The sequence below is a fragment of the Archaeoglobus sulfaticallidus PM70-1 genome (assembly GCF_000385565.1).
Taxonomy (GTDB): domain Archaea; phylum Halobacteriota; class Archaeoglobi; order Archaeoglobales; family Archaeoglobaceae; genus Archaeoglobus_A; species Archaeoglobus_A sulfaticallidus.
The window spans coordinates 1,922,472-2,033,141 of the sequence record NC_021169.1 but is presented as its reverse complement, the minus strand read 5'-3'; the positions used below and the strand labels follow the sequence as shown (position 1 = coordinate 2,033,141).

The window sequence follows — 110,670 nt, the reverse complement described above, 5'->3', positions numbered from 1 at the left end:
ATCATACTCAAAGGCAGGGACCCAAGGGATGCATTCTTCATAACTCAGAGAATCTGCGGTGTCTGTCCAGCACCTCATGGTGAGACGGCAATTCAGGCTCTTGATCATGCGTATGGTGTAACTCCTCCACCAGCAGCAGTTCTGATGAGAAACATCCTGCATGGAGCTTACTATGTTTATGACCACATGATACACACATATCTACTCATAGGACCAGAGCTTGGTGTTCTTGCGAAATACCCACCAATGGTTCCACCTGCTCTTGGAAAGAAGGGGATAAAAGCACTCGGTCTTGGTTCAAGCTATGCAGCTTGCATAGAGATGCAGAGGAAGGTTAACAGGGTCGTGGCCCTTTGGGGCGGTAAGTTCCCGCACCACACATCGGAGTATCCGGGTGGTATGACCGTAAAGCCAACCCTCGACAGAATCGCCAACACTCTGAGCGCTATGACGGAACTCTGGGACTTCGTGGTCAATGTCATGGTTCCAGATCTAATGGCAATTGTCAGCAAGAACGATCATATTGCTGAGACTGTAAGCTCTCTGCTTGATATAGACTTCAACGGATTGCAGGATCTGGGTCAGACATATGGGAACTTCCTCTCTTTCGGTCTGTTCCCGGACTACAACGACTACGACAAGTGGGTAAGGGTTCAGGATGGAGAAGAGGGATATAGAGAGAACGCTCTGATCAGGGCGGGAGCCTGGGATGGCAGTCCCAAGAAGTTTACACACAAGAAGATAAGGGAGTATGTGAAGTACTCAAGATACGATGACAGCGCAACCGGGCTGCACCCATCTGAGGGTGTAACAAAGCCGGTAAAGGACAAGCCTGGAGCCTATGCGTGGATGAAAGCTCCGAGATACGACGGCAAGGTTTATGAGGTCGGACCACTGGCGAGAATGATCAACACATTCGGACTCAAGTGGAAGATCGATGTCACGAATCCTGTTAACGGGAAGTCGTTCACATTCGAGTGGAATGTGCTGAATCCAAAGGGCTCGGTTATCGACAGGGTTGCTGCCAGAGTTGCACAGACCTTGCTGTTTGCAACGAAGACAATGGAATGGGCGATCGAACTCAAGCAGTTCATGCACGATGACATAGTGAATGCCAAGATACCGGACTACAGTTATGTCCCGGACAACGCAGAGGGAATGGGTCTGTGGGATGCTCCGAGAGGGGCATTGCTGCATTACACCAAGATAAGGAATAAGAAGATCGATAACTACCAGTGCATCGTGCCCAGTACATGGAACCTCGGTCCGAGGGATGACATGGACCAGCCCGGGCCGGTTGAGAAAGCTCTCGAGGGAACATGGCTACCGAAGCTCGATGTTCCAACCATTGCAAACGCCCTGTATCCGGAGAAGGATATAGATGCATCAGCATTTGGGCTGGGAACAGTTTCATGGGGAGATGCCCTCGCTGTAGCATTAACTCCGCTTGGACTGGTACAGCTCAACATGGAGGGTGAGTACAACACAACACTTGCAATAACCATCGTCAGAAGCTTCGATCCGTGCATCGCCTGCGGTGTCCACTTCATGATTAAGTAAAGGTGTTTGCGATGAAGACAATGGAAGTTAACAGACATTCACTTTTTACCAGAGTCGTTCACTGGAGCATAGTAATTACGGGTATAATCCTTGGATTCACAGGGCTTGAGATAGGAGGACATTACGGCATCAGATTCCTTGGAGACAATGTTACCTCCACGCATGTCTATGTCGGGCTGGTGTTTGGAGTACTGTGGGTCATGTTCACTTACTATATGCTAACCAAGGAGTGGAAGTGGATATCCCTCAGCAGGATCATCTACAGCCTGAAGTTCCTTCTGGCTGAGACGAGAGCCTGGTTTGGAGGACCACATATAGAAGACCCGAGAGCCTACGATCCAAAGAAAGGTGAATATGTGGAGAAGATCGTCCCCACACAGGTAATGGTCTGGTGGGGGTACTTCGTCCTCGCTGTAATCATTGGCTTTACAGGACTTGCTATGGCATTCAAGGACTTCTTCTCATGGGTTTTCGCAATCGGCGATGCTATTGGACCAATATTTGGAGCGGAGAGCGGCTACGCATTCGTAAGGGCCGTGCATCTGCTGTTCATGTACCTCTTTGCAACGGTCATGATCGTTCACATATATGCAGTAATTATCTTCGGTGTGCTGAAGTCAATGTTCACTGGTAAGAGAGAAGAGAAGATTGTTGAGTAATTTTTATACTTTTTTATTTTAAATTTAGAGCTAGGAGAATCAGCTTGAGGGTAGTTGTTCTGGGTATTGGCAACATCCTGCTCAGGGATGAGGGTGTTGGAGTCAGGGTTGTTGAAGAATTGAGAAAACTCGAGTTGCCGGATTATGTGGAAGTGTATGATGGAGCAACTCTGGGCATTGCTTTACTGAACCTTCTGTCTGATAGCGACAAAGCAGTAATCGTGGATGCTGTTTTCGGAGGAGGAAAGCCTGGAGATATTTACAGATTTTCGCTGTATGAGATTCTTGACACACCGCTGAAAAACCTAATCTCGGCTCATGACATAGATTTCGTTACAGCATTCAAGATGGGAAAGGACTTACTGAATCTTCCGCAGAACATTGTTGTTGTTGGGATAGAGCCAAAAACGATTGAGGAGGGAATGGAGCTCAGCGATGAAGTAAAAAAGGCGATACCAAAAGCTATAGAAATAATACTTGAAGAAATCAGGGGACTATAAGGTGCTTTATTCTGTTCCAGATCTCCAAAGCTCTTCTCTCAACATCCTCATCCATGCTCACGACTTCTGGCCACTCTCTCTCGAAACCTTCCTCCTTCCACTTCTTGGTTGCATCTATTCCCAGCTTGCCTCCAAGGTTCTGCCTGTAGGTTGAGTGGTCGAGCGAATCTATTGGAGCATTTTCTATTACCACAATATCTCTTGCAGGATCGAACCTGCTCGTTACAGCCCATAAAACTTCTGAGAGGTTCTGAACATTCACATCGCTGTCAACAACTATGACTATCTTCGTCAGAGACAGCATCCCGATTCCCCATAGGGCGAACATTACCTTTTTCGCATGTCCCGGATACTTCTTGTCTATTGAGACTATGGCGAGATTGTGGAAAGTTCCCTCTATGGGGAGGTTTATGTCCACGATTTCCGGAAATAGCATCCTCAAAACCGGAAGAAATATTCTCTCGGTTGCTTTTCCGAGCCAGGCATCCTCCATTGGAGGCTTTCCAACCACGGTTGCGTGATATATCGGATTCTCTCTGTGTGTTATTGCGGTTACATGGAAAACGGGATACTTTTCAGGTGGGGTGTAGTATCCGGTATGGTCTCCGAAAGGCCCCTCTATCCTTTCTCCCTCAACATATCCCTCGAGCACAATTTCCGCATCTGCCGGAACCATCAGGTCTACGGTCTCGCAATCAACGAGCTTAACCCTCTCCCTCCTGATGAACCCCGCAAACATGAACTCATCCATTCCAGTTGGGAGTGGGGCAGTTGAGGCATACAGCACAGCTGGATCAACTCCAATAGCCACGGCAGCCTCTATTTTACCTTCAGATTTTCTGAAATGCTCTGCACCATGCTTGTGGATCTGCCAGTGCATCCCTGTAGTTTTCTCATCGAAAACCTGCATCCTGTACATCCCGGCGTTTAGCTCCCCTGTTTCGGGGTCTTTTGTTATCACCACAGGGAAAGTTATGAATCTGCCAGCATCTCCGGGCCAGCATTTGAGGATCGGGAATTTGCTTAAATCCGGTTCGGTTATAACCTCCTTACACGCACCTTTCCTGACTTTTTTCGGTATGAAGCTCATTGCATCCTTCAAAACGGATATGTTCTTCAGCCCATCAATAAGACCGGAAGGCTTTATCTTGGTCAATCCTATTAGCCTTTCTCCAATTTCTTCAAGCCTTTCAACCTCCAGAGCCATCTTCATTCTCTTTTCGGTTCCGAAGGCATTCATCAGAACTGGAATGTCGTAACCTTTCGGTTTCTCGAACAGAAGAGCTTTTCCACCATTCTTGACAGCTTTTTCTGCGATAACAGTCATCTCAAGCTCTGGACTGATCTCTTCCCTGATTCTTGCGAGCTCGTTCTCCTCCTCAAGCTTATGAATGAAGTCTCTCAAATCCTGATAAGGCATGAAGAGAGTAGATTCATGTGTTAAAAATATTGTCCATCTGGCTGTATATTCTGGTGGACAGTTATCCAGACGAAGCCAGATGAACTGGACAAGGCTGGATAAACTTAGACAAACATAGATTCAAAAACATCAACATCACTTCTTCGCTATCAGAACACTGAAGTAATCTGCCCTGTTCGGGATGCTTTCATATACTTTCTCACCATCCATGAACATCCTTTCGATCAGTATAAACTCGTTAAAGCCTCTCTCTTTCAGCTTCTCTACAACCTCTTTCGATCTTTTTGCCTTCAGAACAACAGCGACATCCACATCGAAGAAATCCTGGGTTGTCAGCAGCATCGAATTGTTGATGAATGTTCTGGTTTTCGCAAGGGCTGAATTGATGCTCGAAACCCCCGGTATGACCTCAACTTCTGCTTCTGGATTTATAGCAAGCAATTCCTCGACTATGTGGTGGAAGGTAGAATAAAAGATTGGATCACCAATACAGCAGAAGGCTGTGTCATCATCTCTCTCAGAGATCTCCCTGGCAAGGCTTCTCGCGACCTCTTCACTCTTACCCATCGGAAACTCAACTATTCTTGGCTCTCTGATATCCTTTATCAGCTCATAAGCCATCTTTCCTGGGACGATAACTTCATCTACCTCTTTAATTATCTCTACAGCCCTTAAGGTCAGAAGCTTTTTATCACCCGGTCCGAGTCCAACTCCATACAGCAAATGATCACCTCATCTTTTTCCGAGTATCATGAACACTGGATTGAGGGTTCTGAAAGCAGTCCCTCCAGCAAGCTCGTAGCTTCTCGAGATGTTCAGAATTAAAACCTCATCGAAAATACCCATGGATTTCATCTTCTTTGTAACTTCAACTGCAACCTCGATGCGAGCAGCATTGACAGCAATCCTTTCAGCATCGCAGACCTCAAGCATTCTCTCTATGCCTTTTGTCCCGCCAAAGAAAGCGATATCGCAATCATGCTCTTTGAGAAAGTCATAGCCGTCAGACAGTATGAGTTCAATGTTGTTACCTTTAAGCCTCTCCTTTGCGATTTGGAGCATCGATTCATCCCTTTCGACAGCATACACCTTGCTAACATATCTCGAAAAAAACTCCGATACTGCTCCACTCCCGCACCCGATATCCGCGAAAACATCTTTTTTGTTTGGCTTCAGCTTTGCGAAGAGAACTCCTATAATCTCAGGCTTTGTCTCCTTCATTGCGTCACCCTTTTGGGCTTGATCTCTATTATGTGGGTTATCGCTCCAACGGCTGCGATGATCAATCCGGCAATGACATCTTCCCGTCCATGAAAGATCTCTGGCGGCCTGAACGCTTTATATGAAATATATGTCAGGATCACTACTGTTACTATGGTTGCTGAAGCGAAGCTGATTGTTATTGACATCAGCTCGATTGAACTATTTGCGGCGAGCATTAATGGAATAAGTGGTATGCCTGGTGAGAGGCTTATTACAACTGACATCCTCTCACGCTAAAGCGTGTGAGGTTCGTGCTTCTGAGAGCTTCACGGACATCGGGGCTACATCGGCTTTTACCTCAGCCCCTTCCTCTACTCTCAGAAACACAGGGCATGCCACTGCCCCGTTAATGAGTTCCCCAGGGTTATTACCCTGAGCAACCCCTATATTCACACAGCCAACAGCATCTCTATGTGCTTCCAATCCACAGTTAAGACATTTAAACAGTCTTTTGTGTTTATATACCTTTACAGAACCACATCTTGGGCATCTGGATGAAGTATAGCTTTCATCCACCTGTGTCACTTTCATCCCGTATTCTTCTGCTTTTTCTTTAATTCTCTGAATCAGATAGTCATGACTCCAGAAGTTGTGAATCATTGAGTTGAATTTTTTAATTCCATTATTGTTGTTTCGAATCCCTTTCAAATCACCTATGACAATTTCTGAGACTCCTCTCTCATAACATAATCTTATAAATCTATTGACAATAGTGTTGACAAAGTGTCTGAACCTTCTCTTACGCTTTCTGTACAGCTGTCTTAACCTCTTTGATGTGTGTTTGTTGTTAACTCGTTTTAGCTTGCTTTGATATTTTGCTATCTTCTTACTCCAATACCACCAATCTGAAAGCAGTCGATTAGAACTGTATCCAAACACTTCGTTATCGATTGCTGCCATTATCAGCACTCTCACACCCAAGTCACAGTACGCCTTCTTATATCCAATTGGTTGATGTAGAGGTTCAACCTCTACAGGCTGGAAGGCGTACCATGACTTGCTCGGTTCATCATAGACGATCTCTAACCTTCCTTGTTTCCCTTTCCATCTATTCTTTCCTTTCCATTTAATTCTCATTTTCCCGAACTTTAATACATCACCTCCTAACTTATAACAATCATTTCTAACGAGAATCCTCAACTTTCTCTTACCAGCTTTTCGATCTTTCCAGTATCTAGGTGGAGAAACCTTACGAATATTAGGAGGGAGCTTGCCTTTAGATTTCTTCTTCAACAAAGCAAAGAAAGATTTCCATGCTTCGTTATTCTTTCTTATAATTTGTTGAACCATTGCAGAACCTATGATTTTCTTATATTTATGATATTCTTCATCAGTGTTCCAGTCTATTTCACCTGAGAAGAATGATTGACGACGTTTGTAGTTAATTTCATTCCACAATCGAGAGCAGTTATTAGCTAGCTCGAACAACCTCTTTTCTTGTTCCTTCGTAGGTTTTAACTTAAAGACGTTAGTCCTTCTCATTTTCCTTTCTGCTCTTCGATATATCTCTTAACAACTTCAAGCGTTACAGTTCCAACGGATGATATAAACTTCGGCTGTATAAAGTTATTGGTAGGCATTCTTACGCAATTCATCTCAACCCTAAAGGGTGTGAGCTTTCTTGCTTATTTTCTTGTAACATCATTGCCGTTGAGGTTGAGTGGGTGTGGCTGTGACCCCTTATAACTGAAATAATTGCATACAGCAATCCAATGAACACAAGCATTAATGGTGAGAGTTCTTCAATGGATTCTGCTACACCAATTAGGTTGATCCCGTTTATCAAAATGAGTCCAAGAGCGATCGAGGATGAGACATGGAATACTCCAGCAACTCCTGAGAAGGCAAGCACTCTCTTCACACTCCAGTTTTTCAGCTTTCCTAAGGCGACAAATGGAAAGTAGTGGTCGGGAGCTAAGGAATGGATTATGGCAATGCTAACTGATGCGAACATCAAAAGCTCCATTTTTCACCTCCTCTTTGTTTTAATTGTGCTGTCGAAAATACTATCGGTGTTGACAGCAGCGAGATGGTCAAAACCATCCAGAATTTCCAGAAACACCGGAAACTTTTCGGCTTCCCTCTCAACAACATTCAGCATCTCAGTGCTACATATCAGCATGACTGTATGCCCCTCAATGGCCCTTAAAATTGATCTCTCGAGAACGGCATTTGTGATGTCGACTTCCAGCTTTTCCACAGAGGCCCTCTTCTTTGCCTTTGTACCCATCGCTGCGATGAAATCTGCATCCACATCCGGGATCTCTGCATTGTGTGGTATGACGATAAGCCTGCCTCTGGCGTTACCTATCCTCAGCCCGCATCTGTTGGCGAATCTCAGATCGACCCTGTCGCTTTCGTGTACTATCTCTCCATTGTCCATGTAAACAAATCTCTCACCAACCTCTCTTGCGAAATCTAGATCATGAGTGGAGATAACGAATGTTTTTCCGCTATCTCTCAAATTCTCGATTATCTCGATCATGTTTTTCAGCCCGAAGCCATCAAGGCCTGCGGTTGGTTCATCCATAATTATGTAGTCAGGATTCATCGCAAGAACTCCTGCTATCGCAACTCTCCTTTTTTCTCCACCGCTCAGGGAGTTGCAGAGCCTCTCTTCATAACCTTTCAGCCCAAGACTTTTTATAGCTTCCTCAGCAAACTCGTAACCCATCCCGATATTCTTGGGCCCGAAAACGACATCCTGCCACACCGTTGGGGCAATAATCTGATCATCGGGATTCTGGAAAACGAAGCCAACCTTTTTTCGAACCTCTATCAGGCTCTTTCTGTCGTATTTAACCCTTACACCATCAATCCAAACCTCTCCTCTGGATGGTTTCAGCAAACCGTTCAGGTGCATGAGCAAAGTTGTCTTCCCAGCACCATTCCTGCCAAGCAGTATCGTCACCTCGCCCTTATTCGCCCTGAAGTTCACACCCTTCAAAACCTCTCTGCTACCATAACTAAACCACAGATCCCTTGTTTCGATCACAGGAACCACCACATCGAGATAAGCATAACTGTGATCGTAATGGCATGCTTATACCCACGGCTCCTCTTATCCAGAACCGGCATCTCTCCACTGTAGCATCTCGCATCCATCGCTCTGTCCAGCTTTTCAGACCTCTTAAGCGACCTCAGGAACAGGGAGTATGACAGCAGGGCAGTCGTGTTTACGAAGACCTTCTTGCTAGCATATCCAAGCCGTGAAGAGGCAGACATATCGAGCTTTGCAGCCTCGTCGAGCAGAATCTGTATTACTCGGTAGACGAGAAGACACATTTCAACAATAAACCCCGGCAGTCTCAGCCTTTTAAATGTGGAGAACAGTTCTGGAATTGTGGTTGTCAGAATCATGAACGACATGATTGAGAGAGAGGCTAAAGCCCTCAGAGTTGTGTTTATGGCAGTATCTATTCCCTCTTCGGATATTTTCAGGAAGTATAGCTGATATGCTGTTTTTCCGGGAATGAAGAGCAGAATTATGATGATTCCGGAAATGAGGAAATAGACCGGGACTTTGAGTATCCTTATGTAATACCATCCAGCAGCATAGAGCGAGAGGCATGAAAATATGGCAAATGCTGCAAGATATACGCTGACTTTTCCACTCGTAACAACAAATAAAAGTAAAAGAAGGCAGAAATGTATCTTCAGACTCCCATCCAAAACTTTTCTGGAGCTTAGCTGTATGTGCTCAAGCGTTTCGCGCATATCTTGTCCCTCTGTAGTATCCGATGATGTAGCCGATTATCAGTGATCCTATTGCAGCCTGCAGACTGAAAAGCAGGCTTTCTATCTCACCGCTTGGAGGTTCAAAGATTGGAGAGAACCAGGGCTCATAATCGGGTGCTATATCTCCAATAACCTCTTCTGCCTTCTCATCCGCTCCAGCCCATTCTTCAGCAGCGGCTATGGTAACGAAAAAGAAGATCGCTGTCAGAAGTACAATCACCTTTAACTTCATGCTGCAACCTCCACGGACAGGTCATCTCTTATCTGAACAAGATAGCCCATCAGAAGGGCGGCAACTATACCCTCTATTATCGCGAGGGGAATCTGCGTAACAGAAAATACGGCCAAGAACTTTGTGGCAGAGGCTATCACTCCAGCCACTCCGGCACCAGCAGGAAAAGCAAGGGCAAGCTGGATTGAAGTGACAACATAGGTTACCCAGTCTGCCACAGCAGCGGCTACGAATGTAGAGACCTTAATGCTCGTCTTACCCTTTATTGCTCTGTATATCAACCACCCCACAAACGGCCCGACTATTCCCATTGATGCTGTGTTTGCACCGAGCGTTGTTAAACCACCATGAGCGAGCAGTAATGCCTGATACAGCAGCACGATTATTGAAAGGAAGGCTGTTATTGCAGGACCAAATAACACAACGGCTATTCCCGTTCCTGTTGGGTGAGAACAGCTTCCAGTTACAGACGGTATTTTCAAAGCAGATAGCACGAAAATAAATCCAGCCGCTACAGCAAGCAGGGATTTATTTTTTGGGTTCTTCTCAATCTCCTTTTTGGCTCTGTATGTACCGTATCCAACTATCGGAAGTGAAAAGGCATACCACACTGCAGCCCAGAATGGTGGCAGAAAACCTTCCATTATGTGCACGTATCCACCTCCTTTGATATTTAATCCTGAAAATTTGATATTTAAAGTTTTCCGGATTTAGTGTAAAGTTAATTTGATAAAGTTGATAACGCAATATTTTTGAACTTTAAGTAAAAGAATTTTGATATGATTGTGGCGATGTGGAGTGGTGGAAAGGATTCATGCTTGGCAGTTCACAGAATGCTCAGGAATGGGAACGAAGTATCCAAGCTGATTTGCATGCTTGACGAGGATAACCAGTCAAGGGCGCACGGCTTCTACAAAATTGCCTTAGAGAGGCAGTTGAAAGCTCTACAGATAGATGGAGTTTTTGGAAATTCAAGCTGGGAGGGCTACAAATCTGAGTTCAAAAGGTTAATGAATGGGTTGAAAGCTGAGAAGGTTGTCTTCGGGGACATATTTCTTGAAGAACACAGGGTGTGGCTTGAACAGGTTTGCGATGAGGTGAATGTTGAACCAGTATTTCCGCTCTGGAAGGAGGATACCGAAAAGCTCGCGAGAGAGTTTCTGTCTGAGGGATATACAGCCTACATCGTCTCTGTAAGGAAGGATCTCGGGCTGGATGAATACCTCGGCAGGAAATTCTCCGATGAGATAATCGATGAACTAATGTCCTTGGGAGTGGATCCCTGCGGGGAGCTTGGAGAGTTCCATACCTTTGTGACTGATGGGCCCATGTTCGTGAAACCAGTTGAATTCGAGTTTGGAAATGTTGTTGAGAGGGAGAAGTACAAACAGATTCAGATACTCTGAATTAGCTACGAAATTCAAAAATGTTTTATTCTGCAGCAAGATTTTTTGATCAATGCCATCGATTTTTATTGGAGCAACCTCAAGCCATGCGGGCAAAAGCCTGATAACGGCATCTCTCTGCAAGATTATCAGCAAGATGGGATACCGTGTTGCTCCTTTTAAAGCCCAGAATATGAGCCTGAATTCATTTATCACCAGAAATGGAAAGGAAATAGCTATTGCTCAGGCATTTCAGGCTCAATCTGCCGGGATAGAGCCGGATGAAAGGATGAATCCGATACTGCTGAAACCAAAGGGCAACTTCATCTCCCAGCTTGTGGTTATGGGTGAAGCTGTGGGAGATATCTCCTCGAAGGAATACTACAGAAAAGTCCCGGAGTTGTTTGAGGTGGTTAAATCCTGCTATGAGAGCTTGGCGGAGGAGTACGAGATAATCGTCATCGAGGGTGCAGGCGGGATGGCGGAGATAAACCTCTATGACAGGGATATTGCCAACATCGGAACGATCAGGATGGCAAACCCGGATGTTTATATAGTTGGAGATATCGAGCGGGGAGGTGTTTTCTCATCTGTTTATGGAACATACAGCCTCCTGCCATCAGATGTCAGGGACAGGGTTAAAGGGTTCATCATAAACAAGCTGAGGGGGTATGAAGACGTACTTGAGAGTGGCATAAAGCAGATAGAGAGCATGACAGGGTTGAAGTGCATCGGAATCCTTCCGTTTATGGATTTTCCTCTTTTCTCGGAGGACTCTTTGAGCATACCTGAATGGGGATCTGATGGTGAGATATGTGTTCTCAGATTGCCGAGGATATCCAACTTCACGGACTTTGAACCGCTAAGGTTTGCAGGAGTTAGGTTTGCTGACCTGAATGAGAAAGATTTTGATTGCGACATTCTGATAATTCCCGGTACAAAGGATACGATTGCTGATCTGAAGGCTTTGAAAGATACGGGAATGGATGAGAGAATAAAAAAGCTGGCAGGAAAGATTCCGATAATCGGGATATGTGGTGGGTATCAGATTCTCGGTAAGGAGTTGATCGATAAGGGGGTTGAGCATGGTGTAATCAGGACCAAAGGCCTGGGATTGCTCGATGCTGTAACTGTATTCGATGTTTACAGAAAGACAACGAGACAGGTCAGAAAGAGAGTAACCGGGGATGCAGTAATTCTGGACAGGATAAAGGGGAATTATGTGTGGGGGTATGAGATACACAAGGGCAGGAGCATCTCCAGAAAGCCAATTTTCGAGGATGATGGGACAGTCAGCGATGATGGAATGGTCTGGGGGACATACCTTCATGGACTCTTCTGGAATGATATTGTGGTGAGGGCCGTGTGCGACTACCTGGGCATCAAATACAGGAAAGGAGAGGATGGTATGGACAGACTAACAAAAATTGTTGAGGAGAAGATGGATATTGATTTCATTCTGAGGAATCTTAACTGATTGTTGTTCAGACAGCTTCAAACTCCAGTTTGCCGTATCCTATACCCAGTACCTTTGAGGCGTTACCGTTTCTGATGCTGAACTCCAGCGTGTCAAACGATCCGATCAGGGATAGCGGCTCGTTCAGATCAACATCCGCATACTTCTCAACAAGCGGGAAATAGGTATCCTTCAGGTAGAATCCTTTGGGATTCAGTTTCCGGACAGCTTCTCTTCTCAGATCGGTTACGATGTTTCCGAATCGATCTATGTATGCCACATTGCATTTTATTCTGTTTTCGATAATTTCCGGGTTGAAGAGGTCGAGCCTCACAACTCTGCCCTCGAACGGTTCGGCGATCTCCTCGATCATGTTTAAGGCTGCGAGTGCTGCAGCAGGCGCAAACACATCCCTGCCGTGAAAGGTTGAGGATAGAGTTCCGACAAATCTGGATGCTTTGCTTTCGTCTATCTTCCAGATTTTACATTTGCTGTCCAGGACAGGTGTGAGAATCCCGTTGTTGGGTGCGATGAATATGTTTCCTCTCTCAACGATCAAAGCCTCCCTCTCACTTCCAACTCCCGGATCGACAACAGCCACATGTATGGCATTTTCGAAAAACCTGTGATAGCTGTTCAGCAAAAATGCAGCTTGCAGGGTGTTTTGTGGATCTACTGAGTGAGTGATGTCCACAATCGTTACATCTGGGCATAATCTGAGGATTACACCCTTCATAACACCCGGATAGAACTCTCCAAAGTCTGTCAGCAGTGTTATGATCCTCACTTTATCACCTGTTGATTGTTATCGGCTTGGGATTTAAATCTACCATCAATGAAGCGGTGCAGGAAAGGTTTATTGTTTGCTATATATGAAATATCATGAAAGTTGAAGATAGAATTCTGTCACATTTTAAATGTCAGAAATGTGGTGTGCAAACTGCCAGAATCAAAAAACTCGCTATAACTGGGGCGAGCTTCTTTGACAGGTGGACTGACTGGCAGAGAAATACATATTACTTCGTTAGCTGCACGAACTGTGGATATATGGAGGTTTATGACGCTGAAGTTCTTGAGGGTAAGAAGGATAAGCTTACGGAAGTATTGGATTTGATTTTTGAAAGGTAACGGATAAAAATCAAAACATGATTTTTCATTAATTCTGATTTGTTTACCTCTCCGCATGCAATGATTCTACAGCATTTCCGATATTTTGAAATACTATCTGGTTTAATTATGATTGAGAACTAATTACTAGGAGGTTTGAGTGGATGGCGAAATATCAGTGTATGGTTTGTGGGTATGTGTATGATGAGGATGAGGGAGATCCTGAGAGTAATGTTCTAGCAGGAACGAAGTGGGAGGATCTCCCGGATGACTGGGTTTGCCCGGTTTGCGGTGCAAGCAAAGATGAGTTCGAAAAACTGGAAGATTGAAAGGATTGAAAATTTTATTTTTTAATTAAAAATGGCTATATTGCTTTAACCCTTTTCTTGAGCGCTGGAGGTCTGGGCTTGAGCAGTATTCTGTTTCCGCATTTGGTGCACTGGATCAGGTTTCTATCAAGATCCACATCTATCTCGGACTGACAAACGAGGCAGATATAGCTCATCTGCCCTCACCCAGTTTGGCTAACTTATCTATCAGCTTAACTGAAGGCGTGACGGGAATGTAAGTACCTCCAGCGAACTTGTAACCACAGCTCTTGCACTCCCATATCCCCGTTCCAACTCTCTTGACTCTCTTCTTTCCACATCTGTTGCAGACATACTTCCTTCTCTGCTCCTGTTCGATCTTTATGATGTTCTTTCTTACTCTAACGCCATATCTTGATCCAAATCTTCCTGCGATCTTAACCTTCTTCGTTCTTGGCATCTATATCACCCTTAAACTTCCTTAAGCAACTCCCTTATCTCTCTGGCTTTCCTCACACTTACATCGATCAGTTCATAAAACTTTTCCTCATCGAGCAGGTAACTTCCGCTCTTCTGTATTGCCACTATGTTATCGTCCTTATCAGTTGTGATCGTAAGCAACTTGTTACCAACGCTCATTTCATCCCTGTTCGGATCAACCAGATATTTATCACCAACAACCAGTGATGTTACAGCAACAGGTAAATCCCTTACCGGCAGGGGAAAATCATCCCCAACTTCAAACCTTTCAGCCGGAACTGTTGTGTTCAGCAGGGCTGAGATTGCCGCTAATGCGGAGGCATCAACCAGATTACCATCATCATCGAGTGCGTGAATGTCTATGAAGACTATCCATACCTTCTCGCCCTCCTCGATGCAGAGCTTGTGTAAATCAACAGCTTCGCTCTCTCTGATTCCTCTATCCACTATTCTCGCAAGTTCGATTGAAGTTTCATCCGGAGGTCCAGCTTCGAATGTTGGAGATGCGAGCGGAACAAGCTCAGCATTGGTGATTATGATACCCTTATCTGGAGTATCCGGGAATGGCTCTCCAACCTGCATTTTTATTCCTACCATGACCTGAGTATCTCCAAGTTTTACAAGGGCGGAACCTTCTGCTTTAGAGATTATGTTTGTCTCAATCTGGATTTTTCTAACCTCATCAAGCTTTCTGCCATCTATTCTCTCGCCTTCTCTGAGCCTTGAGAGAACATAATCCTTCCTGATATCCATTAAAATTTCATCGCTCATAAAATCACCTATTAAATTACCTGTTCCTCAATCTCCTCTGAACTGTACTTTTTCATAATGGCTTCTCTCTGGAGTTCGTAAATCTTCATTGCTCCTTCCTTGGCCATTTGAGTGGCCTTCTTGAGCTCCTCTGCTGAAAGCCTACCATCCATCTGGAGAAGCGCAATGGATTCTATCTTTCCATTTCTTATCAGAAAAGCAAAGGGTACATCAGCCTCTCCGTAGTTATCCTCCTCTTTCATTGGGTCCAGAACCAATACCCCATCGGCTTTGGCAACAGCCACGGATGTAATCAGACCCTTCATCGGGATTCCGGCATCTACAAGTGCAACTGTTGCAGCATTAATGCAAGCTGTCCTCGTTCCTGCGTCAGCCTGTAGAACTTCAACGAATATATCTATGCCTGATCTTGGAAAGAGTTCTTTCATTATAACTGGTTCAAAAGCCTCTCTGCTTACTTTTGAGATCTCAACACTCCTTCTATCTGGCCCCGGTCTCTTTCTTTCTTCAACGCTGAACGGTGCCATGTTATATCTGTATCTGACAACAGCCTTGCTCGGGTCCTGCAGATGTCTTGGATGGACTTCCCTCGGCCCGTAAACCGCAGCCACGACTTTGTTCTTTCCCATCTCGATATAGCACGATCCATCAGCTCTCTTTAAGATGCCAGCTTCTATCTTTATAGGCCTCAATTCGTTAAAATCCCTACCATCAAGCCTCTTTCCATCTACAATAAGCTGTATATCCTCACTCATTTTCTAAACCTTCCTCTTTCCTCTTTTTAATAAATTCCGTAATTCTATCCGTCAAACCCTCAGTATGGGCTTCTCTTTCAATTATATAAATAGCTTCCTCTGCAATATCTACTTTCCTTCTGTCTCCACTTAGCCATATAAGCCCGTTCTGACCAACTATCGTCTGAATTCCAAGCTCGCTTTTCAGAAGTTTTATCATGCTACCCTTCTTTCCTATAACTCTAGGAACTCTGGTTGGGTTTATCGCCACTATTCTACCGAATCTTATGATCCTGCAGATCTTATCCTTCATCGTTAGCAGAACCTTCATCTTTGGATCTATTGCAACAACTTTTGCTATAATCGCGTCATCAAGCTCAATATCGCTGTTCCTTCTTCCCTTGATCTCTGGCTTTTCAGTTGATGGCAGAAAAGCGCTGTATGGTGAGTTTATATCTACATTGTAACCGTTTGACACTATCTCTCTGACAACCCCTATAACAACATCTCCATTTGAGGGTATGTATCTGCCTTTTAACGGAATTATCCTTAAGGAGGTCTCACTCCTATCGACCAAACCCATTATCTTTGCATAAACCTTCCCATTCTCAACAAAAGTCCCATAACCGGCAAGTTTTGGGTTCGTGCTGACAAGATCACCGGGCAGGACTATCTTTCTATTCATCTTTGGATCCCCCTAACCTCGAATCCTCTTAAGCTCTTTCGTCAGAGCCTCCCCCTGGGTCAATCTGGCAAGCAGGTCGAGTAGATCACCTTTCAGCCCAGCGGGAATTCTTATTACGCAGATCCAGCTACCGTCCTTCTGCCATTCTTCCTGAATGATGTTACCAAAGGAGTACAAAGCTGAAATGGATTTCCCGGCATATTCTGGCGGTATCTTTATCGCTATCTCTACCTCTTCAACTCTTATCGGAAGTATCGGTTTCAGAGCTTTTATTATGTCCTTTATCTGAGCCTCTATCTTCTTAAATATGTCTATGTGGACTCTTGCCTCCTCTAAAGCCCTCTCAATCCTCGAAGGTGGATGGGGTGTGCCAGTTCTTGGATCAACGGTGTTTTTGGAGATATAGTCTATTATCTGCTTCCTCTTTTGCTCCAGCATCTCTTTTCTCTGCTCGGCGGTAATCTGAACTTCCCCTTCTCTGATTATCTCTTTTATAATTTCCTGGATATTCGATGTGCCGAATACTTTCTTCAGTTCTTCGATAGAAGCTCTTTCACCCTTCTTTGAGTCCTTGTAAACCTCCTCCACGGCAACCAGATCATCGAAGTTTACTTCCTTGCCCTCTTTCAGGTCTCTGGCAAGATATGGATCAACAAGAGCCTCAAAGTTCTCTCCATGCTTTCTTAACCTCGCAATTACCGCCTTGTCAAGCGAAACCATATTGATTCACTATTTTCACTGTTTTTCGAGCATGGTTCTTATTACCTCGTTCGCTTTATCAACATACGGTTTTAGCTCCTCCTCACTGAACTGCTTGAATTTCTTGTCAGCTACGCTGATGATTCCCGTATCGATTCCATCAGTCGTAACCTCTGATTCTATTGCCTTGCCCATTGCGACTATTCCCATGATTATTGCTTCTTCGAGCGTCAGATCATCTCTGTACTCTTTTTCAAAGTACTCAACAACAGCATTTCTTCCAGCACCTATTGCCGTGGCTTTGTATTCCAACAAAGCCCCGCTCGGATCGGTTTCGTATAGTCTGGGCTTTTCATCAACTCCAGCAATTAGTAGAGAAACGCCGAATGGTCTTACTCCCCCATACTGCGTGTACTGCTGCTTGAAATCGCATATCTTTCTTGTGAGATCCTTAATGCTTATCGGCTCATCATATGTGAGCCTGCTTATCTGTGCCTCAATTCTTGCTCTATCAATAAGAACTCTCGCATCTGCAACAAGTCCGGAGGTTGCGATGCAGATATGTTCATCAATTTTGTAAACTTTCTCTATCGTATCTGCTTCGAGAAGCTTGCTTGCAACCCTCCTGTCTGCCAGAATGATAACTCCTTCTTTGGTTTTTATACCAATTGCTGTAGCACCTCTTTTAACAGCCTCTCTCGCATATTCAACCTGAAACAGCCTCCCATCCGGGCTGAATATGGTGATTGCTCTATCATAACCCATCTGTGGCATTTGCACTCTCAACACCTCCTTTCAGGTATTTCATCTTACACCTCTTTATCGTACCGCTAACTCCCAGCGTGATCGGAAGAACCTTCACACCATCTATTTCGGATATTAAACTGAAGGCGATCATGACCTTATCCAGCGACTCATTGCTGCATCTGATTATACCATATTCGTTTTCCATGTATTCGATCCATACACTCGAATTTGTCAATCCGACCTCTCCGAACAGGGAGATCAGGTTCTCCATCAGTTTGTGGGCAACTTTCTTTATGTTCTCACTTTGATCTGATGTTCTATCCGATGTTCTAAGTCCAATAATCCTGAAGGCAATATATCTTTTTCTGTGTCTCAAAGATGGCGGGAGCCTTTTCAATTTACCACATCCTGTTTGTCGTCAACCTATCGATTGATATTTGTTAGTAACAATTTTAAACGCACACTCCTTATTAAAGCCTGATGCACATAAAGATGTTGACATTCGATGTCGATGGAACGATAGTGGACGCGGGTTTCATGGACAAGTTCTGGAATGAGGTTGTGCCTAGGCTCTATGCTGAGAGGCATGGGCTTAGCTATGATGAAGCCTTAGGTATTGTCAAAAGGGAGTACGATGCTGTTGGAGATAAAGATTTGAGATGGTATCTCCCAGATTACTGGTTTAAAAAGTTCGATCTTGGCGTGGACTGGAAGGATGTTTTGAAAAGCTTCTCCAATGAATTGAGGTTTTATCCGGATGCGATGGAGGTTTTGAATCTCCTGAGCAAAAAATACAGGATTGTTGCAATTACGAATGCTGTTAGAGAGATACTTGAATTCGAAATTGATCGAATATCTCACCTTTTCTGGAAAAAGTTTTCATGTCCAAGCGATTTTGGGGATATCAGAAGAAAACCCGAGATATTTGAGAGAGTCTGCGAGGTGTGTGGGGTAAAGCCAGAAGAGGTAGTTCATGTTGGGGATCATCCTTTCTTTGACTACGAGGTTCCCAAAAGGGCAGGAATCATGGCATTTCTGATAGACAGGTATGGTAACAATGGTGGGATAGGAGATATGCGGCATCTGCTGAATCTCATAAAGCTGTAGTTAATTATACTCCTTCAGATAGATATTTTCCGGCAATTATCAGTTGATCTTCGCTGCCCATAAGATACAGGTTATCCCCGAATTTGAGGGATAAATCTGCATCGGGGATTAATATATCCCCTTTCCGCTCAACGGCAACTATTGTAGCCCCTGTTTTTCGCCTCAAATCGAGATCTTTTATTTTTTTTCCATCAAGGTTTTTATTGGATAGCTGAACCTTCTCTAACAGGAATCTCTTTCCAACTTTGCTTATTATCTCGAGAAAATCTGCTGCCGATTGCCGGCTCAGAATGACCATTGCCTTCTTGGCAGTGTCAGAGTAGGGGGACAGCACGTAATCCGCTCCAGCCCTCTTCGTGTTCTTAACTCCAGAGGGTGTTCTCGCTACAGCCATCGTGTAGATGTTAGGATTCATCTCCTTTGCACTCATGATTGCGAAGGCGTTTGATGAATCGTTCATGCAGGCTATTAACGCTTTAGCATGCTTGATCCTTGCTCTCTCGAGAACGTCCTCTTCAACGCTGTCACCCTGAATGGCTATGTATCCATTCTCTCTTGCAAGTGAAACTTTCTCCATGTTTTCGTCGATGATAACGATTTTATCTTTGTTCGTAACTTTAACAAGTTCTTGAGCTATTTCCCTTCCCATTACACCATATCCACAAATGATATAGTGATCGGAAATTTTTTCAAGCAACTTCCTCCACCTCTCCAACCTTCTTTGGACTATTGTTGGGATTATCAGGTTGATAGAATAAAAAAATACTCCTATTCCAAAAAACATGAGAAATATGGCGAGAAACCTTCCATTGTAGGATAAATCGTAAACCTCCTTGTAGCCAGTAGTGGTTATAGTTATGACTGTCATATAAAATGAGTCAAATAGACTCCAGCCCTCTATCACGGTAAACCCGATGGTCCCAATGGCTATTGTTATAAGAAGCAGGATTATCGTTATCGCTATTGCCCTCTCGAGTTCTCGCATTCAGAATTAATTTGCCACATCAGTTTTTAAATTTTCGTTTTGGAATGATTGATGAATCTGGAAGTTTATTGGGAAGATATGAGGTTTGGTGTGGGTATTAAGAACAAGTACATGAGTCGATTAAGACGGATAAATCTTTTTAACCACCATATAATCCAGCTTTATTGAACTGCCTGCAAACAGACACTCAAACCGAAATACAGAGACCTGTAAGTAAAAAGTTATGATCTAAAAATTAAAATTAAAAACTAAAAGGCAATCAAAAGCTGAAGCCCGTAAACGAAAGCTCCGATTATGACGATTGCCATTGCAATGTTCACTGCCTTCCTATTCTCTCTTCCGAACTCAGTATCCAGAATTATTGCCCTGATTCCATTGTATGCGTGGAAGGATACTGTTAGCAAAAGCAATGCATAGAATGCCTTGTATCCTCCACTACTCAGCCTCTCCACAACCTTCTCAAAATCCAAGGCATCATGAGAGATCATGTGTGTCTCTATGAAATGGAATGTGACCAGGATGACAAGCAGTATTCCTGTTATTAGCTGCAGAAGCCATCCGAGCGGTTCGAGAACGCTTTTCGTGTGCATGTTATCCATCTGTTTGCTCACAAATCACACCCCCACAACAAGCCTGTACATAACATATGATGCGTAGAGCCACACTATTAAAACGAGAATGTATGTCAGATAGAGCAAAGACTTTCTGAGCTCATAGCCCAGAGCGAACTCGTGGATTATCAATCTGACTCCGTTAATTCCGTGGTATACTCCAGCGAGAACAAGCAGTAAATCAAAAGCAAGGAATGTTGGTGTGACGGTGGTTGAGATGAATATATCATAAACTTCCTTTCCCAGCCTTATCGATGTCAGGTAGCCGAGATGCATCAGGAGATATATCGCAAGCACAACTCCGGTCAACCTATGGAATGAGTAGGAAATACTGAACAGGCTTTTTCCTCTTATTTCAAACCATTTTAGCCAGCTCATCAAAATCACCTAAATTACCACTTAAACAACTTCTTGATGGAGTATATTGCGGTCTGAAACCTCAGCTTCTGAACAGCCTTGGCCGGGTTGATGTTCTTCGGGCATACCTCGCTGCACTCTGCGTTGAAGTGACACCTCCACACCCCACAATCAGAGCAGACGATATCCATTCTGATATCCTTTCCCTCATCCCTGCTGTCTGTGTTGAACCTATAAGCAGCAGCCATGGCTGCTGGGCCAAGATAGTCTTCTCGTGTAGCTGATGCTGGACATACTGAGTAGCACGCACCGCATTTTATGCAGAGCGAGTAATCGTAGTACTCGTATAACTCCTCTGGTTTCTGGATCAGTTCAACCGGATTCTCGTAATCTTCTTTCTTTCTTATAAGATATGGTTTAACTGCCTCATGCTTCCTGAAGAAGCTGTCGAAGTCTGCCACGAGGTCCTTAATTACCTTGAAGTTGTCAAGCGGCTCGATCGTGATCTTGGATTTTCCGAGGCTGAGAATCTGTGTCTCGCATGCCAGCTTTGGAGTGCCATCTATTTTCATGGCACAGCTTCCGCAGATACCCATTCTGCATGAAGCCCTGAATGCCAAGCTGCCATCATAATTCTCCTTGATGTAATAGAGCCCCTCGAGGACGGTCATACCTTTCTCAGCGGGAACAACATACTCGGCCCACGATGATTTTTCACCATCAAACCTCTTTATCCTGAAGATCACATCCACAACAACCACCTCAGTATTTCCTCTCAACGGGCTCCCACTTGGTTATCGTTACCGGTATGTACTCGAACTTCGGTCCTTCAGGAGTGTAGTATGCGAGGGTATGCTTCAGCCAGTTCTCGTCATCCCTCTTCGGATAGTCAGTTCTGAAGTGTGCCCCCCTCGACTCCTTTCTGTTCAGAGCCCCTATGGCAACGACTTCTGCGAGATCAAGCATGTAACCAACCTCTATCGCGTATGTCAGATCTGTGTTGAAGCTCTTACCTCTATCGCTGACGCCAACGTTCTTGTATCTTTCCTTGAGTTCCTTAATCTTCTTTATTGCATTCATGATTCCCTGCTCATCCCTGAAAATCCAGAGGTTCTCATCCATAGTTTTGTTGAGTTCGGTCTTTATCTGATAGACAGACTCATCTCCTTCTCTGAACAGCGAATAGATTCTCTTCTCCTCTTCCTCCAGAGAATCCACTGATGGATAGTAGCTCTTGCTCAGTGCGTACTCCGCAGCTCTTTCTCCAGCAACTCTACCGAAAACTAGGCATTCGGCAGTAGAGTTTGATCCCAGCCTGTTTGCTCCGTGTATGCTCACACAGCCAGCCTCTCCGGCAGCGTACAGACCCCTCACAGGGGTTTCACAGTACATATTCGTGTGTATTCCGCCCATCGTGTAGTGGGCTACGGGCTTAACAGGTATCGGCTCCTCAACGGGATCTACTCCGGCAAATTTGATGGCAGCATCCCTTATCAGCGGAAGCCTTTCGTTTATTTTTTCCTCTCCAAGATGTGTCAGATCGAGAGCGATATAATCACCATACGGGCTTTTAAGCCCCCTTCCCTCAAGAATCTCGGTCCACATCGATCTGGCAACAACATCTCTTGGTGCGAGTTCCATTCTCTCTGGAGCATACCTCTCCATGAACCTCTCGCCCTTGCTGTTGAGGAGATAACCTCCCTCACCTCTACAGGCTTCGGTCATCAAAATTCCGGATGGTATAAGGCCAGTGGGATGGAACTGGAAGAATTCCATGTCCTTCAGCGGAACTCCTGCCCTGTAGGCAACAGCTAATCCATCCCCTGTTACAGTATGGCTGTATGTTGTGAATCCGAAGAGCCTTCCAGCCCCTCCTGTTGCGATAATCACAGCTTTAGCCTCGAAAAGAACGAGTTCACTGCTCTTTAACTCTATGGCCGTTATGCCTTTGACCTCATTATTTTCAATCACGAGGTTGGTCATGAAGTACTCATCGAACCTCGTTATGTTCGGATAGCTGAGCATTCTCTCGTAGAGAGTGTGAACCTCATGAAAACCTGTCCTGTCAGCAGCGAACACTGTTCTGTTGAATGAGTGCCCACCAAACGGTCTCTGGGCTATCTTTCCATCTTCAGTCCTGCTCCATGGGCACCCCCAGTTGTCGAGCAGGAGGATTTCTCTCGGCATCTCCTTTACAAAAAACTCAACAGCATCCTGGTCGGCTAAAAAGTCAGCACCCTTTACTGTGTCCCATGCGTGAAGGTCGAAGCTATCCCCTTCACGCATAACAGCAGCGGTTCCACCCTCAGCACATACGCTGTGGCATCTTATCGGATATGTTTTGGAGACTATGGCTATTGACAGCTGTTTCGAAACCTCGGCTGCTGCAATTGCAGCCCTCATCCCGGCGAGACCGGCACCAACTATAACGATATCGTTTCTGATCCTCATTTCCACCCCTTCTATGCTTTCTTTACTTTATCTAATCTTTATCACATCTACTTTTTCTACTTTTTATACAAATCTCTAACGATTTCAGCAACCTCGAACGGAGTCCTACCAACCCTAACTCCAGCCTTCTCGAGGGCTTTTATCTTTGATTCTGCAGTACCCTTTCCACCCTCGATTATGGCTCCAGCGTGACCCATTCTTTTTCCCGGCGGGGCTGTAATCCCGGCGATGTATCCAACTACCGGCTTGCTCATCTCACTCGCTATGAACTCGGCGGCATTCTCCTCATCAGCCCCTCCAATCTCACCAACGAGAACGACAATCTCTGTCTGATCATCCTTCTCGAACTTTTTCAGTATGTCTATGAAGTCAGAACCTATGATCCTGTCTCCGCCTATCCCTACAACGGTTGACTGCCCTATCCCGAAGTTCGTCAGGTTGTAGGCGATCTGGTATGTCAGAGTACCGCTCCTTGAAACGATTCCAACGCTACCTTCCTTGAATATCTCGTAGGGCATTATGCCCAGATGTGATTTTCCGGGACTTATGATTCCCGGGCAGTTCGGGCCTATGAGAACAGCGTTCTTCTCTCTAACCTTCCAGTAAAGCTTCAGCTCATCGTGAACGGGAATCCCCTCGGTTATGCATACGACAACTTCTATTCCCGAATCCACCGCCTCGAAAACAGCATCACTCGCGAATGCAGGTGGCACGAAGATAACTGATGCGTTTGCTGAGGTCTCCTCAACAGCCTCCTTCACCGTGTTGAACACTGGTATACCATGAACCTCCATACCTCCCTTGCCGGGAGTAACACCACCCACGATGTTTGTACCATAATCAAGCATCCTTTTCGCATGGAATGAACCCTGATAGCCCGTAATCCCCTGAACAATAGCCTTCGTATTTTCATCAATTATTATCGCCATATCAAACACCTCCTGAAAGTTCTACAGCCTTTTTAGCACCCTCTTCCATTGTGTCTACCATGTAGAGCTTCACATCACTGCTTTTCATGAATTCTGCTATCATTTCCTTGCCTTCCTCCTCGTTGGTTCCTGCAAGCCTCAAAACAACTGGAATATCGATTTTTATCTTGTTGAATGCCTTTATGAGTCCCTCAGCAACGACATCACACCTCGTTATCCCACCGAAAATGTTGATGAATACGACCCTGACACTCGGATCGCTGGTGATGAGGTTTATTGAAGTCTCAACAAGCTCTGCGGAAGCCCCCCCTCCTATATCCAGAAAGTTTGCTGGCTTACCGCCTTCAAGGTATATCAGATCCATTGTTGACATCGACATTCCTGCGCCATTTGCTATAACACCTATATTCCCATCCAGCTTTACATAGTTGATTCCCTTCTCTTCAGCCTCGATTTCAAGCTTTGAGCCCGCAAGCTCTCTCCTCTCAGCCATCTCCTTCTGTCTGTAGAGTGCGTTATCGTCTATGTTCAGCCTCCCATCCGCAGCGAGAATCTCTCCCGATCTGGTCACGACAAGCGGATTGATTTCCGTGAGTTCAGCCTCGTACTTTACAAATATCTCGTATAGCTTTTTGATTATCGATGAGACTTCTTTGAAGTACTCTTTTGGCATTCCGGACTCGTAAAGCAGTTCTCTTATCTGGTAGTCCCTCAGCCCCCATACTGGGCTTACCACCTTCTTGCTGATCTTGTCTGGATGTTTTATCGCTATCTCCTCGATGTCCATTCCACCTACGGAACTCAGGATGATAACGATGCCTTTATTGGCTCTGTCTAGGGTTATCCCGACATACATTTCCCTCTCGATATCGAGCATCTCTTCAACTAGTATCTTTTCAACCCTGAAACCCTTGATGTCCTTTCCAAAAAGCTCTTTTGCCTTCTCAACAGCCTCACTCACATCCTGTGCTTTAAGGATTCCTCCGGCCTTCCCCCTCCCGCCAACAAGAACCTGCGATTTCAAAACAACCTTTCCAAGCTCCTTGGCGATTTCCTCAACCTCATTGACATCTGTGGCAAGCTTTGATTTTGGTATTTTTATACCATGCTTCGAAAAAAACTCCTTAGCCTGATATTCATAAAGTTTCATCAAATCACCTTTTTTTATTATCTATTCGGATAAAAAGCTGAACTTATTTAAAGCTTTTCAAAATTGTCGTGTTTTTTAACAAAATTTAATTATTAATAGTTAAATTAACTTGAATCGATCTCTGGATGCGTGCTAATCAGTAGTTCACAAAGTACCCACAATCTCATCAAAATAATGTTAATACCTCAACATTAGATTTCTTACTTTTAACTTTGTAGCTTGAATAGCTCCAACAGTTCTGACAATGAAGGCAGCAACTTAGAGTACAAGTTACTGAAGAGCAAATCTACTGAGATGTTTAAGCATTATTCACCAGCTATAATGTGCTCGCTTTCCACAACACAAATCCATGACACTAGAAGGCATACGCGCGTATGTAAATGGCTGCTAAATTCATTACTGCGAGTATTCTTTTTTGATAATCTTTCCAACTTGCTTCCCTCTGTGCGTTAGTTCAAAATACTGCCCGTGCCTTCTAATTTCTTTTGACTTTGCTCGTATTTTAATATGGGGCTTTATACTAGATGTGGGAACTCGTTTTGGTACTTTCTTTCCAGCAATCTTTTTAATAAGCCCTTTCTCACAGAGTTTTAAGCAATCCTTTTCTAGGATTTGCAAATCCACATGTGTTTTCACTCCTAAAAGTCTTCTGCTCATCAGTTTAGGAGTATCTGGTCCAAATGTTAGAAAATGTAAAATGACCTTCTTTTGTAGCTCACTTAGATTTATTATTTCTTCCTCAACAGTCATAATTATCTGTTTTATAGCTATTTTATTCTAAATACCTTGCGGGTGTTGAGAGATGCAAGTTTTTCAATAATTGATTTTTCTATTCCTTTTATTTCGAGGTACTTAACAGTTTTTGGCACTGCCAGCGGATCTGTATCTGTTAGAGTTGCGCAATCACTGTTCAAAACACCACCACAATACTTGTCAATGTTCTCGACGATTTTTGCCGGATCTAGCAATGGCGGCTTAACCGACAGGCCAGGCACAGCATTACTGTCATTTACATAGTCTATTGTATCGCTACTGGTGTGGTCAATTACAAGCTTTCCAAAGTCCATTTCAATGCTTTTTGCAATTGAAATTACTTTTTCAACAGCTTTTATTCTCTCCACCATGGGAATATGAACTATTACTGGAACATCGTATTCTCTGGCTATCTTAAGTTGCTCTGATAAAACCTCCTCTTCTGTTTTACTCATACTGTCCAAACCTACCTCTCCTATACCCACGGCTTTACTTGATTCTATGTAATTCTCTATTACTGGAAGTAGTTTTTTCCATTCGGGAGGGGTGCATCTCGGGTGTATTCCCACGAAAATGTGTGCATTTATTCCAAACTCTTCAAGCCTCTTACAGTGAATTGAATAGAGCTCCTCAAAGTGGTCTATTAGCGTTTCAATGTGTTTTGCCAACGGGACAAAGCTGCATAGAACCACATCTACTATCTTTGCTAAACCCATGAGCTCCAGGTCTTTCTTTGGAAGCATGTATGCATGGGTGTGGGAATCCACAAGATTGTCCATAACACTCATTATGCGTCGGAAATAAGTCTCTTTTGGTTAAATGGCTATAATTGTAAAACTATTGATCTGTTTTCTCCAAAAACTCCAAACGACAAAAATCAAATAAAAGCTCAACAGTTGGTTTCTATGAGCGGCTAGAACATCTAAAACAGCTTCTCTAACATTAACTTCTTCAGGTATTCTGGTGCAGTGCATGTTCTGGCAGAACGATTTCTTCAGCAAGCCCAATGTCAGTAGTAATTCCTAAAACTTCGAGCTTTTCACGCAATCTCTCTGAAAGGCAGTATTCACATTTACCCACATAGAAGCATAAGCTCGGCTACAACAACCTCATAGATATCATATCTGTTCCCGCTCAGCATACAGTACCTTTAACAGTAACTTCATTAGAGATTGGTTTCCTTATATTTCTCTCTTCGAATTCTGTCTTTTCTGGATCCTTTAGAACCACAAACTTTCATAAAAAATTAACTAAAACCTAAACTGCATAAATTATTCGCAGTCACTTATAAGAATATTTAAATACGGCAGAAAAGATATGATTAACATGAGCAAGCTAAAGGTAGTATTTCATTTGGATTTTGATGACACACCGACATTTGAGCTTTCCTTGGCAAACATAACAAACTTCCTCAATGATGTTGGGGCTGAGACTGTAGATATTGCACTCCTTGCTAACGGGTTTGCTGTAAAGCTTTTTGTTAAAGCATCGGCAATGAAGTTCAGGGAGAAGCTTGAAGAATTACATAAACAGGGTGTGAAATTTTATGTATGCAACAATGCTTTAAATGTTCACAACATCAGCAAGGAAGATATTTTCGAGTTATGTGAGGTTGTGCCAGCCGGAATAACAAAGCTCGTAGAGCTTCAGAGAGAAGGTTATGCTTATATCAAACCTTGATGTGTTTTTTTAAAGTTTTAAAAATTTAACATGCTTTAGTGGGCTGTCTGACAATTCAAATTTGCGTGAAAAAGGAAGGAACTCAGGCCTGCAATTTAAAAATAAACGGGATGAATTATTATTCTTAGTAATTGTCGGACAGCCACGTAAGCGTGGGGTAGTTCACCCGTGTTTACCCAAAAATTATAAAGGACAAAATTGTTATTATCATGATGCCACCTATGGAACTCGGTGGAAAATTCAAAGAGATTTTTGAGGTAATTCCTGATCCTGTGTATATCTTGGATTTAAACGGGAATATTCTTGAGGTAAACAGTGCTGCAGAGAAAACAACGGGATACAGTGAGGAGGAGTTGTTAGAAATGAATGTTAGGCAATTGCTTTCAGATTACGATCCCAAAAAAGTTGATGAGAGACTCAAACAGGTTATGGAGGATGGATATGCTGTAGTCGAATTAAAAAGAGAGAGGAAAGATGGTACCTGTTACTATGCTGAAGTTCATGCAAGATTGATCGATTATGAGAGTAAAAAGGCAATATTCTGTGTTGAGAGAGACATAACGAAGAGGAAGGAGCTTGAGGATAGGCTAAAGCTTTACAGGGAGATCTTTACCAATTCAAATGATGGTATTGCAATCATCGATGCTGATGGTAACTATGTAGAGCAGAATCAGGCACATAGAGAACTGTTGGGGTATTCTGATGATGAGCTGAAAGGGAAAACTCCGGCAATCCACATGGGTGAGGAACAGTTCTCAAAAATCTATGAGGAGATTTCTAAAAAAGGGTGGTATCGTGGTGAAATAAAATGCTACAGAAAGGATGGATCCCCCATCTATGTTGAACTCTCAGCTTTCGCGTTGAAAGATGATAAGGGCGATGTTATTTGTTATGTCGGGATTAAAAGGGATATAACGCAAAGAAAGAAGCTGGAAGAGGAGCTGAGAAAAAATGAGGAGAAATATCGCCTGATTGTTGAAAACTCGAGGGATATCATAGTGACTGTTGATGAGAATGGAATAAGAACATATGTAAGTCCGTCTGTTGAAAGTGTGCTGGGTTACAAGCCGGAGGATCTGGTAGGGAAGCCGGTTTTTGAGCAAGTTCATCCCGATGATCTCGATGCTGTTAGAGCCGAATTTTTCAGGGCTGTGGAAACAAAAAGACCGGGTAAGATAGTTCACAGGTACAGGAGGAAGGATGGAAAATGGATATGGCTTGAGTCAAAAGGTTCACCAATGTTTATCAATGACAGCTTTGTTGGGGGCGTGATAATTGCAAGAGATGTAACGGAAAGAATTGAACTTGAAATGAAACTCAGGGAGAGTGAGGCTAAATACAGAGAAACTGCTGAGCTGTTGCAGAGGATGATAGATGTTGCACCGGCAGCAATTATTGGCTGGGATTTGAATTTTAGGGTTAATCTGTGGAATAAAACAGCAGAAAAAATGTTTGAATGGAAGGCTGAGGAAGTGATGGGAAGGGACTTGATTGAGTTGATGATATCTGAAAGTGAGAGGGAAAGGGTCAGAGAAGTCATCGAAGAAGTCATGAAAACAGGAGAATCGAAGATAAATGTGAACGAAAATATCGCAAAAAATGGCAGGAAATTGATGGTTGAGTGGTACAATTTTGCTATAAAGGATGCTGAAGGCAAGACAGTCGGAGCAGCATCTATTGGTGTTGATCTGACAGAGAGAATTGAAATGGAGAGAAAGATTAGGGAATCTGAGGAGAAATTCAGGAAGATTTTTGAAAACTCGCCGTATAGTATTGCAATATTGGACAAAGATGGTGTGTTCGTTGAAGCAAACCCAGCAACAATTAAAAGTATTGGTAAAGACCCGGTGGGTAAAAGTCTTTTTGAACTCTTTCCTAAGGAAGTTGCAGAAAGGAGGATGGAGCTGTTAACCAAGGTGTTAGATGAGGATAGGCTAGTAACAACAGAAGATGTGAGGGATGGTAGATATTTCTCGGTTAGTTTAGTTCCAGTTGATCTTCCAGATGGAAAATATTGCCTGATTTTGGCGAAAGAAATTACTGATCTGGTGAGGCTGAATAGATTGCTCAATGCAATATACAACATCAATAAACTCATTGTCCACGAGAAAGACAAACAGAAACTGCTTGAGAGGGCAAGTGAAGAGCTGGCTTCACTGGAGGATTACTCCATTGCAACGCTCTGTCTGGTAAAGGATGGAGCGATCATACCGGTGGCAGTTTCTGTGGGTGGTGATGAGATACTGGATAACCTGTTGAGAAAACACAGAGAGTGCGAAATAATAAAGAAAGCTATTGAAAGTAAATCAATTACCATCAGGGATGGAGGGATATGTGTTGGATGTGGACTAACTGGGATCAAAAGCGTAATATCGATACCGATGGTTGTTGATGGTGAGGTTAAGGGCGTAATCACACTTTATTTAACAACCAGTAGGGAGATAAGTGATGATGAACTGGAGTTGCTCGGAACAATGGCTGAAGACTTGGCTTTTGCGATAAAGGCAATTGAATTGGATGAAATGAAAAGAAAGGCATATCGGCAAATAGAACAGAACATAGAACAATTTGCAATACTGGTTGATCACATAAGGAACCCGTTAGCAGCTATAATCTTGTTAGCAGAACTTGAAATAAAGGACAGAAAACTATCTGAGTTGATAATCCAGCAGGCTGAGAGGATAGAAGACATCATCAAAAGACTTGACAAGGGCTGGCTGGAGTCGGAAAAGGTCAGGGAATTTTTGAGGAAATATGGCTGAATTGTGGTGGCTGAATTGGAAAGGATGCTACATATTAGTGGCTTTGTGCAGAGGTTCTGGTGCAGGGCATGGATAACCATCCATAAAAAACTATTTAAATTAGTTCATACACTAACCTAAACATGGTTTACGACCCTACTGGATCTTTTTTCAACCTGATATGGTTTCTGTTTCTGTTCTATCTGATCCTAGGACCACAGATAAAACATAGACAATTGGTGAACACGAGAAAAGCTCTGATGGAAAAAATGAGTGCAAAAAGGAAATCCAATGTCATTACGATGATACACAGGCAGGAGAGCATAGGACTCTTTGGAATACCGTTCTACAGGTTCATAAATGTTGAAGACTCCGAGCAGGTTCTGAGGGCGATAAGGACAACACCAAAGGATCAACCGATCGACCTCGTCATCCATACCCCTGGTGGGCTTGTGCTTGCAGCATCTCAGATCGCTAAGGCCCTCAAGAGTCATCCCGCCAAGACGAGTGTTATAGTCCCGCACTATGCTATGAGTGGTGGGACGCTCATAGCTCTGGCAGCGGATGAGATAATAATGGATCCTCACGCAGTTTTGGGCCCGGTAGATCCGCAATTGATGAACTATCCCGCTCCATCCATAGTCAAAGCAGTTTCAAAAAAGGATCCAAAGGATGTTGAGGATAAAACGCTTATTCTTGCAGATCTGGCTGAGAAAGCAATCAATCAGGTTCGGAGTTTCGTTTATGAGTTGCTGAGAGACAAGATGGGTGATGAGAAAGCAAAGGAAGTTGCAAAGATACTCACGGAAGGGAAATGGACACACGATTATCCAATAACTGTTGAGGTTGCGAAGGAACTTGGTCTTAATGTCAGAACGGATGTGCCGGAAGAGGTTTACATGCTGATGGAGCTGTATCCACAACCGATGATGCAGAGATATCCGAATGTTGAGTTCTATCCGATGCCAAGGAAAAGAGGAGAGAGTGAAACAAGTCTACGATTTTAAATTTTTTTTCAAGCGGTCTGAACACTCCTTTACCATATACTTTTATACTTTTATTCTTTTTAAACCACCTCAAAATCTTCAAATATCCTTCATTTTCAGCATCGCTTGAGCAATCTTCAGTGTTACATTCGCTTCAGTCCACGCTGCTATTACGATTAAGATTATCTAAATTACTGCGAGGGTTAGGTATTCTTTTGTGTCTTCTTTTGTTAGAATTGTTTCTTTTTTACCTACTAAATATCTTACAATTTCGTAGGGAATCTTAAAACCTGCTGCCCCAGCTATGATGATAGCTGGGATTTCGAATATACCGTGAGGTATGACTAGGAGCAAAAAATTTTGCAAACTAATACTATTTGTAATTGATTTTTTTAACAAAGCACCTAATAGAATTCCGTTAAATGATAAGTTGATCATGGTTGATGATCCCATAGTTACTGACCCCAAAATTAGAATAAAAATAACTTTATAACTTTAATGTTATTTATCAGAATATAATGAAAGTCTGATCTAACTAGTTGGTCAGTCATTATGTTTTTGCCAAGGTTGATATGGACGGGGTAATCTATAATATTTAGCATTATAATTATAAATCTTAGAATATATTATAAAAGATAAATTAATGAGTTTTATTCTCCTTTTTAGAGATGGCATATGCGTACCCCGATAATGCAGCAGATAGACACCAAAAAGAATCTCTCCATAATATTGCCTCGTACATATCTTCTTCCATCGTAATTAACCATATAAGAAGACCAAAAGCAAATAATAAAATTGCCAATACGGCAAGATTGACTGGTTTTTTCATTCATATCACCAGTATAGTAAAAAAGATATAATTTTTTAAAAGTTAAGCTGCACCCCACATTCCACCTAAAGTAAGACCAATACCTGCACCTGCCACTCCACCTGCCAATCCTCCAATCACAGCACCAATCGTAGCTCCAACAGCCGTTCCCCAAAGCATTGATTCCTGAGTGTCCCACCCGTATCTTTTTCCAATACTATACCCAATTTCAACCGCATTAATTCCAATCATCGGCGTTACAACCATCCCCACCATCGCCAATACCATTCCCACTGCCAACCACTTTATTACTGTTTCTTCATCCACCTCACGCTTACACACTTTCATCTGTTTAATTAACTACCACCTCCCTAACATCGATTTGGCCATCTTTAATGTTATATTAGCCTCAATCCATGCTGCTATCACGATCAGGATGATCGAGATTAAGGCTAAGGTTAGATATTCTTTGACGTCTTCTTTTGTTAGAATTGTTTCTTTTTTACCTACTAAATATCTTATGATCTCGTAGGGGATTTTGAATCCTGCAGCTCCCGCTATGATTATGGCGGGAATTTCGAAGATGCCGTGAGGGAGCGTTAGAATCAGAAAATTCCAAAGATCCATCCCCCTTCTGAGACTCTCAATGTACAGAAAGGCCAAATTTGCTCCATTGAAGACGAGGTTTATGGAAGTCACGACACCAAATCCTAACAGCAAAATTAATATCAAATTTAAATTTGTCGCTATGATACTCTGATAAGAAAATTGTAAAAGTGAATTATTGTTGTATTTAACTTTAATAGCCAAAGAGTGGTCTGTGAGATCATTAAGCAAGCCGTAACCTAAAATTATCCCAAAAATGTAAAGCAATGCAGACAACAAAATTAGTATAATGACACTAGTATTCATCTTCAACATATTTGTTAATTAAAATAAATATTATCAACAAAGCACTAAGAAAGGGCAGTACCTGAGCTGATTGTATCGGAATCAAGGATTCTCCAGAAATCTCAAATAAAAAATTTATAATAGAAAATATAGTTAGAATCACAAGACATATTCCTAGGATGTTTCTTAAAGTTCTTAGCTTATTTGTGTACATATCAAGTCAAAAAGCTTATAATGTTCCTGCCGTTATCCAGTACGCTATACCTGCCGGGGGAGCGAGTGCAAAAGCAACCACACCTCCTGCCAGTAGCGCCATATTGACGTAAGTCTGCCATGAATATTGCCCATCATCCAGCAAGTCATTTCCAGCGTTCCAAGCTAGCAAAAGCCCTCCGCCTATTTTAGAAGGTTCTACTGTTACAGCTGGTATCACTGCCATCCCTATCATTGCTAACACCATCCCCACTGCCAGCCATTTTATTACTGTTTCTTCATCCCACCTTGAGGTATACCCGTACACTTCCCACACCTCCTATGCCATTCATCATCTTTTAATTTTATGGTATATAAAATTTTCTTTCTCATATTTTTGTACATTTCCCATATCGTAAAAATTTACTCAAAACTTAGAAAATTTAAAATTTAAATCTGTAACTCTGGATTATTTGATATATCTTCCGAGTTATGGCAATTTTCCCAAAGATAAAAAATTTATAAACTTTTATTTTTCATTTAATTAACCTAAATGTTTAAATATCAATTAATGTTTTCATCTAATATGAAGCTAATAACCAACCCCAACGAGTTTTTTCAAGAACTCAGCAGAGAGGATGTCAGAATACAAAAACCGATGACAATCGTTGTAGCCATAGCAGCGATAATTTCAGCGTATCAGTACCTGCTGGCAGCAAAACTCAGTCAAGTCATCCCGTCTGACTTGGCTGGATTTTTCGTAGTGGGTGCTTACATCGGCATAATAGGCTCATTCATAGGCATATTCGCCGTCTGGCTAATATTGACAGTGATGATGCATGGATTATCATCGTTGTTGTTTAACGGCAAAGGCTCATTTAGGAGAACCTTTGAGTTTACAGGCTACGGGTTTCTACCTTCGCTTGTTGGATCTCTTGTAACTATCCCAATGTCAGCCTACTATGTGCTGAATGCAAAAGTTCCAAAGATTAGCATAGAACAGTTGCAGCAGAATCCCGAGATCGTGAAGTCTGTTTTGCTGTCCATTCTCCCGCGGGATTTAGTTTACTCCAACCTAATAATAAATCTGGCAATAACTGTATGGTCTCTAACGTTGTGGACTTTTGCCATAAAACATGCACGCAACCTGACGACTAAAAGGGCTTTTGTGTCGGCTTTGATTCCCACTATGCTGTTTGGGCTTTACCAGGCTTACTCGTTCATTAGACTTCTATTGCCTTAATATTAACCATACCTCTTATCGTTTTTTGGCCATAGTTCTGTTGTTTATTGTTGGTAGTCCAGTTCCTTAGCTTTGCTGTGCCGGTGAAAATAACCTCCCTAACATCAAAGCAATTTCATAGGAAGTCGAACATCTTTCTTCTTTATGCTCATGATTGTAGCTACTTCTTTTATTGTGGTATTGGACGTGGGTTTTTGGAAGCAGAGTCAAATAACTGGCGAGTCAACAAGAGTCAACAAAAAATGAGGTAAGCCTAAAAAATGTAGAAAAGCTTATATATTTTTTCCCTATCGTGCATTTGTGGGTAGGAGAAAGTCGGCGAGAAGGATATGCTACAAGACGAAAGTTAAAGGCTTCATCCCGAAATTTGAGGATAGTCGTCCTGAGCTTGGAGATAAAATTTTGCTGACCCATGAGGAGATTGAAGCACTGAGATTAGTTGACCTGCTCGGGATGACGCATGAGGAGGCATCAATTGTTATGGGTGTTTCGAGAAAAGCTTTCTGGAGGGACCTCAAGAGAGCGAGAAGAAAGCTTGTAACCGCCCTGGTTGAAGGAAAGGCTATAGAGATTGAGGAAGGAGAGTATGTGTTTGAGAAAATAAGGCTGCCCAAATGCAGAGGATGTGAGCACGATATTTCTGAACTGATAGTTCTGTGTCCAACATGTGGGAGGGGATATGATGGCTGAAAAACTCGAGCTTAAGGGAATCAAGCATAAGATTGTGGTGATGAGTGGAAAAGGTGGTGTTGGAAAGAGCACGGTTGCAGTCAATCTGGCAGCCAAGCTATCTCAGAAGGGCTATAAAGTTGGACTGCTGGACTGTGACATCCATGGCCCAAGCGTTCCAAAAATGCTCGGTGTGGAGGGGGCAAGATTCCCGGTTTTTGATGAGACCATAGAACCTGTGATAATCCCACCAAGCCTGAAGGTGGTATCCATTGCCTTCCTGCTTCCGGAAAGTGACACGCCGGTGATATGGAGAGGGCCAATGAAGTTTTCCATCACAAAGCAGTTCCTCGAGAAGGTGGACTGGGGAGATCTGGATTACCTGATAATAGATCTTCCTCCTGGGACGGGAGATGAGGCATTGAACATAGCGCATCTCATCGCCAGCATTGATGGAGCGGTGATAGTGTCCACACCTCAGGATGTAGCTTTACTCAGCGTTAGAAAATCAATAAACTTTGCTAAAAAGCTGAACATTCCTGTGATTGGGTTAATAGAGAATATGAGCGGGTTTGCTTGTCCAAATTGTGGTAAGGAGTTCAATGTTTTCGGCAAGGGCAATGTTGAAAGAGTTTGCAAGGAAATGGATCTGAGATTTCTCGGATATATCCCGATAGACCCTGCCGTGGCTGAGAGCGGTGATTATGGAGAGCCATTTGTTGTCAAGTATCCAGAATCAGCAAGTTCTAAGGCCTTTGATGGTATAGTTGATAAGGTTCTTGAATTCGTTGAAGCTGTCAACGAATCCAACGAATCCAACGAATCAGGCAAATGATGATCAGCAGGTTCATCGATCCAAATGAAATGGATGTAGATGAGATAGAGAATTGTGAGCACAGCTTAGCCTATCAAGGAGAAAGGGTTAAGGGAGTGGAGATAAGGGGATTCGAACTCGTTACGACAAATCCAAAGAGGGATGGCATAGAACTTTTGCTCTCTGGGAGTATAGAGAACATCGGCATAGTTGTGAAGGCTGACTGCAGTGAGGAATCAGCTTCAGCACTTGAGGCGCTGATAGGGGAGGTAGTGAACAGGCTGAAGGGTGTAGAATACCTGAACCGCAAGGAAAATGTTGTGCTTAGGGTTGAGAAATTAAATACTGGAACATTTGAGTGCATAGCACAAATTATATATTTTTCTTTTAAGAAAATAGTTGATCGTGTTGAAGTTATACTGATTCTCGATAGGGATGAGTTCGTAAGGATGCTAAATGTTGCAAGAGAGATTCACAGAAAGAGAGAGGTTTTCAGTAGGGAAGAGGATGTTGAGGAGTTCTACATATGCAAATCATGCCAGCATTACCTGCCATATAATGCCTGTGTGATTTCTCCAGAACGACCCTCTCCGTGTGGCACGACATGGATCGAGGCTAAAACAGCAAACGAGCTTGGAATCGTTGGATACTACCAGCCTGTAAAAAAGGGAAAGAAGATAAACTCAGAATATGCTGGAATAAATAAGATCATGGAAGAAATTACGGAAGGAAGAGTTAAGAGAGTATCTTTGCATGCTGTTCTGAAGAATCCACCGCTGTCAGGACTGTATCCTCAAATCATAATATTTTACGATCCCTCTAGAGATGCTTTTGGCATCGTGGATAGAGATTACAGAGAAAAAACTCCCATTGGTTTGAAATTCAGTGAGATGGAGAAACTGATATCCGGGCAGCAGGTTGAGGGGTTTGTGGGTGCGAGCTTCTCTTATTTAAAAAGTCCGAAATTCTTGGCTGATGAAGGTGGGTGGAAACGGATTTACTGGATGTCTCCGAATGTTAAGGCTTATGTTGAGAGGGGATTAAAAACGGCTGAAAAATAAGAAATAAATTTATCTTTGGAAAAATTAAGATACCAGTATGGTAAAGGTTAAGCTCTTCGCCAATTTCAGAGAGGCTGCAAACACAAAAGAGGTTGAAGTTGAGGCTAAAACTATCAAAGAGCTGCTCCAAACCCTGACAACAAAATTCGAGAAGCTCAAACCACTCATCTATGAAGGTGACAGGTTAAGGGATTATGTACACATAATGGTCAATGGAAGACATATCAGATCTCTGAATGGGATTGATACGGAACTTAAAGAGGAAGATGTTGTGGCTATTTTCCCACCAGTTAGCGGTGGTTGAGTGCTGTCCTATAACGAAGCTCTGAGTTCAATAAAAAGATTTGTGCCTGATATTGGGAAGGAGAAGGTGCCGGTAGAGGATAGCGTTGGCAGGGTGGTTTATGAAGACATCAGGGCGATAGCAGATTATCCACCACACGATATATCACTATTTGACGGGTATGCTCTTAAAAACTATGAGCTTGGAAAAATTGAGTCCGGGATCAAAAACTATAGATGGGTTAATACTGGAGATATTGTTGAGGATGAGGTTGTTGTTAAAGTAGAGGATGCTGAGATAACATCAGACGGGCTGATTGCCCACAGCGTTTTTCAACCTGCTAAGAAAGGTGAGGAATATCGGAAGGAAGAGGTTATTTTGAAAAAAGGGACTAAAATTACGCTGAACCATGTCATAGCAATGAAAAACTGCGGTGTTGAAGAGGTGGTGGTTTACAGAAAGCCAAGAGTGGCAGTAATCCCAACAGGAGATGAGCTTAACAAGATCATAATTGAAACGAACGGTCTGATGATCTCAGAGCTTCTATCTGGCTGGGGATGCGAGGTGGAAAGGTTTGAACCTCTGAAAGATGATTTTAATCTAATTTCTGAGGAAATTGAGTCTCTAGATCATGATCTGATTGTTACATCTGGAGGCACATCCATCGGAAGGAGGGATATTGTTAGGAAAGTAGTTGAAAGGAAAGGGGAGATCATCTTCTCAAAATCGAAAATAAAGCCGGGAAGAACAACCATATTTGGGATGATTCAAACCCCTATCTTCTGCCTTGCAGGGATGCAGTCGGCATGCCTTTCTGGCTTATTGTTTTATGTGAGAAAATTTGTATGCTGGATATTCGGTCTGGAGGATAAGCCCTTCAGAGGGTTTACCACCACAGATATACGAAAAAATAAGGAATACACTCAATTGTTTCTCTCTCATTATAATGGTTCTGAAGTTAATATTGTTAAGGGTAAATCTTTTTTAAAGGATTTTGTAGCCTCAAACAGCTATTTTGTATTGAGTGAAGGGGTTGAGAGCGCTCCTACTGGTTCTTTGGTTAACATTCATTTTTTGGAGTTTTTAATTTAATTATTTTAAATTAAGAAAAACTTTGGAAAAATATTTGGACAAAAAAAAGAATAAAGTTTAAATACTTCCTTTAAAACCACTTAACAGACCTCGATAGTTACTTCAGTTTGGGGGGTCTCATTAATCTAATTGTGGGGTGTGTGGGCATGGAAAAAACAGAGATACTCTCAAAAATTAAAGAGGTAGAGCAGAAAGTGGAAGAGGATATCAAATCCGCCGAGGAGGAGAAGAGAAAGGTCATTCTTGAGGCTAAAGAGAAGGCGAGGGAGATCATTTCTAATGCTGAGAAAGAAGCTGAAAAAATCAAAAATGAGATCATCGAGAAAGCCAAGGTGGAAATAGAGAAAGAGAAAGAGAGCATCAGGGAGAAGAGACTGAAGGAGATAAATGATGTAGTTTCTAAGGGTAAATCTAGAATTGATGAAGCTGTAGATTTCTTGTATCAGGAATTTGTGGGGTCGATCTAAATGTTCAAGCCTGTGGAGATGGTTAAAATCTCCATAGTAGGCTCAAAGGATCACTTTGAAAAAACGGCTGAAGTTCTGCACAAGCTGAATCTTCTGCACATTGAGGACTTTGCTGAAGAGGGGGAGTATTTCAGGATCGGTGAGCCTCTCTCGAGGGCATCCAAAGCATCGAAGTTCCTGGTCACCCTGAGGTCAATGCTCTCATATATTAAAGTGGATCCAGCCTACGAGCCGAAGAGGGTTTACAGCATATCTGAACTCGACTCAGTTCTTGAGAAAAAAGTTTCCGAACTTGAATCTGAGATAACAGCAAGGCTTGAGGAGATCAGGAAGGCTGAGGAGCAGATAAGGAAGCTTGAGGATGAGAAGAAAGTTCTCGCTCCACTCAAAGCCTTAAACATTCCTGTGAATTTACTTAAAGGCTATAAGAACCTCAAGGTCTTCGTTGGCTACTTCACAGCAAACCCGATGGAAAAGATAATGGAAGTAACAAAAGAGTTCGAGATTATATTCAGCGAATACGAGAAGGAATTCGTTGGGGCAATATTCGTAAAGAATGAGCATGCTCAGGATGTCTTTAAGGTAATTCAGGAGTTCGGATACAGGGAGATCCCTGTCCCGGACTTCGAGGGGAGCTACGATGAGAGGCTTTCAGAGATCGAGAGAGAGACCTCAGAGTTGAAGAGCAAGATAAAGTCTCTGAGGACTGAGATGGAGAGCTTGGAGAAAGAAAACCTCGATCTGATGCTTGCAATGGAGGAACATCTTACAATAGAGCTTGAGAAGAGCGAGTTACCTCTCAGAGCGGCTGTATCCAAGTACGCTTTCGTACTTGCGGGTTATGTGCCGAAAGAGAAGTTTGATCTCGTCAAAAACGAGGTAACCTCTGCAACTAATGGCAAGGTTGTGGTTGAGAAGCTTGACGATGAGCTGAAACCACCAACGGCCCTGAAGAATCCGAGATTTGCAAAGCCCTTCGAGTTGCTGACCATGACATATACAACGCCGAAGTATCATGAAGTGGATCCAACGACATTGATGGCAATCGTGTTCCCGTTGATGTTTGGTTTTATGCTTGGTGACATCGGTTATGGTATTTGTATTCTTGCACTCTGTCTCTGGCTGAAAAAGAAGTTCAGGACACCTGGATGGCAGGACCTGTTTAATATTCTGATCTATTCATCCGTTTCAACGATCGTATTCGGGTTCATATACGGTGAGCTCTTCGGCTTTGAGCTCTTCGGACATGAGAGCTTCCTTGCAGAAATAACGCACAACGAAGCCTTCGTGCACTTCCCGCATGTAAACAGGCTCGAGTTGGCTCCAGCTATACTCGTGCTGACGATCGCCATCGGTGTTATCCACATGGCTATCGGTTACATTTTCGGTATCCTGAATGTTGCAAAGGAGCACGGATGGAAGCATGCAGTGTATGAAAAGCTCAACTGGCTTCTCGCACTGATATCGATTGCATTCATAATCATGGGATTCATAATAAACCAGATGAGCGGTGCCTTTGCATTTGCACCGAATTTCGCGTACTACATCGCAGCGCCGCTTATAATAATCTGGGCAGCGCTTACAATAATGGGCGAGGGTGCGATGTTCCTGATCGAGTACCTGACACTGCTCAGCAACACGATAAGCTACGCTCGATTGCTTGCGGTAGGTCTGGCGAGTGTTGGTTTTGCTATAGCTTTCAACTACATGGTCCTCGAGATGTTGTTCCCAGCAGGAATAGTCGGCATTATTGCGGGTATTATAGTCTTCTTGCTGGGACACTTCATCAATCTGCTGCTCGGAGTCCTTGATCCCGGGCTGCAGAGTTTGCGACTCCACTATGTGGAGCATTTTGTTAAATTCTTCGAGGGTGGTGGAATAAAATACAATCCGTTTGGAAAAATTAGGAAATTTACGAAGGAGGAGTGAGAAAAATGCCGGTAGAGGGTTTTGTGGCAATAGGAGCTGGTTTGGCTGTAGGATTGGCTGGAATTGGTGCTGGTCTTGGTGAACAGGGAATTGGTGCAGCGGCTGTGGGGGCAATGGCAGAAGACCCCGACTTCTTCGGTAGGGGTCTGTTGATGACAGTTATCCCAGAGACAATCGTTATCTTCGGACTAGTCATCTCGTTCCTGCTGATGTTCATGTGAACATCTTTTCATTTTTCAGGTGAACACAATGCCGCTGGAACCAGTAATTGAAGAGATAGTCAAAAAGGGGCAGCAGAGAGTTTCAGAGATAAAGAGTGAGGCTGAGAAAGAGGTTGAGAAGATAGTGGTTGAAGCCGAAGAGAAAGCAAAAGAAATATTGAAGAAAGCAAGGGATACAGCAGAAAATGAGGTTGAGAGACTGAGGAAGCAGGAGATTTCAAGCATAAATCTTGAGATGAAAAGGGAAGAACTGAACAGAAGGAAGGAAGTGCTGGAAGCAGTTTACGAGAAACTCGTGGAGAAAGTGAAGTCCATGGATAAGGAAGAGAAAAAGAAGCTCATGGAAAAGCTTCTGAAGGCAAATGAGAAAGAGGGGTACAGGGTTTACTCTAACAAGGAGGATGAAGAGATCGTCAAGAGCATTTCAAAAATGGAGTATGCAGGGAACATTGAGTGCATAGGTGGAGTTGTGCTGGAGAGTGCTGACGGACAGTTCAGGATAAACCTGACTTTCGACGAGATGCTGAGCACACTCTTTGAGAGCAAGATGAAGGAAGTGTCGGAAATATTGTTCAAGTAAAGAAGGGATCACCATGCCGGGAATTTTCAAGATGCTCATAGGAACAAAGCCATCTGAGTGGGCCTACATAGTCTCCAGAGTAAGGGTGATGAGCAGGAAGCTCATACCGGGAGATGAGTACAACAAGCTGGTGAACATGGATCTCGATGAGATAATCAGGTACCTTGAGGAGTCTGAGTACAAGAAGGAAATTGATGAGCTTGGCTTTAAGTACCATGGCCTAACGCTAATAGACTACGCTTTTTCTTTAAACCTTTCCAGGACATATAACAAGCTTATAAGGGTCTCTAAAGGAGTGCCGAGAGATCTGATCTCAGCGTATCTCCGGAGATACGATATCTACAATATAATAAATATCATCAGAGGCAAGATGTTCAACTTTCCGGTAGAGGAGGTTGAGGCAACGATTATTCCAGCTGGAGAATACGACATGGAGTTCTTCAAATCTTTGATGATGAAAGAGAGCATTGAAGAAATTGCAAAGGTTTTCGAGGGGACACAGTTCTATCCAGCTTTAGAAAAGCTCGTGAGAGTTTGCCCAATGAGCGAATTTGAGGATGACCTGTACAAGATCTACTACAATACACTAGCTGGAATTAAGGCAGAGTCTCTGGATATGAAGTACTTCATAGACTTCATAAAGATGGAAGTGGACATAAAGAACATAAAAACGATCCTCAGAATGAAGAAAGAGGGCGGTACTGCGGATGAAATAATGACGAAAATAATCCCGAGGGGGTTGCAGATACACGAAGCTGAGGCAAGAAAGCTTGCAGCTCTTGAGCTGGACGAACTCATGAAGTCCTTGGAAGGATATTGGTTCTGGGAAGGAATGAAAGATCAGGTTGAAAGTGAACTTTCAAAGATTGAAGCAGCACTCGACAGGATATGGGTCAAGAAGGTGCTCTCGAAATCTCACAGCTACCCGCTCTCGATCCTACCAGTGATGGCGTTCATACTCCTGAAGAAAATAGAGATAGACAACCTGAGAATAATCGCAAGGGGAAAGGCTGTGGGGCTTGATAATGAGTCGATAAAAGAGCAGTTGATTATAGCAAGGTGATTTTTATGAGTGAACTGATGGTTATTGGTGATCCCGATTTCAATATCGGCTTCAGGCTTTCGGGGATCAGGAATATTGTCGATGTTACTGATGAAACAGAACTGCCAAAGATTGTTGAAGAGGCACTTCAGAAAAAGGGAATTGTGGTTATAAAATATGATCTTTATAAGAGTTTGCCAATCCAGCTTAAGTTGAGGATTGAGGAAAGCATAGAGCCAACCTTTGTGAAGGTTGGTGGAGAGGGTGGTGTTGAGGAGATTAAGGAGAAAATAAGAAAGGCGATAGGTGTTGACTTATGGAAGGAATGAAGGGTGAAGTTTATCGAGTTTCAGGACCTCTTGTTGTTGCAGAAGGAATTAAGCCGAGAATGTACGATGTGTGTAGAGTTGGAGAAGAAGGGTTAATGGGTGAAGTGGTAGGTCTCCAGGGGGCAAAGACACTCATTCAGGTTTATGAGGATACTTCAGGTGTAAAGCCCGGCGATGTCGTCATCAACACTGGTGCACCACTGAGCGTTGAACTGGGTCCGGGTTTGATCAAGTCGTTCTATGATGGAATTCAGAGACCACTCCCGGCACTCAAGGAATCAAGTGGAGACTTCATATCCAGAGGTATTCAGGCTCCTGGCCTTAGCAGAGATGCTGTATGGGAGTTCAAACCTACTGTAAAGAAAGGTGACAAAGTAAATCCGGGTGAAATAATCGGTACAGTTCAGGAGACTGAGATCGTTGAGCACAGAATTCTTGTGCCTCCAAATGTTGGCGGTGTTATTACAGAGATATACGAGGGCAAGTTCAAGGTGGATGATGTTGTTGCCGTACTGGACAATGGAACCGAGCTGAAGCTTTATCACAAGTGGCCGGTCAGAGAGGCAAGGCCATATCAGGAGAAGCTTCCACCACTCATACCATTGATGACTGGGCAGAGAATTCTTGATACATTCTTCCCAGTTGCTAAGGGTGGAACCGCAGCAATCCCAGGCCCATTCGGTTCAGGAAAGACTGTTACCCAGCACCAGCTTGCGAAGTGGAGTGATACAGAGATAGTCGTCTATGTTGGATGCGGTGAGAGAGGAAATGAGATGACAGAGGTTCTTGAGGAGTTCCCAGAGCTGATAGATCCAAAGTCAGGTAAGCCATTGATGGAGAGGACTGTTCTTATAGCCAACACATCTAACATGCCAGTCGCTGCAAGAGAGGCTTCAGTCTATACAGGTATCACAATAGCCGAGTACTTCAGAGACATGGGTTACAATGTGGCTGTTCAGGCAGACTCCACAAGCAGATGGGCAGAGGCAATGAGAGAGATCTCTGGAAGACTTGAGGAGATGCCAGGTGAAGAGGGTTATCCCGCTTACCTGGCTTCAAGGCTTGCAGAGTTCTATGAGAGGGCTGGAAGAGTTAAGACGCTCGGTGGAAATGTGGGCAGTGTTACTGTCGTAGGAGCAGTCTCTCCACCGGGTGGAGACTTCAGTGAGCCGGTTACTCAGAACACCCTGAGAATTGTCAAGGTGTTCTGGGCACTTGATGCAAAGCTTGCTGCGAGAAGACACTTCCCGGCTATCAACTGGTTGCAGAGCTACAGCCTGTATCTGGATGTTCTCGAGGACTGGTTCAAGGAGAATGTGTCTCCAGAGTTCGTTGAGCTCAGAAAGTGGGCTATGAGCGTTTTGCAGGAAGAGGCTAACCTGCAGGAGATTGTTCAGCTTGTTGGTAGTGATGCTCTACCAGACAGCCAGAGAGTTTTGCTTGAAATAGCAAGATACATCAGGGAGTTCTATCTCCAGCAGTATGCATATCACCCGGTTGATACATACTGCAGCTTCCAGAAGCAGTACGACATGCTTAAGGCCATAAAGGAGCTGAACGACATCTTCTACAAGGCTCTTGAAGCAGGGAGACTGGTCAGCGAGATTGAAGAAGTAGAGGGCAAGGACGAGTTCGAGAGATCCAAGCTCGAAGAGGACTACAAGCCAAAGCTCGAGGCAGCGATTGAGAAGATTAGGAAAGCATTGCTGGGGTGATATGAATGAAGGAATACAAGACAATTAGCCAGGTTGCAGGTCCGCTCATATTTGTTGAGAAAACCGAGCCTGTTGGTTATGGTGAACTTGTTAACATAACCCTCGCAGATGGATCAACCAAGAGAGGTCAGGTTCTTGACACATCGAAGGATGTCGTTGTTGTTCAGGTTTTCGAGGGTACAAGAGGTATTGATACCTCTTCAGCTGTGAGGTTTACCGGAGACATCGTCAGGCTTAACTGCTCACAGGATATGCTTGGAAGAATTCTTTCAGGAGCTGGAGATCCGATTGATGGTGGACCAAAGATCATCCCTGAGGAGAGGAGAGAGATCATTGGTGCCGCTATCAACCCATACGCCAGAACATATCCGAGAGAGTTCATCCAGACCGGTATCTCAGCCATTGACGGAATGAACACCCTTGTCAGGGGTCAGAAGCTTCCGATTTTCAGTGGTAGTGGTCTGCCACACAACGATATAGCTCTGCAGGTTGCGAGGCAGGCTAAGGTTAGAGGCAGTGGAGAGGAGTTCGCTGTCATATTTGCAGCCATGGGTATCACGAACGAGGAAGCTTACCAGTTCATGAAGGACTTCGAGAGAACTGGAGCTCTGGAGAGGGCAGTTGTTTTCCTGAATCTCGCTGATGATCCGGCTATTGAGAGGTTGCTCACTCCGAGAATGGCTTTAACGGCGGCAGAGTTCCTGGCTTATGAGTACGATCTCCATATTCTTGTTATCCTGACAGACATGACCAACTACTGTGAGGCTTTGAGAGAGATTTCTGCTGCAAGAGAAGAGGTTCCCGGAAGAAGAGGTTATCCAGGATACATGTACACAGACCTTGCAACAATCTACGAGAGAGCCGGAAGAATTCAGGGCAGAAAGGGAACGATCACACAGATGCCAATTCTCACGATGCCCGGTGATGATATAACTCATCCAATTCCTGACCTCACTGGATATATCACAGAGGGACAGGTCGTTCTCAGCAGAGAGCTGCATGCTAAGGGTATATATCCACCAATCGATGTCCTTCCATCCCTCAGCAGGCTGATGAAGGAGGGTATCGGAGAAGGGCTTACAAGAGATGACCATGTCCAGTGGAATGACCAGATGTATGCAGCATACGCTGAGGGTGTCGATCTGAGAGGTCTCGTTGCAATTGTCGGTGAAGAAGCCCTGTCTGAGAGGGACAGGAGGTTCCTCAAGTTTGCAGATGAGTTCGAGAGAAGATTCGTCCAGCAGGGAAGATACGAGGACAGATCTATCGAAGAGACCCTCGATCTTGGATGGGAACTGCTTGCAATGCTTAGAGAGTCTGATCTAACAAAGATCGAGTCTAAGTACATCCAGAAGTATCATCCAGCCTACAAGAAGAAGGAAGCTGAATCTGCAGAGTCTGCAGCGTAATCCAGTTTCACTTCCCATTTTTTGAACAGGTGATGCCATGGCTGAAGTAAAGCCAACCCGAATGGAGCTAATAAAGCTCAGAAGGAGGATCAAACTATCCAAGAGAGGCCATGCCTTGCTCAAGATGAAAAGAGATGGGCTTATAGTTGAGTTCAGAGATATGCTCGAGCAGGCAAAGGAGGTCATAAGCAGGCTGGTTGATAGATACGAGAAGGCTGAGGAGAAGCTAGCACTTGCAATGGCTGTCGAGGGTGTTGTAGCTATAAAATCGATGGCTCTTTCTTGTTCGAAAGAACCACAATTCTCAATAAAGAAAAAGAACATAATGGGGGTTGTTGTTCCGGTAGTTAAGAGAGAGAAGGTCAGAAAACCAATCCATGAAAGGGAGTATGGTGTTATCGGAACAACAGCAAGAATAGACGAAGTGGTCTCGGCTTATGAAGAGGTAGTTGATGCAGTACTCGAGGTTGCCGAGATTGAAACCACGCTTAAAAGATTGCTTGAGGAGATTGATAAAACAAAGAGGAGAGTTAACGCTCTCGAATATAGAGTCATCCCTGAAATGGAGAACGCTGCGAGGTACATCTCCTTCAGGCTTGAGGAGATGGATAGAGAGAACATCGTCAGATTGAAGAAGATAAAGGCAAAGATGGCTGCCAAAGCTTAATTTTTATTTTTTATGAGGTTCTATATTGAATCTGATGAGGATTCGTTCACGGACAGGATCCTTCGCTGGGTTTTTTCTGAAAAGAATAGGGAGAGGTACCTGAAGTACTGGTGGATAATTTCAACGATTCGGATAGCTGTTGGAGTCAGCCTGCTCCTGCTCATGATTTTGGCTGGCTACAAGTTCACACATCACCCCTGGTAACGGAATCAGGCAGATGATCAGGGCTCTACACCTTTATCTGTTATAATAAAACTGCATCTCTCTCCTTCAGCTTTTGATCGGTGTTTTATCAGTGTTGCTATTCTTTCTCTGTTAACTTTTTCCAGCCCAACAATCGTTTTGGAGAGGTGGTCGAGAGATGGCCCCCCAAGGGGTTTAATCTCTCCACTCCTGACATCCGTGAACATCTGGTTTGTTACAACCACTGCGAGGTTGTACTTTCTCGCAAGGCCCAGAAGGAATGTGAGCTGGGAGGTAAGCTCCCTCTTAATTTTTATCTGCTTTTCATCGTTTTCCAGTTCGCTTCTATACAGCGCTGTAATTGAATCGACGACAATAAGATCAATTTTCTCGCTCCTGCATAGTTTTGAAGCCTCTCTTATTGCGGAACTCTGCTGCCTGAAGTTCATAACCTCATAGAGAAAGACATTGTTTAGAGCCTCCTTAATCTCGAATATCTGGTTAACCCTCTCCCTCGACAGTCCTTCGGTATCGATGTAGATCACCTTACCTTCATTCATGGCTGTGGTGTAGGTGAGCATGAGGCATATTGAGGTCTTGCCGGTGGCTGAGGGGCCATAGATCTGAGTTATTATCCCTTTTTCGACACCTCCTCCAAGGAGTCTGTCCAAACAGTCACTTCCGGTAGGTAGATTCATATTCGCTCACTTGTGTTGAATGATTTCAAAACCATTCTGTAAACTTCGGGAAGTGGTTTTCCAATCTCTTCTGAAATTCTTCTCACATCCTCAAATTCAGGCTTCGCAATTTTTTGATCTGGATAGGAAACCTTGAATCTAACTGTGAATTCCTTTCCGTGTACATTTATCTTAACCTCTCTGAAATGCCTTTCAGCCAGCATTCTGTGATATACTGGTATTATTCTAACACCCAGACTCCCGGTTTCGTGCATCATGACTCTCGCAACCTCTTCAGCCTTGCTAAAATCACATATGGCCTTCAAAATATATCCTGGCCTGTTCTTTTTGCCGAATACAGGTATTGCTGAGATATCATGGCAAATTTTTGTCAGAATATTCATCGCATTGCCCATAATCTCTCCGCTAACATCATCGATATTCGTTTCAACAATGGCGATGCTGTCATGAACGCTTGCCCTTCCAAGCATGATCCTCAGAACATTTGGCTTATCGGTATCTTTTTTTCCGGCTCCATAACTAACATCATCTACCGTGAAGGGGTGCTTGAGACAGCCATTTGAGAAGTAAGACAATATTGCTGATGCTGTTGGTGTGAACAATTCTTCATCTCCTATCCTGCCAAAGTAAACTTCAAGCTTGGAATTCTTGAGTATCTCGACCACTGCCGGTGCTGGTACTGGATACCTGCCATGATGCATTTCAATCTCTCCATAGCCGAGGTTGATCGGTGTTGTAAATATTTCATACCCTCTACTGATCAGCCTTGAAAATCCAAGAGCTGATGAGACGACATCGAATATTGCGTCATCACTACCAACTTCATGAAAAACTATCTCTTCGATATCTTTTCCATGAACTCTCGCTTCAGCTTCAGCCAGAATTCTGAAGATTTCGTATGTGGGTTGGTATATTTCCTTGAGTTCCTGGTCTTTTTTCAGCTTCTTTATGAGATTTTTAACATCGCTAAATTTTCTGTCAGTATTCCTGTCCAGAACATCCACCATTTTTGCCGAAATACCTTTTTTATTAACTGTTTTTACGCTAAATTCTATGTTTAGATCCAGCAGCTTAGCAATCCTGTCCAGATCTGATTCGCTCAGAGATATGCCGAGCAGTGAGGCTATGATCATATCTCCTGAAGCTCCGTTAAAGCAATCCACTATTGCAACTCTCATTCACAACCCCCGTCATTAGATATACCGCAAGACTTTTTATGCTCTTTATTTAAATTAGTTATTGGGCAAATATTGGATAAATAAGAATGATTTAAGGTTGAATATAGAAGGTGGCATAATGATAAAAAGCGTAAGATACAATACCATAGAGGTGATCACATGAAGCTAACACTGAAAGTCAATCAGGCGTATCCAAGCGATTCAGGAAGGGGTATAGCCCGTCTTGATCCGGATACGATGCTGAAGCTGAAAATCTCACCTGGAGATATAATCGAGATAAAGGGTAGAAGGGCTACAGTTGCAAAAGTATGGAGAGCCCCTAAAAGGGACTGGGGCAAGGGTATAATTAGAGTTGATAGGTTTATAAGGGAAAACTCTGGAGTTGGTATAGGAGATAGTGTTGAAGTTCGGAAAGTAGATTATGCTCCAGCTAAGCTCGTCATTCTTGCTCCTTTGAGGAAAATCGAGTTCAGAGTTTATGGAATGGATATCGGTGATTATCTAAAGCATCAACTTCTCAAGAGACCGCTCGTTGAGGGAGATCTTATCCCACTGGTTGGGGCTCCAGCCCTGACGGGCTTTGGCAAGTATGCCCAAAATCAGGGAGCTTTGGTTTTTGTAGCGGTTAAGACAGATCCAAAGGATGTTGTTATAATTGATGAGACAACCAAGGTTGTTTACAGAGAGAGGCCGGCTAAAGGTTTTGAGAGGATTGGAAGGGCAGGAGTAACATACGAGGATATTGGTGGTCTGAAAGAGGAACTGCAGAAGGTCAGGGAGGTTATAGAACTCCCTTTGAAGTATCCGGAGATCTTCCAGAGGCTTGGAATAGACCCACCTAAGGGAGTTCTGCTCCATGGCCCTCCGGGAACAGGAAAGACACTGATAGCTAGGGCAGTTGCTAACGAGATAGGAGCCTCTTTCTATACAATAAACGGGCCGGAGATAATGAGCAAGTTCTATGGTGAGAGTGAGCAGAGGCTCAGAGAGATCTTCGAAGAGGCGAAAGAAAACTCTCCATCAATAATATTCATCGATGAGATAGATGCCATAGCCCCCAGAAGAGATGAAGTCACAGGGGAGGTAGAGAGAAGAGTTGTTGCTCAGCTTCTGACCCTGATGGATGGACTTGAGGAGAGGGGGCAGGTTATAGTTATCGCAGCAACGAACAGGGTTGATGCTGTTGATCCTGCCTTGAGAAGGCCTGGAAGGTTCGACAGAGAGATTGAGATTGGTGTACCGGATAGGGAAGGAAGGTTCGAGATACTTCAGATTCATACAAGAAATATGCCTTTAGAGCCTGATTACAGCAGAGATCTTGTTTATGAGGCCTTGAAGTCTCTGAAGAAGAGCTATGCGATGGATGGGGATGAAGATCTGATCAGAGAAATCGACTTTGCGATCGAAGGAGTCAGTAAGCTCGAAACAAAGGAACAGATTAAAGATTTGATCTATTCTCTCTTCGATGAGACGATAATCGCTGAATTGGAGAGGGAAATAATCAAGAATATGCTCAAGCAGCTTGCAGATCAGACACATGGCTTCGTTGGAGCTGACATCGAAGCTCTATCAAAAGAGGCTGCGATGAAGGCTTTGAGAAAATATCTACCTCAGATCGACCTGAACAAAGATGAAATCCCTGCGGAGGTCTTGGAATCTATAAAGATTACGATAGATGACTTCAAAGAAGCTCTGAAAGAAATTGAGCCATCAGCACTGAGAGAGGTGCTCGTTGAGATACCGAAGGTTACATGGGAGGATGTTGGAGGACTGGAAGAGATCAAGAGGGAGATCGTAGAGGCTGTTGAGTGGCCGCTTAAGTATCCTGAGAAGTTCAAGAAGTTCTCGATAAAACCGCCCAAAGGTGTTCTGCTATACGGCCCGCCTGGCACAGGAAAGACGCTGATAGCTAAAGCGGTAGCTCATGAGACGGAGGCGAACTTTATAACTGTAAAGGGAAGTGAGTTGCTCAGCAAGTGGCTGGGTGAGAGTGAGAAGGCTGTGAGAAAGATATTCAGAAAAGCGCGACAGGTTGCACCGTGTATAATATTCTTCGATGAGATCGATGCCATTGCACAGATGAGAGGATTGGATGAGGGTAGCAGGGCAGTTGAGAGGGTTGTAAATCAGATACTGACTGAGATGGATGGATTGGAAGAGCTTGAGGAAGTCATCGTCCTTGGAGCTACAAACAGGCCAGACATCCTTGATCCAGCTTTACTGAGGCCGGGAAGATTCGATAGACTGGTTTATGTGAGACCTCCAGACAGAAGGAGCAGGCTTGCGATATTCAGGATTCACACAAGGGGTATGCCTCTTGGAGACGATGTTGATCTTGAGGAACTTGCGGATCTAACTGAGGGGTATGTTGGCGCTGACATCGAGGCGGTATGTAGGGAGGCAGTCATGCTTGCTTTGAGAGAGGATCTTAATGCTGAAGTGGTCGAGATGAGACACTTCTTGGAGGCTTTGAAGAAGGTAAAGCCGAGCGTTACAGATTCGATGCTCAGCTTCTACGAGAGGTTCGAGGAGAAAGCGAGACAGGAGAGACAGAAGGTTACGGCCAGATCATTTCTGGGCTATGGATAATCTCTTCACATTTTATATTTATACTCAAACCCCTCGCTGCTAGGTTTTTTCAGAAAAATATCGCTTGGCCATCAATTGGAGTTTTGAGTTTAGCTAGATTATTTGCAGAGTGGAATTTTCGGGATACTACAAATCGGGAATAAGAAACATTTATTAATGGTTTTGGATATCAAACACTTGATGGTGCTCGCCAAAACGCTTTCGAAAAAAATGGTTTTGATGTCGGACGGGACTGAAGTTGGTATGGTTTACAATGTAACTGCCGATCTCAAAACCGGGATGCTCATCGATTTGATAGTGAAGCCAGGACAGAAACCACTGCCGGATCTCGAGAAAACAGATAACTATTACATAATTCCTTTTGAAGCTGTTAAATCGATTAGCCATTATGTAGTACTTGACAAAAAGAAGCTGTTGAAGGGCTAGATGAGAGATTACATCTTTCCACCATTAATATTTCCTTTATTTCTGATTCTGATATTCTTTCCGTTCTTACTCCTGATTTTCTTCCTCACAACACCAAAGGTTTTCCAGATCCTGTTCGGATTGAGCTATTCTCAGGCCTTGACAGTGTTCTTCATGATAGTAATCGGAAGCTTCATCAACATACCGCTTGTTGAGAAAGAGGGAAAAGAGGTTGTGAGGGAGTACAACTTTTTCGGAATAATATATCAGGTGAGGCAGAGGAGCAAGATGACGGTTGCAGTAAATCTGGGCGGCTGTATCTTTCCATCTCTGATTGCGGTCAAGCTCTTGCTCTCATTACCTTTAACTCCGTGGATAATAGCGTTCATCCTGACATCCATAATTATCTACTTCAACGCTAAACCCGTGAGGGGAGTTGGAATAGCCGTTCCGATGTTTCTGCCGCCGTTGATATCCGTTCTGACCTCTTACTTCATAATATCCTTCTTCGGGCTCGATATGTACTTGCTTCCAAAGTTTGCATATGCTGTTGGTGTACTTGCTGTCCTTTTCGGTGCTGATATTCTCCATCTAAAAGACCTCGAGAAAATAGGAAGCGGTGTGATCAGCATCGGTGGTGCTGGCACATTCGATGGGATCTTTCTCACCGGAATTTTTTCGGTGATACTTTCTGTACTGCTATTTTAACGATTTGAAAAATTATTTAACTTAATATTAAAGATATTACATTGGGTGATGCATATGCCGAAGCTGTTCACACAGGAATGGATAGAGAAATATATGGAGGTTTTGAACACGAGCAAGGAATATGAGAATGCTGCGAAGGATTGGGAAGGAGACTTTCTTTTCGTGATAGAACCGGATGACGAGCTTGACTCTCCAAAATATGCGTACATAGACCTTTATCATGGAAAGGCGAGAAAGGGTTTTGTTGTTAACGACCCATCTGAAGTGAACCCGGCCTATGTTTTCAGCGGGAAGTTCTCAAACTGGAAGAAGCTGTTGAATGGAGAGATTGATCCCATAAAGGGTCTGATAACGAGGAAGTTCACATTGAAGGGCAACATGGCGAAGGTTATGAGGTACGCCAAGGCTGCCAAGGTGCTGGTTGACTGCACGAGAAAGGTTGAAACTGAGTTTTAATTGATATCGGGGATCTGTATGTGGTGGTTTGCATCACCAAAAATAGCATTTGGAGAAGATTCTCTCGACTTCCTTGAAACCCTCGATGGTAAAGCTATGATAGTTACAGACGAAAACCTGGTCAAATCCGGGGTTGTTGACAAGGTTACAAAGAGGTTGAACCTTGAGTACGAGGTATTCGATAAAGTTGAACCAGATCCATCGTTTGAAATCGTCATGGAGGGAGTTGAGTTCGCGAAAAGAGTAAAGCCGGATTACATCATCGGTGTTGGAGGGGGCTCATCCCTCGATACTGCTAAGGGAATCAGGCTCATATACGAGAATCCCGATCTCGATCCTGAGGAGGTCTCTCCGTGGACTGATGTTAAAAGTGGAGAGGTTAAGCTGATTCTAATCCCTACAGCGAGTGGTAGCGGGAGTGAAGGATCCAATGCCATAGTCCTGACCAAGAAGGATGAGGGCAGGAAAATAGCATCCATCCATCCGGCGGTTATGGCCGATTATGCAATAGTTGATCCGGAGATGGTCAGGGAGCTGCCTGAGAAGGTGGCGGTGTTCACAGGCTTGGATGCACTCTCCCATGCTATGGATGCTTATGTCTCTGCATGGAAGAATGATTTCACCGATGGCTTATGCATCCAGGCCTGCAAGCTACTCTTCAAATACCTACCAAGGGCTTGCAGGGATAGAAGCGACAGTGAGGCTGTGGAGAAGGTTCACAATGCTGCAACCCTCGCTGGACTGGCGATAGGTAGCTCTCAGGCTGGTTTATCGCACTCTATCGGCCACTCTCTTGGGGCGGTATTTCATATCCCTCATGGCTTCGCCTGTGGTGTTGCATTGCCTTATACAACGCAGTACTACTCGAAGTTCGTGAGAGAGCAGTATGACGAGCTTGCATACCATATTGGCTTCAGGGATTGTGAGGAGCTGATCGACAAAACAAAGGAGTTGCTCGCATCCCTGAACACTCCACTCAGCTACAAGGATCTGCTGGAGGAGTATGGCATAAGCGAAAAAGAATTCCTTGAAAGGCTTGATGAACTGGTTTACAAAGCCAGCACGGACAACACAATTGTTACGCTGGAGGAAGCTCCAGATGAGGAAGATCTCAGGATGCTATTCCTTTACATCTTCGAAGGAAAGGATGTTGATTTTTGAGGCTTTATTTTTGAGGTGTTGGGTATGTTTGCTTATGCTGGAAGGATACTGAAGGTAAATCTTGAAAAAGGCTCTGCGGAGGTTATGGATCTTGATGAAGATGTGGCTAAAAATTACATAGGCGGAAGTGGTTTTGGAGCGTATTTTCTGTACAGGATGAAGGTGTACGATGCAGAACCTTTTTCGGATAGCAATGTGCTTGGGATATTCAACGGACCCCTTTCAGGTACTATCGCTCCATCAACGAGCAGGTTGGAGTTCTGTGCCAAATCCCCGCTAACCGGGATATGGGGTGAGTCGAACTCTGGAGGGAAATTCTCAGCATTTCTTAAATTTGCCGGATGGGATGGGATCATAATAGAAGGGAAGTCTGAAAAGCCGGTTTATCTGCTGATCAATCCGGATACTGCTGAGATTAGATCTGCTGATGGAATATGGGGTTTGGGATGCTATGACTCGCAGAAAGAGATAGAGAAGGAGGTTGGAGAGAGCAGGATATCCACAGCGGTAATCGGGCAGGCTGGTGAGAACCTTGTCAGATATGCTTGTGTTCAGCTTGATAACTCGAGACATGCTGGGAGAACTGGTATGGGTGCTGTGATGGGCTCAAAGAAACTTAAAGGCATTGCTGTGGTGTATGATAAAATGGAGATAGAGCTTGCAGATGAGGAGAGGTTCAAGGAGGAAGTTTCAGCTCTAAACGAAAGAATAGATAACAACTTCACATGCAACATGTTCAGGGAAATTGGAACATCCGGCTATGTTGAGACATCAGAGATGTTTGGTGATCTGCCAGTCAAGTATTTCACTCAGGGAACATTTGAGAAAGCTTCCGATATCTCGGGAACAAAGATGGCGGAGGAGTACCTCAAGAGAAGCGATGGCTGCTTTGGCTGTAGGGTTAGATGTGGCACGGTTGTGGAGATAGATGGGAGAAGTATTCATGGCCCGGAATACGAGACGATAGCGAGCTTTGGCTCACTCCAGCTTGTTGATGACCTTAAATCCCTGATAGAGATAAACTACCTCGCAAACGATTTTGGTCTTGATACGATAAGTGCCGGGGTTACGATAGCATTTGCAATGTTTCTGACAGACAACGGAGTTTACGATTTTTCTATCAGGTGGGGAGATGCTGAGGGGGTTAAGAAACTGATTGAAGAAATAGCCTTCAGAAAGAACAGGGGAGAGATTCTGGCTGAGGGAACGAGGTTCATTGGCAATAAGTTTTCTGTGGAAAATCTGGCAGCAAATGTCAAGGGACTGGAGATCCCGATGCACGATCCAAGGGCTTTTGCGAGCTTGGCAGCAGCATACGCCATGCATAACAGGGGAGCATGCCATCTGCCTCACCAGATGTACAACATCGAGATGGGATTGAAGGTGAAAGAGTATGGTATTGTAAGTGATGACAGATTCTCTTCTGAGAATAAGGGAGTTATAACTGCCAGAATGCAGAACTACACCGAACTCTATAACTGTGTTACGATGTGTGCATTTATGCCGGTAAAGCCAGCCCAGATGGCAAATCTGCTGAAGTACAGCACAGGGTTTGATTTCGATGTGAACAGCATATATCTCGCTGGAGAGAGGATATACAACCTGAAAAGGATGTTCAATGTAAAATGCGGGATAACTGCCAGAGATGACACACTGCCGGAAATAGTCATGAAGCCCCTTGAAGGTGGAAGCGAAGGAAATGTTCCCGATTTTGAGCTGCAGAAGAAAGAGTACTACATCGAGAGAGGTTGGGACGATAATGGAGTTCCAAAGCCAGAAAAGCTGAAAGCACTCGGTCTGGATTGGGTTTTAAATTAACGATCTGATCGTTCAATCTTTTAGTTTTTTTATAAAAAATAAATAAAATAATTATTCTGCCATCAACGCATAAGCCTTTCCGAGGTCTGTCAAGATTATCTTGACATTCTTACCTTCTCTTCTCATCTCAATCAGTCCATCCTCTTCCAATCCCTTCAGATGATAGCTCATTCTCGCTCTCTGGGCCATGTATTTCTTCTGGTCTCCTGTCCTACCTTCAAGCAAGTCTATGAGCTTGTTGATAGATTCAACCTCTCCGCCATTGTTGTCTATCAGTTTTATAATTACGACTTTGTCGTTGCTGATCTTCTTCAGCGGTGGAATGGGTATTTCAATAACCCTGTCAATGCCAACCTCCTTGCCATCCTCATACTTCGGAAGGGCTATGTATATTCTGCTTCCAGAAAGCTGTGCAGCAATATAGCACGAAATAACCAGTGTTCTCGGAGAGTCTGTAGCGTTTATCAGAACCTCATTACCCTCTGTAAGCTCCTTTTTAATCACCTTTATTATTTCTAGGGCAGCAGCATAAACATTCAGTTTGTTCACATATATTCTATCGACATCTATCAGCACTTTAAGTGTATTCTCGATCTCATCGGCGTTTTTGTAGATCTCTTTTTCACCGCTTAAGCTCTCGTCCTTTCCAAGTACCATGTACACTTTCTGTATCGGATATCCACTCTGCCTTATACTGTCAAGCATTCTTTCCTTATTAACACCGACTGGTATTATATGAACCATCTTGGACATATTACTATAACGAACATAACAATAAATAAATTTTTCCATTAACAAAACAAATTAAGACACGATTTAAACTGCTAATCCTAAAAGAACTTATTTTTTCAGTCTTATGATTTGGGTTGGTAGCAATATATATGGAGAATTAAATGTAACTTTACTATATGACCAGAAAATCCTATTCTTCCAAGAATTTGGTTATAATAATTAATTGTTAAAATTTATTAAACTTTAACTATTTTACAAGTATTGTGCTAAATAATGGAATTGAGATGCGAAGGTTAAGACTTTCTACTCCTTATTGCTGATATCAGGGCTGCAATAAGGAGTGGACACACCTCGAATCCGGGTATCTCGGGTATGTTCTTCAGATTGAGTTTTTCTTCGGTTGTGCTCTTTGTAGCAATTTCTGTGGTTGTTGGAATAGCTGTTGGAGTTGTGTGGGATGCAGGACTTGAAGTTTTTTGCTCGGTTTGGGATTTGGGTTTTTGAGTCTGCTCTGCTATGGGAGTCTGTTCGGTTTTAGCTGGCTGTACGGTATTTACTGGCTGTTGAGTAGGTTGTACAGTAGGTTGTACCCCGTTCTGGGCGTTGTTTGCAGGATCTGTCAATCCTGAACTGCCGGTACTTGCAGAACCGGTATCTGGAGAGCCTTTAGTGAGCACTTTCACAGAACCATCAACCGTTTCAGGATATACCGTTTTGAAATCAGAAGTGCTCAGGCTGGCTGTGATATGCAGATGTGTTTCACCTTTTAAAGCTGTGAAGCTGTATATCGCTATCAAATCATTTTTAAAGGTTCTCGCATCACCGCATATTATGGCAACCCTTCCAAAACCCCTAGTATTGTTTATATTATTGAATTTAAAACACTTTGAGAAATTTTTTCCAGCACTTATGCCATTCAGTTTGATTACTGATGGGTCGAACTGAATGTTTAGATCTATCCCAGCTATCGAATCGAAGTAACTACCATAAACCTTTACCTTAAAGTTCTCTCCTTCTTTTACTGTTTGTGTGCTGGTATAAACTTTTTGGGCTGAAACTGGTACTAATGCGATCATAAGGATCAGTAGAATCAGATATCTCTTCATGATTCTCACCAGTTTTTGGAGCATATATCAATGATTCTATATCAAACTTACTGTTTACGGTTAAGATTTATTATATTTACTTCATATTGTGTATGTGGATCTGTTTGTAATACTGGTGTGATGGGTTTGTATTCTTGAGCAATCCCTGAATAAACCGGAAAATTTGTTTGGAGTAGGTAGAGGATTCTTGCGAGAGCTTATCGAGTGCATAGGGATTCATATTTCCTCTTTATCTCTAAAAGTGCTATTTCGGAAATACAATTTCCTCTCCATCCAAAAAACTTTAAAACCCTTTGGATGACTTTCCCATAGTGATGGAAATGCCCCATAACATACCAGTGAAAGAAATTATGACGAGAGAAGTTTGTACAGCCAGTCTTGAAGATTCCTTGCTCAATGCATCGAGAAAAATGCTTGAATGTGGTGTTGGGAGTATTGTAGTGTTGGATAACGGAAATCCCGTTGGAATCGTTACCGAGAAGGATATTTTGGAGAAAGTAGTATCGAGAAATAAAACCCCTTCAGAGGTTTTGCTTAAGGATATAATGACAACACCGCTAATTGTGATAAACCCGATGACGAGCCTGAGGGAGGCAGCCCAAATAATGCTCAAAAAGGGAATCAGGAGGTTGCCCATCGTAAATGAAAACAGGCTTGTTGGGATAATAACGGACAACGATATTTTGAGTGTCTCGCTGGATCTGATAGAGTCCAACGAGATTAAAAACTATAAGATGCTCTTGAGAGAGAGTGAGTATGAGGATGTCAGGTTTGGCAAGTGTGAGAAATGCGGGAAGTTCTATGATAATCTTGTCGAGTATAATGGTCTGAAGCTCTGTGAGGACTGTGCAGAGCTTAACGAGGGATGATTTATTCTGGTGATATGATGTATAAAGACTACGCAGGAAAGCCTACGAGGGAGAAGAAAAACTCAGCAAAGCTGAAAGAAGGAGAAATAATGGACTACTGCACGAAGAGTGTCGTTACGATACCACCAACATCCACGATAATGTCTGCAGTGAAGTCGATGATGAAGTACAATTTCAGAAGGATGCCCATAGCGGACCCAGGAACAAAGAGGCTTGAAGGAATTATAACGGTCACGGATATAATAAACTTCTTTGGAGGGGGGCAGAAGTACCAGATCGTTCAGAACAGATATGATGGAAATCTGATGGCTGCAGTCAACGAAGAGGTTGAGGCCATAATGGAAGGAGATGTGATAAGCATCGATTTTACATCTTCTCTTGAAGATGCAATTGAGCTAATGCTAAAGAAAAGGGTTGGTGGTTGCCCTGTTGTTGATAGAGATAATATAATTCTTGGCATAATAACCGAGAAGGATGTCCTGAGCTATTTGTCGGAAAATGGAGAAATTGATGGTTTTGTTAGGAATTATATGACGAAGGGCGTCATAACAGCCAGTCCTGATACTACTGTAGAGGAAGCCATGAAACTGATGATCTCAAGGAAGATGAGAAGACTTCCTGTGATTAGGGATGGTATATTCGTTGGATTGGTCACTGCAAGAGAAATTTTGAGGTATTTTGGGAGTGGAGAGGCCTTCAAAATGCTGATAACCGGTGACATCAAGGAAGCCCTGAATCAGCCCCTGTCTCACATACTATCCAACGAGAATCTTAGAGTGTACAAGGAGCCACTGCTCGTGCCTCCGGATGAGAGAATTTCCGATCTTGTGAAGCTTATGAAAGGATCAGGATACGGTGTGGCTCTCGTTGTCAATAATGGAAACCTTGAAGGTATAATCACCGAGAGAGACCTCATAAGGTTCCTGTATTCCAAAATGTAGATGAAATTCGTTGCGGAAGCTTTACACCTGTCTCCTCCAGCTGCGAAAAGGCTGGAGGAGAGAAACCTCCTGAGAGAAGCTTTTGTTAAACACTCTTTTTTTCATGATATCGTCTCTGCATACAAGCTCGAGAAAAAGTTTGGTGGATTTGAAGAGGGTACGCTTATAGCAAAAACAAAGCATGGTTTGGAAGTAGTCAGAGGATATCCGAAGATAAGGAGGGCTTTAACACTTCATCCAACAATAAAAAAGCATTTCAGGGATGAGGTGGTTGTTGAGGAAAAGATGAACGGGTATAATGTAAGGATTGTTAACTTTGGCAGCAATCTATATGCAATAACGAGAAGGGGTTTCATCTGTCCATATACTACAGAAAAAGCGAGGGAGATGATTGACAGCTCTTTTTTCAGACATTATCCAGAACTCATGCTTTGCTGTGAGGTTGTGGGTAAAGAGTCCCCATTTGTGGTTAAGGACATCTACGGCACCGATCTGGACTTTTATATATTTGATGTGAGGGAGAAAAGGTCTAACAGATCTCTATCAATTGATAATAAAATGAAAATTGCAGAGGAGTATGGGTTTAAATTAGCTCCGATTCTGGAGAGATGTGATACAAATGTAGCTCATGAGGTTTGCAGAGATATTATTGAGCGAATAGGGAACGAGGGTAGAGAGGGGATAGTTTTAAAGGATCCTGAAATGAAGATAAATCCGATAAAATATACAACAAGTGAATCCAATGCCACGGATTTATACTTTGCTTTCAGATACTTCAACGACTATGGAAAGGATTTCATGCTTTCAAGACTTGTAAGGGAAGCGTTTCAGAGCTTCGAATTTAATGAAAACGAAAGCAAATTCAAAGAAAGGTGTGAAAGGATAGGAAAGGCAATTCTGGAATCTATGATTAAAAGCGTAATTGATGTCAGTTGCGGAAGGGAAGTCTCTGAACATCACAGACTGAGATTCAGCAGCCTTGAAGTACTTGAACTCTTCAAGGTACATCTGATTAGGATGGGTGTTGATGTCAGGTTCAGCGATCCATACCACGATGGCGAAAAGTATGTTCTCGAATTCAGAAGGATCATGCGAAGCACGACAGATAAAATATCACACCATTTGAAGGGAAACCTCTGGTAGATACCACAATTGTCTTTGTTGTGAGTTAATTCGGGAAATCGAATGAGTTCTATGAGAAATCTGAGAGAGAAGGTTTGATAGCATTCATGACATCCATGATGTTGTTGCAGTACACATAGGAAAAAATCGGTATCACATGCATATGATGGGAACATGAGCGGTTCAGAGGCTGACGAGCTATCTTCCAAATTGGGGGAAAGGATAATGCGAGAAATGCTGGAAGTGGGTGATTTATAAACTCATATCTGTTCTGAAACAAGTGGAAAACTCAGGAAAATCGGTTGATAGAACTTTACTTATTGCTGTGTATAGATCTCTTATCCTGAATGGTTTTGTCAGTACGGTTGTATCTTTACCCAATTTTTTGACTTCCCTGATTATCGATTCTGAAAAGGGAGAAAGCACAATTATCTTTGAATTCTGGAAGTTACTCGTGATCTCGTCTATTAACTCCATGCCATGTTTATCACGCATGACGAGATCTATGAAGGACAGGTGGGGTTTCACCTCAGCATACTTTTGAAAAGCTTCTTTACCACTGGTTGTTTTGTACACCACAACATTGAAATTTGGATACTGGTTGAAAAAATGTACTATCATTTTTTCGATGATTTCTACCAGTGCCTTTTCGTCATCAGCTATTAGGATTTTTATAGCTTTGCTCTCTTCGTCTTCTTTCATCGGGTTGCCACCACTATTTTATTTATAGTATTTATTGATAATATTTAGAACTTCTTATTGTGGTGTATCTTGGTCAGTTTTTTAATAGCTGGTCTGTTTTTTTAAAATTTTCGGTAAAATTGAAGACTGGTTGCAAGTTCTGATCTGGTTCTTACGAGGGAGGCGTTCACGTATCCAGCCTTAATCTCAGCAGATGAGATGATCTTTCTCACGCATGACGTCTTGCCGGTTGCGGGAGGGCCTATGCAGACGGTATCGATGGCATTCATCCCCGACAGCATGGGCTTCAGATTTGATGTGAGAGCCCTGAGCTGGGCATCCTTGGGTAGTGTGATTTTCTGGTGCCTAATTGTGGTGGGAAGAATTCGGTGCCTCTCGGTTTTATGGGAAAATCCGGTGCCCAGTTATGTACTCCGTTAGTTAACTTATGCAGACCGCACAATTGATCGTTCTAACCAACAAACGTTTTTATCACCTCCTTTGCAGTAAATATTTTCTTTAGCCTCAAAATCGTGTAAAATGAACTTTTTTCGGGATCATCGGTATGTAAAACGGATATTTTCTTTCCTATGGATCTTCTGAGCTTTTGTGCCATTTCTGTGCTACAATTGATTTTTATTATATCTCCGTTCCTAAATCTGAGTTTTATCACTTTATGGCCTACTTCGACATCCTCAAGATGTCCTATGTATTCGGAACAGATCTCCAATCGAACACCATTACTCAGTTTATGGCGTTCGGAGGCTATATTGACCATGATATTGGTTCTGCATGGAGTTTTAAAATTTATTATAATTTAATAAAAATTGAAAGTTAAATTAATAGAAATATAAATGCAGAAAAATTCTATCAACTGAATTCTTGATCCTAAAGAATTTCAAGTACATAAACTGAAAAAGAATTAATTATTAAATATATTAACTATAATATAATAACATAACAGATAAAACAAAACAAAAAATTATAAGAAATAAAATTTCAATAAATATGAATATGACCAGTGGTGTGCCGAAGTCTTCTAAGAAAGAGATATTACTGGCACTCTGGAAGTGCGGTAATGGGGAGATGGACTATGCAACGCTTTTTGACGTATTAAAAAATAAAATGCGGATGAATATAAAGGAATTTGCGATCTACAAACAAATCTCGCAGGAGGTAAATGATGAGAAATCTGGCTATCCTGGACTAGAAGATATGGGCTGTGTTAAAATAAGACCACGAAGGAAACGGCGTGAGAGACACGTTATAGAGTTTAAAAATGTGGACTGGAACGTCTTAAGGTGTGTAGTTGAAGTATTTGAGAATTACAAGGGCGACTATGTGGAGCTCATGCACACAGATTTTGGTAATTTGGTTATAGACTTCTTAAAAGCCGAACTTGATAAGCTCAAAAATGCGTTTAGTGATGAAATTAGAAGACTGCTTATTTTGTCTTCCAGTACCAAAAAAACGTATTTAGAACGACACATTGGTGACTTGCTATCAAACCTAGATCCTGAAACTATGAAAAAGGTAAATGAGTTGTCCAAAGATTTAATCAAACTTCTTAATATATCCTCCGAAAGGAACTCGGATACGTCATTTTTAACATTGTTCAACCAAATGAAAGGTAAGGCAATCATGTCATTAATAGATAGTCCTCCTATCTGGGCTATACTCTCAACGGTAAAGTATTCCCACGAAGCACTGAAATTTTTTGTGCTTTGCAACCAAGGAAAATATTCTGACGAGGAGGTGTGGGAATTTGCGAAACTCGGTTTATTTTTCGTTTCGATACCTCCGGTGTTGCATATAAAATACAAAGGAAATATCCACAAATTCTTCAAAGATTTGGGAAACTCAGTAGGAATAGATGATAGAATAGGAAAAGAGATAATTAATCTAAAGGAAGACATACAGAGTAAATTGACTGATTATGATGGTTTTAGTGTCCCATTGGCCTGCTTTGGAGTTTCAAGTTTTTACCATCCAGACACAACACTGTTCCAGAAAATTGATAGAGGTTTATGGGAAGTATTCAACGCACTGGGCCTGATCTATCTTAAAGAAGATCTACTGGTAGAAAAGCTGTAAGATTTTTTGAATTCTAAAAATTTTAAAATTTTATTTTATGGATTATTCAACACCCAGCTTCGGTATATGCGCGAGATAAGCTTTTCTTAGCTCATCTTTATCTATGTGGTCGTAGATATCAATTGCCTCTCTTCTTGAATCTCCTCTAAGCTCCTTAATGAACTCTCTCCTCATTCCGCTCTTTCTCAGCCACATTGTGAAGCAGTGTCTGCACGTGTGTGGAGTGAAGTGGTCCATGGGATTGTCAGATTCGGGATTATGGAAGCCAAGCATCGAAGCCCACTTGGTCACTGCTCCGTAAACTCCATTTCTTCTGAGCCTTTCTCCCCTCTCATTAACGAACAGCGCATCAGTCTTCGGATTCAGCTTCTCTCGAACTTTCATCCATTTTTTGAGAATTCTTCCGGTTTCGTCATCGAAGAATACTACTCTGTTGGACCTTTTTGCCTTTGGTTTCAGGAGTATCGATTGCTCTTCCCAGTTTATATCCTGCACGTCAATCGAGATTAGTTCACCTCTTCTGATTCCGGTCTTTAGCAGGAGAAGGACTATGGCCTTATCCCTGATATATGGTATCGAGTTAACCAGCAGGCTTGCTTCCTCAACCGTGAGAACTCTCTTCTCTGAACTCTTATTTTTCTTGTACGGGTTCAGATACCTTTTTCTGACAGGATTGACTGGATTACCTTTAACAACACCTTCATACAGCAGAAAGTCATAGAAGCTGGAAATTGCTGAAAAGTAGTTTTCGAGAGTCTTCTGCTTCAATCCCTTGCTTCTGAGATAAGATAGAAAGTCCCTCAAGACAAATTTATCAACACCTTTTACGTCAACATTTCTCTCATCGAGCCACTTCAGGAATATTCTGAGACAGGAGATGTACCTTCTAATGCTCTCTGAAGTCATTCCCCTGCTGATGCAGTCCTCTCTGAAAGCCTCAAGGAATGAGGTCTGCATCAGAGCTTCCATTTCCACCCCCTCGCGGTGGACTCAATTAAGCCATACTGTTCGAGTGCCTCTATCTGCCTGAGGTAACTCCTGACCAGTTCCTGGTCATTTACCGGATCAACATTCAGGAGTAAGTAGAGCTCTTCGTATTCCACATACTTCCTTCTTTTGAATAGATCTATCAACTCATCAGAGAATTCCCTCTTTCCAACGAATTCACTTTCGAGGAAGGGTTTTGCTCTGTAAATCTTCAACTCCTCGTCAAGCTTATCAACAAGATTTTTAAGCATCCTGTTCTCCTTTCTCAGCTCCTTATTCTCATCTTCAAGTTTTTTAACTCTGTCAAGAAGCTCTTTTCTCGAAACAAAATCCGATTCATCTTTTGAGAGCGACTCCTGAACGCACTCAACCACAAATTTTGATATGGAAATGTTTCTTTCCTTTGCTATTCTTTTCCACTCTTCTGCCATCTCTTCGGATGGGAGATAAACATAGATTGCTCGTTTCTTAACAGTCTCAGTTTTACCTCTGTTTGGTCTTGGCATAAGAATAGATAGTCTTAAATCTATTTATTATTTACTGGTAAATTAATGCGGGGGGAGGGATTTGAACCCTCGGACCCCTGCGGGACAAGGTCTTAAGCCTTGCGCCTTTTCCTGACTCGGCAACCCCCGCACGGAAACTGGCGAAACTACCACGAAATCTGGATGAATTTGAGATTTAAACTTTATACTGGATTATCAATGAAATTCGAGTTTGCGAAGGAAATTATAATTTTCTTTAGATATTGCTATATGCAATCTCTCCCGTTTGTGGTTTTTTCTCGATTTTAAAGGTTCTGAGGTTAATTTCTTGCGCCCAGACACTTGCGTATTTGTGCTCAGTTATCATTTCCTGTTTATGTAGATTGTGGTATATAAATATGTAGTAACCCTCATAGTGTTTTCATGTGGTTCCTCTCTTTCTCTGAATCAGCTTAATTGATGACAAAAAAGAAATCCAATTGATTGTTGTTAGAATATTTTTTACATCTTCAGCTGGCTTTGGGACAAAACTCTCACCTAATCCCTCACAACAACCATATAGGCTCTCCACCCAATATACCTCTTAGGGCACCTTAGCTGAATTGCCGAAAGGTGTTACACTCTTCTCGAAAGCAGCCTCAACCTCTTCTTTCAATACGAAATCACCATTTTTAACTTCTACCTTTCTCGTAATATAGTATATTCCATAGATGTGCTTAAACTCGAAGTCCTCGAAGAATATGGTATGAGATTCCTTTCAAAGCAGATGCCAGTTCCTGAATGAGAATCTTTTTATTCTCTTGTATTTGTATGGTTATCTGCAGTGGGATTTGTAGCTGGAGCTGCATGGGTGGGGTTAAAACCCTGCCTTTTTTTAACTCCCACGGAAGATGTAACACCACCAATATTTTAAAACTTTAATGGAGGTACTGGATATGAACAATGATTTAAAAGCAAAGCTCGTAGAAATTCCTGTTAAGATACTTGCATTAATTATTGCGTTTATGGTCATATTGAGGTTTGCTTACGTTTTTTACAACTTCCTCGAGGACCCATTCCACGAACCTGCAGCCCTTAGTGAAGAAGCTGTAAAACATGTGATGGTCTCTCTGATATTGCTCGAACTCCTAGCGCTAACCCTTCGATTTCTGATTCACGATATAATCGACCCGAATCTACTTCTGATTACTGTTTTAACGGCTCTTGGGAGAGAGATTATTATCTTAGATCTCAAGGAAGTGGATTACACCAAGATAATAGCACTTGGGTTAGTATTCGCCATAACAATCTTTGGTCTGCATATCCTGAAACAACGAGATTCTGAAGTTTGAGAGTTTTTTGGTAGTTCGGTGATTCAAGATGTTCCACAGATCCTACCTACATTTTAGAATATGCTACTTAAAGACTTCACTTCGAATAAGCTCATATCCATGAGAACTTTGCAATCAACTACTCAACCAATTATTCTATGGAAACGTATTTTTTTCTGCGCTAGTATGCAAGCAAGTACTGAAAAAAGATCTAGAAAAAACTTAAAAGGGAAATTGTTACTAACACATCCTGACTAAATTTTTTAACATATATAATTGTACTTCTTGCTCCCACACCCTCAATATTTTACTCTTCCTCAAGAAGTAATGTGTTTTAGTTTTTTAGATTGTTTGTGTTTTGTTACTTGCATCTCCAAAAAGCTGAGTAGCTTCCACAGTCAATCCATACACTGGGAATCTCCAGGAAAACAAAAATACAACATTAACACTCTTTCATCAATCATTCTAGCAAAATGAAACATATCTATTCTCTTTGAAACGTTCTAAAATGTCTATTGTCTTTTTTGTATTATGTTTTAAGAGGCAACATCCTTTGCCTCTGAGAGCAACCTGTTGACTGAGGTGATGTGAGATGAACTGGAAAAGGGTTGGTGTTGTGGTTGTGGCAATAGCTGCAGTAGCTTTGGTGTATACAGCAACAGCCCATCCACTTGGATGGAACTATGGATACGGAATGATGGGCTACGGGATGCCAATGATGGGGTATGGCTACCAGCCTGCAGGTCAAAGCACAGGAAACTATGCTGGATTCAATGGAGACTTTTACAACTGGCTCTGTCCGATAATGAATTTGATGACGGGTGGATAGGGGTATGCTCCAACAGGTCAACCTGCTGGAAACGCTAATTGCTACAGTGGGTGGGTCTGCTGGTAATGAGACGAGCTTATGGGGGTTCAATTTTTTATTTTTCAAAATTTAGTTCTTGCGAGAGTATTATACGAGGTATTTGCTGTGAAAAAGTACAGTGTGTTTATATTAATCTTCTTGGCAATTCTCATCCTTAGATATACTCAGATGAAACCGCCTAATGAGAAGATCCTTGGAGATCAGTTCTAATTTGCTATGTTTGATATATTTAACTACTGCATATTCATTAGTCACCTTATTATACAGCCAAAATAACTTTTCCATTCGAAATAGAGCAATTCTTTGCCTCAACTCTAAATTATCAGGCCCCTTCACAATGAATTTACTTACCTCATAGGTTTGTTCAGGTGTAAAGTTATTCGAGATCCTACAATCTTCAGCTTCAGCCGAAAAATTTTTAAATTTGTTATAGTGTATCAATGTAACACAGTAGCAAAGGTGATATGATGCTGGGTATGGCAGATGTGTGGACAGCACTGGGATACTTGATGACGATACTCTCTGTAATATTCTGCATAGCTTATGGAGTATGGAAATGGAGGGGTTGAGATGGATTTCCTGTTGATGGCGCTGGTTGTTGCAATATACCTGATAGTGACGATATATCTGGGGTACTTTGGATTTAAATCGACAAACAGCTCAGAGGATTACCTCGTTGCTGGCAGGAAAATAAATCCGGCGATAATGGCTTTATCTTATGGAGCAGCGTTCATATCCACTTCGGCCATTGTTGGTTTCGGTGGTGTGGCTGGATTATTCGGGATGCCGCTTTTATGGCTGACATTCCTCAATATCCTTGTGGGAATATTCATAGCGTATGCTGTGGTTGGAAAGAGAGTCAGAAGGTTTGGAATGAAAACAGGGGCTTTGACATTCCCGGAGTTGCTTGGAAAGATGTACGGATCGAGATTCCTGCAGGTTTTTGCCGGGCTGGTGGTCTTCTTATTCATGCCCCTGTATGCAGGGGTTGTGCTGATAGGGGCATCGAGATTCATGGAGGTATCGCTCTCTATCGACTACAACATGGCACTGCTGATAATGGCCGTGATAATAGCCGTGTATGTTGTATACGGTGGGCTAATAGCGGTCATATACACGGATGCATTTCAGGGCGGGATAATGCTTGTGAGCATGATCTTCTTGCTGATCTCAACGTATGCTTTCTTTGGTGGCGTTATACCTGCCCATGAAACGCTAACATCTTACAACGATCTGGCTGTTGAAATATTCTCATCCAAGATTCCCGGCCACAACGGATGGACAGCATTTCCAACTCTGGGCTCGGTAGCATGGTGGGTGCTCGTATCCTCCCTGATTCTTGGAGTTGGAATAGGTGTCCTCGCACAACCACAGCTTGCAGTCAGGCTTATGACCGTTGGCAGTGACAGGGACCTCGATAGAGCAGTTCCAATTGGAGCCTTCTTCATATTCATAATGGTTGGAACATCGTTCATTGTTGGGGCTTTGAGCAATGCATACTTCCTCGAAACGGTTGGAAAACCATCCATTGCGGTTGCTGGTGGGAATGTGGACAAGATAATTCCTGCGTTCATAAACTCCTTCATGCCGGACTGGTTCGTTGTGCTGTTCCTCGTGACACTTCTGGCAGCAGCAATGTCAACACTCAGCAGTCAATTCCATACGATAGGCTCGGCACTCGGCAGGGATGTATTTCAGGCTGGACTCATGAAGGGTAGGTATGATGAGAAGACGATACTAATAACGAGAATAGCGATTGCCATAGGAATAGTTTTCAGCATATTTCTGGCATACATCCTCCCACCCGGTGTCATCGCGAGAGGAACTGCGATATTCTTTGCCCTCTGTGCCTCATCCTTCCTTCCTGCATATCTCGGTGGACTGTACTGGAGCAAAGCGAGCAGAGAAGGTGCGATCACAAGCATTCTCGCCGGCTTTACTATCTCTTTGATTTACCTGACATTCGTGCATGCAAAAGAGGCAAGTGAACTCGGTATCTGCAAGCTGATATTCGGAGTTAACACGATCGCACAGTTTCCGTGGACAGTCGTGGATCCAATAGTAGTAGCACTTCCGGTATCGACAGTGACATTCATAGCCGTGAGCCTTGTAACAAAGCAGAAGGTCAGAATCGTTGAGGAAGTGAAGACCTGATTATTTTTTATTTTCATTTCCTCACAAAGCCTATAAACATCATAACCTACACTTCTTTAAATGGATGTTTCTGGAAGCAGAGGTAGCAGAGGTATAGTTGAGGGGAAGGAGTATTCAGATGAAGAGATAGAAAAATTCCTCCACCCTCTGGTTGTGGAGTGGTTTAAGGGCAAGTATAGATCTTTTACCCCTCCTCAGAAGCATGCGATAGTTGAGGCTCTGAACAGGAACAACATCCTGATCTCCTCACCCACAGGAAGTGGAAAAACCCTTGCAGCTTTTCTGGCTTCAATAAGCATGCTTATAGACCTTGCAGAGAAAAACAGGCTTGAAGACAAGGTTTATACGCTCTATGTTTCTCCGCTAAAAGCTCTCAACAATGATATACGGAAAAATCTGGAGGAGCCGCTGAAGGAGATATATGAGATTGCCGAAAGCAAAGGCCTGAAGCTCCAGAAGATACGGATAGGTGTGAGAACTGGAGACACTGATCCATCAGAGAGGCAGAGACAGGTGAGAAAACCACCTCACATCCTGATAACCACCCCTGAAACCCTCTCGATTATTCTTGTCAGTCCGAAGTTTTCAAAGCACCTCAGCAACCTCGATTTTTTGATTGTTGATGAAATACATGCGATTGCTGAGAACAAGAGAGGTACTCATCTCTCCCTATCTATAGAAAGGCTTCAAGAGATCCAGGAAGGCAGAATGGTGAGAATAGGTCTGTCAGCCACCATCCACCCTCTTGAAGAGGTTGCAAAGTTCCTAGTTGGGTTTGAGAATGGCAAGGTGAGGGATTGCATAATCGCTGATGTCAGCTTTCTCAAACCGATAGACATAAAGGTGATCTCTCCAGTCAAGGACTTTTTCAGAGAAAGTTCAGAGCAGATCAGCGAAAAGCTTTACAACACTCTTGCGGATTTGGTTAAATCATCAAAAACAACGCTGATATTCACGAACACGAGGAGTGCTACGGAGAGGGTTGTTTACAACCTAAAGAAAAAGCTTGGAAGCGACTTTCCAATAAAGGCACATCACTCTTCTCTCTCAAAAAATGTCAGGCTCGAGGTTGAGGATGAGTTGAAGAATGGCGAGCTGAGGTGTGTTGTTTCCTCTACAAGCCTCGAGCTGGGCATAGATATAGGATACATAGATCTTGTGGTACTCCTTGGCTCTCCAAAGAGCATAAATCGAGCACTCCAGCGAATAGGGCGGAGCGGGCATAAGCTGCATGAGGTGTCTGTTGGGAGGGTTGTGGTTGTTGATCACGACGATCTGGTTGAATGCACCGTTCTGACCTATGAAGCCCTGAACAGAAGGCTTGACCGCATAAAAATACCCGAGAAACCTTTGGATGTGCTGTGCCAGCATGTGGTTGGGATGGCTATTGAAAGAAAGTGGGGTATAGATGAGGCGTTGAAGGTCATTCGAAGAAGCTACCCCTATAGGAATCTGACAAAAGATGAGTTTCTGGAGGTTCTGAGATATCTGGCAGGATACTCTGATTTCGAGAAGAACAGGGTTTACGGGAAAATCTGGCTTGATGAGAAGGAGGGCACCTTTGGCAAAAGAGGGAAGCTCGTAAGGCCGATTTACTATCTGAATACCGGAACGATACCCGATGAGGTTGCAGTCAAAGTTATAACGAAAGACGGCAAGCGGGTTGGGAAGGTGGAGGAAGAATTCGCAGAGAGGCTGATAAAGGGAGATATATTCGTTTTAGCCGGGAGGACCTTCAGGTTTTTGAAGTCTCGAGGAATGAATCTAATCGTTGAGGAGGTTGAGGGTGAGAAACCAACTGTGCCAAGCTGGTTTTCCGAACAGCTTCCGCTGAGCTATGATCTCGCCCTCAGAATACAGAGGTTCAGGAGAGAAGTTGAGGAGTTGCTGGGCTCCGAGCTGCTCGAGTTTGAGGATGCTGTCTGGTATCTGAGAAAGAAGTACATGCTTGAGCGCGACTCTGCTGAGGCTATAGTTCGATATTTCTATGAACAGAAGGTTTTCAGCTATATCCCAACTGATAGGAGATTTCTTATCGAGAACTTTCAGGACGAGGGGAATGAATGTTATGTATTTCACTCCTTGATAGGCAGAAGGGCAAACAGTGCGATTTCAAGGGTTCTGGCATATCGGGCTGGCCTGAAGAAAAACTGTAGCGTGAAGATAGCTGTAAACGATAATGGCTTCATGCTGAAACTTCCAAGGCGAAAGGTGCTGAGCTTCGATGAAATACTGGAATTGATGAACGTTGAAAACTTCGAGGAGGATCTGATAAAGGCGCTTGACAGAACAGAGATTCTGAGAAGAAGGTTCAGGCATGTGGCGGTTAGATCTTTAATGGTGCTGAGGAACTATCTGGGCAGGGAGAAGAGTGTCTGGAGACAGCAGCTGAGTGCTGATTCTTTACTTAGGCTAATAAAGAAGAAATTTGGCAGAAACTTTCCAGTCCTCAAGGAGACATATAGAGAGATAATGGAGGACTCAATGGATCTGGGTAATGCGATTGATTTTCTTACCAAGCTTGAGAAAAAGGAAATAAAGCTCACGCGCATACCCTTCCCGAGTCCGTTCGCTTTGAATATCTTCGTGCTGGGAGAGGAGGACATAGTTCTGATGGAGGACAGGAAGAAGGTAATTCAGAGCTTATATGAGAAAATCACACAGGTTATCGAGCTTAACGGGTGATATCTTGCCTGACTTGCTCGATGTTGAATTAACACCAGAAAAGGCGGTAATAGTTGAGGATTCTGCGGTTATAGCTGATCTGCATCTTGGGATAGAACAGACAGCATATGGTGTCATTCCAAGGCTTCAGATAGATGAGGTAGTCGATCGGGTCAGGGATATATTTGAGAGATACGGAGTGAAAAGGCTGATTGTGGCAGGAGACATGAAGCACGAGTTCAGCAAAAACATGCCGTATGAGTGGGATGATGTGACTTATTTCATTGAGGAAATCAGTAAGCTTGGAGAACTGAGGGTTGTGAGGGGGAACCACGACAACTATCTCTTAGCTATACTCGCTAAATACGATATACCGCTTGAAAGAGAGATCAGGATTGGGGAGTGGGTGATAGCTCATGGGCATGAGATTATGGATGGCAGGAAAATAATAATCGGGCATGAACATCCTGTGATCAGGATCAGGCAGGACTTTGCTCAGTACACATACCCATGCTACCTTAGATATTTATCCGGTAAAGAAGTTCTTGTCCTTCCAGCGTTTTCGAGCATGGTTAAGGGAAGCGATATCCTGAGCTCCGACAGCTTTCTCTCACCTATGCTGGAGTTCGATGAGGAAAGAATAGATATTTTCGCGATAGAGGATAAGGTTTATTTCTTTGGTAAGTTGAAAAAACTGAAAGAAGAAATTGCAAGGGGGTTAGTATGAAGTTCGATTTTAGCAAGGCAAAATGGGAGGAAAAGGGAAGCTACATAACAGCGAGGGTATTTGACATATCCGAGACTTCATTCGTTCAGATGGTTGAGATTCCTGCTGGAGCTACAGTAAAGAAGCACTATCACAGAAAGCAAACCGAGGTTTTCTACATACTCAAGGGAGAGGCAAAACTCGGAATTGAGGATACTGAGTACGATGCTAAAGAGGGTGACATCTTTCTGTGCAAGCCAGAGAGCATACACTGGGTTGTGAACAGCTCACAGAACAGCTTCAAAGTACTCGTGTTTAAATATAACTGGGAAGAAAACGATACTGAATGGATTGAATAAATTAATTATCTAATTATCCTCTTACACCCAGTATCGATTTCTGAGATCTCTTGAGTCTCCTTCTCCTTCTACCCTTGGAATCGTATTTCTGGTTTGGTCCGGTTGGCTTGTAGTGCTGCCACTTACCCGGAACAAGCCTGACCTGATCTTTCCTCCCCTTTATCCTGATCCATGTTGTTGTGCCTGTTTTACCCATGAATCAATGCTTTAGGAATCAATTTAAAAAGATTGCGGTGTGTCAGATCTCTGCCTCCTCTATCTCCCTCTTTTTGTTTACCTGATATTCCAAGATTTTCTTTCTGATGTTTTCGTTTTTGATTCCAAATATTTTCGCAACAGCTAGTGCGCAATTTTCTGGTTCGAGAACAACCATTGGCGCGACTCCTGATGGCATTCTCAGCGAGGATAGTATATCCATCCCGGCAAAGCTCTCACTTACTGGCGGACAGGCTATCACAGGCTTTGTCGTGTTCGCATCCACGAAGCCGCTTAATGCATTGCTTCTCCCAGCAACAGTGACAAATACAACATCTTCGTTTTCAAACTCCCTTATGATCTCCAGAACTCTCATCGGTGTTTTGTGGGCTGAAGCTACCTTCATTTCACAATCAATTCCAAAAAATGCTAGCTTATCAGCTATTTTTTTGCAGAAGTTTATATCTGCTTTTGAGCCCATAATGAGTATGGCCTTCATAACCTATACTTCCGCAATTTAAAGAAAACATTTTCTAAAATTAAAAATGATTATATATCTTTATGTCAACAAAAGTTAACCATTTTGAATTGTGTGTTATTTATTCTAATAGTAAAATTTTTATTCCCTCATTATGAGAATACAGTGGGGATGAAAATGAAGCTAAAGTTTGGTCTTAAAAGGCTGGATGATGCCATTGGCGGCGGTCTTGACGAGAACACTGTAAACCTGGTAACGGGCAGGAGCGGTATTGGGAAGACAATTCTTGCGTCACACTGGGCCGCAGAGGGGGCTAAGAATGGGATGGGGGTGGCATATCTTGCAACAACTCTTGTTAAAAGAAGCTGTGAAACGTACCTCAAGAAATTCAGGTTCATGGAGGATGTTTACGATAAGATACACTGGAGGTTCATAAGGGTTGATGCGAAATATATGATGCCCGTAACGAGGGAGAGGATAGAACAAGCAGTCATTACAACAATCAAAATGAAGCCAGAGGATGTTGATATGATTGTTTTTGATACGGTAACAGATCTTGATAAAGCATTAGCAGATCCGGTTCTTTTCAGGAGAGTTATAAAGTATATGGCTGATTTGTGTTATAAAAATGATATAACTGCCCTGTTCATAGAGGAAGCACCCATGATGGGTGACTGGAGTGAGACGAAGAACCTTTCAGAATCGGTTATCTTTCTTGACCTGCTACACACGGAAAATGGTTATGAAAGGGCAATGAGAATTCTGAAGAAATACAGAAGTTCACATCCGCTGGAGTGGATTCCATACGATATAACTGATGAGGGTATTGTTTTCAAAGAGGGATGGTATGTCAGAAGAGACTACAGCTACATCTACAAATCTGATTGAAGAGCTTGAGAGTGCAATTGCATCCGGTGCAGAAGTTATACTGATTAAAGCTCCGGCTAAAAAGTATCTGAACGTTAGCCTAGAGATAACAAAGTATCTGTGCCAGAAAGCCGAGGGAATCTATGTCACGCTCAATAGACCCTATGCGTCCATGAAAAAGATAATGCAAAAAGAGGGAATAGATCTGAATAAATTGATCTTTATCGACAGCATAACCCGCCAGACTGGAGGAGAAGAAATAGATACTGATAGATGCATATACATCAACTCTCCGGATCCAACTCTAATGCAGGTATCTATAGAGAGGGCAATGGATCTGATTCGGACTGAGAACAGATTCATATATCTTGATTCACTGTCCACGATATCGCTATACAAATCCTTTGAAACACTGCTGAAATTTATAAGGTACATTACTGCGAAAATAAGGGTAAAGGGATTTTTCGGAGCACTGTTTTCTGTTGAAAAAGAGCTTGATGAAACATACTACTCTCAGCTAGCTCTAATGGTTGATGAGGTGATTGAGATTGACTGAATTTGCCGAATTTAAAACAGGAATTGATGTTTTCGACAGTCAGATTGGAGGTCTACCCTCAGGATTGATTTTTCTGCTTGAAGAGGTTGGAGCCGGAGGAAGAGAATTTGCCTTAACGACATTGATGAAACTGGCTAAAAGTGGATTTGAAAATCTCTATTATTTTGCGATTTCATCAACCGTTGATGAAATCAAAAGAGAGCTCACGCTGACATTTCCCAAATCCGGGAATGAATGGATAGATAAGATTGATATAAAGAGCTTCTCAAAAGATTTTTTTGCCAAAACTGTTGTTCCACTGTCGTGGCTTGATGTTGAGGTCGGCCTATCTGCTCTAAAAAAAGGAGATTTATTGAGAAATCTCTTCGATGGATTCGAAAAGGTTGGAGATAACAGTGTTCTTTTGATCGACTCCTTCATAGATCTGGTGAGAAAAACTGATGTCCTTGGTGGAAATGAGCTTAGCTGGAGAGATCTCGTTGATTTCGTTACAGGATTAAGAAAGTTCATAATCAAGAAGAACATGCTTGTTTACTGTCTCATGACCAAGGATGTTGTGGGAAAAGCCAAGGAGGAGGAACTGATCAGCTCATCAGATGGTGTCATCGTTTTTGAGTTTTTACACGGAAAAGAAATGGTTAAGAGATCAATGTTTATAAGGAAACTTCTAGGTGCACTACCAATTCTTGAAAGACGGGGGATAATGAGGTTTGACATCTCATTTGACCCGTCGGAAGGATTTATAATATCAAGGCTCCAGAGGATAGTATAGGCCGGTGATTAGCATGATATATAAAGCCATGTTATCCACAGGAATAGAGGGACTCGACAGTATTATTGGTGGCGGCATCCCTGAGGGGCATACTGTAGTGGTTTACGGTAGTTACGGTACTGGAAAGACTACTTTTGGTTTGCATTTCATATATGAAGGTTTGAAGAATAACGAGAAATCCGTTTTCATAAGCCTTGATGAAGATGAGGATAGCATACTTGAGAGTGCCAAAAGCTTTGGAATGGATCTTGAGCCTTTCAATGATAAGCTGGAGATCATCAGGCTGGATGTGGTGATGGTCAAGGAGTCTCTCGAGAAGGTGACAAACGAGCTTTTGAATGTTTTTAAGAGGATGAATGTCAGGAGAATTGTTATCGATAGCCTGAGCATCCTGGAAAGTTTATTTGATGAGAAAGAGCGGTGGCTTGCCATATCATCCCTCAGAGACATAATCAAGCAATCCGGAGCAACAGCTATCCTGACATCGGAGTCTGACAAAAGCGGAGAATCCACCAAATATGGCATAATGGAGTACATGTCTGATGGGGCGATAAATCTGAAGATAATAAGAAAACATCCACTCGAAGAACCGGTTCTTGCTCTAGAAGTGGTTAAAATGAGGAGGATCAGGCACTCACGCAAACCGGTACCCTACATGATAACTGACAGGGGCATTACTGTTATGGAAGGGGCAGAGATATTTTAGATGGTGTTAAATGTAAAAGCAATCCCCGGAGAATACTTTTTCAGTACCTTCTTCGGTCTCAACAATCAATCCACCGTCGTAATCCATATCAATAGCTTTCCCTCTATAGGTTCTGTTTCCGGCCTTTACCTCTACAAACTTTCCTATCGTGTCAGAAAGCTCCAGCCACTCAAACCTAATTTTATTCCATTCCCTAGAAAGAAGCATTTTGTAGTACTTTGTAAATTGCTCGATTACATCCTTTAAGATTTCTGCTCTGTTAACCTCTGAGTTGAGATTTTTGAGGTTCGTTGCATAATCAGGAACGGCATTTTCCACATTTATCCCTATGCCGACTATAACCTTAAAGTTCTCGATCTCTCCGACTATCTCCGATAGAATCCCACAAACCTTTTTGCCATTGATTAGCACATCGTTGGGCCATTTGAGTCTTGCCTGATACTCTTCAAGCGCTCTGGCAACAGCAACTCCAGAGGTGAGGGTAAGCTTTGGAATATCTTCTAGGTTCATCTCTGGCTTGAGAGCTATGGAAAAGTATAGCCCGCCTTTCTTGCTGAACCATTTCCTTCCCAGTCTGCCCTTACCCATGATCTGCTCTTCCGCGATAACGAGACTGTTCTCAGGAAGTTCTCGTGCTTTGTTGTTTGTGGAGTCGAGGACATCATAGTAGTAAACCGTTTTGATAAGTGAACCTCTCACAGACCTTACAACAGAAATTGGAGAAAATTTTGGCTCGGAAACTATCCTGTAACCCTTCCCTTTAGCTCCCTCAATGACATACCCCATGTTCCGCAGTCTCTTTATTTTTTTCCATACTGCTGTTCTGCTAACATTCAGTTTTCTGGCCAATTCCTCACCACTGACCCATCCTTTTAGAAGTTCGGAAATCTCAACGATGTTGTCATCCACATCTATTTTTGTAGAGTACTCCACAGGATCATGTATGGCTGAAATTATAAATTATTTTTGAGAATGAGCCTTTTTTAAATCTTAAAATTTAAATATTATTGATCTTGATTGATACCATGGTAAAATTCAGCCTGCTCATGCCATATCCTGCTCCAGAGCCTATAGAGAGGATTTTCAGGCTTGTGGAGAGGGTTGAAAAATATCCATTCGACTCTATATGGTTCCCAGATCACACGCTGATGTATCCGAAGGGTTTCTGTCCAGATGTATGGACGGTAATCTCTGCATTATCGACAAAAACGAAGCTCAGAATGGGCAGCGCTGTAACATGCCCGCATAGGAGGCATCCATCTATATTTGCTCAGATGATAGCAACAATAGACCACCTATCTGCTGGAATCAGCGTTGGAATTGGAGCTGGAGAGTCGATGAACCTCGATCCATTTGGAATCGAGTGGAGAAAGCCGGTAAAGAAAATGAGGGAGTTTATCGAGGTATGCAGACTGCTGTGGGGTGGGGAAAAGGTGGACTATGATGGAGAGTTTTTCAAGCTGAGGGGGGCTTATCTGCAAATTAGGCCTAAAAGGTACATTCCAATTTACATCGGAGCAAACGGGAGGAAGACAAGAGAACTTACAGGAGAGATTGCTGATGGATGGATTCCGATATGTGAGAGCCCGAAAACTTACAAAAAGAATGCAGAAGAGGTTATCAGCTCCGCAAGAAAAGCGAAGAGAGACAAGCCGGAGATGGCACTTCAGATATATACGGCAATATCTGACAGGGAGGAGGACCTGAATTTTGTCAGGATGTATCCTGTTGTTATGCTGCTTGGGTCTCTAAAGAAGATCAGAGAGGCTGGATATGATGTTGATATAGACGAAATCGGTGATGAGTTCTACTTCAAGGAACTGATTCCCGGAGAGAGCATGGAGAACAAGCTTTACGAACTCATTCCGAAAATTCCGGTCGAGGTCTCGAACGATTTCTCAATAATGGGTAACAGGGAGGAGTGCATCGAAAAAATAGAAGCTTTCATTAAGGCAGGAGTTGAACATTTCATCCTGATAAACATTGGCCCGGATCCCAAGGAAACTCTTAGGATTTATGGTGAGGAGATCGTGCCATACTTTAGAGAGCTTCGCGATTGATTTAGCTGCGATCAAGCTAACAATTGCGGGTGCACTTTTCTCTTTTTCTCTTATTATCCACTTTATGCTTTCTCGTCGAGGTTAGTTGAAGTGGGAAATAACTTCGGGAGAACACGGTCAAGCTGCCAAACACAAAAACTATCAATATGTATCTTTCAAAAAGATTGGTTGATATGGAAAAACTTGCTGAAGTATTTGGTGTGTTTGCAGTGCAGAGTGTTTTTGGATTATCCTCTGTTGTTGTTCTGAGGGCTGAAGATGGGAGATATCTGCCGATATACATCGGAAACACGGAGGCAATGGCCATACATTCTGCACTCAGGAATAAAACAATGTCCCGCCCGATGACACATGATCTGCTTACCGAGATTCTGAAAAAGCTCAGAACGAAAGTCGTCAGGATAATCATCGATGATCTGGTTGACAACACATTCTATGCGAGAATAGTTTTATCTCAGAATAATCACGAAATCGAGCTTGATGCGAGGCCAAGCGATAGCATCGCAATAGCTGTGAGAATGGCATCTCCGATATATGTGGATGAGAAGGTTCTTGATGAAGCCGGACAGGATGAAGAGCTTTCGAGCGAGTTTGTCGAGTTCGATCAGATAATGAAGTACTGATATGATTCATTTAATGATCGAGCATGAAAGAACTCTGAGCTACCAAAATATATTTATACCCATCAGTACAGGAGTATTTTGCCGACGGCCATAGGATCGGGGGAAACACCCGGACTCATTCCGAACCCGGAAGTTAAGCCCCGCTCCGTTCCGTGCGGTACTGTGTTCCGAGAGGGCACGGGAAACACGGAAGCTGTCGGCTTTCCCTATAACCTATTTTGGGAAATTTCTTATCCCCCACCCCCACATTTTAATCATGCACATTGGTGAGATCTTTGCATTTCTGTCAGCGATCTTCTGGGCAATCGGAGCTGGATTCTACAAAAAAGGGCTGGAAACAACCGACGTATGGAGTGGAAATCTCATGAGAACAGGATTCACATCATTGGGCTTCATAATTTTCATGGTTCTGAACGATTCTCTTATAGAGTCCATTAATGCTCTAACTCTGGAGCTTGTTTTTTGGCTCATATTCTCAGCTTTCTTTGCGTTCTTTCTCGGTGATGTTCTGTATCTGGCATCCATCAAGGAGTGTGGAGTTGCGAAGGCCGTGCCCATAAGCTCAACTTATCCAATTTTCGTGTCAGTCTGGAGCTTCTTGCTTTTTGGGAAGCTGAGCCTGTATGTTTTATTTGGAGCAATTCTGATAGTTATGGCTATAAAGCTAATCTCAAAAGGAGAGGAAAAGAATTCCCTGAAGGGTATATTTCTTGCAATCTCGGCATCGATTTCATGGAGCTTAAGCATAACAGTCCTTGAGCTCCTCACATCCTATCTACCATCAGAGGCTGTGGCTGGGTTCAGGTTTATCATAGCCTTCATGTTTCTGAACCTTATTGTAGCTAAAAACGGGTTTAATTTCAGCTGGAACTCCCTGCTGTGGATGGGTGTTGGGGGCATGTTCGTTATGGTTCTGGGGAATTATGTGTTCGTCGAGGCTATAAAGCTTATAGGTTCGGCGAAGGTCTCGCCAATATCTGCCGTTTACCCTATACTTTCAGCAGTATTTGCTGGAACTGTTTTGAGGGAGAAAATAACTTTAAGGATAATTGCCGGAACCCTTCTGTCTTTTGCGGGAGTTTTGCTTGTGCTGACAGGTTAGCCACTGTACTTTTCTATTATCTCCTCAAACGCCCTTATGATGTATTCTATTTCCTCCTCAGACAGCATGTAGGTTGATAGCTTGAAATGCTTGGTTAATCCCGGTTTTATTCCGTGGATTTTCTTCTTCTTTAGCTCCTTGTACAGAAAGAACCTTCCAGATTTGGCCTTTTTTGAGATCTCATAAAGCACCTTGCTTTCAAAGAACATCAGATCATGGTTATGTGGTTTCTCTCCAAGCTGAATTATTCCAAGTTCTTCAAATCTCTCAGCAAAGTATCTTGCTTTCCTGACCTCTTCATCCCATCGCTTTATCCTCTCAACAATGTGCGGGAATGAAGCGATAAGGGTCATGACAACAACTCCTCTTGCCGTGCATCCGAGCATTTCGATCTCCTTGACCTTGAACTTCTCGGATTTTTTAAGCACAATGTCGGCATAATCTTCCTTCATGCCGAGAACTCCAACAGGGCCGGCAGAAGCCATGGATTTATGTCCGCTGCCCACTATGAAATCCCCACCCATCCTTTTGAGCTTGAAGTCCATTCTGCCAATCGCATAAGCGCCATTGACTATCAGTGGTATGCTGTTGCTCTCACAGACCTTTGCTATTCTCTTTATATTCGGAAGGTTCCCGTAGTTGCCATCTGGATATGTAACAAGGGCGAGAACAGGATTCTTTGCGGAATCTATTGCCGTTTCATAATCATCTGCTGTGACTATGTACTCGGGATATCCAGAATTTTTTGCGAAGATAACCTTTAAACCAGCCCTTTCTGCAGAAACATAGCTTGAATAATGAGCATTCTCGTCCATTATTATCTCTCCACCCTTGCACCCAGAAAAAGCATGCATTATCGCAAACTTACCCTCTCTCGCACCGTTGGTGATTCTCGCAACATCACATCCGAGAAATTCTGGAAGGATTTCGTGAACGAACTTGTAGATGGGAGGTGTTTTGATGCTGTCGAGTGTTCCGGTGCAGAAGTCACACACACTGTATCCATCTCCCCACTCCACCAACGCCTTCTTGGCTTCCTCGCTCAGCCTCCCGCCTGTTTGCAGGGGGTCGATGTTTATGAACTCTTTTGTCTGCCTTGGGTAAAACATGGTTTTTTGCTATGCTGGAGTATTGTTAAGCTTTTTGCTGATGGAATATAGCCAATTTTTATTTTTTCTTCCAAAACCAAAAAATTTTTCTCTAATATCAAAAATTTTGGTGATGTGCTAAGAATCAGAGATATATTCACAACTTCAAGAAGCAGAATTCTCACGAAACTTGAAGAACGCCCTCACACCATTTCTGAGCTCTCAAAGAAAACAGGCTACTCCAAATCCACTCTTGCATACCACATGGAGAAGCTAATGGAGATGGGGGTTGTTAGGAGAGTTGAAGACGGCAGGAAGTGGGTGTACTATGAGCTTACAGATGAGGGCAGAAAGCTCGTTAGAAGGGATATGATAAAAATGGCTTCTCTGCTGGTTACAGGGGTTATGTCCATAATCTTCTCTGCTTTCAGACTGCTGCACAGGATGCAGAGACCTTCAGCAGCCCCTGAAATGGTAACACCTGTGGTCAGAGAGGTTGAAAAAGTGCCAACTGCTGTGCCAGCAGCAACCCCAACCCCCACCCCTGTCCCTACACCTACACCCACACCGACCCCTGCACCAACCCCGCCCCCCACTTCAACACCCATGCCAAGTCCTGTAAAAATCACACCCTTTGTCCTGAGCGAAAAGGAGGTTGGGTACGGACTGCCATATGATCCTGTGGCGGCATCTTTCTTGCTTGCAGGCGTATTGCTTATTTTGATATTTTTATATTACAGATTTAAAAAATAAATGTCTAAAAATCGGAATCCTTTTAATCAATTATTTCCAATTTTTGGTATGAAACTCCTTGAACCAGTAGAAGTTGGTGGAATGGAAATCAAGAACAGAATAGTTATGCCCGCAGTTGGTAGCAATTTCTGGACTGTTGATGGTGCGGTAACTAAGAAGCTAATCGAGTTTTATCGAGAGAGGGCGATGAACGGTGTGGGGTATGTTGTTGTCGGCGTTGCAAAAATAGAGCCGCAGTTTTTTGGAGGGCTTGCGATACACGATGACAGGTATATAGATGGATTGAAGAAGCTCGCCGATGTTTTTCACGAGTATGATGTTAAATGTGCGGTTCAGCTATGGCATCCGGGGAGGTATGAGATATCGCTCTCCGACTCTCAGCCAGTTTCAGCCTCGGACATTCCACCTCCGATATTCACGAGGAGAAAGCCCAAAGCCTTAACAAAGGATGAGATTTTGAAGATTGAGGATGAGTTTGCTGAAGCTGCCTTGAGGGCTAAAAAGGCCGGTTTTGATGCGGTTGAGCTGATATGTTCTGCTGGATACCTCATAAGCCAGTTTTTAAGTCCGGCAACGAACAAAAGGACGGATGAGTATGGGGGTAGCCTGGAGAACAGAGCCAGATTCGCTGTTGAGATAATCGAGAGGATCAAGGAAAAATGCGGGAATTTTCCCGTAGGATGCAGGATATCTGGTGATGAGTTTGTTGAAGGTGGAAATACGCTTGAAGATATGAAGAAGATAGCGAAAATACTGGAGTCTGCGGGATCCGCTTACTTCAATGTGACTGCTGGCTGGCATGAGTCCAAGAGACCGCTCATAACTATGTTCGTTCCAAGAGGTGGGTTTGTGTATCTTGCGGAGGGCATAAAGAGCGCTGTGGATGTTCCTGTAATTGCCTCAAACAGGATCAACACACCTGAGCTTGCGGAGAAAATCCTTCAGGAAGGTAAGGCTGATATGGTCTCGATGATGAGGGCTTTGCTCGCAGATCCAGAACTGCCGAGAAAAGTTATGGAAGGAAGAATGGATGAGATAAGGGTCTGTGTTGCCTGCAATCAGGGATGCATGGATTATGCATTTCGGGGGAAGCCCATAACCTGTTTGGTAAATCCTGCGGTTGGCAGGGAGAAGGAGTTCAGGAATTTAAAGGCTGATGTGAAGAAGAGGATAGTCGTTGTTGGAGGAGGACCGGCAGGATGCAAAGCTGCTGAGATGCTGGCTGAGAAGGGACATGAGGTAATTCTTTTTGAGAAGAAAAGGCTGGGAGGACAGCTGATCTTTGCAGCAAAGTCTCCGTATGGACGGGAGTTCTCGGCAATTCCCGAGTATTTCGAGAGAGTTTTGCCAAAGAGAGAGGTTCAGATCAGGTATGAGGAGGCTACTGCTGAGAAGGTTCTTGAGCTTAATCCTGATGCTGTTATCGTTGCGGTTGGGGCTGAACCAATAATTCCGCAGATTCCGGGAGTTGAGAATGCCATTACGGCATTTGAGGTACTGGATGGTGCAGAAGTTGGAGATAGGGCTGTTATAATTGGTGGCGGTGGTGTTGGTTGCTCCACAGCAGCCATGCTTGCCGAGAATGGCAAAGATGTAACGATCGTGGAGATGCTGCCGAAAATAGGAAATGACATAGGAATCTCCACAAGATGGAATGTTCTGCTGTATCTGAGAGAGAAGGGCGTGAAGATGCTGACAAACACGAAGGCCGTGGAGATCAAAAAGAATTCGGTTGTTGTTGAGTCTCAAGGAGAGAGGAAAGAGCTTGAGTGCGATACCGCCATCATAGCGGTTGGTACGAAGCCCGCAGATGGGCTTTATGATGAGCTCAAGGATGTTGAGGTTTACAGAATAGGAGACTGCGAGTGTCCGGCAAAGGCTCTGGATGCAATAAGGCAGGCAGCAGACCTGGCTTTGAAGCTATGATTTAAAAATTTTAAAAATTATTTTATTGTTTTTATTATTGTCTCTGGAATTTCAGCTATCCTGAATTTTTGGCAATCTGCTACCATATCTAATCCGGAACATCCATCCCTATCGTCTTCCGGTACCTCATTCCCGGGAAGCTAATCTTTGAGAGGGCATCATATGACTTCTTTCTAGCCTCTTCAAGACTATCGGCTAACGATGATACTGTAAGCACCCTCCCTCCAGTTGTCTGATAGCCGTTTGCCTTTGAGATGCCGTTGGCGTAAATGAATGTGTCCTCGCTCATAGCAGTCTCGATGCCAGTAATCGGCTGGTTTGTGTAGTGGTCTGATGGATATCCGGGCTTTAAGCCCTCTCTTCCTTTCAAAAACCCGCTTACAGCGCAGACGGCAACGCAATACCTGTTCGAGAACTCTACCTCTACATCTTTTAGCCTTCCTTCAAGAATTGCCATGGAAAGCTCAGCAATATCGCTTTTGAGCCTCGGAAGCTTGGCCTCTGCCCCGGGATCGCAGTCCCTTACATTTATCTCGAGGACTTTCGGCACAAATTCATCTCCCTCTCTCACAAGCATGATGACAGGGTAGAGCACGCCCCTGAACTCCTTTCCTTCAAGCTCTCTGAACTTCCTGATTATCGGATTTACAACCTCATCCATTATTCTGCTTTCAAGCTCTTCATTCAGGAATGGATGTGGTGATACCGCTCCCATACCTCCAGTATTTGGATTGAGCAGTTTCCCTTCCTCAAAGAGCTTTTTCGCGGCATCAAGGCTTATGAACTTCTTGTTATAGCCTATGTAGAAATTCCTGAGCCCTTCCAGATCGTCCGGATCGAACGCCCTCTTGTAGTCCTTTGCATGCCCGAAGCAGACAGCATTTTTACCATCGCTCAATGCTGTGAATGCAACCTCTATGCCGTATAATCGCTCTTCAATGCATATCTTGTTTCCAGCCGACCCGAACTTCTTTTCAATCATTATCTCGTCAATTGCCTTCAGGCATTCATCGACCGAATCGCACACATAGACTCCCTTCCCTGCAGCAAGTCCATCAGCCTTCACAACCAGATTTTTGTCTGGATTTTCCCTGTAGAACTCCTTTACGAACTCCTTTGCACTCTCAGCATCATCGAAGTTCCAGTACTCTGGGATTGGGACCCCAATCTTCCTCATGAAATCCTTCGCCCAGCATTTGCTTGCTTCAAGAATTGTCTCTTGCTTTCTCGGGCCGACAGCATTTATTCCCTCCTCTTCAAGCCTGTCCACAAGTCCCAGGCTGAGCGGCTCCTCTGGCCCAACGAAAACGAGATCAACTTCGCTCTTTTTTGCGAACTCGACGATCTCGTCTACCGCCCTTATTGAGGGTATTTTCTTTCCGTTCAGTTCAGCTATCCTGCATTTATCAAAAAACTCACTACCACCATTTCCTGGAGCGACATAAACCTCCTTGACAGTTTCACTTCTGGAGAAAGCGTGAGCTATGGCGTTACCCCTTCCACCAGCATCCACAACAAGGACTCTCATCACTGCAAGCTTCCTGGCTTAATATATAAAAACTTCGAGCCTATTCCTTTCTAAAGCTTGCGATGAAGTAGGCTGTGGAGGCTATCAGGGATGCCAGGGCACTTGGTGATAGCTCGATGAAGAAGGATATTATTAGGCTGAACAGCATGCTCGTTAGTGCAATCAGAAAGGAACATACAAAAACTTCTCTTATGTTCCTTGCAATCAGGTTGGCTGAGGCCGATGGGGCGACAAGCATCGCGAAAACGAGAATTGCTCCCACACCTTTAAGCAGGATTATGGTTGACAGGGATATCATCGAGAGCAGGATGTAGTTATAGAGCTTTACATTGATTCCAAAAGCTTCAGCACCTTCTGGATCGAAGGAGATGAACAGAAAAGCTCTGTAGTAGATTGCTGAGGCGATTACTATCAGGATGGTCATCAAAATCATGAGATATATGTCCTGATTTGTTAGAAGGAACAGGTCTCCGACTAGGATCGTCCAGACCTTTGATGCATACTCCTTCGTCATCGAGATGAACAGGATGGCGAGACTCATCGACATAGCAAAGGCTATGCCTATGGCAGTATTGGTTTCCTTGCTCCTGCCTGCGAGGTAGGCTATGGCTAGAGCGAAGGCTATGCTGCCAAAATACGGGTTGAGATGTATTCCGTAGCCTGAAAGAAGGATCAGCAGAGCATATCCTGCCAGGGCGGAATGGCTCGCTCCGGCTATGAGAAATGAAACATTTCTGAATACCGTAAATGATCCGGCAATACTCGCATTTATTGCGATTATGAGTATCGCAATTAATGCCCTTACAACGAAAGGCTCAAGCAACAGATCACCCATGTACATCCCCGTAAATTGGATGCCTACAACCTTCTTCGCAACTGATCAGCGGTATTTCCGCCCCATAAGCTTCGAACAGATATTTTGAGGTAAACACTTCCTCTGGCTTTCCAAAAGCGATCATTCTATTCCTCAGCAGCATGGCCTTGTCAATCTTGTGCAGCAAGGGATTTATGTTGTGCACAACCATTATCGCTGTCAGGCCATCTCGCGTGAGTTCATAGATTAAATCGATTATCCTGTTCTGGCTGGGAACATCCACACCATTGAACGGCTCATCGAGCAGGAGTATCTCCGGCTTTACAGCTAAAGCTCTCGCAAGCAAAACCCTCTGCCGCTGTCCACCGCTCAGCTCGTTGAACCTTCTGTCCCATAAGCTCTCTAAGCCAACCAGTCTCAGGTTCTCCTTTGCGAGTTCTATATCTTCTCTGCTCAGTTTTCTTTCAACCCCCTTTCTAGCGCTCAGGCCCATCAGGACAACATCTTTTACGGAAAGTGGGAAGTTGGAGGATATATGTTCTTTCTGGGGCATGAGCCCTATGTACTTCTGAACTCTCTCTCTATCATTTGTATCAACTCCGAAGACAAGTATCTTGCCTTTAATCGGTTTTAGAATTCCGGTTATCAGCCTGAGCAGAGTTGTTTTTCCAGAACCATTCGCTCCAGTGATTGCAACGAACTCTCCCTTTTCTATCTCGAAGTTGACATCTGATAGCACGGTCTTGGTATCGTACGCGAAAGTTACATCCTCTGCAACTATTGCCTTCATCCTCTCAACCTCAACCATACGATTATAACTGCTTCTATTATGGCTAGCACAATTAACGGCAGGGTGAAGTCCTCTGATTTCTCTTCAGCCTTTTCTATGTTGAACTGCATGAGGTTGTAGATATGCTGTGCAAGGAAGGAGCTATCTCCGGAAACGAACTTCACATAGACCACTGGCTTTCCTGTGTCTCTTGAAAGCTGCAAAGCTATCTCTCCTGCCTTGGAGTCCTTCATCGATGCTGGGACAACTATGCATTTGAACTCCGAGCTTTTAAGCTTGGACTGGATGTCCGAGTACTCTTTACCGCTAACGAACCCACTACCTTCTTCGAGCAAGATCGCTCCAGTATCAACACCAGCGTTCTTCATGATGTATGTGACTCCAGGGATTACGGCAACACATCTCATATCTCTTTCTTTGCTGATCCCGCTAACTTCTTTGAGGCTTAAAATTTCTCTCTCGAAGGCTTTGAGGTTAATTCTGTAAGTATCTCTCAACTCTGGCTTTAGGATCTCAAGCCTATCTTCTATGGCTTTCGCTATGGCTAACGCGTTATCAAGATAGAGCCAGTAACCGTGGAGGTTCTTATAGTCATCGAAGTAAAGCAGCTTGGCTCCGTATTCTCTATAATCCTCGAAATCCAGGGTTTTGTCGCCATACTGCTCTTTTATTTTAACCTCGAAGTTGAGCAGTTCTGAATTCGTTAGAACGATTAGATCGGCGGATTCCAGCAGCAGCATATCCTCCTTGGTGACGGAGAAAGTATGAGGATCGCTGCCGCTTGGCATTAAAGACTCTACTTCAGCATCTTCGGCAATTTCCTTGACTATCTGTGCAAAATCAGGATTCGTGCATACGATCTTCAGTGCGGAAACGGGTGATATCAGGGCGATCATTAAGGCAAGCGTGAACATCCAGGTGATCTTGTGCATGAATTTCTGTGAACCTGCTGTGTTTTTATCTTTTCTGTATGGTCGGTGTTTCATTTTTCAGGTTGTTGTCTATCTATTTAGCTTTTGGATTGAATGCTGGCTACTTGTTAACTACTGAACGTATTCCAAGTATCTCTGCAATCTTACCATCATTTTCAAATTTAGCTGTATCTGTTGATGTTTGGTGACAGAATCAGCCAATGGTGGGAAATCAGGGATTGTTGACAATCTTATCTTGCAGAAAAATCAGGATGTGGTCAGTATGGTGCGAATGCAATAAAAAGCAGACCGTTTCAAATTATGGATAAAACAGCATAAAATGGCCCCGTCAGGGAATGAGACTCATAGTATCTATACTCTCCCTTCATTAAAGCCTAAAAAATATATTTTTATTATTTAGGTATTAAACTTAAATTAACTCTTAATAGTTTCAGCGATTCTTTCGGGAGAAAAATTGTTTATGATCTCTTCCATTGATAGATTTTCCCCTAACATTCTACCCTCTACCTCAATTGCTGGCGCAACCACTTTTTCTTTGACATATAGAATCTTTACAACTATCTCTTTTTCTATCTCATCGATGTTATCAGCAATAGCCATTAACACATTTTCAGCTAACTGATTACATCGTGCTCCTGCTGGTTTGTTTCTATAAATTACAACTTCCATAGGATTTTGTTAAAAATTGGGACTTTTATACTTTGCTAAATTCTATTTTCATGGATTCGATCATTTCCAAACCTCTATGTTCATCCTTCTGTCGAAATATCATTATCAATCTGACATAACTTTACGGATAGGGCAAGATTCATGCTTTCTTTAGCTCTTTTGAGCATTTCTATAACCTTATCATTGCTAACTGGGAAATACTTCCCCCAGCAGTTCATAAATCCAAAATTGCTCGTTCTGTTTGAGCATTCAATAAGGAAAGAAAGCCATTCCCGTTGATACCCTTCCAATTCCTCAACTTTAAACCCTGTAAAGAAGAACTAATTGATGTCTATTAACGGTTTTTCTGCTGGGGCAATACTTGCAACAGCATGCCCACCAATTGCCACATGCAATACGGATAGAGAAAAGTGGCTGACAAGGTGCGAAATTCTGAAGGTTATATATCATTTTGATAGTAAAATACTGTTTCTATCGATTTTGAGAAAGAGAAATACCGTAAGGGAGAGCTTTTGCTGAATGACGGGAGTTGTGGAGATTAATAAGATATGATGGGTGAGAGAGTATTGACTATTCATGAATTTTTGGTTATAAAAATTGAGTTGAAAAGGTGTATAAGCAGGTTGAAAGGTGAGAGGGATGTTGAAGGTAAAACATTTGCAGAATGGCTTGAAAAAAGAGATAAGAAAGTTGGGTTAACCAAATCAGGATATTCAAGGCGAAAATGTGTGACCTGTATTAACTTTTGATAGTGAGGTGAACACTGTATACTCCCCTGAAGTGGTTGTATTATTGTAGATATTGGCAAAGCGTTGTTTCACCGAATTTTGCACGGATATGTGATAAAATCAAGAAAACTTATTTTTAGTTAAGATTAAGCTGAAATAATAGATTCTAGAAAATTTCATAAGGTTAAATATTATGATTCTTTAACTTTCCGTTGCTACTAAGTCCCCTTGCGCAAGCGAGAGGATACAGCAGGGGAGACGGGAGGGAGAGGCTGGAGGTAAATTTTATATAGTTTTAGCAAAAAACTAAAAACTATGAAATACAAACTCGACAGAGGTGCTCACTCTGTCTATTCTCTTCACTATCACCTCATCTTCGTAATAAAATATCGCAGGAAAGTTTTTACGAATGATGAAATCATAGACTTCCTCAAACAGAAAATTCACGAAATCTCAGAAACGTTTGAGGTTGAAGTTCTTGCTATAGAATGCGATGTCGATCACGTTCACATCCTCTTCAAAGCAAAGCCAACACTGAACATTCCTAAATATATCAACGCTCTGAAAACAATAACTTCAAGAGAAATAAGGCGAAATTTTCCAGAGGTAAAGAAGAAGCTGTGGAGGAATGTTTTCTGGTCTCCATCCTACTTCTTGGCAACGACTGGACAGGTTACTTTGGATGTTCTGAAGAGGTATGTGGAATCGCAGGGTGAAAACGATGCTGATTAGCTACAAATTCCGCATATACCCTTCTAAGACAGTCCAGAACATTCTTGAAGAGCAGCTTGAGCTGTGTCGCTGGCTTTACAACCGCTTACTTGAAGAAGTCAACAAAGCAAGGAAAGAAGGAAGGAAGATTAAGCGAACAGACACTCAAGCTCTTATCATTAAACTCAAGCAAGAGGAGAAGCCAGAACTGAACAAAGTCTACTCAAAAGTCCTATAAATGGTAAACTATCAGCTATGGTCAAACATCAAAGCCCTGAAAGAGCTGAGGAAGAGGGGAAAGAAGGTTGGATGGCTAAGGTATAAGACAGGAAACTCCTTCAAAACCCTAAACTTCAACCAGTCGGGATTCAAGATAGACTTTGAGAGGAAGAAACTAATCCTGTCAAAGGTTGGCGAAATTCCGATTAGGATTCACCGTTGCATTGAAGGCAAGGTCAAGGGTGTAATAATCAAGAGAACGAAATCTGGAAAGTGGTTTGCAATAGTTCAGGCAGAAGTTGGGGCCAAGCCTCTAGCACCAACTGGCAAAGTTGTAGGAATAGACGTTGGAGTAAGGTACTTCCTCGCAGACACCGATGGAAGACAAGTAGAGAATCCTTGCTTCTATGAGAAAACACTAAAGAGGATAAAAAGGCTTCAGAGGGATTTATCAAGGAAGCAAAAGGGTTCAAAGAACTGGGAAAAATGCAGAATCAAGTTAGCAAAAGCTTACGAGAAGCTTGTCAATCAACGCAACGACTTCTTACATAAGCTTTCTCGTTTTTACGTCGATAACTACGATGTCATAGCCGTCGAAGATCTACGAATTCAAAACATGGTTAGAGCAGGTAAAACGCTTGCTCAACGTATATTAGATGCCTCTTGGGGCAAGTTCATCCAGCTGCTCTCCTACAAGGCTGAAAGAGCTGGTAGGAGAGTGGTTAGGGTGAGCCCCAAGGGGACTTCTGAAGGTCTGTCGTTTGATGACCCGTTAAGAGACTACATCTCAGCATGTAGAATACTCTCACGGGGGCTGGGACGGCCCTGTCAGCCTGTGGAGAGGGGACCTCTACTCCTCGTAACCGCCAAAGCGGTTATCGAGGGGCAAGTCTCCTCTGTGAAGCAGGAAGCTCCGTCCGAGGACGGAGTAGTTCACTTACTGTAAAGTCTCTATTTTGCGATAAAAGGTTGGAAGAGTTAAGGCTTTAAAAAACTGAGGTTGCATAGCCCCGTCCGGATTCGAACCGGAGTCGTCGGATCCAGAGTCCGACAGGATTGACCGCTACCCCACGGGGCTGTGCATTGTAATCATTCAAACAATTGATTTATATGCATTTTGGTTCGGTTAGAACAAATTGTTAGACTAGTCCAATAAAATAAAGATAAAAAAATTTACTCATATACGAGCGCATTTGCTACGAGTTCTGCTATACCCTTCCACTCAACATCTAGTTTGTGCCAGTTTATGATCTCTCTGAACTGTCCCTTACAGTTGGAGCAGGCCAGAGCGAGGACCTCAGCTCCAGTTTCCTTGATCTGATTTGCTTTGATCTTGCCGTATGTCTCCATCCTGAAGGTCATGAAGTCGTCCTTGTGCATTATTGCAAATCCACCTCCACCACCACAGCAGACACTCATCTCTCTGTTCGGCTGCATCTCTCTGAAGTCCTTACATACAGCCTTGAGGATCCTTCTTGGTTCCTCGTAAAGCCCTCCGAGCCTTCCAAGCTTACATGGGTCGTGGTAGGTTACTGGCTGTGGGTTCTTCTCTGGATCGACCTTTATCTTTCCAGTCCTTATGAGCTCATCGAAAAGCTCGATTATGCTGATAACCCTGACATTCTTCCACTCTGGGAATATGTCCTTGTACAGGAACTTCATAGCCTCATAAGCATGTCCACATTCACCAACAACAACCGTCTTCGGCTTCAGCTTCTTGACAACTTCCAAGTGTAGTTTTCCAATATCCACAAGTTCCTTATCACTGAAGAACAGTCCATAGTTGACAACATCGTTCGTTCCATTTTTAAAGGGTGTGTTGTATGTCCAGTCGATTCCAGCAGCGTTAAGAACTTCCACCTGTCCGATTATCGTGTCAAGGAAAGCGAAATAGTCTCCAGCGTTGTTTATTATCAGGTAATCTGCTCCCACCTTATCCACCGGTATTTCTACCTCTATACCCTTCTCGTCCTCCAAGTCCTCTTTTATAAAGTCGAGTGTGTTGAGGAAGGCTTCAGCAGGTGTTTTGGTTGCGTTTCCGAATTCTTTCTGGTAAAGCGTTCCTTTGAGATATATCTCATCTGGGGCTATGCCTATCTCGTAAAGCATCTTCCTCACTTCTCTCGTAATCAGGCCGTTGTCAACCCCTATCGGACAGACATAGGCACATCTTCTGCAAACACTGCATCTGTAGGCGGATTCTGCAAGAGCATTGATGTCCTCCTCAGTAACATCCCTAGCTCCCACCAATCCTCCGAATATTTTACCGCTCAGGGTGAAATACTTCTTATAGATCCTTCTCAGCATGTCGGATCTGTAAACCGGGTGGTATATCGGCTTCTTTCCGCTTGCGGTATAGAATGGACAGGCTTCAGCACATGTGTTGCATTTCACACACAAGTCCAGGGATGTCAGAAGTGGCAGCCAGAAAGTCCAGTTTTCTTCCTTATCAAGCATCTTCTTGAAAGCCTGAATGAACTTCTCCTTTTTCGGTTCATCCGGCTTGAGAATTTCATCAGATAATGCTCTGAATTCATCAAAAACCCTTCTCATCTTCTCTTCAGCCATGATACACCACCTCAGTGTGAGCTACCTCCCCATCTGATCTTATCCCATGTGTAGTATTTCGCGAAAAAGTGGACCATCGAACTCAGCGGGAGGTAGAGCACGAAGATCTCAACGAAGAACAATGCTAAGAAGAACTCCGGTTTGTCGAATATCTGGTAGTTTGGTGATCCGGTTAGTATGCTGAGGAAGTAGTCCCTTATCTTGAAATTGAAGAAGTCCGCATACAGTGCAAGTCCTGAAGTTATCATCAACAGCAGCAGGTTTATGTACTGTGTCGCATTGGAGATCATTTTCATCTCTGAATTCGATAACCTCGTTAAGAAGAGCAAAACAGATCCAATCAAAACACCTACTGCACCGAGAACACCGAGATAATACACATTAACTCCGATTACTGTCAGAACGAGCCACAGTCCTAGAGCATAAAGTCCGTAGTGAAGTAGAAGGGACTGAAACCATATTTTTCTGTTATAATTGTAAACTTGATAGAGTACTATTATTTCCCTAAGCATCTCTGCTATCTGCTTACCTTTTGATTCCGGAACGGGAAATAGTTCCCAATCCAGATTCTTTGGTGCTGTTGCCCATCTTATAACCTTATAAATTGCAGCTATGACGAAAATTGACATGGCTATGTATGGCATCACGACTCCAACAAAATATTCCCATCCATTCATTCAAAACACCCCTGTTTTACTCCATAGAACTAGTTATTTAAGTATTTTGTTTTCATAATAAATTCCAACTTTTTATTTATTTGAACAATCGTTTGAATGCTATCGATTTTATAAATTTTTCTTATTTTAAAAAGGCCAGAAGTTATGATTTATAAAATTATAGTTGCTAAAAAATAAACAAAAAAAATTATTTCAAAGCCCTCCCAAGGGCTTTCAAAATCGTGAAAACAGCTCCAATACCTCTCTGGACATCTTCGTCCCTCATTGCCGAGAGAATCCCAAAGGTAGAGACTTTCTTTATTTCCTCCTCATCAAGCTTTTTGAAACCCTCCACCACACCTTCAATCATTTTCTGTAAAGATGGTTGCTTCACGATTGTTGCAAGTTCTGATAGCATTTCGAAGGTTTTCTCAATCGAGTCGAGGTTAATACTGCCCTCCTCATCAACCATCATTGATTCCATGAACCTCGTAAGTGGGCCCTTCATGACAAGAGCATATTCAATGAACTTCCATGTCTCATCATCATCAAGCAAAGTTCTCAGACGATTAATTTTCGGTGTGATTTCCTCTGAGAGTTCTTTGAAGTTTGGTATACCTTCTTCCAGAAAGTCTCTCCCTGCTTCCATCAGGTTTATCAGCTTTAGCATTGTGTCAATGTTCTCTGTAAGTTTTGTAAGAAGGATGACGGTTTCATCTCGGTCAACATTCTTCCTGAATTCGGTTAAAAGCGGTGTGATTTCCTCTGAGAGTTCTTTGAAGTTTGGTATACCTTCTTCCAGAAAGTCTCTCCCTGCTTCCATCAGGTTTATCAGCTTTAGCATTGTGTCAATGTTCTCTGTAAGTTTTGTAAGAAGGATGACGGTTTCATCTCGGTCAACATTCTTCCTGAATTCGGTTAAAAGCGGTGTGATTTCCTCTGAGAGTTCTTTGAGCTTTGGTAGTAGTTCCTGGATTAAATCCTTGGTTGCCTCAATTGTATAAACGATCTCACCGTCCAGAGAGCCCAAAGTCTTGCTTTCCATCAGTAACACCCCTTGCGGGTTACAGCAGTCCTCTAAGCATCAAGCTCCAGTACATGGGTCTGAGCATGTAAACCTTGATAACCCAGTTGCTCCACATCTCCTGGGCTGGAGAGATTGATTTTTCATAATCGAATTCGGCAAACATTGCTTTTCCAAATCTTGTTATTATCGGACAGATTATGTGTCCTGTGTATCTTGCCTTTGGTTCCTCTCCCTTCATCACAGCAAGAAGGTTCTTAACAAGAACTTCAGCCTGCTTTCTCGCTCCAGATGCCGTCTTGGATGTGGGGTAGTTTGCACAATCTCCGATAACAAAAACATTCGGGTACTTCTCCAGCTGAAGTTTGTGTTTGTCTGCCATCACGAAGTTTGTGGCGTCGGCAATCCCCGTTCCTTCATAAATCGATTCTCCCTCATTTGGTGGCACTACGACCAAGAGGTCATAATGCAGCTCATCACCTTCCCACGATCTTACAACTTTCTCCTCCGGATCGATCTCAGATGGTGTAAAGCCACTCTTGGTGTTTATGTTTCTGTCCCTGAACATCGCGTCAAGCTTTGATGCATAGGGCTCTCGTGAGAATATTGCCGGGAGTGCAGATGTGATGGTTATGTTAACATTGTTTCTGATGCCCCTTCTTCTGAAGTAGTCATCTGCGAGAAGTGTGAATTTTATCGGGGCGCCAGGGCACTTGAATGGAATCGGTGCCTGGATGGTTACAAAGTCTCCTCCCTCAAACTCTTCAAGAGCCTCCTTTAGTTTAATTGCTCCCTCAAGCGTATAAAAGGTGTGGACTCCGTTCTTGTAGAGATTTTCGGCAAGGCCTTCAATTTCCTCCATAACCAGTTTTGCTCCTGTTGCCAAGACCAAGTAGTCATACTCAAGCCTTTTTCCACCCTTCGTTTCAACATAATTGTTATCGAAGTTAAAAGAGACCACTTCATCCTGTATAAAGTTGCAGCCTGCTGGTATGACATCTTTCATCGGTTTTATCAGGTTCTCGACTTCCTCAAGACCAAAGGGAATCAATGTATATCCAGGCTGATAATAGTGTTTGTCACTTCTGTCAACAATAGTGATCTCCGCTTCATCCATGGATAAAGCATTTCTAAGTCTTGCAGCAGTCATTATGCCTGCGCTACCACCGCCCACAATCAGAATTCTCGCCATATTGATTCACCAGTAATAACCATTTATTGATAGTATATAAACATCACGGTGTAAAAACCAATAAAATCAATCAATTGAATTATAAATAAAATTGTTATAATTTTTAAGAAATTTATTGGATTATATGTGTAACGATAAAAATGTTTTAATTTTCAAAAAGCATAGATTTATTAAATCTTTTTTTACTCACAACTTTTAACACAGATCAATCTGAGAAGATTAACTCTTATTTTCTGAAAACTTGTGAAATTTACTTTAAAAGAATTTGACCGTTTCTGGCTTTAAAATTTTATTATGGTCTAATAATATATATTATTAGAAAAATTTAATAGTGGATGGAACAGATTATTATGGGGGTAAAAAAATGAGGAAAATCGAACCCGAATATGCCATCGTAGGTGAAACCGTTCAAAAGATCAGGATTGGAGAAACCGAGATTCCATGTTGCACCACGGTCGATAACCTTGAGAGAGTGGACAGCTTGATGAAGTCCCTTCTTGAATATGGTGTTTTTACATCGCAGAAAGATGGAGAGAGAAAAGAAATAAAATGCGAGATTGATGGGGATGAAGAAAAGAGAATCAGAGATTTCATAGCCAGTCTCGGAGAGAATGAGAGGCTTCTCCTCGAAACTCTTTCGACAGAGAACTGGTTGTCAAAGACCGAAATCGACCTCAGAATCATGATGAAAAGAAGGGATTTCCACGAGGCTCTCGCCAATCTCAGCAGAAAAGCAAGGGTTTTTGGATTGATTGATAGAGATGAACAGTTACACGAACAGAAGTTTGAGTCAGAAGAGTTCCATTACAGGTTAAAACCCATTGCAAAGAAGATAAAAGAAATTATGAATTAATATCTATCTTTTTTATTTTTTTATAAGGTGATTAAATGGGCAGAGAAATCGTAGTAGTAGGTGGGGGTGCTGCAGGACTCAAAGCAGCTTCAAGAGCGAGAAGGAGAGACGAGGAAGCTGAGATCACAGTTATTGAAAAAGGCGAATATCCTTCTCTTGGAAGATGTGGTCTGCCATACTATGTCGAGGGTTTCGTTCACGACATATCCAATCTCATGGAAACCCTGAGTGGAGATGTCAGAGACGAGGAATACTTCAAAAAAGTAAAGAATATCAATGTGCTGACAAAAACAGAAGCTCTCAGTATTGACAGAAAAAGAAAGGCTGTCAAAATTTCCAGAAATGGAAGAGATGACGAGCTGAACTATGACTACCTGGTACTCGCGACCGGAGCAAAACCAGTAAGACTGAGTGTGAAGGGGGTGGATGCAGATGGAATTTTCTCACTCACATCAGCAGAGGATGCTTTGAAGATTACAGAAATGTGGATGAATGAGTCCATTGAGAGTGCCGTAATCATCGGTGGTGGATTGATAGGTCTGGAGACTGCTGAGGCTCTTGAAAGACTCGATATTGATGTGACGATCGTTGAACTAAAAAACCAGCTTTTATGGAACTCCTTTGATTTTGAAATGGCAGAACTTGTCAGAAAATGTATAATAAGAGAAGGTGTAAAAGTACTGACATCTACGACTGTCCAGGAGTTTATAACAGAAGATGGAAAGGTTAAAGCGGTTAGAGTTAATGAAAAGATACTGCCTGCAGAGCTTGTAATCATATCTATAGGTGTGGAGCCGAGGACAGAGCTTGCTGAAAGTGCAGGACTTGAGCTAACAGAGAAAGGTGCTATTAAAGTAAATGAGTACCTCCAGACCTCGGACCCTTTTATCTATGCTGGCGGGGACTGTGTGGAAAACATAAATCTACTCACAGGCAAGCATGTCTATACTCCTCTTGGCTCAACTGCAAACAAGCATGGAAGAATCATAGGTGATAATATCACCGGCGGAAAATCGAAATGGAGGGGTGTTCTCTGCACAAGCATTTTCAGGGTTTTCAATGCAGATGCGGGCAGAACGGGACTGACTGAAAAACAGGCAAGAGAGGCGGGCTTTGATCCAGTTATAGCGATTTCTCCCGGTCCTGACAGAGCACACTACTACCCGGGTTTCAAGCCCATCAGACTCAAACTCATTGCTGACAGGAGAACAAGAAAAGTCCTTGGTGCTCAGGCTTTTGGACTTGGAGTTATAGATAAGAGAATTGATGTCATTGCAATGGCCATCCACAGAGGGGCGACTGTTGATGATCTGGCTGAGGTTGATCTTGCTTATGCTCCACCATTCTCCGCAGCTCTGGATCATGTAATTCATGCAGGAAACATCATAAAGAACAAACTGGATGGATTACTCAACGGAATAACTCCAGTCGAGCTGAAAAGGAGACTTGATGCTGGAGAGGATCTGTATCTGCTTGATGTCAGGAGCCAGAAGGAGTTCGAGGCGAGGAGAATAGAGGGGTACGAGGTACACAACATCCCGCTCTCAGAACTCAGAAACAGGCTCGATGAACTTCCAAAGGACAAGGAGATCGTGACGATATGTGCGATCGGTACGAGGAGCTATGAAGCAGCCAGACTCCTGATGAACAAGGGCTTTGAGAAAGTCAGGTTCTTGGATGGCGCACTGGCGACATGGGTTTTCTGATAGCTTTAACTTCTGATAGCTTTAACTTACAGCCTGCAACCCTTTAGCTCTTTTTTAATTCTTTCATAGAACTCCTTCATGAATCTGTGCCTTTCCATTCCAATTTTCTTTGCTGTATTTGTGTAGAGACAGTCATAGAGTTTCAGCAGCTTCTCATCAAAATGTTTCAGTGTGTCTTCTAAACTTCTACCATTCTCAAAGGAGTACTGAAATGCCCTTACAACTCCAATAGCACCCATCGCATCAAGCTTGTCCGCATCACTGAGTATTTTAGCCTCAAGCGTTTTAGGCTCAATGCCAGATGAGAAGGAATGTGCTTCGATGCAGTGGGCAACCCTGTCAATGAACTCCCTATCGAATCCCTCTTCTTTCAGAATCTCTCTTGCAATTTTGGCCCCCTCTACTGCGTGGTTTTCTTTATCCCTCGCTATGTCGTGCAGTTCGGCAGCTTTCTTCACGATCGCTATATCTCCACCCTCTCTCTCGGCTATGTACAATGCTAGGTTTAATACTCTCTTTACATGCTCGTGATCGTGCGAGTTCACAGAAATTGGATGTTTCATATATTTATTAAAGATTTATTGATTTTTGATATGGTCTAAGTTTTATCAAAGAAGCTCGGTGTCTCTGGCTCGAGTATTTCCTTCACAGCTTTCAGGAACTCGCCATATATGTGTGCATCGACTGCAAAATGGTAGTATTTATGCCTTTGAAATCCAGTAAGCTCGGCAACATACTGCGTTAGCGTTGAGAAAGCGTAGGCATTGGCGTGCATGGCTCCATAGATGTCATTTGATCTCATGTAGAATATCCCTTTGAGGTGATCATGATCACCAACGAATTGATATCCTCTCAGGCATGGGGGCTCATCGCTTTTTAAATCCCAGATCCTCGAGATCCCGACATAGCAGTCCCTTCTGTACCTGTCCTGTTTCAGCTTCTCGATTACCGTGTAAAGCTGATCCACTATCAGATCATCTCTTTCGCAGTACCTGGCTCTCTCAGCATAGGTGTAGGTCTCACCCTCTTTCAGGATTCTCTCGTTAACCGGCCTGTCAATGAATTTAGCGCATATCATGTAGTCGTGGGCGTAGTCTATTGCGTACTTCTTCGTGAACGGAGCTTTATCGTGAATCTGATGCTCGTATGGGTTTTTAACCTCAATAAAGAGCCTCTGGACGAATTTGCTCTCCTTCTGACCCTCGAAGATCTCGCCCCATTCTGTCCTTTTCGTCATGCCGTTGTGGTATACCACCTCCATCGCAGAATGCCATGCTGTGGAGAGGTAATCCTCTTTCAGGTGGACTGCGAGAGGGTGAAAACCTGTGATTTCCTCATAATCAGAATCAAGATCGATGTGCTTCAGGTCTCTTAAATAAATGTGAGGGATGGAAGCGATGAACCCGGCACTGCCAACATCAAAACCTGCTTTTTCAGCCACATAGTCCAGAACAAAGGTTATGAAGTCAGCGTTATGCATGAAGAAGTTATACGCATCGAGGGATCTGATGTATGCAGTGGCATGCAGTTCCTTCACAGGAAGAAGTGAGATCTCCGTTATCGCTGGTGGGTTTCTGCAGTGATGATCTTTTGGCATCCATATCGGTATCGAGACCCTCCTTGTATACGGGCTACTTTTTATTTTCTCGGCACAAATATCCAGAACTTTCTCCACCCTGCTTAAATAGCTCTCTCCACAGAAAGTCCAGCCGGAGAAGTCATGTTCAATATCAAAGAAGTAATCGGGCTTTTCAACAACAACTAAGCTGGGCTCACACCTCAGCGTATCGCCAAACCTCGAGAGGTATTTTTTACCCTCGCTTACTATTTTTTTCAAAAGCATCTCTTTTGCCTGCTCCCACGTTCTGGATACTATCATTACCTCCCTCATAGATTGCAACACGGAAATAGTTTTTCGTGAGGTAACAGAATGCGATGCATCGCATGCACAACAGCTTATATATGGCTAAAGCAATTGCATATCATGGACTGCTTGGAAATGATATACACGAGGAGGAGCATAAGGAAATACTCCGGAAGAAAGATTAAGGATGTGAAGATTGAGAAGATACTCAAAGCTGCCATGCTTGCTCCCTCTGCTGGAAATGAACAGCCCTGGCACTTTATTGTAGTCAGGGATAAGGAGAGGCTGAAAAAGCTCGCAGAAACTCATCCCTATGGGAAGATGCTTGCCAGTGCGGATGCGGCAATTGCTGTCTGTGCGGAACTCAGCTTATCCAAGTACAAACACGATATGTGGGTTCAGGACTGCTCTGCTGCAACCCAGAACATTCTGCTCTCTGCGAGAATGCTTGGGATCGGATCAGTATGGCTCGGGGTCTATCCTGTAGAGGACAGGATGAAATCGATAGCCGAGCTTCTTGAGGTTCCAGATGGAGTTGTGGTTTTCAGTCTGGTGTCTCTGGGTTATCCGGAATCAGATGATGACTTTTATGAGGCAGATAGGTACAGGGGGGATCGAGTACATTTGGAGAAGTGGTAAAATAGTGATCTTGGGATGTAACTGCAAAAGACGCACTTATTAGCATCTCTATTCACTTAATCTACTTACACCCAACGAGGTAGTGAAACAGCCAGAAACTGCCGGCAAAACGGCAGGTTATGATCTGGAAATAGTCAAAAACAAATAAAAATATAAATTATAGTTCAATCTCAAGCTCCTTCAACTTTTCTTCCGTTGGAACTCCATCAACCCATCCTCTAATCTCGTAGTACTCCTTCTTCATCTTATCGAGATCGACAACATGTCCCTTGGCAGCACCCTCTGGCAGAGCCTCTTTCAGGAGCCTTGGAGGCAGTGTATCATCTTTGGCATCGAACCCGAACTTGTTGATGATGACCCTCTCGAGGTTGTATATTCTCTCTCCAATCTTCATGAGTTCTTCAACGCTGAAGTCCCATCCGGTTACTGCAGAAAGCATTGGAGCGAAGTCCTCAGCTCCAATCGCGAATGTTGTGAACAGGCAGTTAACCGTTGAGTTAACCACACAGGTGAAGTCCTGGAATGCCTTGACCCACTGTGCCTTCCCCTCCTCTGTGAGGGGATCGATTTTTTCAGGCAATCCAGCAATCTCAGGAGCTACCGTGTATCCGGTAACATGGCATCCTCCTCTGTTCGCTGTGGCATAGGTCAGACCAATTCCCTTGATGCCCCTCGGATCATAGGCTGGCATCTCCAGTCCTTTGACGCTCATCGATAGCTCAGGATGACCGAACATCTCAGCAAGCCTCTTTGATCCAAGGGCGAGATACTTTCCGAATCCTGCTTTGAAGGCCGTCCTCCAGACCATCTCAACCAAAGCTGAAGAGTTTCCAAAGCTCAGATCAACTCCCTGCAAGTACTCCTCTGGAATCGATCCTTTTTCGTAAAGCTCCATTGCACATGCAATTGTTGAACCCATCGATATCGTGTCCAGCCCGTATTCATCGCAGAAGTGGTTGGCCTTGATGATCGCTTCTAGGTCAGTCACACCAGTAGCATTTCCCAGAGACCATATTGACTCGTACTCTGGACCCTCGCTGTAAAGGATCTGATACGGTCCGCTTTCAACCTTGGTGACCCTTCCGCATGTAATCGTGCATCCCCAGCATCCGTGGTTCTTTATCAGGTATTTCTCGGCAAGGGTCTCACCACTGATCTTATCCGCTTCCGGATTGTATCCGGTCTGCCAGTTCTTGAATGGTAGAGAGCCAGCGTTGTTTATCACATTAACAAGAATCGCTGTCCCATACTTGGTCAATCCCTCTCCTGTCAGTGGATTCTGCTTTATTTTATCGTTTGCTTTCTTGGACTCTTCCCTGAATTTCTCTGGATCCTCTGGCTTCGGTCTTGTGTTTCCAGCACATACTATTGCTTTGAGCTTCTTTGATCCCATAACCGCTCCGACCCCAGTTCTTCCAGCAGCCCTATGTTCATCGTTCATTATGTTCGCGAAAAGCACGAGATTCTCTCCAGCAGGCCCTATGCACGCGACACTGCATCTTCTTCCAACCCTGTCGCTCAGGATTCTGGTTGTGTCGAATACATTTCTACCCCACAGATCGGACGCGTCCTTAATCTCGGCAGAACCGTCCACGACCTCCAGATATACCGGCTTGTCAGATTTTCCTTCAACGACAATGATATCAAAGCCGGCAAACTTCATGTACGGGCCGAACTTACCGCCTGAGTTTGCACTGCCTATCGAACCTGTCAGCGGGGATCTTACAGTCATTACATGATATCTCCCAGGTTCTGGAAAACCTGCAATGCCCGTTGCAGGTCCGGTGGCAAAAATCAGATCGTTGAATTCGCCTAATGGATCGATGTCAGCAGGATAAATTCCCTCCTTTTCGAGGCTTTTAAGCTTCTGATAAATCATGTAAGTGGCATAACCCTTTCCACCAAGGTATTTCCTTGCGATTTCTTCACTAATTGGCTCTATTTTCGTTGTTCCAGAGGACAGATCAACTCTTAGAATTTTTCCCATGTAACCTCCCATATTTTCACCCAAAAGTAGATAGTTTAACTACTATAAATTGCTTTCCCATGATAAAATTAGGTTGATATGTGCTATTGTGCATATCGGTTATCAGAAGCTCAGACAGAGTCCTGGTAATAGGTTAACAACATCGAACATGGAAAAATCTACCGAAATATTAATTAAATCTGCAATTCTGGGCAAAATCTTCGGTATTGGCAAAATCAGGAGCGAACCCTTCTCGAGAAGTTCTTTATAGTATTTGTTGACCAGGTACCTCACCACCTCAGCATTTGAGTTGAGTCCGAGTTCCTCTTTAACCTTTATGAACTTTTCTTCAAACTTATTATCAGTCTTAATTCTTAGGTTCAATACATTCCCATTATTACCTCTTCTATTAGCCATACCCATAATGTGTTTTAATTCATAATACTTTAAGTAATTTTCGTTTTTTTGAGATATATTAATGTCTTTCATGTTTTTTCGTGATTTTGTATCTCGTTAACGACCTTTAAAACTTGATTTGTAACAATTTGTAACAAATTAGATTTTATTAATTTTGTTTTGTTTATTTTTGACACATATCACAAGTTTTATATACAATTTGACACAAAACGGCTCATATGGTTACAGAACTTAAAAGTGCCAAAAAGAGTAGGCAGACAGTTCTGGCAGCCATTTCAGCGATAATACTGATTGCAGGAATTTTAGCATGGTTTTTCCTTCAGGGGGGTGCGATGGGGGTCTCGTTGTGGTCTGAGTGGGTTATCTTCCTTTTCCTGTTCACATTCGTCATAGGTATACTCGGTCCAATGTCTGGTGTTGGTGGTGGAGTTATATTCGTAGGACTTGGCATGGCTATACTGCCGTTTCATGTTGACTTCATTAGAGGAGCTGGGCTTGTTGCTGCCCTGACTACAGCCCTAAGTTCAGCACCACACTTCACAAAGAAAGGATTGGCCAACTTTAAGGTTGCAGCACCGTTGGTAGTGGTTTCAACAATTTTCTCAATAATGGGCAGTGTATTTGGGCTGTGGATATCAAATGCATTCCCGCAAGGCTCAAGTTATGTAAAAGTTAGCTTAGGTGTTGTTCTATTCATAATGCTCGCAGCTTTGGCCACATCGAAGAATGTCGAGTATCCAGAGACTAAAAAGCAGGACAGACTCTCGAAAATGCTTAACATATATGGCGAATGGTATGAGCCAACACTCAACAGGGTTGTGGAGTACAGGGTAGGAAACCTGCCAATAGGTTTACTGTTTTTCGCTGGAGTTGGATTCGTTGCAGGAATGTTTGGACTCGGTGCTGGATGGGCAAATGTTCCAGTCCTGAACCTGATCATGGGAGTTCCACTCAAGGCAGCGGTGGCTACGAGTATGGTAATCCTAGCAATAAACGATTCAGCATCGCTGTGGGTGTATCTGTCGAAAGGTGCAGTACTGCCATTGATCGTTGTACCTACAGTACTTGGAATAGGTATTGGATCGAGAATAGGCTCGAGAATCGCAGTCAGAACTAAGCCGAAGGTCATCAAGTACTTGGTCATCGGCCTAATTGGACTGTCTGCTATTGTGAACATAATTCAGGGACTGTCTTCGATGGGTGTTTTTAAGTGGTGAGGAGGTGAAAGCTTGGAATACGGAATTAAAAAAATTGTGAATAATATAAAAAATTTATTTCCAAGTTTAGATGAACTGGCAGATACGATGGATCCACTGTACGCTGGAGAGGCTCTGGCCCCGTCTATGGAATCAGGTGTATCTGTCAAGCAGGAGGCCAGAAAAGAGGTCGATGTGCCGAAATATGTGATTTATTGTGGGTTGAGTGCTCTATTTCATAAAAAGTTGAGATAGTTTGGGATATTTGAAGTAATCGAGGTGATGTTTATGGGAAGTAAGATAAAAGAGATCGTACCGAGTGTTGATGAACTGGCAGACACAATGGAACCTATTCACCCGAAAGAGGCTTTAGCACCGATGAAAGAGACAGTACCGGAAAAGATAACGATTGATCCGGTTAACGGGGTCTTTGGAGATGTCATGAGAATTCTGTGCAATGTTGGACTTGCAGTAATCATAATCGCATCGGTATTCTACTTCGTTGGCATAAGCCCCAAGGACAACCCAAGCAATGAGGCAGCGAGATGGAATGAGCCAGCCGTAGCATTCTGGAAAGATGTCAAGGGAACGGAAATCAACGGTTATTCATGGTTCCTGTCTGATCTGATGGATCCGGAGAACATCGTTATTCTGGGAATAACGATATTAGCTCTGACACCTCTGGTAGGATTCCTGTTCGCAATACCGAAGGCTCACGGTGCACTGAGGGTTCTGCTGGTCATTATAACGATAGAGTTCGTGTATGCGATACTCAGGCCTTTAATCATGAATGTGGGAGGTGTCCATTAAATTGATAGCTAAGGAAAGAAGGGCTAGAAACATATCAAGACTCTCTATAGCCCTGGATGCTGAGACAGAGAAGATGGTAGAGCTTCTTGCCAGAGAAGAGGACAGGAATGCATCGGAGACTATAAGGGAAGCTATCAAGGCATACTATGAGATAAAGAAGGCAATAAGGTACCTCGACATAAAAAAGCTCAAGCAGATCGGAGAGATGCTGGAGAGCGAAGAGCATGTATTGGTTGACATTGAGATGTGGATAAAGATTCTTGACGAGCTAAACAAAAGAGCTTCTGATGAGTTTTTTGAGTACATCAGAGAGATAGGTTACAACAAGGGCATTCAGAACAAAAAGATGGGGATAAACGACATCCAAGAGATTCTGAAGTTTCTGGAGCTTGGAAACTGGTTCAAGGTAAAGGCTAACGGTAGGGTATTTACCATAATTTTATCCACTCAAAGCGAGCAGAACATACTAAAAATCTTTCTCGAAGGGATGTTTGAGGCTCAGAATATCCCGGTGGAAATAATTTCTGGATCGAGAAAGCTGACAATTGTTAGGAAGTAATTTAAACCATCTTAAACACCCATCTTTCAAATTTTCTGGTTAGTTGGTGGAATCTCAGAACACAAGATATTGATTTTATCTTCCCGTTGCTTGCAAGACTCCTTCCGCGAGGGAGGGGATACGCAAGGGGAAGTGGGTGGGAATATATCCTTTCCACTTTCACACCACTCTCAACATATATTTGCTCAAACGCAGACGTATGTACGTGCAGGAAAACCGATGCATAGTCGTTCAGCCCAAACTGACTAAGGAGCAGGAGATAGTCATCGGCAACCTCTGTTACAACGCTGGCAAAGTATGGAACATCGTCAACTACCACCTCATAAACGGAAACCTCAAGTTCAACGTTTACGACATCTACAACAAACTCAAAGACAACTTCTTCGTCAGAAACATTCACTCAAGGTCAGCCCAAATCCTCATGGGTCAGCTCGTTGAGGGCTGGATGACGTATTTTGACTACCTGAAGAATCCTGAGAATTACAGTTCTCCCGTAAGAAGGCCAGGATTCATGGATAAGAAGAGACCACATCATACCATTATCTACGATAAAACAGGTTTCAAGGTGCTCGGGAGTAAGATCAGGTTATCCATACCAAAACAGTTGAAGGCGTATCTCAGAGGAGAGTACGGTTTTGACAAGAAGTACTTGTGGATTGATACTGGTATCGACTTAACTCAGTATGATGTAAGAAACATCCAGATCACACCTCTCAAGTACTCTGGCAGGATATTCTACCAGATGGGGATCATATATTCAGTGGAGCAAGAGCAAACCCAACAACCAGAAAAAGAGAGGTTGATGAGCATCGACTTCAACACCTCCAACTTTGCAGTCATCGTTATCGAGGACCACCCCACATCATACATCATCGATGGCAGAGGTCTAATGTCCCTTCTAAGAAAATACCTCAAGAAAATCTCCAGATTGCAGTCTAGAAGAGACAACCTGAAAGAGGGCTTACCACACCACAAACTCAACGAAAGAATTGCCAAGCTCTGGAAGCGGGTGAGAAATTTGCTGAGAGATTTCTCTCACCGTGTATCAAACCTGATTGTGGAGCTTGCCAGGAGACAGGTGACAAGGATCGTTATAGGAAACGTCCACACATCCAAGAACAAGGAAAGCAAGTTGCCCGACCTCGTAAACCAGATGTTCTCCCTGCTTCCTCACGGAAAAGTGGTGAAGCACCTTCAATACAAATTCGGGAATGTCATAGAGATAAGTGAAGAATACACATCCGGTGTGGACTCCGTTAAGCACGAACATCCTTCTAAGGAGCACTATGAACCTCGAAAAAGGGTAAAGAGGGGTCTGTTCAAATCCGTGATCGGCATCATCAACGCAGATGTCAACTCCGCAAGAAACATCCTGAAAAAGTACCTGTACGAGATTGGCCAGACGAATCATGTTTTGAGGGATACGGCGTCTGGCCTCAAACAAATAATCAGGTTAAGAGTCTTCCACAGGCTGAGAGGTAGCTCCGAATCTGCCGTGCTGGGACAGATAGGAGTAGTAAGGGGTTGTGTCCCCCTTGGGATGGTAAGGAACCTGACGGTTCAAACCCATCCCGAAGCCCCTTGCGCGAGCGAGGGGTGATTCACAACACGCTCTAATTGGTTATTCACTCAGATCTCATGCTTGGATTTAAGAACAAAAAACAGAAGACGATATATTTGAATCCATAATCTTTAACTATCAGTAACTGCTTCAGCAATGTTGTGTATGGTATATAAAATAGGTAAAATTTCTATATGTCCGGTAATACCAGATAGGGAGATGATACAAAAATGGAGGCAAGTAGTGAGATATTTGAATCAATTCAGGGTGAGGGAATTTTTGTTGGTGTAAGACAGCTTTTTATCCGTTTCTCTGGATGTAATTTACAAGTGATACACTGGACAGTGATGTTGTTTTGATCACAGGAGAAATACAGTGATGAACTTAAAAAGGGAGGTTTAGATGTTGTCAGGGTCAGAGTTTCTGAAAATGAGGATAAGTGGGTTGAAATAAAAGTATAGTTTTTGATTTTGTTATCAGAGTAACCTTCTTGAATCATAGATGATCAAATACGAAAGCAATTTGGAGGAATGCAGATGGGTATTTCAATCAAGATTAAATCGAGGTTTGGGGGAATGCGATGTTCAGAAAAGGGTTGATCGCCAGCATACCAATAGTTATTGGATATGTCCCGGTAGCGATGACATTCGGAATAATTGCATTAGCTCTCGGTTTCAGCAAGGTGGAGACTTTGCTGACATCTGCTTTGGTATTTGCCGGAGCGAGCCAATTCGCGTTAATCTCGCTGATGCCCTACTCCTTTGTGAATGCAGTTTTCATACCGATATTCCTGAATTTGAGACACATAGTGTATGGATACATAGTCTCTCAGAACTTTGAAATTAAGAAACCATGTATAACCGCGTTTGGGTTAACTGACGAGGTGTTTGCACGATCGCTTACGGCTCCTAGAGATGAAAGATTCCTCTGGGGCCTGGAGTTGGGTTCATATTCGGCATGGGTCCTTGGTACTGCTATTGGGATCGTTGGAGGGGCATTCCTTATTTCGAACAAAACCTTAACACCATCACTCGTTTTCTCCCTTACAGCACTGTTCCTCGTTCTTTTGATTCCAAACCTCAAGAAATATAGACTCTCAGCAATAATGGGTGGACTAATAGCGCTCATATTCCACTACTTCGGGTATTCTTCAATCGGCATTCTGCTGGCAGGAGTTGTGAGTCCGCTAATTGCTATGAGGTTGAGAAGATGAAGCTTCTAGCAATAGTGCTTGTGGCGGCAGGAACATATCTCACCAGATTCCTCCCAATGAAGTTCGGGAAAATAAGGTCTGAGAGGTTTGAAGAGTTTCTGGCATATTCATCAACAGCTTTAATCTCTGCACTGTTCGTAACGAGCTTTATATCATTCCCAATAGTTTTCAGGGATTTGGGTGTAGGCTTAGTTGCTATACTGTTCGTTTTTGTGACATACAGGAGATGGGAGAATCTGGGAATTTCAGTTTTGGCAGGAGTGCTAACCCATCTCTTGCTGTCCCTCTCGGTACAAGCAATACAGGGATTTTAGAAATCAAAAGTTTTTTAAGAGCCATACCTTTTTTTAATCCATGAATAGCGATATTAAGCCTGTGCAGATCGTAACTCCTCCGTTGGCTGCGAATGTATATCTTATTCTCTCAGAAGTTCCAGCGCTCATAGATACTGGGGGAGATGCAGCATACTTGGTGGATGAGGTCAGGAGGTACATAAATCCGAAGGATATTGCCTACATCTTCCTGACTCACTCTCATTTCGACCACGCCTCTGCGGTAAGCGACTGGAAGGGCTGGTTTGAAGATACAAGGGTAGTCATCCACGAAAGTGAGATGGCGCTGGTTAGATCCCAGGTCTCATTTTTCGGTGTGAAATTCAGGCCATTCGAGCCGGATATTGTTGTCAGGGGTGGAGAAAGATTTGATTTGGGAGATATCGAGCTGGAGATAATTCACACACCCGGGCACTCTCCTGGGAGTATCTGTCTGTACGAGAAAGAGAAAAAATGGCTTTTCAGCGGAGATACAGTTTTCGCCCATGGCAGTTTTGGAAGGGTGGATCTTCCGGGGGGGAGTGCATACGAACTTATAGAATCAATAAAAAAGCTGTCGAATTTAGATGTGAGAAACCTGTATCCGGGACATGAGGATGTCGTTATCGGTGAAGGAAATGAGCACATCCAACGATCACTTCGTTTTGCAAAGATGTTTTTGTAATCAAATAGTAATCAAATAAAGAAAAAAATTAATTTTAACCTATTCTTTTGATGAATGTTCTTGCTTGATATCGGTACAACTTCGATAAAATGTGCGGTAATGGATCTGGAAGCTATTCTCCTCTGGTCATCAAAATCCACGAAGGCAAAAATCGATTATCTAGGTGACAGGGCTGAGCAGGATCCCAGCAGTTTGTGGGGGACTGTTATTGAACTTGGAAAGAGTGTCGTTGAAGAGTCAAAGGCTGAGGTATCTGCTATCTGTTTAGCGCACACATGGCTCTGTTTGATGTATGGTGCCAGATAATAGCTGATGTCATCAACAAACCGGTTAGGAGGATGAAAAGTCCAGATCAGGTCGGGTTGAGGGGGCTGGCAGCAATGGCGTTGGTCTCTCTTGGTAAATCCAAAAATTTTGATGATGCCATCTCTAAATCCGAGGTCGATCAGGTACTCAAGCCTGAGAACGCTGGGAGATACATGAGGTCATACGCGAGGCCATTCAAAGAATATGTTAATGCATATAAAAAGCTGAAGAAGGTTTACATGGCTTTGAATTGGTGATTGGAGCGATTAGAGTAATTAAGAGCAATCACAAACGCATAGGATTGTTGCCCACCCTGTGGAATCCCCATCATCTCCCATCAGGGGACGCATGGCTGGTGGGCAGGACAATCTTATCCCGGAACTTTAAAAACCTTTCTGAGAGATCTCTTCCATGCTAAGGTAGCAATCCGGATCTTCTCCCCATAGA

General features: G+C 43.1%; 131 protein-coding genes, 2 tRNA genes, 1 rRNA gene and 2 pseudogenes (2 of these 136 running past the window's edge). 73 read left to right on the top strand and 63 right to left on the bottom strand.

The window, feature by feature from the left end; translation table 11 throughout:
* The 3 genes in view from ASULF_RS10985 to ASULF_RS10975 are tightly spaced (at most 44 nt apart) and all read left to right on the top strand, a layout consistent with a single transcriptional unit that may run on beyond the window.
* On the top strand, positions 1 to 1,560 hold the 3' portion of the coding sequence (locus ASULF_RS10985) for a nickel-dependent hydrogenase large subunit (RefSeq protein ID WP_015591799.1). The gene continues 147 nt to the left of window position 1, outside the view; the window shows 1,560 of its 1,707 coding nt (coding positions 148–1,707); its start codon lies off the left edge, out of view; the stop codon is at positions 1,558 to 1,560.
* Between the two features lie 11 nt (positions 1,561 to 1,571).
* Positions 1,572 to 2,219 carry a cytochrome b/b6 domain-containing protein gene (locus tag ASULF_RS10980; protein ID WP_015591798.1) on the top strand — a complete coding sequence of 216 codons (648 nt, stop codon included), beginning with the start codon at positions 1,572 to 1,574 and terminating at the stop codon, positions 2,217 to 2,219.
* Positions 2,220 to 2,263: 44 nt separating this feature from the next.
* On the top strand, positions 2,264 to 2,719 hold the full coding sequence (locus ASULF_RS10975) for a hydrogenase maturation protease (protein ID WP_015591797.1): 456 nt from the start codon (positions 2,264 to 2,266) through the stop codon (positions 2,717 to 2,719).
* Here ASULF_RS10975 and ASULF_RS10970 read toward each other — a convergent pair.
* From ASULF_RS10970 to ASULF_RS10925, 11 genes and pseudogenes are all read right to left on the bottom strand, one after another.
* A complete protein-coding gene (locus tag ASULF_RS10970) occupies positions 2,706 to 4,139 on the bottom strand; it encodes a menaquinone biosynthesis decarboxylase (protein WP_015591796.1) in 1,434 nt (477 codons plus the stop codon). The genes ASULF_RS10975 and ASULF_RS10970 overlap by 14 nt on opposite strands.
* Before the next feature lie 135 nt (positions 4,140 to 4,274).
* The gene (locus ASULF_RS10965) at positions 4,275 to 4,862 is read right to left on the bottom strand and encodes a cobalt-factor II C(20)-methyltransferase (protein WP_015591795.1); all 588 of its coding nucleotides are present in this window, start codon (positions 4,860 to 4,862) and stop codon (positions 4,275 to 4,277) included.
* A gap of 9 nt (positions 4,863 to 4,871) precedes the next feature.
* Positions 4,872 to 5,360 carry a methyltransferase domain-containing protein gene (locus ASULF_RS10960; protein WP_015591794.1) on the bottom strand — a complete coding sequence of 163 codons (489 nt, stop codon included), beginning with the start codon at positions 5,358 to 5,360 and terminating at the stop codon, positions 4,872 to 4,874.
* Entirely contained in the window at positions 5,357 to 5,626 is a 270-nt protein-coding gene (locus ASULF_RS10955; RefSeq protein WP_015591793.1) for a hypothetical protein, read from the bottom strand. Before ASULF_RS10955 ends, ASULF_RS10960 begins: the two co-directional genes overlap by 4 nt.
* Before the next feature lie 4 nt (positions 5,627 to 5,630).
* Positions 5,631 to 6,884 (bottom strand): RNA-guided endonuclease InsQ/TnpB family protein, encoded by a 1,254-nt coding sequence (locus ASULF_RS10950; RefSeq protein ID WP_015591792.1) that lies wholly within the window; start codon positions 6,882 to 6,884, stop codon positions 5,631 to 5,633.
* Positions 6,881 to 6,958, bottom strand: a pseudogene (locus ASULF_RS12250) (IS200/IS605 family transposase); the annotation flags it as partial. The gene ASULF_RS10950 and the pseudogene ASULF_RS12250, both read right to left, overlap by 4 nt.
* Before the next feature lie 35 nt (positions 6,959 to 6,993).
* Entirely contained in the window at positions 6,994 to 7,368 is a 375-nt protein-coding gene (locus tag ASULF_RS10945) for a hypothetical protein (RefSeq protein ID WP_015591790.1), read from the bottom strand.
* 3 nt (positions 7,369 to 7,371) lie between these two features.
* Complete coding sequence (locus tag ASULF_RS10940) at positions 7,372 to 8,397, bottom strand: energy-coupling factor ABC transporter ATP-binding protein (protein WP_015591789.1); 1,026 nt, start codon at positions 8,395 to 8,397, stop codon at positions 7,372 to 7,374.
* Positions 8,394 to 9,119, bottom strand: a complete 726-nt coding sequence (cbiQ, locus tag ASULF_RS10935) for a cobalt ECF transporter T component CbiQ (protein ID WP_015591788.1) — start codon at positions 9,117 to 9,119, stop codon at positions 8,394 to 8,396. Before cbiQ ends, ASULF_RS10940 begins: the two co-directional genes overlap by 4 nt.
* The gene (locus tag ASULF_RS10930) at positions 9,103 to 9,372 is read right to left on the bottom strand and encodes an energy-coupling factor ABC transporter substrate-binding protein (RefSeq protein ID WP_015591787.1); all 270 of its coding nucleotides are present in this window, start codon (positions 9,370 to 9,372) and stop codon (positions 9,103 to 9,105) included. Before ASULF_RS10930 ends, cbiQ begins: the two co-directional genes overlap by 17 nt.
* Positions 9,369 to 10,025: an energy-coupling factor ABC transporter permease gene (locus tag ASULF_RS10925; protein ID WP_015591786.1), complete on the bottom strand. Its 657-nt coding sequence runs from the start codon at positions 10,023 to 10,025 to the stop codon at positions 9,369 to 9,371. Before ASULF_RS10925 ends, ASULF_RS10930 begins: the two co-directional genes overlap by 4 nt.
* A 126-nt stretch (positions 10,026 to 10,151) precedes the next feature.
* On the opposite strand from ASULF_RS10925, the gene ASULF_RS10920 reads away from it, so the two are divergent.
* Positions 10,152 to 10,778 (top strand): Dph6-related ATP pyrophosphatase, encoded by a 627-nt coding sequence (locus ASULF_RS10920; RefSeq protein WP_015591785.1) that lies wholly within the window; start codon positions 10,152 to 10,154, stop codon positions 10,776 to 10,778.
* A gap of 52 nt (positions 10,779 to 10,830) precedes the next feature.
* A complete protein-coding gene (gene cobQ, locus ASULF_RS10915) occupies positions 10,831 to 12,234 on the top strand; it encodes a cobyric acid synthase CobQ (protein WP_015591784.1) in 1,404 nt (467 codons plus the stop codon).
* Between the two features lie 7 nt (positions 12,235 to 12,241).
* Here the strand turns inward: cobQ and ASULF_RS10910 are convergent, their stop codons facing one another.
* Positions 12,242 to 13,000 carry an SAM hydrolase/SAM-dependent halogenase family protein gene (locus tag ASULF_RS10910; protein ID WP_015591783.1) on the bottom strand — a complete coding sequence of 253 codons (759 nt, stop codon included), beginning with the start codon at positions 12,998 to 13,000 and terminating at the stop codon, positions 12,242 to 12,244.
* Between the two features lie 95 nt (positions 13,001 to 13,095).
* Between ASULF_RS10910 and ASULF_RS10905 the strand changes: the two genes are divergently transcribed.
* Positions 13,096 to 13,341, top strand: coding sequence for a zinc ribbon domain-containing protein (locus ASULF_RS10905; RefSeq protein WP_015591782.1), 246 nt, complete (start codon positions 13,096 to 13,098; stop codon positions 13,339 to 13,341).
* A 143-nt stretch (positions 13,342 to 13,484) separates the two neighbouring features.
* The gene (gene rd, locus ASULF_RS10900; RefSeq protein WP_015591781.1) at positions 13,485 to 13,649 is read left to right on the top strand and encodes a rubredoxin; all 165 of its coding nucleotides are present in this window, start codon (positions 13,485 to 13,487) and stop codon (positions 13,647 to 13,649) included.
* Between the two features lie 35 nt (positions 13,650 to 13,684).
* Here the strand turns inward: rd and ASULF_RS10895 are convergent, their stop codons facing one another.
* The 8 genes from ASULF_RS10895 to ASULF_RS10860 are packed head-to-tail and all read right to left on the bottom strand — an operon-like array spanning position 13,685 to position 18,141.
* Positions 13,685 to 13,825, bottom strand: coding sequence for an RPC10 family protein (locus ASULF_RS10895; RefSeq protein WP_015591780.1), 141 nt, complete (start codon positions 13,823 to 13,825; stop codon positions 13,685 to 13,687).
* Entirely contained in the window at positions 13,822 to 14,088 is a 267-nt protein-coding gene (gene rpl37A / locus ASULF_RS10890) for a 50S ribosomal protein L37Ae (protein ID WP_015591779.1), read from the bottom strand. Before rpl37A ends, ASULF_RS10895 begins: the two co-directional genes overlap by 4 nt.
* A gap of 11 nt (positions 14,089 to 14,099) precedes the next feature.
* Entirely contained in the window at positions 14,100 to 14,879 is a 780-nt protein-coding gene (gene rrp42 / locus ASULF_RS10885) for an exosome complex protein Rrp42 (protein WP_015591778.1), read from the bottom strand.
* A gap of 11 nt (positions 14,880 to 14,890) precedes the next feature.
* On the bottom strand, positions 14,891 to 15,634 hold the full coding sequence (gene rrp41 / locus ASULF_RS10880; RefSeq protein WP_015591777.1) for an exosome complex exonuclease Rrp41: 744 nt from the start codon (positions 15,632 to 15,634) through the stop codon (positions 14,891 to 14,893).
* The gene (gene rrp4 / locus ASULF_RS10875; RefSeq protein ID WP_015591776.1) at positions 15,627 to 16,298 is read right to left on the bottom strand and encodes an exosome complex RNA-binding protein Rrp4; all 672 of its coding nucleotides are present in this window, start codon (positions 16,296 to 16,298) and stop codon (positions 15,627 to 15,629) included. Before rrp4 ends, rrp41 begins: the two co-directional genes overlap by 8 nt.
* Positions 16,299 to 16,310: 12 nt before the next feature.
* Positions 16,311 to 17,018: a ribosome assembly factor SBDS gene (locus tag ASULF_RS10870; protein WP_015591775.1), complete on the bottom strand. Its 708-nt coding sequence runs from the start codon at positions 17,016 to 17,018 to the stop codon at positions 16,311 to 16,313.
* Between the two features lie 15 nt (positions 17,019 to 17,033).
* Complete coding sequence (gene psmA, locus ASULF_RS10865) at positions 17,034 to 17,777, bottom strand: archaeal proteasome endopeptidase complex subunit alpha (protein WP_015591774.1); 744 nt, start codon at positions 17,775 to 17,777, stop codon at positions 17,034 to 17,036.
* A complete protein-coding gene (locus ASULF_RS10860; RefSeq protein ID WP_015591773.1) occupies positions 17,752 to 18,141 on the bottom strand; it encodes an Rpp14/Pop5 family protein in 390 nt (129 codons plus the stop codon). The genes psmA and ASULF_RS10860 overlap by 26 nt, the downstream gene beginning before the upstream one ends.
* Before the next feature lie 83 nt (positions 18,142 to 18,224).
* Between ASULF_RS10860 and ASULF_RS10855 the strand changes: the two genes are divergently transcribed.
* Entirely contained in the window at positions 18,225 to 18,851 is a 627-nt protein-coding gene (locus ASULF_RS10855; RefSeq protein WP_015591772.1) for an HAD family hydrolase, read from the top strand.
* 4 nt (positions 18,852 to 18,855) lie between these two features.
* Here ASULF_RS10855 and ASULF_RS10850 read toward each other — a convergent pair whose 3' ends face one another.
* The 9 genes from ASULF_RS10850 to ASULF_RS10810 all read right to left on the bottom strand — a co-directional run bounded on the left by ASULF_RS10850 (position 18,856) and on the right by ASULF_RS10810 (position 26,866).
* Positions 18,856 to 19,836, bottom strand: coding sequence for a potassium channel family protein (locus ASULF_RS10850; RefSeq protein WP_015591771.1), 981 nt, complete (start codon positions 19,834 to 19,836; stop codon positions 18,856 to 18,858).
* 248 nt (positions 19,837 to 20,084) lie between these two features.
* Positions 20,085 to 20,447 (bottom strand): succinate dehydrogenase subunit D, encoded by a 363-nt coding sequence (locus ASULF_RS10845; protein WP_015591770.1) that lies wholly within the window; start codon positions 20,445 to 20,447, stop codon positions 20,085 to 20,087.
* 3 nt (positions 20,448 to 20,450) lie between these two features.
* The gene (locus ASULF_RS10840; protein ID WP_015591769.1) at positions 20,451 to 20,825 is read right to left on the bottom strand and encodes a succinate dehydrogenase subunit C; all 375 of its coding nucleotides are present in this window, start codon (positions 20,823 to 20,825) and stop codon (positions 20,451 to 20,453) included.
* Between the two features lie 14 nt (positions 20,826 to 20,839).
* Positions 20,840 to 21,556 carry a succinate dehydrogenase/fumarate reductase iron-sulfur subunit gene (locus ASULF_RS10835; RefSeq protein ID WP_015591768.1) on the bottom strand — a complete coding sequence of 239 codons (717 nt, stop codon included), beginning with the start codon at positions 21,554 to 21,556 and terminating at the stop codon, positions 20,840 to 20,842.
* A 10-nt stretch (positions 21,557 to 21,566) separates the two neighbouring features.
* The gene (locus tag ASULF_RS10830; RefSeq protein ID WP_015591767.1) at positions 21,567 to 23,255 is read right to left on the bottom strand and encodes a succinate dehydrogenase/fumarate reductase flavoprotein subunit; all 1,689 of its coding nucleotides are present in this window, start codon (positions 23,253 to 23,255) and stop codon (positions 21,567 to 21,569) included.
* A 56-nt stretch (positions 23,256 to 23,311) separates the two neighbouring features.
* Positions 23,312 to 24,184 carry a succinate--CoA ligase subunit alpha gene (gene sucD, locus ASULF_RS10825; RefSeq protein WP_015591766.1) on the bottom strand — a complete coding sequence of 291 codons (873 nt, stop codon included), beginning with the start codon at positions 24,182 to 24,184 and terminating at the stop codon, positions 23,312 to 23,314.
* Between the two features lies 1 nt (position 24,185).
* Positions 24,186 to 25,334 carry an ADP-forming succinate--CoA ligase subunit beta gene (sucC, locus tag ASULF_RS10820; RefSeq protein ID WP_015591765.1) on the bottom strand — a complete coding sequence of 383 codons (1,149 nt, stop codon included), beginning with the start codon at positions 25,332 to 25,334 and terminating at the stop codon, positions 24,186 to 24,188.
* 396 nt (positions 25,335 to 25,730) lie between these two features.
* Positions 25,731 to 26,084 carry a DUF2250 domain-containing protein gene (locus ASULF_RS10815; RefSeq protein ID WP_015591764.1) on the bottom strand — a complete coding sequence of 118 codons (354 nt, stop codon included), beginning with the start codon at positions 26,082 to 26,084 and terminating at the stop codon, positions 25,731 to 25,733.
* A 17-nt stretch (positions 26,085 to 26,101) separates the two neighbouring features.
* Positions 26,102 to 26,866, bottom strand: a complete 765-nt coding sequence (locus ASULF_RS10810) for a TatD family hydrolase (RefSeq protein ID WP_048098243.1) — start codon at positions 26,864 to 26,866, stop codon at positions 26,102 to 26,104.
* Between the two features lie 547 nt (positions 26,867 to 27,413).
* Here ASULF_RS10810 and ASULF_RS10805 point away from each other — a divergent pair.
* The 3 genes from ASULF_RS10805 (at position 27,414) to ASULF_RS10795 (ending at position 31,515) form a co-directional block, all read left to right on the top strand.
* Positions 27,414 to 27,767 (top strand): DsrE family protein, encoded by a 354-nt coding sequence (locus tag ASULF_RS10805; RefSeq protein WP_144060552.1) that lies wholly within the window; start codon positions 27,414 to 27,416, stop codon positions 27,765 to 27,767.
* Positions 27,768 to 27,976: 209 nt separating this feature from the next.
* The gene (locus ASULF_RS10800) at positions 27,977 to 30,529 is read left to right on the top strand and encodes a PAS domain S-box protein (RefSeq protein ID WP_081623024.1); all 2,553 of its coding nucleotides are present in this window, start codon (positions 27,977 to 27,979) and stop codon (positions 30,527 to 30,529) included.
* Positions 30,530 to 30,651: 122 nt separating this feature from the next.
* A complete protein-coding gene (locus ASULF_RS10795) occupies positions 30,652 to 31,515 on the top strand; it encodes an SDH family Clp fold serine proteinase (RefSeq protein ID WP_015591760.1) in 864 nt (287 codons plus the stop codon).
* Between the two features lie 165 nt (positions 31,516 to 31,680).
* Here the strand turns inward: ASULF_RS10795 and ASULF_RS12245 are convergent, their stop codons facing one another.
* The 4 genes from ASULF_RS12245 to ASULF_RS10770 form a co-directional block, all read right to left on the bottom strand.
* A complete protein-coding gene (locus tag ASULF_RS12245; RefSeq protein WP_015591759.1) occupies positions 31,681 to 31,947 on the bottom strand; it encodes a stage II sporulation protein M in 267 nt (88 codons plus the stop codon).
* Positions 31,948 to 32,365: 418 nt separating this feature from the next.
* On the bottom strand, positions 32,366 to 32,650 hold the full coding sequence (locus ASULF_RS10780) for a hypothetical protein (RefSeq protein ID WP_015591757.1): 285 nt from the start codon (positions 32,648 to 32,650) through the stop codon (positions 32,366 to 32,368).
* A gap of 12 nt (positions 32,651 to 32,662) precedes the next feature.
* A complete protein-coding gene (locus ASULF_RS10775) occupies positions 32,663 to 33,214 on the bottom strand; it encodes a stage II sporulation protein M (protein WP_015591756.1) in 552 nt (183 codons plus the stop codon).
* 208 nt (positions 33,215 to 33,422) lie between these two features.
* Complete coding sequence (locus tag ASULF_RS10770) at positions 33,423 to 33,713, bottom strand: hypothetical protein (RefSeq protein WP_015591755.1); 291 nt, start codon at positions 33,711 to 33,713, stop codon at positions 33,423 to 33,425.
* Positions 33,714 to 33,971: 258 nt separating this feature from the next.
* Here ASULF_RS10770 and ASULF_RS10765 point away from each other — a divergent pair, with 258 nt between their 5' ends.
* The 16 genes from ASULF_RS10765 (at position 33,972) to ASULF_RS10690 (ending at position 47,110) form a co-directional block, all read left to right on the top strand.
* Complete coding sequence (locus ASULF_RS10765) at positions 33,972 to 34,628, top strand: Yip1 family protein (RefSeq protein WP_015591754.1); 657 nt, start codon at positions 33,972 to 33,974, stop codon at positions 34,626 to 34,628.
* A gap of 300 nt (positions 34,629 to 34,928) precedes the next feature.
* Positions 34,929 to 35,318 carry a DUF134 domain-containing protein gene (locus ASULF_RS10760; RefSeq protein ID WP_015591753.1) on the top strand — a complete coding sequence of 130 codons (390 nt, stop codon included), beginning with the start codon at positions 34,929 to 34,931 and terminating at the stop codon, positions 35,316 to 35,318.
* Positions 35,311 to 36,132: an Mrp/NBP35 family ATP-binding protein gene (locus ASULF_RS10755; RefSeq protein WP_015591752.1), complete on the top strand. Its 822-nt coding sequence runs from the start codon at positions 35,311 to 35,313 to the stop codon at positions 36,130 to 36,132. The genes ASULF_RS10760 and ASULF_RS10755 overlap by 8 nt, the downstream gene beginning before the upstream one ends.
* Positions 36,129 to 37,172 carry a hypothetical protein gene (locus tag ASULF_RS10750; protein ID WP_015591751.1) on the top strand — a complete coding sequence of 348 codons (1,044 nt, stop codon included), beginning with the start codon at positions 36,129 to 36,131 and terminating at the stop codon, positions 37,170 to 37,172. The genes ASULF_RS10755 and ASULF_RS10750 overlap by 4 nt, the downstream gene beginning before the upstream one ends.
* 37 nt (positions 37,173 to 37,209) lie before the next feature.
* Positions 37,210 to 37,476, top strand: a complete 267-nt coding sequence (locus tag ASULF_RS10745) for a ubiquitin-like small modifier protein 1 (protein WP_015591750.1) — start codon at positions 37,210 to 37,212, stop codon at positions 37,474 to 37,476.
* A complete protein-coding gene (locus ASULF_RS10740) occupies positions 37,477 to 38,547 on the top strand; it encodes a molybdopterin molybdotransferase MoeA (RefSeq protein ID WP_015591749.1) in 1,071 nt (356 codons plus the stop codon).
* Positions 38,548 to 38,693: 146 nt separating this feature from the next.
* Complete coding sequence (gene ahaH / locus ASULF_RS10735; RefSeq protein WP_015591748.1) at positions 38,694 to 39,014, top strand: ATP synthase archaeal subunit H; 321 nt, start codon at positions 38,694 to 38,696, stop codon at positions 39,012 to 39,014.
* Complete coding sequence (locus tag ASULF_RS10730; RefSeq protein ID WP_015591747.1) at positions 39,015 to 40,943, top strand: V-type ATP synthase subunit I; 1,929 nt, start codon at positions 39,015 to 39,017, stop codon at positions 40,941 to 40,943.
* Between the two features lie 5 nt (positions 40,944 to 40,948).
* Complete coding sequence (locus tag ASULF_RS10725; protein ID WP_015591746.1) at positions 40,949 to 41,164, top strand: F0F1-type ATP synthase subunit c/vacuolar-type H+-ATPase subunit K; 216 nt, start codon at positions 40,949 to 40,951, stop codon at positions 41,162 to 41,164.
* Positions 41,165 to 41,192: 28 nt separating this feature from the next.
* Positions 41,193 to 41,744, top strand: coding sequence for a V-type ATP synthase subunit E (locus ASULF_RS10720; RefSeq protein ID WP_015591745.1), 552 nt, complete (start codon positions 41,193 to 41,195; stop codon positions 41,742 to 41,744).
* 13 nt (positions 41,745 to 41,757) lie between these two features.
* On the top strand, positions 41,758 to 42,807 hold the full coding sequence (locus tag ASULF_RS10715; protein WP_015591744.1) for a V-type ATP synthase subunit C: 1,050 nt from the start codon (positions 41,758 to 41,760) through the stop codon (positions 42,805 to 42,807).
* Between the two features lie 5 nt (positions 42,808 to 42,812).
* On the top strand, positions 42,813 to 43,115 hold the full coding sequence (locus tag ASULF_RS10710) for a V-type ATP synthase subunit F (protein ID WP_015591743.1): 303 nt from the start codon (positions 42,813 to 42,815) through the stop codon (positions 43,113 to 43,115).
* On the top strand, positions 43,103 to 44,830 hold the full coding sequence (locus ASULF_RS10705) for an ATP synthase subunit A (RefSeq protein WP_015591742.1): 1,728 nt from the start codon (positions 43,103 to 43,105) through the stop codon (positions 44,828 to 44,830). The genes ASULF_RS10710 and ASULF_RS10705 overlap by 13 nt, the downstream gene beginning before the upstream one ends.
* Positions 44,831 to 44,835: 5 nt before the next feature.
* Positions 44,836 to 46,239, top strand: coding sequence for an ATP synthase subunit B (locus tag ASULF_RS10700; RefSeq protein WP_015591741.1), 1,404 nt, complete (start codon positions 44,836 to 44,838; stop codon positions 46,237 to 46,239).
* Positions 46,240 to 46,276: 37 nt separating this feature from the next.
* Complete coding sequence (locus ASULF_RS10695; RefSeq protein WP_015591740.1) at positions 46,277 to 46,906, top strand: V-type ATP synthase subunit D; 630 nt, start codon at positions 46,277 to 46,279, stop codon at positions 46,904 to 46,906.
* Between the two features lie 12 nt (positions 46,907 to 46,918).
* Positions 46,919 to 47,110, top strand: a complete 192-nt coding sequence (locus tag ASULF_RS10690) for a hypothetical protein (RefSeq protein WP_015591739.1) — start codon at positions 46,919 to 46,921, stop codon at positions 47,108 to 47,110.
* A 17-nt stretch (positions 47,111 to 47,127) separates the two neighbouring features.
* On the opposite strand, the gene radB is transcribed toward ASULF_RS10690, so the two are convergent.
* Positions 47,128 to 47,760, bottom strand: a complete 633-nt coding sequence (gene radB / locus ASULF_RS10685; protein ID WP_236609687.1) for a DNA repair and recombination protein RadB — start codon at positions 47,758 to 47,760, stop codon at positions 47,128 to 47,130.
* Positions 47,761 to 47,783: 23 nt separating this feature from the next.
* The gene (larC, locus tag ASULF_RS10680) at positions 47,784 to 48,965 is read right to left on the bottom strand and encodes a nickel pincer cofactor biosynthesis protein LarC (RefSeq protein ID WP_015591737.1); all 1,182 of its coding nucleotides are present in this window, start codon (positions 48,963 to 48,965) and stop codon (positions 47,784 to 47,786) included.
* A gap of 159 nt (positions 48,966 to 49,124) precedes the next feature.
* Here larC and ASULF_RS10675 point away from each other — a divergent pair, with 159 nt between their 5' ends.
* The 6 genes from ASULF_RS10675 (at position 49,125) to ASULF_RS10650 (ending at position 56,102) form a co-directional block, all read left to right on the top strand.
* A complete protein-coding gene (locus ASULF_RS10675; protein ID WP_015591736.1) occupies positions 49,125 to 51,554 on the top strand; it encodes a CDC48 family AAA ATPase in 2,430 nt (809 codons plus the stop codon).
* Positions 51,555 to 51,734: 180 nt separating this feature from the next.
* On the top strand, positions 51,735 to 51,980 hold the full coding sequence (locus ASULF_RS10670) for a PRC-barrel domain-containing protein (RefSeq protein ID WP_015591735.1): 246 nt from the start codon (positions 51,735 to 51,737) through the stop codon (positions 51,978 to 51,980).
* Positions 51,981 to 52,667, top strand: a complete 687-nt coding sequence (locus ASULF_RS10665; RefSeq protein ID WP_015591734.1) for a DUF1614 domain-containing protein — start codon at positions 51,981 to 51,983, stop codon at positions 52,665 to 52,667. It abuts the gene before it with no gap.
* 54 nt (positions 52,668 to 52,721) lie between these two features.
* Positions 52,722 to 53,123, top strand: a complete 402-nt coding sequence (locus tag ASULF_RS10660; protein ID WP_015591733.1) for an SCP2 sterol-binding domain-containing protein — start codon at positions 52,722 to 52,724, stop codon at positions 53,121 to 53,123.
* An 18-nt stretch (positions 53,124 to 53,141) separates the two neighbouring features.
* Complete coding sequence (locus tag ASULF_RS10655; protein ID WP_015591732.1) at positions 53,142 to 54,284, top strand: iron-containing alcohol dehydrogenase; 1,143 nt, start codon at positions 53,142 to 53,144, stop codon at positions 54,282 to 54,284.
* Positions 54,285 to 54,308: 24 nt separating this feature from the next.
* On the top strand, positions 54,309 to 56,102 hold the full coding sequence (locus ASULF_RS10650) for an aldehyde ferredoxin oxidoreductase family protein (RefSeq protein ID WP_015591731.1): 1,794 nt from the start codon (positions 54,309 to 54,311) through the stop codon (positions 56,100 to 56,102).
* A 51-nt stretch (positions 56,103 to 56,153) separates the two neighbouring features.
* Here the strand turns inward: ASULF_RS10650 and ASULF_RS10645 are convergent, their stop codons facing one another.
* On the bottom strand, positions 56,154 to 56,855 hold the full coding sequence (locus ASULF_RS10645) for an HFX_2341 family transcriptional regulator domain-containing protein (protein WP_015591730.1): 702 nt from the start codon (positions 56,853 to 56,855) through the stop codon (positions 56,154 to 56,156).
* A 272-nt stretch (positions 56,856 to 57,127) separates the two neighbouring features.
* Complete coding sequence (locus ASULF_RS10640) at positions 57,128 to 57,940, bottom strand: cohesin domain-containing protein (RefSeq protein ID WP_015591729.1); 813 nt, start codon at positions 57,938 to 57,940, stop codon at positions 57,128 to 57,130.
* 314 nt (positions 57,941 to 58,254) lie between these two features.
* Here ASULF_RS10640 and ASULF_RS10635 point away from each other — a divergent pair, with 314 nt between their 5' ends.
* Genes ASULF_RS10635 through ASULF_RS10625 form a run of 3 tightly spaced genes read left to right on the top strand, consistent with a single transcriptional unit; the run spans position 58,255 to position 60,893 of the window.
* A complete protein-coding gene (locus tag ASULF_RS10635; RefSeq protein WP_048098241.1) occupies positions 58,255 to 58,809 on the top strand; it encodes a CBS domain-containing protein in 555 nt (184 codons plus the stop codon).
* A gap of 17 nt (positions 58,810 to 58,826) precedes the next feature.
* The gene (locus ASULF_RS10630; protein ID WP_015591727.1) at positions 58,827 to 59,750 is read left to right on the top strand and encodes a CBS domain-containing protein; all 924 of its coding nucleotides are present in this window, start codon (positions 58,827 to 58,829) and stop codon (positions 59,748 to 59,750) included.
* Positions 59,751 to 60,893, top strand: coding sequence for an RNA ligase (locus tag ASULF_RS10625; RefSeq protein WP_015591726.1), 1,143 nt, complete (start codon positions 59,751 to 59,753; stop codon positions 60,891 to 60,893). It abuts the gene before it with no gap.
* Positions 60,894 to 61,124: 231 nt separating this feature from the next.
* Here the strand turns inward: ASULF_RS10625 and ASULF_RS10620 are convergent, their stop codons facing one another.
* The 3 genes from ASULF_RS10620 to ASULF_RS10615 all read right to left on the bottom strand — a co-directional run bounded on the left by ASULF_RS10620 (position 61,125) and on the right by ASULF_RS10615 (position 62,331).
* The gene (locus ASULF_RS10620) at positions 61,125 to 61,574 is read right to left on the bottom strand and encodes a response regulator (RefSeq protein WP_015591725.1); all 450 of its coding nucleotides are present in this window, start codon (positions 61,572 to 61,574) and stop codon (positions 61,125 to 61,127) included.
* 101 nt (positions 61,575 to 61,675) lie between these two features.
* A complete protein-coding gene (locus ASULF_RS12085) occupies positions 61,676 to 61,855 on the bottom strand; it encodes a hypothetical protein (protein ID WP_236609686.1) in 180 nt (59 codons plus the stop codon).
* A gap of 170 nt (positions 61,856 to 62,025) precedes the next feature.
* Positions 62,026 to 62,331 carry a hypothetical protein gene (locus ASULF_RS10615; protein ID WP_015591724.1) on the bottom strand — a complete coding sequence of 102 codons (306 nt, stop codon included), beginning with the start codon at positions 62,329 to 62,331 and terminating at the stop codon, positions 62,026 to 62,028.
* A 236-nt stretch (positions 62,332 to 62,567) separates the two neighbouring features.
* On the opposite strand from ASULF_RS10615, the gene ASULF_RS10610 reads away from it, so the two are divergent.
* The gene (locus ASULF_RS10610; RefSeq protein ID WP_015591723.1) at positions 62,568 to 63,647 is read left to right on the top strand and encodes a hypothetical protein; all 1,080 of its coding nucleotides are present in this window, start codon (positions 62,568 to 62,570) and stop codon (positions 63,645 to 63,647) included.
* A gap of 42 nt (positions 63,648 to 63,689) precedes the next feature.
* Here ASULF_RS10610 and ASULF_RS10605 read toward each other — a convergent pair whose 3' ends face one another.
* The 4 genes from ASULF_RS10605 to ASULF_RS12470 form a co-directional block, all read right to left on the bottom strand.
* Entirely contained in the window at positions 63,690 to 64,616 is a 927-nt protein-coding gene (locus tag ASULF_RS10605) for a tyrosine-type recombinase/integrase (RefSeq protein ID WP_015591722.1), read from the bottom strand.
* Positions 64,604 to 65,140, bottom strand: coding sequence for a V-type ATP synthase subunit I domain-containing protein (locus ASULF_RS10600; RefSeq protein ID WP_015591721.1), 537 nt, complete (start codon positions 65,138 to 65,140; stop codon positions 64,604 to 64,606). Before ASULF_RS10600 ends, ASULF_RS10605 begins: the two co-directional genes overlap by 13 nt.
* 46 nt (positions 65,141 to 65,186) lie before the next feature.
* Positions 65,187 to 65,270: transfer RNA gene (locus tag ASULF_RS10595), tRNA-Leu, on the bottom strand.
* A 432-nt stretch (positions 65,271 to 65,702) separates the two neighbouring features.
* Positions 65,703 to 65,774 (bottom strand): DUF2080 family transposase-associated protein, encoded by a 72-nt coding sequence (locus ASULF_RS12470; RefSeq protein WP_394295720.1) that lies wholly within the window; start codon positions 65,772 to 65,774, stop codon positions 65,703 to 65,705.
* A gap of 280 nt (positions 65,775 to 66,054) precedes the next feature.
* Here ASULF_RS12470 and ASULF_RS10585 point away from each other — a divergent pair, with 280 nt between their 5' ends.
* From ASULF_RS10585 to ASULF_RS10555, 7 genes are all read left to right on the top strand, one after another.
* A complete protein-coding gene (locus tag ASULF_RS10585) occupies positions 66,055 to 66,450 on the top strand; it encodes a phosphate-starvation-inducible PsiE family protein (protein WP_015591720.1) in 396 nt (131 codons plus the stop codon).
* Between the two features lie 571 nt (positions 66,451 to 67,021).
* A complete protein-coding gene (locus ASULF_RS10580; RefSeq protein ID WP_015591719.1) occupies positions 67,022 to 67,258 on the top strand; it encodes a hypothetical protein in 237 nt (78 codons plus the stop codon).
* A 503-nt stretch (positions 67,259 to 67,761) separates the two neighbouring features.
* Positions 67,762 to 67,866, top strand: coding sequence for a symporter small accessory protein (locus tag ASULF_RS12370; protein ID WP_330217179.1), 105 nt, complete (start codon positions 67,762 to 67,764; stop codon positions 67,864 to 67,866).
* 1 nt (position 67,867) lies between these two features.
* Entirely contained in the window at positions 67,868 to 69,451 is a 1,584-nt protein-coding gene (locus ASULF_RS10570) for a sodium:solute symporter family protein (protein ID WP_015591717.1), read from the top strand.
* Between the two features lie 60 nt (positions 69,452 to 69,511).
* The gene (locus tag ASULF_RS10565; RefSeq protein ID WP_015591716.1) at positions 69,512 to 72,136 is read left to right on the top strand and encodes an ATP-dependent helicase; all 2,625 of its coding nucleotides are present in this window, start codon (positions 69,512 to 69,514) and stop codon (positions 72,134 to 72,136) included.
* A 4-nt stretch (positions 72,137 to 72,140) separates the two neighbouring features.
* The gene (locus ASULF_RS10560) at positions 72,141 to 72,842 is read left to right on the top strand and encodes a metallophosphoesterase (RefSeq protein WP_015591715.1); all 702 of its coding nucleotides are present in this window, start codon (positions 72,141 to 72,143) and stop codon (positions 72,840 to 72,842) included.
* Positions 72,839 to 73,180 carry a cupin domain-containing protein gene (locus ASULF_RS10555; protein ID WP_015591714.1) on the top strand — a complete coding sequence of 114 codons (342 nt, stop codon included), beginning with the start codon at positions 72,839 to 72,841 and terminating at the stop codon, positions 73,178 to 73,180. Before ASULF_RS10560 ends, ASULF_RS10555 begins: the two co-directional genes overlap by 4 nt.
* 13 nt (positions 73,181 to 73,193) lie before the next feature.
* On the opposite strand, the gene ASULF_RS10550 is transcribed toward ASULF_RS10555, so the two are convergent.
* Together ASULF_RS10550 and ASULF_RS10545 are read right to left on the bottom strand one after the other, a co-directional pair.
* The gene (locus ASULF_RS10550; protein WP_015591713.1) at positions 73,194 to 73,376 is read right to left on the bottom strand and encodes a DUF5350 domain-containing protein; all 183 of its coding nucleotides are present in this window, start codon (positions 73,374 to 73,376) and stop codon (positions 73,194 to 73,196) included.
* 42 nt (positions 73,377 to 73,418) lie between these two features.
* The gene (locus ASULF_RS10545; protein WP_015591712.1) at positions 73,419 to 73,874 is read right to left on the bottom strand and encodes an AIR carboxylase family protein; all 456 of its coding nucleotides are present in this window, start codon (positions 73,872 to 73,874) and stop codon (positions 73,419 to 73,421) included.
* A 156-nt stretch (positions 73,875 to 74,030) separates the two neighbouring features.
* Here ASULF_RS10545 and ASULF_RS10540 point away from each other — a divergent pair, with 156 nt between their 5' ends.
* Genes ASULF_RS10540 through ASULF_RS10525 form a run of 4 tightly spaced genes read left to right on the top strand, consistent with a single transcriptional unit; the run spans position 74,031 to position 76,754 of the window.
* On the top strand, positions 74,031 to 74,741 hold the full coding sequence (locus tag ASULF_RS10540) for an RAD55 family ATPase (RefSeq protein ID WP_015591711.1): 711 nt from the start codon (positions 74,031 to 74,033) through the stop codon (positions 74,739 to 74,741).
* A complete protein-coding gene (locus tag ASULF_RS10535) occupies positions 74,701 to 75,276 on the top strand; it encodes a hypothetical protein (protein WP_015591710.1) in 576 nt (191 codons plus the stop codon). The genes ASULF_RS10540 and ASULF_RS10535 overlap by 41 nt, the downstream gene beginning before the upstream one ends.
* Complete coding sequence (locus ASULF_RS10530) at positions 75,269 to 76,048, top strand: hypothetical protein (protein WP_015591709.1); 780 nt, start codon at positions 75,269 to 75,271, stop codon at positions 76,046 to 76,048. Before ASULF_RS10535 ends, ASULF_RS10530 begins: the two co-directional genes overlap by 8 nt.
* A gap of 13 nt (positions 76,049 to 76,061) precedes the next feature.
* Entirely contained in the window at positions 76,062 to 76,754 is a 693-nt protein-coding gene (locus ASULF_RS10525; protein WP_015591708.1) for a KaiC domain-containing protein, read from the top strand.
* A gap of 6 nt (positions 76,755 to 76,760) precedes the next feature.
* Here the strand turns inward: ASULF_RS10525 and ASULF_RS10520 are convergent, their stop codons facing one another.
* Positions 76,761 to 77,687: a biotin--[acetyl-CoA-carboxylase] ligase gene (locus tag ASULF_RS10520; RefSeq protein WP_015591707.1), complete on the bottom strand. Its 927-nt coding sequence runs from the start codon at positions 77,685 to 77,687 to the stop codon at positions 76,761 to 76,763.
* A 92-nt stretch (positions 77,688 to 77,779) separates the two neighbouring features.
* On the opposite strand from ASULF_RS10520, the gene ASULF_RS10515 reads away from it, so the two are divergent.
* The 4 genes from ASULF_RS10515 to ASULF_RS10500 all read left to right on the top strand — a co-directional run bounded on the left by ASULF_RS10515 (position 77,780) and on the right by ASULF_RS10500 (position 80,539).
* The gene (locus tag ASULF_RS10515) at positions 77,780 to 78,814 is read left to right on the top strand and encodes an LLM class flavin-dependent oxidoreductase (protein ID WP_015591706.1); all 1,035 of its coding nucleotides are present in this window, start codon (positions 77,780 to 77,782) and stop codon (positions 78,812 to 78,814) included.
* Between the two features lie 173 nt (positions 78,815 to 78,987).
* The gene (locus tag ASULF_RS10510; protein WP_015591705.1) at positions 78,988 to 79,437 is read left to right on the top strand and encodes a bifunctional nuclease family protein; all 450 of its coding nucleotides are present in this window, start codon (positions 78,988 to 78,990) and stop codon (positions 79,435 to 79,437) included.
* An 80-nt stretch (positions 79,438 to 79,517) separates the two neighbouring features.
* Positions 79,518 to 79,639, top strand: a 5S ribosomal RNA gene (gene rrf / locus ASULF_RS10505).
* Positions 79,640 to 79,693: 54 nt separating this feature from the next.
* Positions 79,694 to 80,539, top strand: coding sequence for a DMT family transporter (locus ASULF_RS10500; protein WP_015591704.1), 846 nt, complete (start codon positions 79,694 to 79,696; stop codon positions 80,537 to 80,539).
* Here ASULF_RS10500 and pscS read toward each other — a convergent pair.
* On the bottom strand, positions 80,536 to 81,648 hold the full coding sequence (pscS, locus tag ASULF_RS10495) for an O-phospho-L-seryl-tRNA:Cys-tRNA synthase (protein WP_015591703.1): 1,113 nt from the start codon (positions 81,646 to 81,648) through the stop codon (positions 80,536 to 80,538). The two genes, ASULF_RS10500 and pscS, sit on opposite strands and share 4 nt — an antisense overlap.
* Before the next feature lie 114 nt (positions 81,649 to 81,762).
* Here pscS and ASULF_RS11450 point away from each other — a divergent pair, with 114 nt between their 5' ends.
* On the top strand, positions 81,763 to 82,380 hold the full coding sequence (locus ASULF_RS11450; RefSeq protein WP_015591702.1) for a helix-turn-helix domain-containing protein: 618 nt from the start codon (positions 81,763 to 81,765) through the stop codon (positions 82,378 to 82,380).
* A gap of 48 nt (positions 82,381 to 82,428) precedes the next feature.
* Entirely contained in the window at positions 82,429 to 84,306 is a 1,878-nt protein-coding gene (locus tag ASULF_RS10485) for an oxidoreductase (protein WP_015591701.1), read from the top strand.
* 88 nt (positions 84,307 to 84,394) lie between these two features.
* Here ASULF_RS10485 and purD read toward each other — a convergent pair whose 3' ends face one another.
* The 5 genes from purD to ASULF_RS10460 all read right to left on the bottom strand — a co-directional run bounded on the left by purD (position 84,395) and on the right by ASULF_RS10460 (position 89,039).
* Complete coding sequence (purD, locus tag ASULF_RS10480) at positions 84,395 to 85,834, bottom strand: phosphoribosylamine--glycine ligase (RefSeq protein WP_015591700.1); 1,440 nt, start codon at positions 85,832 to 85,834, stop codon at positions 84,395 to 84,397.
* Positions 85,835 to 85,874: 40 nt separating this feature from the next.
* Positions 85,875 to 86,669 (bottom strand): metal ABC transporter permease, encoded by a 795-nt coding sequence (locus tag ASULF_RS10475; RefSeq protein ID WP_015591699.1) that lies wholly within the window; start codon positions 86,667 to 86,669, stop codon positions 85,875 to 85,877.
* Positions 86,662 to 87,456 carry a metal ABC transporter ATP-binding protein gene (locus ASULF_RS10470; RefSeq protein WP_015591698.1) on the bottom strand — a complete coding sequence of 265 codons (795 nt, stop codon included), beginning with the start codon at positions 87,454 to 87,456 and terminating at the stop codon, positions 86,662 to 86,664. The genes ASULF_RS10475 and ASULF_RS10470 overlap by 8 nt, the downstream gene beginning before the upstream one ends.
* Positions 87,435 to 88,370: a metal ABC transporter solute-binding protein, Zn/Mn family gene (locus ASULF_RS10465; protein WP_015591697.1), complete on the bottom strand. Its 936-nt coding sequence runs from the start codon at positions 88,368 to 88,370 to the stop codon at positions 87,435 to 87,437. Before ASULF_RS10465 ends, ASULF_RS10470 begins: the two co-directional genes overlap by 22 nt.
* Positions 88,371 to 88,784: 414 nt before the next feature.
* The gene (locus tag ASULF_RS10460; protein ID WP_015591696.1) at positions 88,785 to 89,039 is read right to left on the bottom strand and encodes a hypothetical protein; all 255 of its coding nucleotides are present in this window, start codon (positions 89,037 to 89,039) and stop codon (positions 88,785 to 88,787) included.
* Between the two features lie 327 nt (positions 89,040 to 89,366).
* Here ASULF_RS10460 and ASULF_RS11800 point away from each other — a divergent pair, with 327 nt between their 5' ends.
* The 5 genes from ASULF_RS11800 (at position 89,367) to ASULF_RS10440 (ending at position 91,643) form a co-directional block, all read left to right on the top strand.
* The gene (locus ASULF_RS11800) at positions 89,367 to 89,558 is read left to right on the top strand and encodes a hypothetical protein (RefSeq protein ID WP_144060547.1); all 192 of its coding nucleotides are present in this window, start codon (positions 89,367 to 89,369) and stop codon (positions 89,556 to 89,558) included.
* A 29-nt stretch (positions 89,559 to 89,587) separates the two neighbouring features.
* A complete protein-coding gene (locus tag ASULF_RS10450) occupies positions 89,588 to 89,788 on the top strand; it encodes a hypothetical protein (RefSeq protein WP_048098234.1) in 201 nt (66 codons plus the stop codon).
* Positions 89,789 to 90,082: 294 nt separating this feature from the next.
* Positions 90,083 to 90,499 carry an IS200/IS605 family transposase gene (gene tnpA / locus ASULF_RS10445; RefSeq protein ID WP_015591694.1) on the top strand — a complete coding sequence of 139 codons (417 nt, stop codon included), beginning with the start codon at positions 90,083 to 90,085 and terminating at the stop codon, positions 90,497 to 90,499.
* Complete coding sequence (locus ASULF_RS12240; protein ID WP_015591693.1) at positions 90,489 to 90,716, top strand: helix-turn-helix domain-containing protein; 228 nt, start codon at positions 90,489 to 90,491, stop codon at positions 90,714 to 90,716. Before tnpA ends, ASULF_RS12240 begins: the two co-directional genes overlap by 11 nt.
* The gene (locus tag ASULF_RS10440) at positions 90,717 to 91,643 is read left to right on the top strand and encodes an RNA-guided endonuclease InsQ/TnpB family protein (RefSeq protein ID WP_015591692.1); all 927 of its coding nucleotides are present in this window, start codon (positions 90,717 to 90,719) and stop codon (positions 91,641 to 91,643) included.
* A 59-nt stretch (positions 91,644 to 91,702) separates the two neighbouring features.
* On the opposite strand, the gene ASULF_RS10435 is transcribed toward ASULF_RS10440, so the two are convergent.
* The 5 genes from ASULF_RS10435 to ASULF_RS10415 all read right to left on the bottom strand — a co-directional run bounded on the left by ASULF_RS10435 (position 91,703) and on the right by ASULF_RS10415 (position 96,137).
* A tRNA-Gln gene (locus ASULF_RS10435) sits at positions 91,703 to 91,775 on the bottom strand.
* Between the two features lie 95 nt (positions 91,776 to 91,870).
* Positions 91,871 to 93,265, bottom strand: a complete 1,395-nt coding sequence (locus ASULF_RS10430) for a (Fe-S)-binding protein (protein WP_015591691.1) — start codon at positions 93,263 to 93,265, stop codon at positions 91,871 to 91,873.
* A gap of 11 nt (positions 93,266 to 93,276) precedes the next feature.
* On the bottom strand, positions 93,277 to 93,942 hold the full coding sequence (locus ASULF_RS10425; protein ID WP_015591690.1) for a respiratory nitrate reductase subunit gamma: 666 nt from the start codon (positions 93,940 to 93,942) through the stop codon (positions 93,277 to 93,279).
* Positions 93,943 to 94,129: 187 nt separating this feature from the next.
* Positions 94,130 to 94,966, bottom strand: a complete 837-nt coding sequence (locus tag ASULF_RS10420; protein ID WP_015591689.1) for a DUF1641 domain-containing protein — start codon at positions 94,964 to 94,966, stop codon at positions 94,130 to 94,132.
* A gap of 19 nt (positions 94,967 to 94,985) precedes the next feature.
* Entirely contained in the window at positions 94,986 to 96,137 is a 1,152-nt protein-coding gene (locus tag ASULF_RS10415; RefSeq protein ID WP_015591688.1) for an NAD(P)/FAD-dependent oxidoreductase, read from the bottom strand.
* Between the two features lie 364 nt (positions 96,138 to 96,501).
* On the opposite strand from ASULF_RS10415, the gene ASULF_RS10410 reads away from it, so the two are divergent.
* Positions 96,502 to 96,990, top strand: a complete 489-nt coding sequence (locus ASULF_RS10410) for a hypothetical protein (RefSeq protein ID WP_015591687.1) — start codon at positions 96,502 to 96,504, stop codon at positions 96,988 to 96,990.
* A gap of 35 nt (positions 96,991 to 97,025) precedes the next feature.
* Positions 97,026 to 98,696, top strand: a complete 1,671-nt coding sequence (locus tag ASULF_RS10405) for an FAD-dependent oxidoreductase (RefSeq protein WP_015591686.1) — start codon at positions 97,026 to 97,028, stop codon at positions 98,694 to 98,696.
* 26 nt (positions 98,697 to 98,722) lie between these two features.
* Here the strand turns inward: ASULF_RS10405 and ASULF_RS10400 are convergent, their stop codons facing one another.
* On the bottom strand, positions 98,723 to 99,241 hold the full coding sequence (locus ASULF_RS10400) for an HD domain-containing protein (RefSeq protein ID WP_201763917.1): 519 nt from the start codon (positions 99,239 to 99,241) through the stop codon (positions 98,723 to 98,725).
* 53 nt (positions 99,242 to 99,294) lie between these two features.
* Entirely contained in the window at positions 99,295 to 100,587 is a 1,293-nt protein-coding gene (locus ASULF_RS10395) for a thymidylate synthase (RefSeq protein ID WP_015591684.1), read from the bottom strand.
* 93 nt (positions 100,588 to 100,680) lie between these two features.
* Here ASULF_RS10395 and ASULF_RS10390 point away from each other — a divergent pair, with 93 nt between their 5' ends.
* On the top strand, positions 100,681 to 101,199 hold the full coding sequence (locus ASULF_RS10390; RefSeq protein ID WP_015591683.1) for a nitroreductase family protein: 519 nt from the start codon (positions 100,681 to 100,683) through the stop codon (positions 101,197 to 101,199).
* A 157-nt stretch (positions 101,200 to 101,356) separates the two neighbouring features.
* Here ASULF_RS10390 and ASULF_RS10385 read toward each other — a convergent pair whose 3' ends face one another.
* Entirely contained in the window at positions 101,357 to 103,198 is a 1,842-nt protein-coding gene (locus tag ASULF_RS10385) for an aldehyde ferredoxin oxidoreductase family protein (protein WP_015591682.1), read from the bottom strand.
* Between the two features lie 90 nt (positions 103,199 to 103,288).
* The gene (locus ASULF_RS10380; RefSeq protein WP_144060546.1) at positions 103,289 to 103,654 is read right to left on the bottom strand and encodes a hypothetical protein; all 366 of its coding nucleotides are present in this window, start codon (positions 103,652 to 103,654) and stop codon (positions 103,289 to 103,291) included.
* 146 nt (positions 103,655 to 103,800) lie between these two features.
* Here ASULF_RS10380 and ASULF_RS10375 point away from each other — a divergent pair, with 146 nt between their 5' ends.
* From ASULF_RS10375 to ASULF_RS10330, 11 genes and pseudogenes are all read left to right on the top strand, one after another.
* Positions 103,801 to 104,799 carry a sulfite exporter TauE/SafE family protein gene (locus ASULF_RS10375; protein ID WP_015591680.1) on the top strand — a complete coding sequence of 333 codons (999 nt, stop codon included), beginning with the start codon at positions 103,801 to 103,803 and terminating at the stop codon, positions 104,797 to 104,799.
* A gap of 87 nt (positions 104,800 to 104,886) precedes the next feature.
* Positions 104,887 to 105,033, top strand: a complete 147-nt coding sequence (locus ASULF_RS12080) for a hypothetical protein (protein ID WP_169336408.1) — start codon at positions 104,887 to 104,889, stop codon at positions 105,031 to 105,033.
* Positions 105,034 to 105,066: 33 nt separating this feature from the next.
* Positions 105,067 to 105,588 (top strand): hypothetical protein, encoded by a 522-nt coding sequence (locus ASULF_RS10365; protein ID WP_015591678.1) that lies wholly within the window; start codon positions 105,067 to 105,069, stop codon positions 105,586 to 105,588.
* A gap of 1 nt (position 105,589) precedes the next feature.
* Positions 105,590 to 106,147 (top strand): ribbon-helix-helix protein, CopG family, encoded by a 558-nt coding sequence (locus tag ASULF_RS10360; protein ID WP_015591677.1) that lies wholly within the window; start codon positions 105,590 to 105,592, stop codon positions 106,145 to 106,147.
* A gap of 199 nt (positions 106,148 to 106,346) precedes the next feature.
* On the top strand, positions 106,347 to 107,747 hold the full coding sequence (locus ASULF_RS10355) for an RNA-guided endonuclease InsQ/TnpB family protein (protein WP_015591676.1): 1,401 nt from the start codon (positions 106,347 to 106,349) through the stop codon (positions 107,745 to 107,747).
* A 191-nt stretch (positions 107,748 to 107,938) separates the two neighbouring features.
* A pseudogene (locus ASULF_RS12465) lies at positions 107,939 to 108,034 on the top strand (7-carboxy-7-deazaguanine synthase QueE); the annotation flags it as partial.
* A gap of 254 nt (positions 108,035 to 108,288) precedes the next feature.
* Positions 108,289 to 108,921: an AzlC family ABC transporter permease gene (locus tag ASULF_RS10350; RefSeq protein WP_015591675.1), complete on the top strand. Its 633-nt coding sequence runs from the start codon at positions 108,289 to 108,291 to the stop codon at positions 108,919 to 108,921.
* Entirely contained in the window at positions 108,918 to 109,235 is a 318-nt protein-coding gene (locus ASULF_RS10345) for an AzlD domain-containing protein (RefSeq protein WP_015591674.1), read from the top strand. Before ASULF_RS10350 ends, ASULF_RS10345 begins: the two co-directional genes overlap by 4 nt.
* Positions 109,236 to 109,275: 40 nt before the next feature.
* Complete coding sequence (locus ASULF_RS10340; RefSeq protein WP_015591673.1) at positions 109,276 to 109,917, top strand: MBL fold metallo-hydrolase; 642 nt, start codon at positions 109,276 to 109,278, stop codon at positions 109,915 to 109,917.
* Between the two features lie 54 nt (positions 109,918 to 109,971).
* Positions 109,972 to 110,223, top strand: coding sequence for a hypothetical protein (locus ASULF_RS10335; RefSeq protein ID WP_048098230.1), 252 nt, complete (start codon positions 109,972 to 109,974; stop codon positions 110,221 to 110,223).
* Positions 110,193 to 110,480 carry an FGGY-family carbohydrate kinase gene (locus ASULF_RS10330; protein ID WP_048098229.1) on the top strand — a complete coding sequence of 96 codons (288 nt, stop codon included), beginning with the start codon at positions 110,193 to 110,195 and terminating at the stop codon, positions 110,478 to 110,480. Before ASULF_RS10335 ends, ASULF_RS10330 begins: the two co-directional genes overlap by 31 nt.
* A 126-nt stretch (positions 110,481 to 110,606) precedes the next feature.
* Here the strand turns inward: ASULF_RS10330 and ASULF_RS10325 are convergent, their stop codons facing one another.
* Positions 110,607 to 110,670, bottom strand: partial view of a radical SAM protein gene (locus ASULF_RS10325; RefSeq protein ID WP_015591672.1) — the 3' end only. 1,106 nt of this gene lie beyond the right edge of the window; only the last 64 of its 1,170 coding nucleotides appear in the window; its start codon lies off the right edge, out of view — the gene reads right to left on this strand; it ends in the stop codon at positions 110,607 to 110,609.

Bases quoted from the DNA above. Each gene is read 5' to 3' on its own strand.
- ASULF_RS10980 (WP_015591798.1), top strand. From the start codon at position 1,572: ATGAAGACAATGGAAGTTAACAGACATTCACTTTTTACCAGAGTCGTT.
- ASULF_RS10970 (WP_015591796.1), bottom strand. From the start codon at position 4,139: ATGCCTTATCAGGATTTGAGAGACTTCATTCATAAGCTTGAGGAGGAG.
- ASULF_RS10960 (WP_015591794.1), bottom strand. From the start codon at position 5,360: ATGAAGGAGACAAAGCCTGAGATTATAGGAGTTCTCTTCGCAAAGCTG.
- ASULF_RS10955 (WP_015591793.1), bottom strand. From the start codon at position 5,626: ATGTCAGTTGTAATAAGCCTCTCACCAGGCATACCACTTATTCCATTA.
- ASULF_RS10950 (WP_015591792.1), bottom strand. From the start codon at position 6,884: ATGAGAAGGACTAACGTCTTTAAGTTAAAACCTACGAAGGAACAAGAA.
- ASULF_RS10945 (WP_015591790.1), bottom strand. From the start codon at position 7,368: ATGGAGCTTTTGATGTTCGCATCAGTTAGCATTGCCATAATCCATTCC.
- cbiQ (WP_015591788.1), bottom strand. From the start codon at position 9,119: ATGCGCGAAACGCTTGAGCACATACAGCTAAGCTCCAGAAAAGTTTTG.
- ASULF_RS10930 (WP_015591787.1), bottom strand. From the start codon at position 9,372: ATGAAGTTAAAGGTGATTGTACTTCTGACAGCGATCTTCTTTTTCGTT.
- ASULF_RS10920 (WP_015591785.1), top strand. From the start codon at position 10,152: ATGATTGTGGCGATGTGGAGTGGTGGAAAGGATTCATGCTTGGCAGTT.
- cobQ (WP_015591784.1), top strand. From the start codon at position 10,831: ATGCCATCGATTTTTATTGGAGCAACCTCAAGCCATGCGGGCAAAAGC.
- ASULF_RS10905 (WP_015591782.1), top strand. From the start codon at position 13,096: ATGAAAGTTGAAGATAGAATTCTGTCACATTTTAAATGTCAGAAATGT.
- rd (WP_015591781.1), top strand. From the start codon at position 13,485: ATGGCGAAATATCAGTGTATGGTTTGTGGGTATGTGTATGATGAGGAT.
- ASULF_RS10895 (WP_015591780.1), bottom strand. From the start codon at position 13,825: ATGAGCTATATCTGCCTCGTTTGTCAGTCCGAGATAGATGTGGATCTT.
- rpl37A (WP_015591779.1), bottom strand. From the start codon at position 14,088: ATGCCAAGAACGAAGAAGGTTAAGATCGCAGGAAGATTTGGATCAAGA.
- rrp42 (WP_015591778.1), bottom strand. From the start codon at position 14,879: ATGAGCGATGAAATTTTAATGGATATCAGGAAGGATTATGTTCTCTCA.
- rrp41 (WP_015591777.1), bottom strand. From the start codon at position 15,634: ATGAGTGAGGATATACAGCTTATTGTAGATGGAAAGAGGCTTGATGGT.
- rrp4 (WP_015591776.1), bottom strand. From the start codon at position 16,298: ATGAATAGAAAGATAGTCCTGCCCGGTGATCTTGTCAGCACGAACCCA.
- ASULF_RS10870 (WP_015591775.1), bottom strand. From the start codon at position 17,018: ATGGTTTCGCTTGACAAGGCGGTAATTGCGAGGTTAAGAAAGCATGGA.
- ASULF_RS10855 (WP_015591772.1), top strand. From the start codon at position 18,225: ATGCACATAAAGATGTTGACATTCGATGTCGATGGAACGATAGTGGAC.
- ASULF_RS10850 (WP_015591771.1), bottom strand. From the start codon at position 19,836: ATGCGAGAACTCGAGAGGGCAATAGCGATAACGATAATCCTGCTTCTT.
- ASULF_RS10840 (WP_015591769.1), bottom strand. From the start codon at position 20,825: ATGAGCTGGCTAAAATGGTTTGAAATAAGAGGAAAAAGCCTGTTCAGT.
- ASULF_RS10830 (WP_015591767.1), bottom strand. From the start codon at position 23,255: ATGAGGATCAGAAACGATATCGTTATAGTTGGTGCCGGTCTCGCCGGG.
- sucD (WP_015591766.1), bottom strand. From the start codon at position 24,184: ATGGCGATAATAATTGATGAAAATACGAAGGCTATTGTTCAGGGGATT.
- sucC (WP_015591765.1), bottom strand. From the start codon at position 25,334: ATGAAACTTTATGAATATCAGGCTAAGGAGTTTTTTTCGAAGCATGGT.
- ASULF_RS10815 (WP_015591764.1), bottom strand. From the start codon at position 26,084: ATGACTGTTGAGGAAGAAATAATAAATCTAAGTGAGCTACAAAAGAAG.
- ASULF_RS10810 (WP_048098243.1), bottom strand. From the start codon at position 26,866: ATGGACAATCTTGTGGATTCCCACACCCATGCATACATGCTTCCAAAG.
- ASULF_RS10805 (WP_144060552.1), top strand. From the start codon at position 27,414: ATGAGCAAGCTAAAGGTAGTATTTCATTTGGATTTTGATGACACACCG.
- ASULF_RS10800 (WP_081623024.1), top strand. From the start codon at position 27,977: ATGATGCCACCTATGGAACTCGGTGGAAAATTCAAAGAGATTTTTGAG.
- ASULF_RS10795 (WP_015591760.1), top strand. From the start codon at position 30,652: ATGGTTTACGACCCTACTGGATCTTTTTTCAACCTGATATGGTTTCTG.
- ASULF_RS12245 (WP_015591759.1), bottom strand. From the start codon at position 31,947: ATGGGATCATCAACCATGATCAACTTATCATTTAACGGAATTCTATTA.
- ASULF_RS10780 (WP_015591757.1), bottom strand. From the start codon at position 32,650: ATGAAAGTGTGTAAGCGTGAGGTGGATGAAGAAACAGTAATAAAGTGG.
- ASULF_RS10775 (WP_015591756.1), bottom strand. From the start codon at position 33,214: ATGAATACTAGTGTCATTATACTAATTTTGTTGTCTGCATTGCTTTAC.
- ASULF_RS10765 (WP_015591754.1), top strand. From the start codon at position 33,972: ATGAAGCTAATAACCAACCCCAACGAGTTTTTTCAAGAACTCAGCAGA.
- ASULF_RS10755 (WP_015591752.1), top strand. From the start codon at position 35,311: ATGGCTGAAAAACTCGAGCTTAAGGGAATCAAGCATAAGATTGTGGTG.
- ASULF_RS10750 (WP_015591751.1), top strand. From the start codon at position 36,129: ATGATGATCAGCAGGTTCATCGATCCAAATGAAATGGATGTAGATGAG.
- ASULF_RS10745 (WP_015591750.1), top strand. From the start codon at position 37,210: ATGGTAAAGGTTAAGCTCTTCGCCAATTTCAGAGAGGCTGCAAACACA.
- ahaH (WP_015591748.1), top strand. From the start codon at position 38,694: ATGGAAAAAACAGAGATACTCTCAAAAATTAAAGAGGTAGAGCAGAAA.
- ASULF_RS10730 (WP_015591747.1), top strand. From the start codon at position 39,015: ATGTTCAAGCCTGTGGAGATGGTTAAAATCTCCATAGTAGGCTCAAAG.
- ASULF_RS10725 (WP_015591746.1), top strand. From the start codon at position 40,949: ATGCCGGTAGAGGGTTTTGTGGCAATAGGAGCTGGTTTGGCTGTAGGA.
- ASULF_RS10720 (WP_015591745.1), top strand. From the start codon at position 41,193: ATGCCGCTGGAACCAGTAATTGAAGAGATAGTCAAAAAGGGGCAGCAG.
- ASULF_RS10715 (WP_015591744.1), top strand. From the start codon at position 41,758: ATGCCGGGAATTTTCAAGATGCTCATAGGAACAAAGCCATCTGAGTGG.
- ASULF_RS10710 (WP_015591743.1), top strand. From the start codon at position 42,813: ATGAGTGAACTGATGGTTATTGGTGATCCCGATTTCAATATCGGCTTC.
- ASULF_RS10705 (WP_015591742.1), top strand. From the start codon at position 43,103: ATGGAAGGAATGAAGGGTGAAGTTTATCGAGTTTCAGGACCTCTTGTT.
- ASULF_RS10700 (WP_015591741.1), top strand. From the start codon at position 44,836: ATGAAGGAATACAAGACAATTAGCCAGGTTGCAGGTCCGCTCATATTT.
- ASULF_RS10695 (WP_015591740.1), top strand. From the start codon at position 46,277: ATGGCTGAAGTAAAGCCAACCCGAATGGAGCTAATAAAGCTCAGAAGG.
- ASULF_RS10690 (WP_015591739.1), top strand. From the start codon at position 46,919: ATGAGGTTCTATATTGAATCTGATGAGGATTCGTTCACGGACAGGATC.
- larC (WP_015591737.1), bottom strand. From the start codon at position 48,965: ATGAGAGTTGCAATAGTGGATTGCTTTAACGGAGCTTCAGGAGATATG.
- ASULF_RS10675 (WP_015591736.1), top strand. From the start codon at position 49,125: ATGAAGCTAACACTGAAAGTCAATCAGGCGTATCCAAGCGATTCAGGA.
- ASULF_RS10670 (WP_015591735.1), top strand. From the start codon at position 51,735: ATGGTGCTCGCCAAAACGCTTTCGAAAAAAATGGTTTTGATGTCGGAC.
- ASULF_RS10665 (WP_015591734.1), top strand. From the start codon at position 51,981: ATGAGAGATTACATCTTTCCACCATTAATATTTCCTTTATTTCTGATT.
- ASULF_RS10660 (WP_015591733.1), top strand. From the start codon at position 52,722: ATGCCGAAGCTGTTCACACAGGAATGGATAGAGAAATATATGGAGGTT.
- ASULF_RS10655 (WP_015591732.1), top strand. From the start codon at position 53,142: ATGTGGTGGTTTGCATCACCAAAAATAGCATTTGGAGAAGATTCTCTC.
- ASULF_RS10650 (WP_015591731.1), top strand. From the start codon at position 54,309: ATGTTTGCTTATGCTGGAAGGATACTGAAGGTAAATCTTGAAAAAGGC.
- ASULF_RS10645 (WP_015591730.1), bottom strand. From the start codon at position 56,855: ATGTCCAAGATGGTTCATATAATACCAGTCGGTGTTAATAAGGAAAGA.
- ASULF_RS10640 (WP_015591729.1), bottom strand. From the start codon at position 57,940: ATGAAGAGATATCTGATTCTACTGATCCTTATGATCGCATTAGTACCA.
- ASULF_RS10635 (WP_048098241.1), top strand. From the start codon at position 58,255: ATGGAAATGCCCCATAACATACCAGTGAAAGAAATTATGACGAGAGAA.
- ASULF_RS10630 (WP_015591727.1), top strand. From the start codon at position 58,827: ATGTATAAAGACTACGCAGGAAAGCCTACGAGGGAGAAGAAAAACTCA.
- ASULF_RS10625 (WP_015591726.1), top strand. From the start codon at position 59,751: ATGAAATTCGTTGCGGAAGCTTTACACCTGTCTCCTCCAGCTGCGAAA.
- ASULF_RS10620 (WP_015591725.1), bottom strand. From the start codon at position 61,574: ATGAAAGAAGACGAAGAGAGCAAAGCTATAAAAATCCTAATAGCTGAT.
- ASULF_RS12085 (WP_236609686.1), bottom strand. From the start codon at position 61,855: ATGCTGTCGGGGATGAATGCCATCGATACCGTCTGCATAGGCCCTCCC.
- ASULF_RS10615 (WP_015591724.1), bottom strand. From the start codon at position 62,331: ATGGTCAATATAGCCTCCGAACGCCATAAACTGAGTAATGGTGTTCGA.
- ASULF_RS10610 (WP_015591723.1), top strand. From the start codon at position 62,568: ATGACCAGTGGTGTGCCGAAGTCTTCTAAGAAAGAGATATTACTGGCA.
- ASULF_RS10605 (WP_015591722.1), bottom strand. From the start codon at position 64,616: ATGGAAGCTCTGATGCAGACCTCATTCCTTGAGGCTTTCAGAGAGGAC.
- ASULF_RS10600 (WP_015591721.1), bottom strand. From the start codon at position 65,140: ATGCCAAGACCAAACAGAGGTAAAACTGAGACTGTTAAGAAACGAGCA.
- ASULF_RS10585 (WP_015591720.1), top strand. From the start codon at position 66,055: ATGAACAATGATTTAAAAGCAAAGCTCGTAGAAATTCCTGTTAAGATA.
- ASULF_RS10580 (WP_015591719.1), top strand. From the start codon at position 67,022: ATGAACTGGAAAAGGGTTGGTGTTGTGGTTGTGGCAATAGCTGCAGTA.
- ASULF_RS12370 (WP_330217179.1), top strand. From the start codon at position 67,762: ATGATGCTGGGTATGGCAGATGTGTGGACAGCACTGGGATACTTGATG.
- ASULF_RS10570 (WP_015591717.1), top strand. From the start codon at position 67,868: ATGGATTTCCTGTTGATGGCGCTGGTTGTTGCAATATACCTGATAGTG.
- ASULF_RS10565 (WP_015591716.1), top strand. From the start codon at position 69,512: ATGGATGTTTCTGGAAGCAGAGGTAGCAGAGGTATAGTTGAGGGGAAG.
- ASULF_RS10555 (WP_015591714.1), top strand. From the start codon at position 72,839: ATGAAGTTCGATTTTAGCAAGGCAAAATGGGAGGAAAAGGGAAGCTAC.
- ASULF_RS10550 (WP_015591713.1), bottom strand. From the start codon at position 73,376: ATGGGTAAAACAGGCACAACAACATGGATCAGGATAAAGGGGAGGAAA.
- ASULF_RS10545 (WP_015591712.1), bottom strand. From the start codon at position 73,874: ATGAAGGCCATACTCATTATGGGCTCAAAAGCAGATATAAACTTCTGC.
- ASULF_RS10540 (WP_015591711.1), top strand. From the start codon at position 74,031: ATGAAGCTAAAGTTTGGTCTTAAAAGGCTGGATGATGCCATTGGCGGC.
- ASULF_RS10535 (WP_015591710.1), top strand. From the start codon at position 74,701: ATGTCAGAAGAGACTACAGCTACATCTACAAATCTGATTGAAGAGCTT.
- ASULF_RS10525 (WP_015591708.1), top strand. From the start codon at position 76,062: ATGATATATAAAGCCATGTTATCCACAGGAATAGAGGGACTCGACAGT.
- ASULF_RS10515 (WP_015591706.1), top strand. From the start codon at position 77,780: ATGGTAAAATTCAGCCTGCTCATGCCATATCCTGCTCCAGAGCCTATA.
- ASULF_RS10510 (WP_015591705.1), top strand. From the start codon at position 78,988: ATGGAAAAACTTGCTGAAGTATTTGGTGTGTTTGCAGTGCAGAGTGTT.
- ASULF_RS10500 (WP_015591704.1), top strand. From the start codon at position 79,694: ATGCACATTGGTGAGATCTTTGCATTTCTGTCAGCGATCTTCTGGGCA.
- pscS (WP_015591703.1), bottom strand. From the start codon at position 81,648: ATGTTTTACCCAAGGCAGACAAAAGAGTTCATAAACATCGACCCCCTG.
- ASULF_RS10485 (WP_015591701.1), top strand. From the start codon at position 82,429: ATGAAACTCCTTGAACCAGTAGAAGTTGGTGGAATGGAAATCAAGAAC.
- purD (WP_015591700.1), bottom strand. From the start codon at position 85,834: ATGAGAGTCCTTGTTGTGGATGCTGGTGGAAGGGGTAACGCCATAGCT.
- ASULF_RS10475 (WP_015591699.1), bottom strand. From the start codon at position 86,669: ATGGGTGATCTGTTGCTTGAGCCTTTCGTTGTAAGGGCATTAATTGCG.
- ASULF_RS10470 (WP_015591698.1), bottom strand. From the start codon at position 87,456: ATGGTTGAGGTTGAGAGGATGAAGGCAATAGTTGCAGAGGATGTAACT.
- ASULF_RS10465 (WP_015591697.1), bottom strand. From the start codon at position 88,370: ATGCACAAGATCACCTGGATGTTCACGCTTGCCTTAATGATCGCCCTG.
- ASULF_RS10460 (WP_015591696.1), bottom strand. From the start codon at position 89,039: ATGGAAGTTGTAATTTATAGAAACAAACCAGCAGGAGCACGATGTAAT.
- ASULF_RS11800 (WP_144060547.1), top strand. From the start codon at position 89,367: ATGTCTATTAACGGTTTTTCTGCTGGGGCAATACTTGCAACAGCATGC.
- ASULF_RS10450 (WP_048098234.1), top strand. From the start codon at position 89,588: ATGATGGGTGAGAGAGTATTGACTATTCATGAATTTTTGGTTATAAAA.
- tnpA (WP_015591694.1), top strand. From the start codon at position 90,083: ATGAAATACAAACTCGACAGAGGTGCTCACTCTGTCTATTCTCTTCAC.
- ASULF_RS12240 (WP_015591693.1), top strand. From the start codon at position 90,489: ATGCTGATTAGCTACAAATTCCGCATATACCCTTCTAAGACAGTCCAG.
- ASULF_RS10440 (WP_015591692.1), top strand. From the start codon at position 90,717: ATGGTAAACTATCAGCTATGGTCAAACATCAAAGCCCTGAAAGAGCTG.
- ASULF_RS10430 (WP_015591691.1), bottom strand. From the start codon at position 93,265: ATGGCTGAAGAGAAGATGAGAAGGGTTTTTGATGAATTCAGAGCATTA.
- ASULF_RS10425 (WP_015591690.1), bottom strand. From the start codon at position 93,942: ATGAATGGATGGGAATATTTTGTTGGAGTCGTGATGCCATACATAGCC.
- ASULF_RS10420 (WP_015591689.1), bottom strand. From the start codon at position 94,966: ATGGAAAGCAAGACTTTGGGCTCTCTGGACGGTGAGATCGTTTATACA.
- ASULF_RS10415 (WP_015591688.1), bottom strand. From the start codon at position 96,137: ATGGCGAGAATTCTGATTGTGGGCGGTGGTAGCGCAGGCATAATGACT.
- ASULF_RS10410 (WP_015591687.1), top strand. From the start codon at position 96,502: ATGAGGAAAATCGAACCCGAATATGCCATCGTAGGTGAAACCGTTCAA.
- ASULF_RS10405 (WP_015591686.1), top strand. From the start codon at position 97,026: ATGGGCAGAGAAATCGTAGTAGTAGGTGGGGGTGCTGCAGGACTCAAA.
- ASULF_RS10395 (WP_015591684.1), bottom strand. From the start codon at position 100,587: ATGAGGGAGGTAATGATAGTATCCAGAACGTGGGAGCAGGCAAAAGAG.
- ASULF_RS10390 (WP_015591683.1), top strand. From the start codon at position 100,681: ATGGACTGCTTGGAAATGATATACACGAGGAGGAGCATAAGGAAATAC.
- ASULF_RS10385 (WP_015591682.1), bottom strand. From the start codon at position 103,198: ATGGGAGGTTACATGGGAAAAATTCTAAGAGTTGATCTGTCCTCTGGA.
- ASULF_RS10380 (WP_144060546.1), bottom strand. From the start codon at position 103,654: ATGAAAGACATTAATATATCTCAAAAAAACGAAAATTACTTAAAGTAT.
- ASULF_RS10375 (WP_015591680.1), top strand. From the start codon at position 103,801: ATGGTTACAGAACTTAAAAGTGCCAAAAAGAGTAGGCAGACAGTTCTG.
- ASULF_RS12080 (WP_169336408.1), top strand. From the start codon at position 104,887: ATGGATCCACTGTACGCTGGAGAGGCTCTGGCCCCGTCTATGGAATCA.
- ASULF_RS10365 (WP_015591678.1), top strand. From the start codon at position 105,067: ATGGGAAGTAAGATAAAAGAGATCGTACCGAGTGTTGATGAACTGGCA.
- ASULF_RS10355 (WP_015591676.1), top strand. From the start codon at position 106,347: ATGTACGTGCAGGAAAACCGATGCATAGTCGTTCAGCCCAAACTGACT.
- ASULF_RS10350 (WP_015591675.1), top strand. From the start codon at position 108,289: ATGTTCAGAAAAGGGTTGATCGCCAGCATACCAATAGTTATTGGATAT.
- ASULF_RS10345 (WP_015591674.1), top strand. From the start codon at position 108,918: ATGAAGCTTCTAGCAATAGTGCTTGTGGCGGCAGGAACATATCTCACC.
- ASULF_RS10340 (WP_015591673.1), top strand. From the start codon at position 109,276: ATGAATAGCGATATTAAGCCTGTGCAGATCGTAACTCCTCCGTTGGCT.
- ASULF_RS10335 (WP_048098230.1), top strand. From the start codon at position 109,972: ATGTTCTTGCTTGATATCGGTACAACTTCGATAAAATGTGCGGTAATG.
- ASULF_RS10330 (WP_048098229.1), top strand. From the start codon at position 110,193: ATGGCTCTGTTTGATGTATGGTGCCAGATAATAGCTGATGTCATCAAC.